The following is a 115343-nucleotide window of genomic DNA, read 5'->3' as shown; positions in this document are numbered from 1 at the left end:
TATGTACCGTGTTGACTGTACCGCTATTAATATATGTGATGAGCGGTATGTTTGACTTAAACGTAGTTAATTTTAGTCAGTATGGTATCTCTTCAAAGATCTTACAATGGGCTGAGTTAGTGCTCGCGACCCCTGTAGTGCTTTGGGGCGCCGCCCCGTTTTTCGTCCGTGGCTGGCAGTCTATAAAAAGCCGCAATCTAAATATGTTTACCTTGATTGCGATAGGCGTAGGCGCTGCTTATATTTTTAGTATTGTCGCGACCTTTTTCCCCGATATTTTCCCAGACAGTTTCAGAGATGCCTCTGGTCAAGTCGGAGTCTACTATGAAGCGGCAGCGGTCATTGTGACCTTGGTGCTACTGGGTCAAGTATTAGAGCTCAAAGCTAGAAGTCAAACTTCAGGTGCGATTAGAGCTTTGCTTGAGCTCGCACCACCAACCGCAAGACGTGTCGATGAAAACGGTGAAGAAGTCGAAGTCTCGCTTGATGAGGTCGTCACTGGCGATAAGCTACGGGTTAAACCAGGTGAGAAACTACCCGTAGATGGTACAGTGATCGATGGTAATAGTAATGTTGATGAATCAATGGTGACGGGTGAGCCAATCCCTGTATCAAAAGTAGCAGGAGATACAGTGACTGGTGGTACGGTAAATGGCACCGGAACGCTATTAGTCGAAGCGGTCAATGTTGGAGCAGATTCAGTATTATCTAAAATTGTACAAATGGTTGCTGAAGCCCAGCGTAGCCGCGCGCCTATCCAGCGCTTGGTAGATCAAGTGGCGGGTTGGTTCGTACCTATTGTTATTGTCAGCTCTATCATAACCTTTATTGTCTGGGCGATATTCGGCCCTGAGCCCGCTATGACCTATGCTTTGGTTAACGCGATTGCGGTACTGATTATTGCTTGTCCTTGTGCCCTTGGTCTAGCGACGCCGATGTCCATTATGGTTGGTACCGGCAAAGGCGCGCAAAACGGCGTCCTCATCAAAAATGCTGAAGCGTTAGAGAGTATGGAAAAAGTCGATACCATTGTCGTCGACAAGACCGGAACACTGACCGCTGGTAAGCCTGAGCTTACCGCAATTGATGCGCAGGTAGGTCAAGATGAAGACGAGTTCCTCGCATTGGTAGCCTCAGTAGAAAGCGCTAGCGAGCATCCTTTAGCAGAAGCTATCGTTAGAGCAGCTCAAGAAAGATCACTCATTATTCCTAAAGCTACTGACTTTAATTCGACTACTGGCGAAGGCGTACAAGCCGTGGTCGATGGTAAGAAAGTCGCTATTGGTAACTCTAAGCTTATGGAAAGCCTAAATAGTTTTGATAATGAGCTGTCCACTAAAGCTGATGTCCGTAGAAAAGACGGTGAAACGGCAATGTTTGTGGCTATAGACGGTAAAGCTGCTGGTATTATTTCAGTTGCTGACCCTATTAAACCAAGCACTAAAGAGGCTATTTCACTGCTTCATGACGCAGGTTTAAAAGTTGTGATGCTAACCGGTGACAACGAAAAAACCGCGCAGGCAGTCGCCAATAAACTAGGTATTGATGAAGTTCATGCGGATGTCTCACCAGAGGATAAAAACCGTATCGTCAAAGAAATGCAAGACAGCGGTAAATTGGTCGCTATGGCGGGTGATGGTATCAACGACGCACCAGCGCTAGCGCAAGCTAATGTTGGTATCGCTATGGGAACCGGTACCGATGTGGCGATGGAGAGTGCGGGCATTACCCTGCTAAAAGGTGATTTAATGGGCATTGCCAAAGCTTATAAGCTTAGCCACGCCACCATGCGCAATATCAGACAGAATCTGTTTTTTGCCTTTATCTACAATGCACTTGGTGTTCCTATTGCCGCAGGTGTGCTCTATCCCATATTTGGGCTTCTGCTCAGTCCGATGATAGCAGCGGCAGCGATGAGCTTGTCGTCATTCTCGGTGATTGCTAACGCGCTGCGATTGCGCCGTTTGAAACTATAATTCTGGTACGGTAAAAAGTGTTCTAAAGCACACTGACACATACTGGTCTAAACAAGATCACAAAATATAAGGATACCGTTATGGGCAGCTTTTCTATTACACATTGGCTGATTTTATTGGTCGTAGTGGTGGTCGTATTTGGTACTGCCAAGCTTAAAAATGCAGGTAAAGATTTAGGCGGTGCGGTGAAGGGTTTTAAAGAAGCGGTCAAAGATGAAGAACCCGAGAATGCTCGCAAAAATCATGTGCTTAGCCATGAAAATAGTACGCCAGCTGCAAGTAATGATTTAAATACGCGTGTAGGTAATCAGGCTGATGATATGGAAATCAGCCCTATTTCCACTGATGACCAGCCTAAAGTATGAAGCGCGCCGCTTATAAATAGCGGCACTAAGTAGTCTATTAATATATGTGACTGTTATGTTTGATATTGGGTTTTCCGAATTACTCTTGTTTGGCGTCATTGCTTTAATCGTATTGGGCCCAGAAAAACTGCCGCAAGCCGCACGTACCGCTGGGCAATGGTATGCCAAACTGCGCCGTACAGTATCCACTCTACAATCTGAAATAGAAGCTGAGCTTGATCTAGCTGAAACACGTCAACAAATGCAAAATGAACTTGCGAAAATCCGTCAGACCGAGTCGGATATGAAGCGCGAATTAGCAGAAATGCGTGGCAGTATGCAAAAGTTTGAGCAGTCACAGAACCAAAGCCTAGACGCTTCACATCAGTCAATCACCCCTTATGCTAAAGACCATCAACAGAATACTACCTCCTCGTTCATTAAACAGGAGGCGGATCAGTGAGCCTATTTAAACGGCAAAAAAGTCGACAAGAAAAAATAACAGATATAGAGTTTGAGGCGCCAACAGATACAACACAGAATAGTGAGTCTGGAGATACGTTAGGTACGCTTGGCGATATGCCTATTACCGGACATTTAATCGAGCTGCGTACGCACTTAATAAGAATATGCGTGGTCGTCTTAATTATATTCTTAGTATTGGTGGGATTTTCACGCGAGCTTTATAATCTTTTATCAGACCCATTAGTGGCGCAGTTACCCATCAATTCGACCATGATTGCCACTGATATAACGTCAAACTTTATGGCACCCATTCGCTTAACGATATTCGTCGCCGCATTTTTAGCAATGCCTTATATCCTGTATCAAATTTGGTCATTTGTAGCTTCCGGCTTATATAAAAAAGAGAAGAAAATTGCCATTCCTGTACTGCTATCTTCGATATTTCTATTTTATGCTGGTGTTGCTTTTTCCTACTTTGTCGTACTCAAAGGGGTATTGAAATTTTTTATTATGTTCGCTCCGCAGAACGTTATACCAATGACCGATATTGACAGTTATCTGAGCTTTGCACTCAAATTGTTTATGGTGTTTGGACTGACTTTTGAGATTCCAGTGGTCACCTTACTACTGATAATGGCCGGAATCGTTTCTACTCAGAGTCTAGAAGATAAGCGTCGTTATATTATAGTCGGCTGTTTTGGGATTGCCGCGGTAGTGACACCGCCTGATGGCGTATCAATGCTGTTACTAGCGATTCCTATGTGGCTACTGTTTGAGCTGGGTTTACTCTTAGCAAAAATATTAATTAAAAGTGAACGAAATAACGATTTAGTCTCAGGGAATGAAACATTAGAAAGTACCTAGCAATAGAAAGTACCTAGCAATAGAAAGTAGCCAGCAATACCTTAAACACGCCAAGTACCTCTCTTTGATAGCTGACTCACTGGCTAAGATAAGCAAATCAAATGGACGACACCAAACTTACTATTCTTTAGATGCTTACTCTAGACTTTCAGTAGATTATGCAAGTTTACTAAAAACACTTGTTTAATGGACACTCGCTGGTAGTGGGGCTTAGATTTTATTATCTAGTTCTCTGATTCAAATAGATTGGTCTCTGATATCTCCCGAGAACTTCAATATTAATAAGTCGAGACGGGTTCTTCTGTTTCACCACTATTTAACACTTCAGAATCATTACTACGGTTAATACCTACATCGTCATTTGACATATCTTCGCTGACTATCGCACCATCCTCGGAAACTGCCCCAGTATTCTCAGGCATATCATTACTTGGCAGAATAGCACTTTCCTCTCGGTTACTATGCATGGGCTCACTGGAAATAGCTATCTCAGCTGCTGCTTCTTGCTCTGATGTTTGTGAGTCAACCTCTAGAGCTGAACCTTCCATCGTTGATTCGTCTTTTTTATCACAAGCACTTAATGTTAATGCCGATGTTGCTAGTATGACAAATAGCCATTTTCTACGGGTGGTGTTTGATTTCTTATTGTCAGGGGATAGTTGGATTATGGTAGCAGTTTTTAGAGTTTTATTTATCATATTCATAATGCTCTCAGCTCTCTAGCCTAATTAGTTGGTAATAACCTTTAAAGTTATGCCGTTAGATAAAATGCTAATCAGTAAGGTTTAATTAATATCATAGGACTATACTAACAATTAAGGGTAGCTACCTTATCAGTTACAGCACAATTATGTTAAAAATTCGTAACTACCTGTCAATGAGTCATGTCTTATGGTTGGCTGAATATAAGTAAGCGCTGATTACCTAAAATAAATAAAGTAATAGAGCAAATGATAATTTATTGAGTAGGCTTCCGCACTTAACGCACTCTGAGGTCTTAATCTACTGCTTCATAAGAAAATGCTTACATGCAAAAATTCCGCATAAATGCTGGCTTGAAGCCATTATTAGTCTCGATAAATCGGCATAAATTTGGCTAAGACTTGAGACGTAAATATCAAAAAAAAATCATTAATGTTAGAATGGTTTTAAGCTCTACTTCAGTCAGTTTACTTTAAATTTCTAGGTCACTCTTAATGATGACTTAAGCCGATCAAATAAGGTCAGATATATGCTAATCACAGAGCTGGGATATTTTGCTTTGCTGGTAGCCTTTGTGCTCGCCATATTGCAAGTGATATTACCTACATGGGGTGTATTAAATAACAATGTTGCTATGCAACGTTTAGCGCCTAGTCTAGCTTGGGCACAATTCTCTATGATGATGCTGTCATTCGTAGGATTGATGGCAGGGTTTTATTACAATGACTTTAGTCTGGAATATGTGACCCAACACTCTAATAGCTTACTACCTTGGTATTACCGAGTATCAGCGACTTGGGGTGGCCACGAAGGCTCGTTATTGTTATGGATGACTATTCTGGCGACTTGGGCAGCATTAGTCTCTTTATTTAGCCGCGGTTTACCATTATCTATGCGTGCGCGGGTGTTGGTTATTATGGCTGGCGTGCAGACGATGATGTTATCGATGCTTATTTTCACCTCATCGCCGTTTAATCGCACCTTGCCTTATCTAATGGTCGATGGTGTAGACCTAAATCCAGTACTACAAGATCCTGGATTAATCATTCACCCGCCAATGCTATATATGGGTTATGTTGGCATGGTCGTGCCTTTTGCTTTTTGTATGGCAGCATTGTGGGCAGGGAGGCTGGATGCAGTATGGGCACGCTGGTCGCGGCCTTGGACTCAGGCGGCTTGGGGTTTTTTAACGCTAGGCATCGCTCTGGGTTCTTGGTGGGCTTATTATGAGCTTGGCTGGGGTGGCTGGTGGTTTTGGGATCCAGTGGAGAATGCTTCTTTGATGCCATGGCTGGCGGGTACGGCATTATTGCATTCATTGGCTGTCACTGAAAAGCGTGGTGTCTTTAAGGCATGGACCATTATGCTGGCCATCTTTACCTTTGCGCTAAGTTTGCTAGGTACCTTCCTTGTGCGTTCTGGCGTCATTACCTCTGTGCATTCATTTGCAGCTGATCCAACCCGAGGCCTCGTTATTTTAGTTATTTTAGCGATAGTCATCGGCGGTGGATTAATTATGTTTGCGCTGCGTGGCTGGCAGTTGACTGTTGAAAGTCAATATCGCGCGATATCGCGTGAGTCTTTTTTAGTCATCAATAACGCCATTATCTTAATAGCGACTTTAGTCGTCCTACTTGGTACCTTATATCCTATCATTGCTGATGCCTTTAATTTAGGCCAAGTCTCCGTTGGTGCGCCTTATTTTAATGCTTTATTTGTACCGCTAACGTGGTTATTAATGCTTGCGATGGGCATGGGCTCGAATATTCGTTGGAAGAAGGACAGTCGACCTTTACTTGGACCGGCACTGATTATCGGTATTAGCAGTGCTGTTTTGGGTGCAATTATCAGCTATTTCGTGTATCCAGTAGCAATGTTTAATATCGCGGTGACTGTCGCGTTGAGTCTATGGGTATTGGCATGGATGTTCATCGATATTAAAGATAAGACTAAAAACGCTAAAACTCGACTGGCTGGTATTAAACGTCTGAAAAGTAGTTATTGGGGCATGCAGACCGCCCACGTAGGCGTATTAATCGCCGCGATAGGTGTGGCATTTACCTCTAGTATGAGTATTGAAACCGATGTGGCGATGGGTATCGGCGACAGCGTTCATGTTCAAGGTTATGATTTTGAGATTAAAAGTTTTACAGAGGTCAAAGGCAGTAACTATGATGCGACCGAAGCCGAAGTCTTAGTCAGTAAAGAGGGTCAATCGGTTACGACATTGCGGCCACAAAAACGTACTTACGTGGTGAGTATGATGCCGATGACCGAAGCTGCAATTGATGACCGACTAAGCCGAGATCTATATGTCGCGTTAGGTGAACCTATCGCTGAAGACAGTAATCAGTGGGCCATCCGCATCTATGTCAAACCACTTATCCGTTGGATTTGGCTGGGTTCTATTATCATGGTACTCGGTGTAGTGATATCGATGTTAGATCCTCGTTATCGCATCAAACCTAGGAAGTATTCCAAAATTTTAGAAGATGATCTTGACTATGGTATCTATGAAGACAGGCCTATAGATATAAAGACTGGGGTAAAATTAGTTAATAGTTCAGTTACTCAGTCAGTAGAGGAGCGCTAAGGTTATGGAAAGTAAACAACTTAAACTGTGGTTTTTGATTCCGCTTATCGTGTTTATTGGTTTCATTATTATGCTTTTTTTTAGACTGGGTAAACCGACGGAAATCGTGACCAATACAGCACTCGAACGTCCAGTACCAACTTTTGAGTTGCCACTATTGTCTGATACCAGTCTCATGGTGACAGACTCACAAATGCCAACATCTCCTTATTTAATCAATATTTGGGGTTCATGGTGTCCGACTTGTGTGTATGAACATCCTTTCTTTTTAGAATTAAAGAAGCGTGGTGTCCATACGGTCGGTGTGAACTATAAAGACGAGATTGGTGATGCGCTTAATTACCTTAATGAGCTTGGCGATCCGTATTTGATGTCTGTGCAAGACTATTCTGGTCAGTTCGCCTTGGATTTAGGTTTGACTGGTGCCCCTGAGACTTTCGTTGTCGATAGCAAGGGCATTATTCGTCAGCATATCGTTGGTGAAGTAAACGAAGAAAATTGGCAAAGTCGGATTAACCCTTGTTTAAAACTTCTACAACAAGAGGCTACTGGTGAAAAAATAGCATCTACCCAAGTTGAAGAGGTTTGCCAATGAACGCTAACACCTCATTATTTTACAGACTAGTGTTAATCCCAGTTTTTGTGCTTTTTACCTTATTAATAGGAGCGACAAACCTGAGTCATGCGGCTATCGAAGTTTACGACTTTGATTCAAAACGGCAAGAAGCGCAGTACCGCGGCCTAATTGATGAGTTTCGTTGCCCGAAATGCCAAAATCAAAATCTGGCAGGTTCTGATGCACCTATCGCCCAGGATTTAAAGCAAAAAACTTATGATATGGTAAAAGATGGTCGCTCGGACGCTGAGATTCGTCAGTATATGCAAGAGCGGTATGGCGATTTTATTAGTTATAGTCCACCAGTACGTCCATCTACATGGATACTTTGGTTCTTTCCACCCCTGTTATTAATCTTAATACTGGGCGGCTGGTTTTGGCGCAATCATACTCGTGGTAAAGCTCCTAATAAAGCTCCTAGTAAACGCCCTATTATGCCGAATACAGATATAAGTAGTTCACTAACAGTTAAAGAGCAAGCAGCGTTAGATAGGCTGTTAGCAAGTCGGGAAGAATCAGGTAAGACAACGACAGAGGCAACGATAGACGAAGCTAACCTAACTGAGACTAAGCCCTCTAATCTTAAAACGACGAAACCCAAACCTAATGGGCAAACACGCGATAAAGGAGATTCCTTATGACTGTGTTTTCTACTCTTGTCATATTTATTATTTTTAGCCTATTAGTTGCTCTATTAGCCGCATTGATAGTCATCGTACCGTGGTTGCGCTCAAGTAGAGAGGCGCCTGATCCTGTAGACAATCGGCTCATTGATCTAAATATCGATGTGTATAAGTCCAGATTGCGTGAGCTCGCTGCTGATAAGGCAATAGGTACTATAGATGATGTTCAATATATAGACCAAAAAACAGAACTTGAGCGCCAGTTATTAGATGCTGAACAAATCGCAACACCTATGCAATTGCCTAGTCTCAAAGGTCAGTTGGCACTGATAGTCTGTGTGCCAGTATTGGCGATATGTGCTTATGTGCTTTTCAGCGATCGTAGTGATGTGTTTGACTTATGGCGTGCGCAGGATAGGGTGGGTGAAGTATCAGAGGAGCTGCTTTCCGGCAAGATTGAAGTACTACCAGAGTGGGCTTTTGAAGATGGTGCAGGGCTGTTCACGACCATTCAGACCAATGTCCATCGTAATGCTGATGATTCTTACCGCTGGATGGTATTGTCGGAAATATTTTTATCTTTTGAAGAGCCTGAATCCGCTTTAGAAGCCCTGTCGAGAGCTTATAGGCTGTCCCCTGATGATAAAAATATTGCGGCAGAGTATGCGCAGTTAAGCTTTTTAGCAAATGGCGGTAGTCTTGATGTCGAGACCCGCCGAGTCTTGGAGGACATCTTGAAAGGCGATCCTGAGAACGAGGCAGCACAGATGTTGATGGCAAGGGGCGAGGCGAAAGCAGGTAACTATGAGCAGGCACAAGGCTGGATAGCTAAAATGCGTCAGCGTATGGAACAAAATCCAGGCGATGACATGCATGCGCTTACTGGCTTGGACGAGTTAACAGCCAATATTGTCAGGCAACAAGCGCAAGCTGCTGAAGGTGTCGATGTATCTGTCACTGTAAATGCTAAGTTACTACCTTTGATAACCGCTGATGATGTGTTGTTTGTCGCTATTCGCGCCGCTGCAGGTGGGCCGCCCTATGCGGCAAAACGAATACCGATTAGCAATTTAAAGCAAGGCAATATCAGTTTAAGCCTAAGTAATCTAGACGCGATGATGGCTGATAGAACTTTACAACCTGCTCGCGCATCAGGTGAGCAGCTGGTTGTGACTGCGCGCATTAGCCATTCTGGTAATGCTATTTCCGCATCTGGTGATTTATCCTCTAATCCAGTTTTGCTAAAAAGTGACCAGCAACAAGTAAATATTGAAATCAATCAGCAAGTACCTTAAGTTCTAAAGCTAACTGCTATTGTTAATTAGAAATTTTTTAATCTTTGAAAGCCCCGACAATCTCGGGGCTTTTCTGTATGTAAGATAGTATGAAAATTCAGGAAATAATAAAGCTTGGTATGCCTTATAACACCTGATTTGCTCTTATATTAAAAGGCTTATTGAAATTAAGAATTTGTTCTACAGTTTTAGGCTGAACTAAGCTTATTCCTTACTAAAAATAGGATTTTTATGTTATCATTATCTTTAGTGAGGATATAAACAACTTTCAGTTTTAGTTTATCTATATCAAGCAATAGCTAGGTTAAAAATTAATACACAGTACACCTATAAAAACAACTTATCACCCATTTTAAAATAAAAATAATGGCTGGTTTAGTCTTATAATTCTTATGAAAACTGCTTTGAATATTACTGTTTTACTACTTGTTAGCCAGCGTGAATATATTTAGAGGTGACCTATGCAACCTGAACAACCATTACAAACCCAACAGCAACCAGTTAGACGCGAGTGGCTCAGTGCTCTAATCATGGCTTTTGTTGCCTTGCCATTTATAGCCCTTTTATTCCTTTGCGCTTACGGTTTCATCATTTGGTTCGGTCAAATGCTGTTCTGGGGACCCCCTTCTTAAGTCTATTAACTAGCGTCCCGTCAGTAACTAATATTGTCCAATCGCTAATCTCTATTATTTTCACGCAAAAAGTGGACAAATAACCGCCCAAATTATATGAAATCTAAATGGCTATGAAATACAGTAAGGAATCATCATGAAAGCAATCATGAATGCAATCAAAAGCCTATTTAACTGGCTGCGTCGTCTTCTTTTTAAACCTTCTGCAAAAATCGGATTGGGTCTTCTCGTCATCATAGGCTTTGCGGGCGGAGTTTGGTTCTGGGCAGGGTTTAATGCTGGCATGCAAGCAACCAACACCGAAGAGTTCTGTACTTCTTGTCATACTATGGGTGATAACATGTTACCCGAGCTCAAGAAAACTGTGCATTTTAAAAACCGTACTGGCGTTAGGGCAGAGTGTTCAGATTGTCACGTACCCCATGACTTTACGGCTAAAGTTGCGCGTAAAATGCAAGCCTCACGTGAAGTACTGTCACAACTAATGGGTGACATTGGTACGCGAGAAAAATTTCTTGATCATCGTGTGGTATTAGCACAACGTGAGTGGGGCCGCTTCAAAGCTAACGATTCTAAAGAGTGTCGCACTTGCCATGATTACGACAGCATGGATTTTGATAAAATGCGTGTCACCTCACAAATGATTATGCGTAGTGCGGCTGAACGTGATGCCAGCTGTCTTGATTGTCACAAAGGGATTGCGCACGAGTTACCAAATACTGAAGGTATGCACAATCCAGCATTTGATTCGCTATTGTCTGAAGCAAGAAGTACCAAAATTAAAGATGGTCAAAACTATTACAACATTGTACCGCAAGATTTATATACCTCAGATGATAGAAAGACTAAAGCAGGTAGTATAGAAATTGCTGCACCCGTTAAAGTATTGGCGCACAAAGATGGTGGAGTACAAATTGAGCTGGATATGTGGCGCAAAAACAAAGGCTTTGGTCGCGTATGGTATACCAACTTTGGTCTAAATATTCCTGATGCCATTATCGAAAAAGACTTAGCTAGTGATGAGAGTTTAATTACAAAAGGCGAGCTGAAAGAAGATCCACTCACTGGTCTTGAATGGCAAAAAGTGAAGGCTCAGTTCTGGGTTGCCGAAGGAGGCCTCATGGAGAGTATCGAGCCAGCTTGGGACATTGCTAGCCAGACGTATAGTGATAGCTGTAGTACTTGCCACCGTCAACCAGATCCAAGTGGACACGATGCCAACCAATGGCCAGGCCTATTTAGTGGAATGGTAGGGTTTACTAACTTAGACAATGATAGTGCAGCTATGGTCTTAAAATATCTACAACTGCACTCATCAGACTTTAGAAAGAACCCTCAAGGTAGTGGTTCGCCTGAAAATACGTTCCAAGGTGCTAGACCGTAACTAGAGAAAACAATTAGAGAGACATATTATGAAAAACATCAATCGCAGACGCTTTCTCAAGTCACTAGCTGCTTTAACGGGTACCGCCTTGTTACCGACGTCACTACTTGCCGATAACAGTATCGTTACTGGTAAGACTGGGAAAAAGCCTGATTTGAGTGGCTGGAAAATGTCCGGTGCTCATTGGGGTGCTTTCCGTGCCAATGTTCAGGGTGACAAACTCGTTGAAGTGCAGCCCTTTGAGTTTGATCAGTTCCCGACCGATATTTTGCAGGGGGTACCTGGGATTATTTATAGCCCATCACGGGTACGTTATCCTATGGTTCGGGTTGACTGGTATAAAAACCGTCATAAAAGTGATACTACACAGCGCGGTGATAACCGTTTCGTACGCGTCGGTTGGGATGCTGCTTTAGACATGGTCTATGAAGAGCTTGAGCGTATTCAAAAGGACTATGGTCCTTGGGCGTTGCATACGGCTAACGTCGGCTGGCGGTCAGTAGGACAGATCCACAGTTGTGGTAACCATATGCTACGCGCTGTGGCGATGCACGGCCGTAGCGTAGGTACAGCAGGGGATTATTCAACGGGTGCCGGTCAAGTTATTATGCCTTACGTGTTAGGTTCGACTGAGGTGTATTCACAAGGTACATCATGGCCGCTGATTTTAGAAAATTCAAAAGTCATCGTTATGTGGGCGAATGACCCAGTCAAAAACTTACAAGTTGGCTGGAATACAGAAACTCATGAATCTTATGAGTACTTAGAAAAGTTACGTACTAAAGTTAGAAATAAAGAGATTGAGGTTATCTGTATTGACCCGGTCAAAAGTAAAACTCAGAACTATCTAGAGTGTGATCATCAATATGTTAACCCGCATACTGATGTGGCGTTTATGCTGGCTATTGCGCATACGCTATATACCGAAAAGCTTTATGATAAAAAATTCATTGATGTCTATACTCTCGGCTTCGAAGAGTTTATTCCTTATGTGATGGGGAAAACTGAAGATAAAATTGAGAGAACCCCAGAGTGGGCAGAAAAGATTTGTGGTATCAAAGCGGACCGTATCCGTGAGCTTACCCGCAAAATGGCAAAGAACCGTACCCAGCTTATTTTCGGATGGGCGATTCAGCGTCAACAACATGGTGAGCAACCTTATTGGATGGGAGCGATTATCGCTGCTATGCTTGGTCAGTTTGGTCAGCCGGGTGGGGGCATTAGTTATTCGCATCACTATAGCTCATCGGGTGTACCAGCTTCAGGTGCTTCTATGCCTGGTGCGTTCCCACTAAACCTTGATACGGGCCGTAAGCCTAAGCACGATAACGAAGACTTTAATGGGTATAGCTCTGTCATACCAGTCGCGCGTGCTATCGATTGCTTACTTGAGCCGGGTAAAGTGATTGATTTTAATGGTCACAAAGTTACCCTTCCGCCTTATAAAATGGGTATTTTTTCAGGCTGTAACCAATGGCATCGCCATCAGCAGCGCAATCGAATGAAGGAGGCGTACCGCAAAGTTGAGACAGTCGTTGCGGTCGACTATAACTGGACGGCTACCTGTCGTTTTGCTGACATTGTACTGCCCGCATGTACGCCTTATGAGCGTAATGATATTGATGCTTACGGCACCTATAGTAATCGTGGCGTTATTGCCATGCACAAGCTGATTGACCCGCTTTATCATTCTAAATCAGACTTTGATATTTGGTATGAATTAACTAAGCGCATGAATCGTGAAATCGAATACAGCCGTAATATGAATGAGATGCAGTGGATTGAGCAAATCTACGAAGAGTGCCGTGCTGATAACTTGAAAAAAGAGTTTTTTATGCCGGAATTTGCTGAATTTTGGAAAAAAGGCTACGTGCTATTCCCAGAGGGTGAAAACTGGACAAGACATGCTGATTTCCTTGAAGATCCTGAAGTCAATGCACTTGGTACACCATCAGGTTTTATTGAGATAAGTAGCCGAAAAATTGCCAGTTATGGTTATGATGACTGCAAAGGCCATCCTACTTGGATGGAGAAAATCGAGCGCTCACACGGTGGTCCTGGTTCAGATAAGCATCCACTATGGCTACAATCAGTGCACCCAGATACCCGTCTACATTCACAAACCTGTGAGTCTGAAGAGCGTCGTGCAACCTATACGGTGCAAGGTCGTGAACCTTGCTATATGGGACCTGAAGATGCAAAAGCTCGTGGTATCAAAGATGGTGACATTGTGCGCGTTTTTAATGATCGCGGTCAGTTGTTGGCAGGTGCGGTAATTTCTGATAACTTCCCACCTGGTATCATTCGTATACAAGAGGGTGCATGGTATGGACCTACTGGCCCTGAAATCGGTGCGCTAGATACCTATGGTGACCCTAATACGTTAACCATTGATATCGGTACCTCAAGTCTTGCACAAGCGCCTAGTGCCAATACTTGTATCGTCGAGATGGAGAAATTTGTTGGTAAAGCACCAGCAGTGACTGCTTTCGGTGGTCCAAAGTATGTCAATCCAGATGGTAGTATTGCTGCATTATCCCAAATGGGTTAGTTTAGTTTGGAATAGTAAGTGATAAAAAGTGCCTTTGTAAGCCGTATGCGATGTAAATAGCATGTGTGATTTACAAAGGCATTTATTTATATAGACGATCTGTTCTAATGTGGTACTCAATGCCACTATCTTATAAAAATAAAACTGCTATTTAATAAATGTGTTAATTAATAAAAGCAGCCGCTAATAACACCTAAAAATATTTTAAGTTGGATATAAAATGAACATAACTGAAGATAAAATGAATATCATTGAAGAATGGCAAGCTGCTAATCCGGCACGTTCTGCACTTTATCGTTGGTTTGCAGATATTTTCGCGCGTGAGCTTACCTCAGCGACCTTAGATGAGTGGCAACAGAATAAAGCTTACGATAGTATTCACAAGGTATTTGTTAGTCTCGGACTTGAGCAATATAGCAATCGCGTCAAAGCCGCCATTGATAACTTGCAGCAATTCCCTAAAGAGCATCGTGCCATTGAGCTTGCCGCAGATTTTGCGCAGATATTCTTACTCAGTGGTGATGATAGTGCACCGCCTTACGCTTCTTATTATCTGAGCAGCGATAAACATCTTTATGGCAAACCTGCTGCTCATATGATGCGTTTTCTTGATAGCCAGCAATTAAGCCTACATCCTGAGTTTCGTGAGCCAAATGACCATTTAAGTGTCTATTTTATCGTTATGAGCTTATGGATTAATAAAACTATTGAGCAGCAGCTTGATATGCTCAACACGGCACAAGAACAAATCGATTTTCTTGATAGTGCTTTACTCAATTGGCTACCGCAGTTCACTGCATATTGTCAAAAGATTAACGTGAAAACAGATATTTATCCTGCACTTGCTGCTTTGGTAGAGCAGTTTGTTATAGAAGACAGAGCGGCATTAGAGAGCATAGTGAGTTAGTGATTGGCTAGTTTGCCCATAATGGGTGTCTTAAATAAATACGTGACAGTCTTAACCTGCGTAACATTAATTTTGGGTGGTGTATCAAAAAGTATGCTGATTAGTTTTTGAACAATTTTTGAAGCCTTGAAAGCCCTATAGAATCAGAAAACCTAGCATAGATTTCTCATTGACTTTTATCGCCAGCATACTTTTTAGAACACCACCCCTAATTTTGTATAGCATTAAGTATAAGTGAGTATAAAGCCAATGATTACCCTTGAACAACTTCAGCAGTCTATAACCCAGCGTATTCAAAGCTATAATCAAGATGACTTTCCTATAGTAAAAAGAGCAACGCAAACGTGTGCCCTGCTAGACAGTCAAAATCACATACTTGCGCAAGAGATAGTATCGCCTTTTACGATTCCCAGAAATAACCTATCAGCGATGGATGGCTACAGTGTTGCTGCTGGTAGTGACCTTAGCAAAAATGGAACTATCGATATTATAGGTGAGTCGCAAGCAGGTAAACCGTTCACTGGCAATCTACAAGTTGGACAAGGTATACGTATCTTTACCGGTGCGGTAGTTCCTGACAGCTGTGATACGGTCATCATGCAAGAAAACACCAATTTTTTAGATATTAGAGAGTCACTTGATAAATCAAAGACCTATGCAATCACCTTATCTCAAACCGTTGTAGTCGATGAGCATATTCGCAAACAAGGTGAAGAGATTGAATCAGGTGAGGTGGTATTAACTGCAGGTAAACGTTTGAACCCTGCTGATATTAGCTTGCTTGCCAATTTGGGCGTTGATAAAGTCGACATCTATAAACCCTTAGTCGTTGGGCTATTGGCTACTGGTGATGAGTTGGTTGCTTTAGGTGAGCCAATCAATAACTTGGCACAGATTTATAATTCTAATACGCCAACACTTAAAAGTATGTTGTCTGGCTTGCCAGTGATTATTCATGACTATGGCATTATCCCTGATGATTTGGATAGGACGACTGCTGCCGTTACTGAAGCCATGCATGACTGCGATGTGCTGATTTCTACCGCTGGGGTTTCAGTAGGCGACTATGATTTTTTAACCACCGTCATTGAAAAATTAGGGCAAATAAACCACTATAAAGTAGCCATGAAACCAGGCAAGCCTTTTGTGTTTGGTGAGTTAAGTAAAGACCTTGATAAGCCCGTATTATATTTTGGCTTACCGGGTAATCCTTTATCTACTGTGGTTGGCACTTTACAGTTAGTTATTCCGGCGCTATGGCGTCTATCAGGCGTACGCACTAATGATTTACCGATGACCTTAAAGGTGCGAGCAACTCTACAAGGTAATATTAAGAAGTCAGTAGGTCGCAAAGATTTTCAACGCGGTGTCTTGTCGCAGGATGATAATGGTAACTTACAAGTGATCAGTTTTGCCAACCAGCAGTCTCATCGTATTAAACAGCTCAGTAATGCTAATAGTTTGATTGTGCTAGCCCAAGAATCCGGCAATGTCGTAGCAGGGGAAAAGGTAGAGGTGCAGTTATTTCCTTGGTCATAACTTTCCTTCTCTTCCTTGTCTATAGTATAGCTTGTCAAATATGAAACTAGTAACGCAGTCAACTAGAGAAAGCAGTTAAATCAACTTTCCGCTGCTTATCCCTATAAGTCTTAATATCAACTGTTTTAGTGTTAGATATAAGACTTGTAGGGTTACTAGCTATCTAACGTTAGTTTGTTACAATGACTATTCATCATAACAAGTTTTAAATAATAAAAAATATTGATTCATAACCTGAGGCAACGCTTAAAAGTCCACAACATATTCAAAACTAACGGTAATACATTATGTCCTATCACGCCCCCACAATAGGGAATGCACAACTGTATTCACCTGTGGCAATATCTGTTATCCATGACGGTAAAAAACTTTCTATCATCGATGCCACTGTTGATAATCTGCCCCTTGATTCGTCCCTTCCTATTAATACTAGCCATCAACCACTGACAGATGGTTTTGCACGACGTCTGACTTACTTGCGTCTATCCATTACCGACTTCTGTAATTTCCGCTGCGAGTACTGCCTGCCAGATGGCTATCAAGGCAAGCCTCCGCAAAATGAGCTGAGTGTCACTGAAATTGCTACGTTAATCCGCGGATTTGCCGAAGTTGGCACCAAAAAAGTCAGGATTACAGGCGGTGAACCCTCAATACGCCGTGATGTGGTAGAAATTATTAAAACCGTCAAAAACACCAAAGGCATTGAAACCGTTGCCATGACCAGTAATGGTTATAAACTTGGTAAGCATTTAGCAGCTTGGCATACGGCTGGACTGAATCAACTCAATATCAGTATGGACAGCTTTAATGCGGCGACTTTCCATAAGATGACCGGTTTTGATATGTTGCCGCAGCTCTTAGCGGATATGGATACTTTACTTGCGACCACAGACATTAAGCTAAAGATAAACAGTATATTAATGGCAGAGACCGCCTTTGAAAATCTGATGAATGCTATTGAATATATCAAAGACAGAGCCGTTACCTATAGATTTATTGAATTTATGCAGACCAGTGACAACAGCGACTTATTTTTTGCGCAGCATGCACAGTCAGACATTATTACCAATTATTTATTAAAAAATGGCTGGCAAACCCATGTACGTGGCAGCAACGATGGTCCAGCGATAGAATATAGCCATCCAGATTATAAAGGTCGTATCGGTATGATTGCCCCTTACGCTGCTCATTTTTGTGATAGCTGCAATCGTTTGCGGGTCAGCAGTCAAGGTAAGGTACATCTGTGTTTATTTGACCAAGGTAACTACGATATTCGTCAGCACCTAGAGCAAGACGATGTTGCAGGGCTTGTGAACACCCTACATAGCTTTATGCCAATCAAACCTGAGCATCATCACCTTCATGAGTCTAACAGCGGCATGATGAATAATTTGTCGATGATTGGCGGATAGAATCAACCATATATTAATAATCAAATTTTTCATTTTTTATAACAAGCATAGTTATTAAGGATTATTCATGAGTAAACTGCAAGCACCCTTTACCCCGCTTAATATTGCCATCTTAACGGTTTCTGACAGTCGTACTCTTGCAGAAGATACCTCAGGGCAGTATTTGGTCGACCAACTGACCGCAGCAGGGCACCAACTGGCGGATCGTCAGTTGATCATTGATGACATTTATAAAATCAGAGCCGTCATCAGTGGCTGGATTGCTGACCCTGATGTGCACGCAGTTATCACCACGGGCGGTACGGGTTTTTATATCCGTGACAGCATGCCAGAAGCAGTTGGCGTATTATTTGATAAGTCAGTTGATGGTTTTGGTGAGATGTTCCGCTTAATTTCAAAAGACGATATCGGCATGTCGACGATTCAATCTCGCGCCGTCGCTGGTATGGCAAATGGTACAGGCATTTTTTGCTTACCCGGCTCATCAGGTGCTTGCCGCACTGCTTGGGAAGGTATCTTACAAGAGCAGCTCGATAGCCGTACACGTCCGTGTAATTTTGTGCCACATTTTATGCGTACCAACCCGGGTCATGAGTAATTCATGGTTGAAGTTGGGAATAGCTTAATCGAAGTAAACAGATTCAATCGCTTAGCAGGCATTGTGATTTTGGCAGGCGGCGCATCCAAACGTATGGGAACGCCAAAAGCTGAGCTTATCTTACCGACAGGTGATTGAATTATTAAGTATTCTCTAAACTGACTCCTCTATTTACGCCGGAACATTATTTAAATGGTGCTAGTTTGTTTGGATGCTGCACAGTTGAGCTTAAGCCATCATTTTCGGCATAGTCCATTCACTCTTCAGTACATAGCACTAAACACTTTGCCGTCCAAACTCTCTTAAAAATGTATCAACGGTTGCTGCCATAGGGCTGTCATTAGACATAGGTATGTGTTTATGGGCAATTTGTCGTGATTGAGGTAATACAAATGTCGCGCCGTTGCTATATTCTTGACATACTTTTGGATATGTTTGCTGCCAAGAGGGATAGGTAACGGTTTCTACTTTATCTCTCATGTCTGAAAAGCCAACCCTTCGAGCGGTTGACCCCTGCCGTCAAATCCGTACAGTTAAACTTGGGAGATTTTAGTTACGCAGCCTGACGGTAAAAGTCAAACCACACCTGCCTTGGCGATCGATAGCCTAAACCCTTTTGAATCCTAGTTTGGTTGTAATACAGCTCGATATATTGTGTGATCTCATTGGTCGCTGTAAACCTTGTTTTATAGTCCTGATGGTATACAAGCTCATTCTTCAATATGCCCAAGAAACTCTCTATTGGCGCATTGTCAAAGCAATTACCTTTACCACTCATTGAGCCTTTAAAATGATGCTGCTTGATGATTTTGTGATAGGCATGACTGCAATACTGGCTGCCTCTGTCAGAATGCACAATCAGTCCTTGGCTGGGTCGTTTATTCTTAATTGCCATATTCAATGCATGACAGACTAAATCGGCGGTCATGCGCTTATTGATAGCGTAGCCAACCAGCTCTTTGGTGTAGAGATCTTTAACACCTGCTAGGTATAGCCAACCCTCAGCAGTCCAGATATAAGTGATGTCACTGACCCAAGACTCATTGGGGCACTTAGCATCGAACTGCTGCTCCAGCATGTTTGGATAAACAAGCTTGTTATGATTGGAGTTGGTAGTGACTTTAAAACGTTTGTGACGACGGCATTTGATGCCATGCTCTTCTTTAACGCTTCTAATCATATATTGGCTGATAGCATACCCTTGCGCACTTAGGTAGGCATGTAGTCGATCAACACCATAACGTTCTTTAGTTTCACTGTGAGCCGCTTTAACTAATAGCTCACAGTAGTTACGGTGTATCTGCTGTTCACTAATCTCACGATTTATCCAGTCGTAGTAGCTTGATGGTTTTACGTTTAATACACGACACATGCAGGTAATACTAAAAAGGTGCTGGTTGTCTTTGATAAAGACGTACTTCATCAACTGTGCTTCGCGAAGTACGCCGTGGCCTTTTTTAGTATCTCTCGTTCCTCTTCAGCCACTTTAAGCTGCCGCTTGAGTTGCTTTATCTCCTGAATAGCTGCCATAAGCTCAGGGACATACTGCTCAGTTCCTAAAAGCTTGCCTTGATTGGCTTTGTTCTGCCAGTTAGATAACGTTTGCATCGCTATGCCAAGCTGCTTTGCGGTAGCTGAAATGTTGCCATTATTGTCTGCTATCTTCTTAACGGCTTCTGCTTTAAATTCTGTGCTATAAGTTCTGGTTTTCTTGGTCATGGTAAACTCCTCATCAAGTCGTTAGCTTACCAAGTTTATTTCTACGGTTTCTTCAGCATAGCTCAATGCCTGACAGGGTTAAATTATCGTAATACCGCTTTTCAAACTCAAAGGGTGACACATAACCAATCGTGCTATGCAGTCGTATTTTATTAAACCAGTCCACCCATTCAAGGGTTGCCAGTTCAACATCATTGATACCAGTCCAGTTCTCCTTTAAATAGTCAATTACCTCAGATTTATAGAGTCCATTGACCGTTTCAGCCAGTGCATTATCGTATGAATCACCAGTCGTGCCGACAGAAGCGATGATACCAGAGTCACACATTTTGTCAGTATAGCGAATGGATAAGTACTGAACCCCTCGATCACTGTGATGAATGACATCCTTAGGGTTGTTCCTGTCTGCTATCGCCTGATTTAGCGCAGCCATAACTATATCCGTGTTCATGCGATTAGATACTTTCCAACCGACAATGCTACGGGCAAACACGTCAATAATAAAAGCGGTATATACCCAGCCGCTAGTTGTTTTTATATAGGTGAAGTCAGCTACCCATAGCTGATTAGGACGATGGGCATTAAAATTACGATTAATCAGGTCATCAGCGCATTTTTGGTCATCACGGCTATTGGTGGTGATCTTGCCCTTACCGCGCCAGATGCCTTGCATACCATACTGCTTCATTAAACGCTCTACCGTACAACGAGCCACATGAATACCATCTGCCTTCATCTGCTGCCAGACTTTACGAACACCGTAACGGCATTTACTGTCCTGCCAGATGCGTTTAATCTCGCTGTTCGTCAGGACAAGCAGATCATCAACAAAGCTATCTATCTGGCCTTAGGCGTTGCTCTTGATGGTAAAAAAGAGCTGCTTGGCATGTGGCTATCAGAGAACGAGGGCGCTAAATTCTGGCTTGGTGTTCTCACTGAGCTACAAAACCGCGGGGTTCAAGATATTCTTATTGCCTGTGTAGACGGCCTAAAAGGCTTCCCTGATGCCATTAATACGGTCTACCCTAACGCTCAGGTTCAGCTGTGTATCGTGCATATGGTGCGCTATTCGATGAAGTTCGTACCTTGGACGGACAAGAAGGCCGTAGCAGCTGATTTAAAGGCCATCTACGGTGCTGATACGCTTGAGATGGCAGAGGCCAACCTTGAGCACTTTGATGAAGTATGGGGTAAAGAGTACCCGCATGTCATCAAGTCTTGGCGCAATAACTGGGAGGGCTTAACGGTGTTCTTTGGTTATCCTAAAGACATCAGAAAAGCGATTTATACCACCAATGCTATCGAGTCGCTAAACAGTGTGATTCGTACGGCGGTGAATAAGCGTAAGGTGTTTCCCTCTGATCAGGCAGCATTCAAGGTAGTATATCTGGCAACCCAGCAGGCCTCTAAAAAGTGGTCGATACCAATCCGTAACTGGACGTCTGCTTTAAATCGCTTTATGATTATGTTTGATGATCGTATCAGTAAGCATTTAATCTAAAGGGCAGTTACACAGAATTCGGGATGGTCTCCATATAGGTCTCTCTATGAAACATCGTCTTTTAGTATGGAGATACCAACTGATGAGTTGTTAAATGACCTCAAAGTAAGTTTGGCTAACTTAGATTTAGGTGAACACAAACGTTTTTAAGCACAATAGACCTCTTGCAAGTGCGACAAGGGGCAAAGCCCCCTGTACCCCCCAAACCTATCAAAAATAAGGACTATTTGATGCACCCTATTTACGAATATACAGACGGCGATGTCTTAGATTTTACAGAATACCATCGTAGTCTAATGACAAATGGATTGATGTTAGCTGCACAGAACTACCATGCTAATAGTGAGAATAGCAACAAAGAAAAAGGTGCTTATAACGTTTCATTTCTTGCTTTGAGAGCAAAAGTAGAATCACCTGACACACATTTCTTTAATGACTTTTCTGATGAAGAGTTCGATGCTTTGATAGAGGCTATTATTCTTACTGAGCAAGCTACTGAGCAAAGAGAAATCAAAGAGAACAACCCTGATAAACAAGAGCATTATAAAAACTGTAAATCACAAACTACCGAACTGGTTAAAAGAATGGAAGTGGTTCGAGATTTTCAAAAAAGTTACGTTTAGTAGATGGCGATCTATCACTTATCCGTCAAAACATTTTCACGCAGCAAAGGGCAATCTGCTACTGCTGCTGTGGCTTATCGTGCCGGTGCAAAAATTCATTGCGACCACGAAAGGCGTGACCATGACTATTCAAAAAAACGTGATGTGATACATAGTGAGATATTTTTACCACCCAATGCCCCCAGTTGGGCAACTGACCGTCAGCAGCTTTGGAATGAGGTAGAGAGAGCCGAAAAACGCAAAAACAGTACGGTAGCAAGAGAGTTTGAGGTGGCGTTACCGAATGAACTCAATGAGCAGCAGCGTATTGCACTGGTGCAAGACTTTGAACCGCCCCTACTATATCGGAGGCAATTTTTTCGAATCAGAATGTATAATTAAAACCTATAAGATTAGGGGCTGTATAGAATTGAGGAACCATTGAAAAAAATAAGCAACGCCTTACTCTACTGTTTACCACAACAAAGAAATAAGGCATCACTTATGACTCGCACCAAGCTCAGCGATGAACTTTGGCACAAGCTATTTATTATATTGCGACAAATTAACATATATAACAAGCCCAATCTAAGACGTACCGTTGAAGGCATGCTGTACCGCATAAGAGTAGGCTGTCCATGGCGAGACTTACCTTCTTATTTCGGTCATTGGTCTAGCATATATCATCAATACCGTTACTGGCGTAAAACCGGTAAATGGCAAAAGCTCATGAAAATAATCACAGCAAACTATGATAGTGAATGGTTATTTATAGACGGTAGCGTGGTCAAAGCTCATCAGCATAGTACAGGCGCAGCCAGTCATCTTGATGAGGCCATTGGTAAAAGCGTTGCAGGTAATAGCAGCAAACTGCACTTAGTGGTCGATGCTTGTGGCAACCCTATACATGTTGAGCTGTCAGGTGGGCAAGTACATGACTCTAAGATGGCAAAGGCGTTGATATTTAGCACGATTAATAACCAGACTAAAGCGGTGATTGCAGACAGGGGCTACGATAGTAGCGATATTAGAGAGTGTATCTTCACGCACTGTGCTCAGTCAGTCATACCTGTTAAGTCGAACTCTAAAAGCTGTAACGACACACTAGATTGGTATTTGTATCGTTGCCGTCATTTGGTAGAAAACGCTTTTGCTAGATTGAAACATTTTAGGGGCATTGCCACGCGATATGATAAGCTCAAAGATAGCTATGCAGCGGCGGTAATGCTCGCTTGTGTCTTTATCTGGTTGCCCCTGATTTGAATTCTATACACACCCTAATCATTATATATCTGCTCGCATTATGTCTATAAAAAGCAAATAAACAATTAAAATACCTCAGCTATCATCCTTGCTTTAATACTCGATAAACCGTAGCCACCCCAACACCAACTGCCTTAGCGATCTCCTCTTTTGTCATGTTTTTTTGACTGTCTAATTCTCTGATACGATTGTGTTTCGTTGTATTAGGCTTCTTACCAGTGGGCTTATAGCCACTGTTAGCCAATCCCTGCTTGATACGCTCTCTACGCTTGTCGTTATCAAGCTTTGCCATCGTCGCTAATAAATCGATCAGCATATCGTTAATTACTCTTAGAATGTCGCCTGTCATACCTTCGCTAACCGTATGCGTGGTTGGCAAATCAGCCACCACTAATCGTAACCCCTTGTCTTTGATACGCTGCTTTAGAATCGCAAAATCATCTTGAGATAATCTGCTTAATCTATCCACGCTTTCAACCAACAGAATATCGCCTTCTTCAGCGTCATTGAGTAACAGAGTGAGTGCTGGTCTATCAAGCTTAGTACCACTGAAATGCTCTACGTACTCAACATGGTTATCATCATAGCTTTGGCTAAAGCTAAGCAAGTCAGACAAGGCTCTCTTAGCGTCTTGATCCTTAGTGCTGGCTCTCACATAAATACGAACGGTCATAACGCGACCTCTATTACTTAGACTTAATAATTAATGTTCATTGATAATAGCAAGATATTACTATCATTTAATTTTAGAAACAAGTCTAATGATAGCTAAGTTATCGTTTAGAAGTTTTATGTTTTAGGTATAGGCTAATGATAGGAAAAAAGCACAGCAGCCAGTCTTATAATTCAAAAGTCTGTTATAGAGGGTTCCATGCTAACAGTCTGCTTTAAGTAGTCTGTTAATAGGTTTGAAAGGTAAAATAACTGGTTTCCTTGGGGTATACCTTTAAAATAAAAAACGCCTAAACCTATCACGCTTTATTTGTATTGAATCTGCGCCGATATTCGCTAGGGGTCAAACCAACAATGCGCTTAAATATCTTACGAAACGCACTGACATCACTATAACCCACCTTCCACGCAATTTGCTCAACAGGCGTTAAAGAGAACTGTAGAAAATCTTTTGCCTCTCCGATGCGTAATCGCTGACAGTATTCCGTTGATGTCATGCCCGTCGCCTTATGGAAACGGCGCAGAAAAGTACGCTCCTCTAACTGTGCACAATTAGCTAGGGTAGATAAATCAATATCCTGTGCCTCTGTTTTTTGTAGCCAATGCTGCACCTTTAGTATGGCCGCGTCACCATGGGTGAGGTTGGGTGAGAACGCACTGTAATAGCATTGTTCACGCCTTGAGGGGTCAATTAACAATGCACGAGCGGTCTCATTCATCACTTGTGAGCCAAGAAAGCGATCTACCATTCTAAGTCCTAAATCTGTCCAAGCCATCGCGCCACCAGCGGTCACAATATCGCCGTCTTCGATAATAATGCGATCCACATCAAGATCCACATCAGAAAAGCGCTGCTTAAAATCCTCTGCATAACCCCAATGCGTAGTCGCCTTGCGCTTAGATAGTAGTCCTGTTTCGCCCAACAAAAAAGCACCGGCGCAAACAGATGACATTATCACACCTCCTGAATGATGCTCTTTTAGCCATTCAAGCCAAGGTGCTGCTGCTTGCTTTGCAGTAGGCGCCTCTAACGTGGGTGGAATGATGACGGCTTTTAATTTTCCTACACTATCGGGATTGCTCGAAAAAGTGCAGGTAGGCTGCTGCTCAGAACCCGTAATCTCCCAGTGACTGACCTGTAAAGGCAGATCGGTTGTATCTTGACGTTCGGCAGCGATTTTACTGGCCACCATCAGTAAATCAGTCAGCCCAAGGATGGCCGCCATTTGTGCTTTCTCATAGACAATTAAGCCGATTTCAATAGCATATTTTTGATTCATATGTCGTTATTAACCTCTTATGTGTCGATGTAGCCACTCGTTAGTGTAGCATAGAGCTTGTAAAATATACGCCTATACAGTCACTTTGATAAAAAAAGGAATCATCATGAGCACAAAAGCACTTATCGTTGTAGATATTCAAAATGAGTATTTTCCGCAAGGTAAATTATCACTCGTAGGTATCAATGAAGCCGCTGATAATGCAGCTTTGGTTATTGCGTCTGCTAGAGAAAAAGGCCATACCGTCATTCATATCCGCCATGAAATGCCCTCTATTGATGCGCCGATATTTACGCCTAATACCGATGGTGTAGAGATCCATGAGAAGGTAAAACCGATAGAGGGTGAAGTCGTCGTTGTGAAGCATTATGCCAATTCATTCCGTGAGACGACTCTGAAAGAGCTGTTAGATAAAGAAGGCATTAAAGAGGTGACCGTAATTGGCGCCATGAGCCACATGTGTATTGATGCAACCGTTCGCGCGGCAGTGGACTTTGGTTATACCACGACCACGATTCATGATGCTTGTGCCACGCTTGATCTTGAATTTAATGGAACGACCGTACCCGCAGCGCAGGTTCATGCCACTATTATGGCAGCCATTGAGTTTATGTATGGCGAAGTGATTGATACCCAAACCTGGATTGCACGTTAATACTGAGTGTTTAACCAAACCCTCATTAAGTCGTAAAACAGACTCATCAACAAGAATCTCATTAACAAGGTATCAAATTATGAATATAGCGAAATCGCTCACCAGTACCACGCTGTTAAGTGGCGTGATGTTGTTAACCGCATGTACCACCTTTGCCACTCCAGCGGCTAATCCTAACGCTGACAAACAGACGGCGACTAATACGGTGGAATTTCAGCAAATCCGTAATGCCACGATCAAGCTCGATTATGCTGGCACCACGTTTTTAGTCGATCCGATGCTCGCGGCTAAAAACGCTTATCCAGGGTTTGCAGATACGTTAAATAGCCAAATACGCTATCCAATGGTAGATTTGCCGGTATCTGTTGCAGAGGTACTAAAGGCTGACGCCATTATTTTAACCCATCTACATGCGGATCATTGGGACGATGCTGCACGCAACCTGGTCCCTCGTAATATGCCAATTTTTACCCAAAATGAAGCTGATGCGGCAACCGTGCGTAAAGATGGCTTTACCGATGTCAGAGTGTTGACAGAGCAAGGCGTTGTGTTTAAAGGCACTAGAATAAATAAAACCATAGGACAGCATGGCACTGATGAGATGTACAAAGTTCCAGCGCTTGCTCAGGCACTTGGTAAAACGATGGGTATTGTGTTCCAAAAGCCAAACTACAAGACCGTCTATGTGGTAGGGGATACCATTTGGAATAAAGAAGTAGAGAATGCGCTGACTCGCTACAAGCCTGATGCGGTCATCCTTAATACAGGCTATGCAAAGCTGTCTACCTTTGTCGATGACTCTATTATTATGGGTAAAGACGATGTATACCGTGCGTATCAATTCTCACCTAATGCTCAGATAATTAATGTGCACATGGATACGGTCAATCATGGCGCACTGTCGAAGGCAGAGCTGCGCCGTTTTATCGAGCAAAAACATCTGGATAAACAACGTACGCTTGTCCCTGATGATGGTCAGTACTACAAGTTCTAGTTTTTTATGGATTTGTTTTTAGAATCACTTTTGTCTAGTCGTACTTTTTGAGTATTGCTAGACATGATAAATATGGCACAACTGAGACAGCTTATGAATATTCCAAATTATTCAGGTAGCGCACCTTTCGTCCTTTCGGTGCTTGACAATGCCTTCACTGGTGTTGGTCACACGGCAGAGGACACCATTCAAGAGATGAGCTATGCTGAAGAAACCGTAGAGGTAAACTTGGTAAACTAAGCGTATTAATCGGAGCTTACCAGAAACAAGAAAACTACCTCCCAGAGCCAAATTTAAGAATGAAGCTGTCAAGAAGGTTGCGGGAGGGTATAACTAGGACTAGCTGTCAATCAGTGCCCAAGCTTATAAAACAATCTCATAATTTGTACTACGCCCTGAAGCAGCGGACTTCTCTAACATTCCTTTTTCTATCAAATCATTGATATCTCGAAGTGCGGTATCAATCGAGCACTTATTAATAGTCGCCCATTTTTTAGTGGTCAACTTGCCGTAAAAGTCACTCATCAAACTATTAAGCATCTTAATCTGTCTATCATTTAACGCATGATGTCGATGCATCTGCCAAAAGTTGGCTTTATCCATAATTTTATCGGTGGTCGCTTGAGCTGCAAGTAAAGCGTCTTTCAGCGTTTCTAAAAACCAAACCAGCCACAAAGTAATATCGCGATCGCCTTTTTGTGTACGTTCCAACACCTTATAATAATCATTGCGCCGATTTAGAATTTGCGCGGACATACTATAAAAGCGCTGAGCGCTACCATCACTTTTTGCTAGCATTCGCTCCGTGATTGCTCTTGTCAGCCGTCCATTACCATCATCGAAAGGATGCAACGTCACAAACCATAAATGCGCGATACCCGCTTTAATGACCAAATCTAAATTATCTTGCTGGCTAGACGGCATATTAAGCCACTGTAAAAAAAGATCCAACTCATCAAAAATCCTGTCTGCATGAGGAGCAACAAAATGCACTCGCTCTCGGCCATAGCCTCCTGAAACTACTTGCATAGCGCCTTGACTATCATCCCGAAGCTTGCCAACTTTAATACGATAAAGCCCGCTATAGCCTTCTGGGAACAGCGCTCGATGCCAACCGAGCAAATCTTCTAACAATAAGGGCTTTTGATAGTGGAATGTTGCATCTAGCATCATCTCAACCACTGCATCAATTTCTCGTGAGGCTGCAGGCATATTATGGTCATCAACCCCTAAATGCCGAGCAACAGAGGATATTACTTGATCTGTTTTTAAAATTTCACCTTCGATCTCAGATGTTTTAACGATTTCAAGAGTAACGGCGTCTAACTGAGCTTCAACATTTAAATCAAATCCTAGTGTCAGCAATTTTCCGAGAAGCTGACCTTGAAGCAATCGCACTTGGCTTACCAGCGGCAACAGTTTTTTATCTGACCATTGCCAATCTGTCCAATTGGGGTGTTCATGAATATAAGTAACGTGTTTCATAATAAGACCAAAACCTGCAGAAGTTAGAGGGCTATTCTCCTTATATTATGCAGAGATTAAACTTAATAAACAAGGAAAGTCATCGCCGAAATGATGAGTTAAACCTAGCCTTTTTAGTAAAAAGGACAGAAAAATTGGAGAAAATATAGGTAATTAGCTCAAAAAACCGAGGAGGGAGTGGAGGTAAAAACACTATAATTTTATAGTGCCTATTTACGAAATAAATCTAATATGATTTTAAATAACTTTGCGTTTTCGTGAAGTTAAAAATCGCTGTAGGTATTATAAATAAAGGGATGTAATATAAGATACATTTATGGGTTTTGGTTGACCTACCTTGACATGGTAGAGGTCGCTAGTTCGAATCTAGTTACGCCTACCAGATTCGAAAGCCCCAATCTTTATGATTGGGGCTTTTTTTTGCCTGTTATTTATGAGTTGCTTCTTATATTAAAGAAGTGCTTCGGTTTTTTACTAACAATTTTGTATCTAAGCTTATCTGTTGTTTGAATTATGGTGATTTTTTCAACCAAACTGTTCGTTTGAGCTATATGTCATTTATAAGCAAACAAAGCTTCATGGCAGCACAATATAGAAGTGTTACTATAGGGATTAAAGCATTAAACGCTAATATTTATAGAGATTCAATAACGATTATATAAAATTAAAAACTAAAGTTTAAGGGTAAGGGTATGGGTTTATTAGTCGATGGTAAGTGGCAAGACCAATGGTATGACACGAAATCTAGCGGTGGTCGCTTTCAGCGTGAGGACGCAGGGTTTAGAAACTGGGTGACAGCAGATGGTAGTGCAGGTCCGTCGGGGCTAGGCGGTTTTAAAGCTGAGCCCAATCGTTATCATTTATATGTGTCTTTGGCCTGTCCTTGGGCGCATCGCACCACGATTTATCGCAAGCTCAAAGGCTTAGAGGATATGATTTCGCTGTCTGTCGTGCATCCGTTTATGGGTGATAAAGGTTGGACCTTTGCAGCAGGTGAAGGCGTCATTGCTGATCCAATCCATAACGCCTCTCATGCCTATGAGATATACGTTGCAGCAAAACCAGATTATACCGGACGCGTTACGGTGCCTATTCTATGGGATAAAAAAACCAACACCATCGTCAGTAATGAGTCGTCAGAGATAATCCGTATGCTTAATTCAGCTTTTAACGAAGTTGGCGCAACAGCAGAGAACTTTTTGCCATCAGAGTTATTGGCAGAAATCGATGAAATTAATGAATTTGTCTATTCAGCGGTCAATAATGGCGTTTATAAGACAGGGTTTTCGACCACACAAGAAGCATATGAGGAAGCCGTGACTGAGCTGTTCGATGCGTTAGATAGGCTAGAGGCGCGTTTGGCAGACCAACGCTATTTGGTTGGCAATACGATAACTGAAGCGGACTGGCGCTTGTTTACGACCTTGGTGCGTTTTGATGCCGTTTACGTAGGGCACTTTAAATGTAATCTACGCCGTATCATCGATTACCCAAGTTTATGGGGCTATCTACGTGATTTATATCAGGTGCCAGGCATTGCTGAGACGGTCAATATGACTCATATCAAGCAGCATTATTATACCAGCCATGCCAATATCAACCCGACAGGTATTGTCCCTATGGGTCCTATCGTTGACTTTGATGCACCACATAATCGAGACGAGTTATAAATCTCTCTTGTTCCAATTCTCCTGACTAAAAGGACTGTTAGCAACAGAATACCATTATAAGAAACGCCCCAACTGACTTAACTCAGTTGGGGCGTTTTGTATGATAGGTCGTTAAATAAACGCACACTTAAGCATTATTTAACTGACGCGCTGCCTCGAGTGCAAAATATGTCAATATGCCATCAGCACCGGCTCGGCGAAAGCCAATCAAGGACTCTAAAATCACTGCATCAGTGAGCCAGCCATTCTGGATAGCCGCCATATGCATGGCATACTCGCCAGAGACTTGATAGGCGAAAGTTGGTATGCCAAAGGTGTCTTTAACTTCACGGATTAAATCAAGATAAGGCTGACCAGGTTTAATCATCACCATATCGGCACCTTCGTTGATGTCCATCGCCACTTCATGCAAGGCTTCAGCACGGTTACCAAAATCCATCTGGTATTGTTTCTTGTGGCCGCCTTTTAGATTACCAGCACTACCAACTGCATCACGGAAGGGTCCATAATAGGCAGAGGCATATTTGGCTGAATAAGCCATAATAGCAGTATTGACAAAGCCTTCTGCTTCAAATGCATCACGCATGGCTTTGATGCGACCATCCATCATATCGCTAGGAGAGATGATATCAGCGCCAGCACGGGCGTGGACAAGCGCTTGCTTGACCAATACCTCGATGGTCGCATCATTGATGACATAACCGCTGTCATCGAGTAGTCCATCTTGACCGTGTGAGGTATAGGGGTCTAATGCCACGTCAGTCATTATTACCATCTCTGGTACCGCATCTTTTACGGCTTTTACCGCGCGTGCCGTGAGACCGTTTTCATTATACGCTGATTTACCGTCAGGGGTTTTGAGTGAATTGTCGATGACAGGGAAGATGTCGATGGTCGTGACACCTTCTGCTAACAGCTCTTTGGCATAACCGATGAGCAAGTCAATTGATAGGCGTTCAACGCCTGGCATACTAGCGATTGCTTCGCGCTTATTTTCGCCTTCTAATACAAATACAGGCGCGATAAAGTGCTTAGGGTGTAACTCCACTTCACGAATCATCGAACGTACATTATCATTGAAGCGTAAGCGGCGCAGGCGAGTTGCGGGATATTGGCGGTTAAAGGTATAGCTCATAATCATTCCTTATTGTTGTTTTCATCATTGTCGTTTTACATCAAAAAATAGATTTTGCTACAGTTATTTATCGGTCAATGGCTATTTTTCAATACCATCTTTATTATTTATTGAGCGTATTAATGGGTTATCTTGATGCCACTACTATAACCAATAGCGAGTAGCGAAAGCAAAAAGCCCTACCGACTTGCTATAACGAGTCGGTAGGGCTGATTGTACGTATCGACTGTCAACGTGATGAATACTTGTATCACGAGGGTGTGGCTCTATATTAATAAACGCTCAAAACCGTTTAAGGCTCAACAATCTGTGTGACCGGTACTTGCTCAACACTGGTTTCATTAAACCTGGTCTGCTCGGTGACCACGCCGACAGCGGCATCGGTTCTGCCATCATTATTGACATCTACGACAGCAGTTGGCTCAAAAGTTGCTGTTTCTGTCGTTTGCGACTGCTTAATTGCGAGCGCCTCTTGAGGAGAGGCGACACGCGCTGAGCTAGCAGCATCGATAGCGTTGACAGCTTTTGCCTTATTGCTCTGAGCGGGTAGATTGACGACCTGTGCTAAGTTGGTATGTTGCGGCACAGGAATAACCGTAGGAACGTCAAGGTTAGCCCCGCCACCGAGCGCTTGGTATAGCTCAATTTGGCTAACAATCTTTTGTAGCTCTAAATCCAGGATGCCTTGTTGGGTCGAGAATAAAGAGCGCTGCGCATCGAGCACATCCAGATAGTTTGAGATACCGGCTTTAAAGCGCGCATCTGCTATTTGGTAGGTTTGCTCAAAGTTATCTTGCAGACGATACTGTGCCTCTAGCTGATCGCCAAGGGTCGCGCGCGTGGCCAATACATCTGAGACTTCACGGAACGCTGTTTGGATAGAACGCTCATAACCTGCAAGCGTTTGCTCACGTTCAATTTTTGCGACGTCATAATTGGCATCTAAACGACCTGCATCAAAGATAGGGACACTGATGCTTGGGCCAAATGACCAGCCAACCGAGCCGCTCTTAAATAGGTCGTCTAAACTACCACTACTAACACCCACGCTACTGGCTAGGCTGATAGATGGGAAATAAGAGGCGCGCGCCACTTCGATATTGGCACCAGCGGCTTTTAGGTTGTATTCCGCTTGTAGTACGTCTGGACGATAGCGTAGCAGCTCACTCGGTAAGCCTGCACTGAATATCTTCTGATTGGTGATATTGCTCACCGCAGGTGCTGGGATAAGCTCACTTGGGATAGGCCCACCGACCAAAAACTGTAAGGCATTACGTGATTTTAAAATACTGCTTTGGGCACGCAACACCGCCAGTTTGGCATTTTCGAGTGCCGCAGAAGACTGTAGTGACGGCAGCTTAGGATCAATACCTGCTTCAAAACGTTTATCAGCGATAAATAGCGAACGTTCACGACTCTCGACCGTTGCTTCAGCCAGTTTTAACTGTGCCAAGCTATAGCTTAGATTAGCATAGCTTTGGGCAATATTGCTGATTAGGCTGATTTGAGTAGAGTCTTTCGCCGCTGTCGTGGCCAAGAAATTCTGCAATGCTTGGTCTTTTAGGCTGGCAATTTTACCCCAAAAATCCAGCTCATAATTTGCCAATCCTAGATTGACGTTATAGCTACTATTAGGGTTTTTGTCTGTTCTATTCTGTGCTGAACGCGTGTAACCACCACTACCATCAATCGTTGGTAAGTCACGAATATCGGTAATCTGATACTGTGCACGTGCTTTTTCGATGGCTAAACGGGCGCTTTCAAAGTCTTTGTTGTTTTCCAAACCTAACGCAATCAGACCTTTCAAACGCTCGTCGCTGTAGAAGTTTTGCCAGCGTTGGCCAGCAATACTTGGCTGCTCAGCCGTACTGATCGTTTCCTTATCGAACGCGCCGTAGGTTTGTTCGATAGGAATATTTGGCTCTGCTAACACAGGGCGCATATCTGCTTTTGGAATAGTGTTACAAGCAGCCATGCTCATCGCCAAAGCAGTTAAGCCGATTAAACGACCGCCATTTTTGCGTATACGTGATAGAGCTGGTTGCGTAGTGGTAGCCATGTTCGCTACCGCTACTGAGCTTAAAGTAAGGTTTTTTTGAGCACTCATTGTGTATTGTCTCCAAAGCTTGCAGGCTGATAACTCTCAGAAGGCGTTGGGTTTTGCGGACCAGGTGTACCGTTACCACCATCTCTATCATTTGGTTTGTTGTTCTCGTATTTATGCGGGAACAGGCTACGCACCCAAATATAGAACATAGGGATAAAGAAGATTCCTAAGAATGTCGCGGTGACAACACCACCAACCACACTGGTACCAATAGCGTTTTGACTGCCTGAACCAGGACCTGTGGCGATGAATAATGGCACAACACCAAGTCCAAAGGCAAGTGAGGTCATGATAATCGGACGCAGACGTTGACGTGCCGCTGTCATGACGGCCTCTTTTAGGCTGTAACCTTCTTCTTGGTGCTCTTTGGCGAATTCAATAATCAAAATAGCGTTTTTAGCGGATAGGCCAACGACTGTGAGTAGACCTACTTGCAAGTAAATATCATTATTGAAACCGCGTAGCCATGTAAATATCACCGCCCCCAATACCCCAAGTGGGATAACCAATAGTACCGAGAAGGGGATAGACCAGCTTTCATACAAGGCGGCTAGACATAAGAATACCACTAAAATTGAAAGCGCATATAACATCGGCGCTTGTGCACCTGACTTCTGCTCTTCAAGTGACATACCGGTCCATTCGTAACCGACACCTTCAGGTAGCTTTTCCATCATCGCTTCCATCGAGCTCATTGCTTCACCAGTACTGAGACCGGGTGCGGCGCTACCTTGGATGTTCATTGACGGCAAGCTGTTGTAGCGGGTCAGACGCGGAGAGCCTGATTCCCACTCGCTGCTAGAGAACGCATCGAATGAAATCATGTCACCCGTATCATTGCGCACATACCATTTGCCGATATCATCCGGGTTGGTACGGCTGCTTGGTTCACCTTGGACAAAGACGCGCTTAATACGACCACGATCGACGAAGTCATTGATATAGCTTGAGCCCCAAGCGGTAGAAATAACACTATTAATATTGCCCATTGACAAGCCATAAGCAGCAGCTTGTTCTTGGTTGATATTAACTTTCAACTGTGGCGCATCTTCTTGTCCATTAGGACGGACACCAGCGACTTGGTCGTTCTGTGCAGACATACCGAGTAGCATATTTCGCGCTTCAAGCAGTCCCTCATGCCCGAGGTTGCCTGTATCCTGAATCATCAAGTCAAAGCCACTGGCGTTACCAAGCTCGGTAATCGCGGGTGGTACAATCGCAAACACTTGCGCCTCATTTAACTGAGTAAAGAAATATCCCATCGCACGGTCAGCGACGGCTTGCGCCGTATTTTCCTCTCCAGGACGATCATCCCAATCAGACAAGCGGACGAACGCCAGTCCCATGTTTTGACCTTGACCAGCAAAACTAAAGCCTGCAATGGTAAAGACTGAGGCAATATTATCGCCTTCTTGCGTGTCGTAATAGTTGCTGACTTTATCGAGCACATCTTGCGTTTCATCAAGCGTCGAACCAGCAGGCAACTGAACTAAGGTAAACATAATACCTTGGTCTTCTTCTGGCAAGAATGAGCCTGGAATACGTAAGAATACCACCGCCATAATACCGATGATGGCAGCGTAACCAATGAGGTATAACCATTTAAAACGGAAGCTCTTACCCACTGAGGTTTCGTATCTGCGGCTCAGCTTAAAGAAGCCACGGTTGAACCAACCAAAGAAGCCTTTTTGCTCTTCAGTATTGCCTTTCTCATGGCTCTTGCTACGTTTTAGTAACGTCACACACAGCGCAGGGGTAAAGATAAGGGCAACCAATGCTGACAACACCATGGCAGTAATCAAGGTGATTGAGAACTGACGATAAATCACACCTGTTGAACCACCGAAGAAGGCCATCGGTACGAATACTGCTGATAGAATCAGGGCAATACCAATAACGATTTTACTAATCTCACGCATGGACTGGAATGTAGCGTCCTTGATAGAGATATGAGGGTCTTCTTCTAAGATACGCTCGACGTTTTCTACCACAACAATCGCATCATCGACCAATAGACCGATGGATAGCACCATCGCAAACATGGTCAAGACGTTGATACTAAAGCCTGCAACATATAGCACAGCAAAAGTACCTAGTAGTACCACAGGGACGGCAAGGGTCGGGATAATGGTCGCGCGCCAGTTCTGTAAGAATATGAACATGACGATAAATACCAAGACAATCGCTTCGATTAGCGTCATGACGACCTGCTCGATAGACAAGCGAACGAATGGTGTGGTGTCATATGGTACGACAGAGGTTAGACCAGCTGGAAAGTTGGCTTCTAGCTCAGCCATACGTGCGCCAACCGCTTCACGGGTCTCTAGCGCGTTAGCACCACCGGCCAATGAGATACCCAAACCGGCCGCTTCTTGACCGTTATATAGTGAGATAACACTGTAGTTTTCACTACCAATTTCGACATCGGCAACATCACCTAGGCGTACTTGAGCACCAGAGCTATCTGTTTTTAATAAGATGTTTTTGAATTCTTCAGGGGTTTGTAGGTAGCTCTGTACTGTTACAGTCGCGTTGATGACCTGTTGGTCGCTATCAGCAGGCGCTTGTCCTAACTGACCGGCAGAGACTTGTGCGTTTTGCGCACGTACTGCGTTGACCACATCCGATGGCACCATGTTGTAGCTACGCAGACGAGATGGGTCTAACCAAATGCGCATGGCATAAGCAGAACCGAACACCTGCACTTCACCAACACCCTCAACACGGCTTAGCTGGTCAACGACGTTTGAGTTGATATAGTCGGCGATATCCGCACGATCCATACCACCATCTTCAGAAATAAAGCCTTGCACCATTAAAAAGCTGCTAGAGGATTTATTGACGTTGACGCCTTGACGCTGTACCGATTCGGGCAGCGAGCTCATGGCGGCTTGTAGTTTATTCTGTACCTGTACCTGAGCGGTATCAGGGTCAGTACCGTTTTCAAACGTCAGCGTGACAGAAGCACCGCCATTCGAGGAGCTCGATGACGACATATACATCAGACCATCAAGGCCCTTCATACGCTGTTCGATAATCTGTACAACTGAGTTTTCGACGGTTTGTGCGTTAGCACCAGGATAGCTTGCACTCACTGAAATTGTCGGTGGTGCAATACGTGGATACTGTTCAATCGGCAGATTAATGACCGATATCACCCCGATGAGCATGACCAAAATAGCCAGCACCCATGCAAAAATAGGGCGAGTAATAAAAAAACGTGACATAGTATATCCCTAAGTCTTCCTATCTTTGAATGGAATTAGTTAGCAGCGGCTTCTGTTGATTTTTCGCTAGAAGTATCGTTACCAGCTGGCTTCTTATCCATCGTTTTGGCAGCTTGCTGCGGCGTTTTGGCGTCAGGAGCGTTTTGTGCAGAGGGTGCCGGATTGGCATTCTCTAGTGGTTTTACCACCACTTCTTGCTCAGGCTTAACCTTCGCACCACCAATCACAACCAATTTATCGCCTGCTTGCAAGCCATCAGTAACAACCCACTGTCCATCATATGTACCGTTAATGGTCACTGGACGTACTTGGATTTTGTTATTTTCGTCAGCGATGTAGACTTGCGTGTCACCCTTAGGCGTACGCATGACCGCGCTTTGCGGTACTAATGCAGCATTGGTGATGACGCTTTGCGTTAGACGAGCCGTGACATACATTCCTGGTAACAAGATATTGTTACTGTTCGGGAAGATAGCACGCAAGGTGACAGCACCTGTTGACTCATCAACTTTAGCTTCAGATAGCGCAAGCTTGCCGCGCACTGGATATACCGAGCCATCCTCTAGCACCAATTCAACAGAGTTCATACCTGGCTGCGCTTTGCCTTCAGCTATTTGTTGGCGTAGCTTTAGCAGCTCAGACGATGATTGACTGATATCGACATAGATAGGATCTAAGCGTGAGATGGTCACCAGCGGCGCAGGCTGACCCGCGCTGACCAGCGTACCAGCAGTGACGCTAGAACGGTCAGTACGACCAGTTAATGGTGCACGTACAATCGTACGGTTAAGGTCTAGGGTGCTGGCTTCTAGGCCTGCCTGAGCGGTTTGAATACCTGCTTTGGCGCTTTCGATACCTGCTTGCGATTGACCAACAGCAGCTGCAGCACTTTGTACGGCTGCTTGAGCAGTACGTACTTGTGTTTGTGCTTGTTCATACTGCTGCTTAGAGATAGCGTCAATACTGACCAGTCCTTGCAGACGCTGTAAATCATTTTGTGCCTGTGCCAATGAGGCTTGACGGCTGGCCAATTCAGCTTTGGCATTGGCATTATTCGCCTGCGCTGTCTGATAGTTGGCCTGTGCTTGCTGTACAGCTGCTTGGCCACTGGTCACTGACGAAGCGTAATTGTCTGTATTGATACGATAGAGTGGTTGGCCTTTTTTGACGTTACCGCCTTCACGGAATAGTACTTCGTCGATGACGCCATTCACCTGTGGGCGAACGTCAGCCGTTTGATAAGCGGCGGTACGTCCAGAAAAAGTTTGTACTTGAGGTACGGTGTCGAGCGTGACAGTCTGGACGTTGACAACCGCGGGCGGCATCTGCTGCTGTGCGGCTTCAGCGCCAGCGGCGTCCTCGTTTTTGTCACAGCCAACCAGTACAGCTCCAGATAGTACAGATGCTATTACAAGCGCAAGAGTAGAGTGCTTCATCAATGTCCTCGGCAATATGTATAAATAAATAATGACAGTATAAAAAGTTTATCAATAAATCTGAGCGTATTGAATATAAAAGTTAATATTGACTCTAAGCACCCATACTATCTTTGCTAAATGAGCTTAAAATGAAACTGACTTAGCAAAACCTCGCTACTAGGACATCTGATAGCGTTATATATGTGACGTACCGGTGTAAGACTCTTTGTAATCCAATTATCATCAAATCTGTAGCTAAACCACAAAGTTGATTAGTAAATTTAACGAGTAATTATAAACTATAGGGGTAACCCCATAGTCAAGTAACAAACAATAAGGTTTGTCATAAAAATCAGTAATGCCAGACTTCACAAATGAGCCAAGTATCCTCAAAGCAAGCGCCACATCAACTAACAGTTAGTAGAGTGACATACAACTGGCAATAAGAATTATTTGTAAATTTTTGTTAAAATAGCAAAACCATACGCATGTTATGGTCTTTATACCCCGATAAATCAGGGTTGCCAGTAAAAATATAACTTTAGCAACCCCAAAGTATGACCATTAGAGCAATTACTCAAAAATAACCTTTAATGGTAACAAGCGCTCTAGCAAGATTTGTAAGTCTATCTATCTAAGCAGATGTTGTTACTGGTATTTTGGTCATGCTTAACAGTAAATATTATTTTTACAACAAGCGAGCGCTGGCAAGCTCAGTCAGTTGATACAGTCCTTGACGATAACGATTATCAGGCAGGGTGCTAAGAGCATCTTGCGCCAACTTGGTTTCTTCTAAAGCTCGTTGCTTACAGTAATCTAATGACCCTGAGCGGCGTACTAGCTCGATAAGCTGCCCAGCATTTGGTGTTTTACCTGTTTGTACGGCAACGCGTAATTGCTCATAGCCTGCCGGGTCGCTCTCTTTTAATAGTTCAAGGGCTTTAATAGTTGGCAGAGTTGGCTTGCCTTCTGCCAAATCATCACCCAGATTTTTACCCATTAGCTCGCTATCACCACTATAGTCGAGTACATCATCGATAATCTGGAACGCATTACCAAAGTGCTGACCAAAGTCACCCAGCGCCTGCATATACTCTGTCTTTTCTTGCAATATGGCAGCGCCTTGGGTTGCCATCATAAACAGGCGTGAGGTTTTACCATCGATAATGCGCAGGTAGTCGGCTTCGGTGGCAGCAGGGTTGTGCTGATGCTGTAGCTGCAATACTTCACCTTCAGCGATATCACACGTGCCGTCAGAGAAGACTTGTAGTAAAGGCAAGCTTTGAAATCCGACCAATAAGTTAAAGGCGCGAGCAATCAGATAATCACCGACCAGTACCGCCGTGGCATTGTCCCAAGTGGCATTAGCCGTTGGCTTACCACGGCGCTGACCAGACTCATCGATGACGTCGTCATGAACCAAGGTAGCGGTGTGTAACATTTCAGTAATGGCTGCTAAGTGCATGGCTTTTTCTGATGGATTGTCATCGAACATACGGGCGCATAGCAAGGTAATCAAAGGGCGCATACGCTTGCCACCAGCATTAATCACATGCTGAGAGACGCTCATGACAAGTTGAACTTTGGAATTAAGACTGCCAAATACTTGCTTATCCATAATCTCAAAATCATCAGCCACGATACTTTGGATATCGCTATAGCTAGGCGTAGACTGAGTCGAAGGGGTATCATTTAAAGAGGTACTGGTCATAATAATAGTCATATTAATAAGAGTAGAAAAGTTTTTTATAGCCTTGCCTATATATAGTCAAGACATCGTTTTGGCTATAATAGCATAGCTGCCTTTTTGAATTGTTGGTTAAAGTATGTCATTGGCAGCGCCGTCAGCGGTTATCTAAGCCTTACTGTATATAAAAGTCGATGTAAAATATGTAAAAAATGGCCAACGTTACCATCAAATAAGTCATTGATTATTGAATGAATGCATAATCACACATAAGACAAATATAGGGCTGTAAGTAACTGATTATATAAGTTATAATAGCCGCTGTTAGGCTTAAGTCATCTGTTGGTTTTTGCTATTATTTGCGTGCTGATAGTAAGTATCATCAATGATGTACTGAACATCACTCGCCCGATAGTGAAATAGACAATGACTGTTAGGGTAACCACCTTACAAAAACAAGAGGAGCGGCTTGCTTTTATGAGCAAAAAGCCGTAAAATCTTGCCTTTAATTTTTCCCTGTCGTGTTCGTCGTAAAAGCGTTGGTATGATATCAGCCACGGCACACGGGTTAAACGGAGTCATACAATGTACGCAGTAATCAAAACTGGTGGTAAACAGCACCGTGTAGTCGTCGATGAGCTTTTAAAAGTTGAATTACTAAAAGCAGAAAAAGGCGAGACAATCAAATTTGAAGACGTGTTGATGGTTGTTGACGGCGATAACGTCAAAATCGGTCAGCCTGTTGTAGACGGCGCTAGCGTAGAAGTTGAAGTTGTTGAGCATGGTCGCGGCGAAAAAATCCGTATCATCAAGCACAACCGTCGTAAGCATTATCACAAAGAGCAAGGTCACCGCCAATGGTACACCTTGTTAAAAATCAAAGCCATTAATGCCTAATTACCCATTTAGCGATTATTGCTAAAATAGTGCACTAAATGCTTAAGAGTTATCGCATCAGCGGTAAGTCACATTAACAAGGAGATTTTCTCATGGCACATAAAAAAGCTGCCGGTTCGACTCGTAACGGTCGTGATTCAAACCCAAAAATGCTAGGCGTTAAAATCTTTGGTGGCCAAGCTATCACAGCTGGTAACATCATCGTTCGTCAACGTGGTACAGAATTCCACGCAGGCGAAGGCGTTGGCATGGGTCGTGACCATACTTTATTTGCACTGAATGACGGTGTTGTAAAGTTTGCGACCAAAGGTAAATTTAACCGTCGTTATGTTACGGTTGAAAGCGCATAATTGCCTATCTGAGTTTTTTCAGTCTTTTGTATTGAAATAACCAGATAACCAAAGAGCTCCTATTACCCTATGGTAGTAGGAGCTCTTTTTATGCCTGTCATTTATGATAGAGCAGTAGAGCAACTAAAAACTGAAACAATCATAAAAATGCTCATTCTATCATTTAATGTTGTGTAACTCAGCTGGTTACAAGCGTGTATGGCAGGCGTTGTAATGATTGCAAATCATGACTAGGCGCGTAATAAAAAAACTGGCACACTGTCTGCATTGTTTAATCACCTCATTTTATTGCCTCAGTTTATTGAGTGTGAACTGAATATCTTGAATTAAACATTTATTGAAAAAAACAATTTTAATTAGAATATTTTATTTGATGCTATTTTGCATTTTGAGAGAGGATTTATCATGACTTTATTTACTAAGAAAACCACCAAACACACCGGTCTAAAACAAAAAGTAATGAGCGGCGCTTTAGCGGGCGTATTGATGACGTCACTTGGTGTTGCAGCACCGATGATGGTATTGACGCAATCAGCAACAGCTGCCCCTGCTGATAACTTAACCGCTGCCAAACGCCTAAACAAACTATTAGCAAACACCAAAAGTATGACGGCAAACTTTAGCCAAACCACTAAAGGTGCGAACAGTGGTGCTTTTTCAGGCACGATGAGTGTACAGCGCCCAAATAATTTCCGCTGGGAAACAAAATCACCCTCACAGCAGCTAATTGTTGCCAATGGTAATTCGATGTGGGTTTATGATAAGGACTTAGAGCAAGCGACTAAGCAAAATGTCGACAGCCAAGTCGGCAATACCCCAGCACTACTGCTATCAGGTGATCCAAGTAAAATTGATCAGAATTTCAAAATTACTCAACCGTATAACAATAAAAACTATTATGTACTCTATCCAAAGTCGGATAGTGCCAGCTTTAAGAGCTTATCGATGAGCTTTAGCGGTGGCAAGCCTGTGATGATGGTATTGAATGACAGTCTTGGACAGACTACTTCTATCAAGTTCAGCAACATTAAGCTGAACCTGAGTATCGGTAGCAGCCAGTTCAAATTTACGCCACCAAAGGGTGTTGATGTCATCAATCAATAAAAATTGGTGATTGAAACAAAGTTTTATTGCTTTAAAAAAAGGACAAACCTTGATAGGTTTGTCCTTTTTTATGTGTGTCATTAAATTTGCAACTGTTTATTTCGTCAGCTATATATTTTCAACTATGAAATTCTAAGACATCGCTTTGATAGCATCCATATCCGGCATTGGTGGTAGCTCATCTAAATGCGTCAGTCCAAATGCATCTAAGAACTGTGGCGTGGTATGTAACAACGCGGGGCGACCCAACGTCTCTTTATAGCCATCTTCCTTTATCCAACCTTTATCAAATAACTGCCGCAGTATATTGCTAGACAGGGTCACACCGCGCACATATTCGATGTCACTGCGAGTCACGGGTTGTTTGTAGGCAATGACACTTAGCGTCTCAAGTAACGCTTGGCTCAGGCGTTCTTGACGCTGCGGAAAAACGCGCTGTATCAATGCACTATAGCTATCTGTGATTTGTAGTCGATAGCCACTGGCTGTCTCATGTAAGGTGAGCACGCCAGTATTTAGACGGTGTTCTAAGAGCTCTAATGCTTGCGCAAACTCTTTGGTATTTAGCGATAAGTGTTTCTTTAAAGTGTTGGCGGTGAGTGGTGCCTCAGAAGCATGCAACAGTACTTCTATATGTTTGCTTATCTGTTCTAAATGCTGACGCTTTTTATCGCTTAATGACAGGATAGCATCTGATAACCCCATAGATTCCTTAATACCTTTGATAGAACTATGTTCTATGGGGCTATGTTTCATAAGGTTATGCTCGGAATCTATCATTAGAAAAGGGCTCTTTTTTGATTATGCTGTGTCAATAAATAAGTGAAAAATGATTAAGCCAACCACTCTAAGGTTAGTTTTCCAATGTGACTGTTTTCTACAGATTCATTATCATCGGTAGGTATGTTTGCTAAATCAGTGTTCACAACACCCACTAACTGCCGTTTTATCAGCTCTAACACGGCAACAAAGCTAACCACCACGCCAATCTTTCCTTGTGTCTTGTCTAGTAACTCAAAAAAGGAGCGTGCGCCATCAGTGCTTAACTGCCTGCTAATACTGGCAATGCGGTCAGAAAGAGGAACGGCGTCAACTTTGATAGTATGCATCTGATAGTCAGGCTGTAGCTGCATTTTAAACAAGCTATCGATTAACAAGGTAGGTGAGTAGTTCGGTAGTTCAGCATTCATAATGTCTTGGCTAGGCATACTCACCATCGCTAAAAACACATCACGCTCCAGACGAACAAGATTGTCCAAGCGCTGGCTTGCTGCTTTAATTTGCGCATACTCTTCCAAACGTTCAATAAGTTCTGCTTTTGGATCGCGCTCATCGCTAGGCGTTTCTGGAGAAGGTAATAGCAACTCAGTTTTAATCGCAATCAACGTTGACGCCATTAGCAGGTAGTCACCCGCCAACTCAAAATGATCGGTATCCAGCTCACTGATATAAGCCAAATACTGCTCCGTGATAGGCAGTATCGGCATTTGAGTGAGATCGACGTTGTTTTTTTTGACCAGATATAATAAAAAATCTAATGGCCCAGCAAACTGCTCTAACCAAATAGCGAACGCTTGCGGCGGCACATAGAGGTCTTCCGGCAGCTGCTGCACCGGTGTCTGATAAATGCGAAGAGACATGTCGTGGACAACTGAGCCATCGTGCTCGTTATCATCGTGCTCACTATTATCAAATAGTGACTTAGAGGCTCGATTCACGCCAAATAACTACTATTTAAGCTTAGCAAGCGGACGGATACCAATCGCACGGCGTGTCTTGTCTAACTGTTTACGACTATGGCGACGAGCTTTTTCTGCGCCCATTTGCAGGATTTCTTCCAGCTCTTTTGGATTGGCCATCAGTTCTTCATAACGAGCACGGAATGGCGCAATCTCATTATTAATTTTATCAAACAACGCTTGCTTGGCATCACCCCAGCCGATACCTGCGGCATACTGCACACGTATATCAGCAATCTCTTCAGGGGTGGCAAAGGCTTTATAAATCTCAAAGAGAGCAGAATCGTCAGGATCTTTTGGCTCTTCAGGCAGCTGCGAGTTGGTCACAATTTTCATGATGGCTTTATGCATCTGTTTTTCAGGACTGACTTGCGGATTAGGGTCACCGAATAGCGGGATAGTATTGCTATAGCTCTTACTCATTTTGCGACCATCAAGCCCTGTTAATAGCGGGATGTCTTCATCAACTACCGCTGACGGTAGCGTAAAGAGGGTCTTGTAACGATGGTTAAAAGTACCGGCGATATCACGCGCCATCTCGATATGTTGCACTTGGTCACGGCCTACTGGCACGTGGGTGGCATTGAACATCAATATGTCTGCAGCCATGAGCACTGGATAGCCAAATAAACCCATGTTGATACCTTGATCTGGATCTACATCTGCCTTTTCCATATTGATATCGACGGCAGCTTTATAGGCATGCGCGCGGTTCATCAGACCTTTGGCACAAGAGCAGTTCAAAATCCAAGCAAGCTCTGGGATTTCAGGTACATCTGATTGACGATAGAAAGTCACACGCTCTGGATCAAGACCGCAGGCAATCCAAGTCGCTGCAATGATTTTGGTTGACTCATGAATGATAGCCGGGTCATAACAACCGATAATCCCATGATAATCCGCTAAAAAGAAGAACGCCTCATCATCACTGTTTTGGATAGACTCAATCGCTGGACGAATGGCACCAACGTAATTACCCAAATGCGGAATGCCCGTCGGTTTGATGCCCGTTAGGATACGTTTGCTTTCTTTTTTAGGTGCATCTATAGGTGCGTCAGTTTGATTACTCATGAAAAATCCGTAGTTGGTTTAATTTTTAGTTTATTCGATTGTCGTTAATATGATCTCAATCACTTGAGTAAGCGACTCGATTCAATGGCGCAAATTATAGCAAATTTCTCTAGCGCTTTGTTTGTGTATAAACGCCTACTTATAGATATCAGTGCGACCATCAGGACCGTTTTTAAAGCGGCGATGAAACCACATCCATTGGGTGGGATCAATACGAATTAGTCCTTCTAAGACTTCATTGACTCGAGTGGCATCAGCGACCTCGTCATTACTAGGGTAATTATTCAACTCTGGTGTAATGGTTAGATGATAATGGGGGCGCTTGCCGCTTGGCAGGTTATCCGGCGTTTGCCGATAAGTATGCAGTGCCATTAGTGCTGGTGGATGCTGCTTATCGCCTAATTTAGCCATACGTCGCGAGGCCGTGATTGTCGCTGCTGGCACCCCAAAGAATGGCGCCATCACACCTTGCTTAAGACCATAGTCCTGATCAGGAGAGTACCAAATAACATGTCCAGCTTTGATAGAGCTGACCAAACTGCGCATGTCACGACTAGAGATTTGCTTACCAAAGATATTGGTACGGCCGTTATAAATAAACCAATCGAGTAGGGGATTGTTCTGAGTGCGATACATGCAGTCTAAGGGGAAAAATTGGGCGCAAAACAAGCCACCTAAATCGAGCATCGTATAATGAGCGCCTAATAAAATAACAGGGCGATTCTCGTTTTGTGCGTTAACTAAATGCTGTAACCCTGAGATTGAAACGGTACGCGTGAAAATGTTGGGACGAAACCACGCGCACAACGTCTCAAACACACCAATACCTTGATTGACGAAGACTTGCTTTGCCATCAGTTCACGCTCAGCTTCAGGCTTCTCTGGAAAGGCTAGCCCGAGGTTGATGAGCGTATCCCGTCGTCGTGAGCCAGCGATGTTATAAATCAAGATACCTAATTTACGACCCAACCAAAACTGCCAACGTAGCGGCAAATAAATCAGCGGTAGAAAAACAACCAATAACAGCCAAATACCCCAGTATTTGGGCAATAAAAACTGCCACTGAAAGGGCTTTTTTTCTGCTTGCGCCGTACGTTTATGAGTTTGGCTAATCGTTGGCATGCCGACAGGTATTGCTGGCGACTTAGCAGACTGCTGCATGCTCTGCGGTGGCGTGCTGCTCTTTGAGGATGATTTGCTTGGATCGTATTGTTCGGGCGCTTTCATAATGAGGACAAGGTAATAAAAGTTAGTATTATGATGGGGCAGCAGTCGCCTGTTTGCAAGCCGGTTTTCATCAAAGCGCTGCTAAAAAAAGCAGAATTACTTAGCAGTTTATTAAGTATGCTCGTTATTAATAACACTAAACAAACAGCCATAAAAAAACCTTACAAGCTGTGACCAGCTTATAAGGTTTTGCAAATCTATTTTTTTAGTTGACGCTGTTAAAATGACTCTGAGAAAAAGACGATAACAGCAAACATAAAAAAAGTAGCTTTGATTAACGTTTTGAGAATTGAGGACGTTTACGTGCTTTACGTAGACCCAATTTCTTACGTTCAACTTGACGTGAATCACGAGTAACAAAACCAGCTGCTTTTAGAGCAGGCTTCAAGGTTTCGTCAGCTTCGATCAATGCACGTGTAATACCGTGGCGGATTGCGCCCGCTTGACCACTGATACCACCACCTGCAACAGTTACATATAAATCATATGCATTAGCAGAGTCTAGTAGTTCTAATGGCTGACGAACAACCATGCGTGATGTTTCACGGCTGAAGTATTCATCAAGTGGCTTGCCGTTAACAACGATAGCACCAGTACCTTTAGCTAAAAAGACACGAGCAGTAGACGTCTTGCGGCGACCAGTTCCGTAATTGCGTTCCATAAGTATATCCTTAGATGTCTAGTTCTTTAGGTTGCTGTGCAGTATGTGGATGTTCAGTACCCGCATATAGCTTCAGCTTCTTGATCATCGCGTAGCCAAGAGGGCCTTTTGGAAGCATACCCTTAACTGCTTTGTGTAGAACATCTTCAGGCTTATGTGCAATCAGCTTTGTGAAGTTGGTTTCTTTAATACCGCCTGGGTAACCACTGTGACGATAGTACTTTTTATCTTGTGCTTTTTTACCCGTTACCGCGATTTTTTCTGCGTTGATGACAACAATAAAGTCACCAGTATCTACGTGCGGAGTATAAGAAGTCTTATGCTTGCCACGTAAGCGAGTAGCAATTTGAGTGGCTAAGCGACCAAGGGTTTTGCCGTCAGCATCTACGACATACCAGTCATGGGTCACTTCAGCTGGTTTTGCACTAAGTGTTTTCATGATAAAACCTTAAAATTAGAATTCGTTGAGAGTTTAGCTGGGAACGGGGCTCTCAAAAAACAGACTGCACATTATAAGCAGTAGCGCCTACGCTTGCAAGCTGCATTGGGGTTTATTTTCGCCTTATATACATTAAACTGCAGCGTTGGCCAGTTTTTTAGCGGTTTTAAACATTTGTAAAGTTTGTTAATCGTTTTTATTAACCTGACAATTATGACGATGATAGACGATAAAGTCCAGCGACAACTTGTCCAACTTTGGTATGTTTGAGACAGTCAAAACTGATATCACGGTGGTTATTGCTCTCTAAATTGCTAGTATGTTGATTGATATCGTCCGCCAATTGTTGTAACTGACTCTCTAATTCTTTATCCGCCTCTAAGTAAATAAGCGTTTCGCCATCGATCAACGACTGCGTAATCAACGCCGTTAAAATGGGCTGCCATAACTCCTGAGCATAAGGTGGATCGATGAACACAATATCAAAATGACGCTGAGCGGTCTGATTTTGAGTCAATGCCTGCTCAGCAGTCCCCTGGATGATTTGATAGTCATTGCTATTGAGGCGTAACTGTTCAGCGTTTTGATGGAGCATTTTACTTTGTGCAGGATTTATTTCAATAAAAGTAGCATGCGCGGCGCCCCGTGATAATGCTTCAAACCCTAACACTCCGCTACCGGCGCAGCTATCAAGTATATAGGCGCCGTGAATGTCTGCTAGTAGCCAATTAAAAAGCGTTTCTCGCAGGCGGTCTGGTGTTGGACGCAGACCCTCTGCATCGATGAAGCTGACAACACGGCGCTTGAATTGACCCCCAATGATACGTACATCACCTGCTGATGCGTTTTTTGCTTTATGAGTTTTCTTTGGTTCACGGCCACTTGAGGATTTTCTCATAGTATCTGTTACTTCCAGTTTTTCGTTGAGCGTATTTTATTTATTGTATTTCTATTTCTATTTAGAGCCAGTTTTCTACTCAGAGCTCGTTGTATTTTCGGCTGCTTGCGCTGCTTTTTCTTCAAGCGCTTGCTCTTCTTTATCACGCAGCGCATCACGCATGGCTTTTTCAAAGGCTTTTTGACGTTTAATGACTTTTAACTCATCTGCGCTCGGGGGCAGGATTGGATCGCTTTTACGTTGTAATACCCAGTAATCAAACAATGCACGTCCAATAGGCGCCGCCACCGCACTACCACCGCCACCGTTTTCAACCAGTACGGCAAGAGCGATTTGTGGGTCTTCTACAGGGGCAAAACCATTGAACCACGCATGATCCCAGTGACGCTTATCTATCGCAGATTTATCGTAGCGTTTGCCTTGAGCGATAGACTTGACCTGTGCGGTACCTGTCTTACCTGCGATGCGGTAGCGCGGCGTATAGATACCGCGTCCAGTACCATTTTTTACCACGCTTTCCATAGCATCATGCATGCGTAGCCAGTCAGAAGGCTTGCCATTGTATTCAATCTTGCCATCAGGCTTGGTGATGACATTTACCTCTGCGGCACCATCGCTGCTTTTGAGTAAATGTGGGGTAATGTGCTGACCTTTACTCGCTGTCATGGCAGTTGCGTTGGCAATCTGTAGCGGCGTGGCTAAGAAATACCCTTGACCGATACTGACTGAAATGGTTTCACCTGGTAGCCAGTCCTTATCATAGGTTTCTTTTTTCCACTTAGGTGACGGCATGATACCTGAGCGCTCGCTTGGCAAGTCGATACCCGTTTGCTCGCCAAAGCCAAAGCGTACCATCCAATCATGCAATCTTTGAATGCCCATCTCGTAAGCCAGCTTGTAGTAATAAGTGTCCACCGACATCACTACAGATTTTTTGAGGTCGACTGACCCATGACCCCCACGTTTCCAGTCACGGAAACGATGACTGTCACCTGGCAGACTAAAATAACCAGGATCATAAATTGAGGTTTCCCACTCACGTAGGCCGTAATGCAGTGCCCCTAAACCTTCAAAAGGTTTGATAGTAGAAGCCGGCGGATACATGCCTTGCAGTGCACGGTTATAAAGCGGCTGATCTAGATCGTCACGTAGATTGCCATAGTCCTTAAATGAGATACCAGAAATAAAAGGATTAGGGTCATAGCTTGGGTTGCTCACAAACGCTAGTACATCTCCAGTATTGGGGTCAATAGCGACTATGGCACCGCGGCGACCATCTAGCTGCTGCTGTGCCACAGTCTGCAAGCCATAATCTAGGCTCAAGGTAAGGTCGTTACCAGCTATCGGTGCCTTGGTATCCAATTGACGTAAAATATTGCCATGAGCGTCTGTTTCCACTGACTGATACCCTGGTTGTCCCAGCAATATGTCTTCATAGTAGTCTTCGATACCAATTTTACCGATAAGGTCAGTACCCGCGTAGCGATCTTTATCGATGCGTTTGCTTTCTTTGTCGTTGATACGACCAACATAACCGATGACATGAGCAAATAGCTCGTCATAAGGATAGGAGCGGGTCAGTTTGCTTTGAACGCTCACACCGCGAAAGAACGGTTTACGCTCACTGAACTGCGCCAACTGCGCTTCAGTCAAATCAATCTTAATCGTAACAGGATCGTTTTTACTTTTACTAAGGCGCGCTAAAATATCAGTGATATCGGTCTCTGTTAGGTCAAAAATAGGTGCCAGTAGGTTTAAGGTGCGTTCAGGGTTTTCGACTTCGTCAGGGCTGAGCATCGCTGTAAAAACCGGCTGATTGTCTGCCAATATCACCCCATTACGGTCATAAATATAACCGCGACTGGGCGGTGCGGATATCAGCTTAATTCGGTTGTTATCAGCCTGTGTCGTATATTTATCGTGAGCATACACTTGTAGATAACCATAGCGCACTATCAAGCCGCCCAAACCGATAAGTATGATGATGCCAAAAATAATAATACGATTGGCAAAAATACTATTGACCTGTTCGGTACTGGCAGTTAGCGGTTTTTTCATAAAAAATTAGAGCCCAAGCGGTCAGTGAATCAATAAAGTGAGTCGGTAAAATATAGATAAGTAGGCAAGCACGTTAGCCAAAGCGCGGTGAGCATAAAGGATTTCAATCACATAGGCTGTCATAGCTAGATGTGCTAGGTATCAGTCTATACATCGAAGCCAGCTATGGTTTGATGACAAATTATAACAGAACAAATGAGCGCACGCAGTATACGGCCAGTTATTTTATCATTATATATATTGTCAGTATGACTCTCTGTATTATGCACAGAGGATGGTAATATTTGTCGCCGTAAAGCGAGACCAAGAACCGTGTCATCGCTAGTCACAACTTGGCTAGGCTCTACGTGTGCTAATGAATAGTAAGTATGCTAAAATCAGGCGATTTATTTCATCGTAGTTATTAGGGCAGAGCGTCTTTTTGAGAGCGTTCTAATTTTGCTAAGGGCATTTCATTAGCAACGACAATCAACCTGTCAGGGACAAGATAAGTCATGGACGCAACTTCATTGTGGCAGACGATAGCGGAACATCCAGAGTTTTTTGCCATGCTGACCATTCCACCAGTGACAGCATTCGTCACTTGGGTACACGTGTGGATGGCGCTTAAGATGCTGTTTTATCCCATTAAGTTTTGGGGTATTCGTATTCCTAACTTCCCATTTTTTGGGTTGCCAGGCTTAGGCTGGCAAGGTATTGTACCGCGCAAAGCCGGTAAGATATCTGGGGTTATCGTTGATCAAACCTTATCAAAACTCGGTTCGCTAGATGAGTTTTTCAAGGCGATGGAACCTGAGCAGATGGCAGTTTTTATCACTGAAACGGTCGATAAGAATCTTGAAACGTTGATTGATGAGATTATGCTGGATCACTCACCAGCGCTATGGGGTAATTTGCCTTATGCGCTTAAGCGCCGCGTTTATGCCCAAGCGCACAAAGAGCTGCCCAGTATTATGCAATCGCTCGTGACTGACCTGACTTATCATGTCGAAGACCTCGTCGATATGCGCAAAATGATTGTCAATAAGATGGAAAGTGATCGTCGTTTGATGGTCAACATGTTCTTAAAAGTCGGTCAAAAAGAAATTGATTTTATTTGGCATATCAGTGCGTTGATTGGTTTGGTATTCGGTATTATCCAAATGTTTATCTTTTTGGTGGTGCCGCAGCATTGGACAGTGCCGTTTTTTGCCGCTATTTGGGGCTTTTTGACCAACTGGATTGCCATTTGGATGGTGTTTAACCCTGTCGAGCCGCGTTTTATTCCTTATTTGAAGTTTTTTACGGTTCAAAGTGGCTTTCCGTTTATCAAATTGCAGATGCCACATATTGCCCAGTATCGTTTGCAGGGCGGCTTTATGAAACGTCAAGAAGAGGTTTCTGAGGTTTTTGCGGAGATTGTGGTAAAGGATTTAGTCACGCTTGAGAACATCATGAATGAGATGATGTATGGTGACCGCGCCCCACAAACGCGTGACTTAATGAAATCGCATTTGTATCAAGTGTTAGAGTCGCCTGTGATTAGTACCACATTGCGTGTAGGATTGGGTCGCCGTGAGTATGGACAGCTAAAGAACACGATTATCGATAAATCAATTGTCGCGACAATGGTGCCGCTGCGTGACCCTGAGCTGAACGAGAGCCGTGCCAGTAAAATATTTGGACTGTTTCGTGATCGGATTCGCGCGTTGACGCCAGACGAATTTCAGAACTTATTACGTCCGGCATTCCGTGAAGATGAGATGACCTTGATTGTACTGGGTGGTCTGACAGGGTTTTTAGCCGGTTGGCTGCACTTGGTGTTGGTGTTTTTTCCCTCAATACAGTAGATAGTATCTCTTTAAGCAAAGAAGCGTGTTTGACAGATCTTTATCATAGAAAAATTTTATTTATAAAATATTTCAGACACGCAAATCATTACTGATAAGCAGCACTTTATATCAATTATTCATTTTGATATACCACAACAATAGTAGCGGGTTTTACGTGCTTCTATAGCGATTAAAACCTCCGTTTTTGACCGTAAACTATGACCGCATAAAGGAATGTTTAGCGTTTGCCAGTGGCTAAGCAAAGTCAGTGGTGAGTCCTCAATTGTATCCAAGGTAAACAAGGTTAGACCGTATGTTAATCACAGAATTGGGTTATTTTGCCTTGCTAGCCGCCTTAATATTGGCGATTTTGCAGGTGGTATTACCAACCATTGGCGTCATGCGCAATCATGTTGCTTGGCAGCGTCTCGCGCCAAGCCTAGCATGGGCGCAGTTTGCTGCCATGATTGTTTCATTTGCCGCACTGATGGCAGGTTTTTATTATAATGACTTTAGCCTCGTCTATGTCACTCAACACTCTAATACCTTATTGCCTTGGTACTATAGACTCTCGGCAACGTGGGGCGGGCATGAAGGCTCATTGCTATTGTGGTTGACCATCATGGCCACTTGGTGTGCACTGGTGTCCTATTTTAGCCGTGGTCTGCCGTTGTCTATGCGCGCGCGGGTTTTGGTGATTTTGGCTGGTGTGCAGATGATGATGCTGACGATGCTCATCTTTACCTCATCGCCATTTGATCGTACGTTGCCTAATTTGCCAGTTGATGGTGCGGATCTGAATCCTGTGCTGCAGGATTTTGGTTTGATTATTCATCCGCCTATGCTTTATATGGGTTATGTGGGTTTGGTCGTGCCATTTGCTTTTTGTATGGCAGCATTGTGGGAAGGTCGTTTAGACGCAGTATGGACACGTTGGTCGCGTCCGTGGGCGCTTGCCGCTTGGGGTTTTTTGACAATAGGGATTGCACTTGGTTCTTGGTGGGCTTATTACGAGCTTGGCTGGGGCGGTTGGTGGTTTTGGGATCCAGTAGAAAACGCTTCATTGATGCCATGGCTTGCTGGTACTGCATTGCTACATTCGCTCGCGGTAACCGAAAAGCGTGGTGTCTTTAAAGCATGGACAATCATGCTGGCCATCTTTGCCTTTGCGCTCAGTTTGCTTGGCACGTTCCTCGTGCGTTCAGGTGTCATTACGTCAGTGCATTCGTTTGCCGCCGACCCAACGCGTGGTCTTGTAATCTTGGTCATCCTTGGCATCATCGTTGGTGGTGGATTATTAATGTTTGCGGTACGTGGTTGGCGTTTGACGGTTGAGAGTCAATATCAGCTGATTTCGCGTGAGTCGTTTTTGGTGATTAACAACGTCATCATTTTGATTTCAACCTTAGTAGTGCTGCTCGGTACCCTTTATCCTATCATCGCCGATTCCTTTAACTTGGGTCAGGTATCTGTCGGCCCTCCGTACTTCAACGCGCTGTTTGTGCCACTGACATGGTTGTTATTAATCGCCATGGGTATGGGATCTAATATCCGTTGGAAGAAAGACAGTCGTCCGTTGCTGGGCGCAGGTACGGTCATTGCAGCAAGCAGCCTAGTATTGGCAGCAATTATTGCCTATTTTGTCAGTCCGTCTGCCATGCTCAATATTGGTGTGACGTTGGCAGTCAGTTTTTGGGTGCTGTTTTGGATGGTCGTCGATTTTAAAGACAAAACCAAAAACGCGTCGAGTCGTTTTCAGGGCTTACGTCAGTTACGCCTGAGCTATTGGGGACAACAGACTGCTCATATCGGTGTCATCATTGCAGTCATTGGTGTGGCATTCACCAGTACCCTAAGTATTGAGCGTGATGTGGCACTAGGTCCGAATGACAGTGTCCATGTCCAGGGTTATGACTTTACTGTCAAAGGTTTCCGTGAAGTCAAAGGCAGTAACTTTGATGCGACCCAAGCAGAAGTGTTGGTCACCAAGGACGGCAACGATGTTGCTACCTTGTACCCTGAAAAGCGTAATTATATTATTAGCATGATGCCAATGACAGAAGCAGCCATTGACGCTAGCCTCATACGCGATGTCTATGTGGCGCTTGGCGAACCCATTGCAGCGGACAGTAATGAATGGGCGGTACGTATTTATGTGAAGCCACTGATTCGTTGGATATGGCTTGGTTCTCTCATCATGGCGTTTGGTGCACTGTTGAGTATGCTTGATAATCGTTATCGCATCAAAAAGACTAAGACCGCCGCACAAATCGCTGCCAAAAAATCAGGATTTGCCACGGTCGATGACTTAGAAACATCAGCAACAAAAATAGGGGAGAAGTAATATGAGCACATCAAATAACTCCCCTGAACAGCATTCTAATAGAGACAAGGGGCGTGGCACCAAAACCATGAACAAAAAGCAGCTAAAGATATGGTTTTTGATTCCGCTGCTGGTATTTATTGGGGTGCTTTATCTGCTAGGTAAGCAGCTAGGTAAACCGACTGAAGTAGTGATGAACACCGCGCTTGAGCGCCCAGTACCTGCTTTTGAGCTGCCATTATTGTCAGATACCAGTCGTATTATGACCAACGATAATTTACCTGACGAGCCTTTTTTGATGAACATTTGGGGCTCTTGGTGTCCAACTTGTATCATCGAGCATCCGTTCTTAATGCAGCTTGAGGAGCGTGGTGTCAATTTGGTGGGTATCAATTATAAAGATGATATCGGTGATGCATTTGGCTACCTGAACCGAGGTGGCGATCCGTTCTCGATGTCTATTCAAGATTTGTCTGGTCAGTTTGCGTTAGATTTGGGTTTGACGGGTGCGCCTGAGACTTTCATTGTCGATGGTGAGGGTATCATTCGTCAGCATATCATCGGAGAGGTGAATGAGAGCAATTGGCAAAGTCGTATCGCCCCTTGCTTGATGGTACTCAATGACGCCAATAACAATAACGTCAGTCCAGATCCGAGTCAGGTTGCGGAGGCATGTAAATGATAGCCAATTATATAAAAACCTATCAAATAAAAGCCGTTATATTCAAGTTAGCCAGTGTACTGTTGGCGTGTTTGTTGACCATGACAAGCCAGGCGGCAATTGATGTTTATGATTTTGATTCTGTGCAGCAAGAAGCCCAATATCGTGGTCTCATCGAAGAGCTGCGTTGCCCAAAATGTCAAAACCAAAACCTTGCAGGGTCTGATGCACCAATCGCCCAAGACTTGAAGCAAAAAACCTATGACTTGGTAAAAGATGGTCGTAGTGATGGCGAGATTCGTGCTTACATGCAAGAACGTTACGGTGACTTTATTAGTTACAAGCCGCCCGTACGTCCATCAACGTGGATTTTATGGTTTTTCCCGCCACTATTACTCATTGTGCTATTAATAGGTTGGTTTTGGCAAAGTAAACGGCGTCAGCTGGTTGCCAGTGGTCAAAGTGGCGTGGCGGTAGACAGTACTGCTGCCGAGCTCACTGCTGCCGAAAAAGCCGAACTTGATCGCTTGTTATCGCGTGCAGAAAACAACGATAAAAGCGACCACGACATCACAAGCCTCGAGGACAAAAAATGACCATATTTTCTACTGCTGGCTTATTTATTGCTCTAAGCTTATTTATCGCCTTAATACTTGCTTTGATTACCATCATGCCGTGGTTACGAGCGTCACGCACGCAAGAAAAACCTGTCGATAATCAGTTGTTAGATATCAACGTTGCGGTATTCCGTGAGCGTTTGGCGGAGCTTAAAACTGATAAAGACAGTGGCACTATCGATGACAGCCATTATCAAAACCAAAAGCTTGAGCTTGAGCGTCAGCTATTGGATGCTCAGCGTGAAGTCACACCGATGGTTGCACCTGGTATCAAAAGCCGTTTAATTATCATGGCTTGGGTACCGATATTGGCAGCCATGGCATATCTGATGGTCGGTGATCGCACACCTGTGTTCAAGCTTTGGGCGGCGGAAGACAAAGTTGGTCAAGTGGCCGATGATTTATTAACCGGTAAAATTGACCAGCCACCTGCATGGGCGATTGAAGACGGTACCCAACTTATCAGTGCCATGCAGACCAACGTCTATCGTCATGCTGATGACCCCAATCGTTGGATGCGCTTGTCTGAGCTATTCTTATCATTAGAAGCAACGGATTCGGCACTAGAAGCCTTGTCACGTGCTTATCGTTTATCTCCAGATAATGAAGAGATTGCGACCACTTATGCGCAGATAAGTTTCTTTGCTAATAAAGGACAGCTGGATGAAAGCAGTCGCCGAGTACTACAAGACGTATTGGCCAAAAATCCAGGCCATGAAGGCGCACAAATGCTCATGGCAATGGGTGAGGCACGTAGCAGTAACTTTGATCAAGCACAGGGCTGGATTAAGCGTCTACGTGACAGTATCTCATCTAAGCCTGGCGACCATAGCCAAGCCTTAGCAAGCTTAGATGAGCTCAGTGCTAATGTCATGGCTCAGCAGCAACAAGCCTCTGAAGGCGTCGAAGTAACCGTCAGGGTAAGTTCTGGCTTATTACCACTTGTCAAAGCCGATGATGTGTTGTTTGTGGCGATACGTGATATCAAAGGTGGACCACCGTTTGCCGCCAAGCGTTTGCCAATCAGCATTATCAAGCAAGGCGAGGCCACTATTAGCCTAAGCGATCTCGATGCGATGATGCCTGAGCGTACTTTGAAGTCTGCTCGAGAGGATAAGGTTCAATTGGCAGTCATTGCTCGTATAAGCCATAGCGGTAATGCAAGTGCAGAGTCAGGTGACTTATCTGGCAACCCAGTGGTGATTAGTGCTGAGCAAAATCAGGCCAATGTTGAAATCAATCAGCAGATTCCATAATATATTTATTGGTTATTGTCAGTACCGATGATATAAGCGCTGTTGCCCGATGCAGCAGCGCGCAACAGCATTGTATGAACAGATAAGTCATGACAACTTATCACTGCAAATAATGAAAATACTTGAGCTTTGCAAAGCCACAAGGTAAGGTAGCTTTGCAAACAACCAATCCCTAGGTTTTATTAGTCCCAAATTCCTATCTATTAAGGAGAGTCGTGTAATGATGCGTATTATTTTGCTAGGACCACCAGGCGCCGGTAAAGGTACCCAAGCTCAGTTCATTTCTAAAGAGTATGATATCCCGCAGATCTCAACGGGCGATATGCTGCGTGCAGCAATCAAAGAAGGCAGCGAACTTGGCAAGCAAGCCAAAGACGTTATGAATGCTGGTGGTTTGGTTTCTGACGACCTCATTATTAACCTAGTGAAAGAACGTATCGCTAAGCCTGATTGTGCCAATGGTTGTATTTTAGATGGTTTTCCACGTACGATTCCACAAGCTCAAGCGCTTGCAGATGCTGATGTTGCGATAGATCATGTGATTGAAATCAGCGTACCTGATGACGAAATCGTTAAGCGTCTGTCTGGCCGTCGCCAACATCCAGGCTCAGGTCGCGTGTATCATGTTGACCACAATCCACCAAAGGTCGAGGGTATCGATGATGTGACCGGCGAAGCGCTTATCCAGCGTGAAGATGACAAAGAGTCTACCATTCGTGATCGCTTGGCCACTTATCATGAGCAGACGTCTACCTTGGTTGGTTTTTATCAAGATAAAGCCAAAGAAGGCGATGATGCGCCTAACTATGATAAGTTTGATGGCACGCAAGGGATTGATGACGTGAAGCAGCAAATTCTGTCAGCATTAAAAGGCTAATCATCGATTTTAAATGATTGATGAAGCATGTGAAGACCCTGTTTATCGGCAGGGTTTTTTTATACCTGATGGTTTTCAATTCAAATGATATTAGGTTTGATAATTTTAAGCCTAGCGACTGTATTCATTATCAGGACTGACAAGCCATCCTTTCGCGTAACACTATAATTTGCATACAGTAATAAATAGCACCAAAAAAACCGCTTACTCAAATAAGTAAACGGCTTTTAGGTATTAATGGACTACTACTTTATAAGGTTAAAACTTACGCATTACCTTGGGCATCAACTTGTGCTTGTTGCTGACTTTGCGCATAAGCTTGGTCAAAGTTCACTGGTGCTAGCAATAACTGCGGGAAGCTACCACGTGTTACGATGTCGCTGATGACTTCACGCGCATATGGGAACAGCACATTAGGGCAATAAGCGCCAAGGATTTGACCGATTTGATCTTCTGGGATATCTTTTAATAAGAAAATACCCGCTTGATGAACTTCAGCGATAAAAGCTGGTTCTTCAGCATTCTTTGCCGTAACGCTGACCGTCAATACGATTTGATAATGGTCGTCATCAAGTTTCTCAGCATTGCTAGAAAGATTGATATCAAGCTCTGGGTTCCACTCTTTGGTAAATACGCCAGCGCCTGGAACCTCAAGTGACATGTCTTTTACATAAATGCGCTCTAGTGCCAATTGTGGTTGTGCTTGTTCTTCAGCCATGGTCATTCCTCTAAAATTGAATCAAATAATGGGGCAAATTGTTATTGAAAAATATCATTGTAATATAAATCGAGACTGAGTTTGGATATTTCATCTCGATATTTTCACCAATGAATGTTATCCGTAATGCTGCCTATCTCTACAAATATAAAGACAGACAGTTGACTAAGGTAGCAAATTAACCAGCCAATAGCTCGTCAAGTTTGCCTTGTTGGTTCATTTGATTGAGCTCATCAAAGCCACCAACAAAGGTATCGCCAACAAAGATTTGTGGCACAGTGCGATAGTTATTGGTTTTTTTCATCAATGCTTGGCGCTCTTCGCTGCTGATGTCATGCATACCGATTTCTTCGTAGTCAACGCCTTTGGTTTTAAGCAATTGCTTAGCATTTGAGCAGTACGGGCAGATAGGGGTAGTATAAACTTTAACAGGTACAGTCATGGTAAATCCTTATTTATAAGTGTATGGCCGCTTAACTATACTAGTGTGACGGCGTTAACTTCGTTTGAAATATTATTATAATCTGTCACTCATCAATGAATTGCAAATATATTTGGTGACGCTCAATATTAAAGTGGGGATGGCGATGACAAATTCAAGCAGCATAGGCACAAAAGCGTTAACCGTATCATAACTGCCACATAAAAAAAGACACCCAGAAGAAGGTGTCTTTTAAATCAGTGTAATCAGTACTGCATACACTACATCTTAATTCATTGTCTTACTTATGCAGACTTGGCTTAGCTTTGCCTTTATTTTTAGGCTTAGCATCTTTTATACCAACCAATGGCATGCCTGCTGCTTGCCAACCGCCAACACCGCCCTCTAGGCGATAGACACTGTCTTTACCAATCATCTGAATGGCTGCGCCTGCTTGTACGCCCATATCACAGATGATAATCACTGGCTGCTCAATGGCACGGATCTCTTCTATGCGGTCTTTGAGTTCAGTGAAAGGTATGTTACGGCTGCCTTGGATGTAACCAGTGGCAAACTTCTTTTTGGCGCGAATATCGATCAGCTGCGCATTTTGCGAGTTAACCATCATACCCAAGGTATTGGGCGATATTTTTCTGCCACTACGTTTGTTTTCAATGGTAAAAAACAGCACGGCAAGTACGGCTAATATACCAAATAAAAACGGGTGGTTGCCCACAAATTCCAGCGCACGATCCAAACCATACCTCCAAAAAATAAGTGTTCTAATAAACTGCGAATACAGCTTAGGATTACCGAACAAGGCGCTATTATACCGATTAGACCATCCATAGTAAACGTGTGATGATTAACCCAGCGACTAACTGGCTGTACGCCAACGATTAATAAAGCAAGTATTAATCACACAAGCACTAATGAGGTAGGCACTAATAAGGCTTGGTATCTGCCTCTTCTCTTAAGGTGACAAGGTTTTCAACACGGCGCTGCAATACTTTACCGTCAGCAACAGCTTCCCACAATGCGCAGCCTTTGCTGTTATGAGTATGGCGACAATCGCGGAATTGGCAATCCCCTGCCAGTGGGGCAAGCTCAACGAATCCTGAAATGATATCATCAGGGGTTAAATGCCAAATCCCGTACTCACGAATACCGGGCGTATCGACGATACCGCCTTGAGTCAAGTCGTCTGGGTTAAATGGTAATAAGCGACTGGTTGTGGTGGTATGCTGGCCGAGTTTTGAGTTTTCAGAAATAATATTTACGCTCTGTGCCGATTCTGGTAGCAGAGCATTAATTAGACTGCTTTTACCCACACCAGACTGACCAGCAAAAATAACCAGTTTTTTATCGATGTAGCGCTTTAACTCATCTAGCCCTTCTTGCTCGTCACTATCAGCGATATTTTCAGGACAAGCGACTGAGGTCAGTACGCTCTCATAACCAAGGGCGGCATACTGCGCGAGCAGTTCATTGGTATCGACACCGTTTTCTTGCGCCAGCAGATCGGCTTTATTAAGCACTAATAATGGCTTCACACCAGCGTGATGACAGACGACTAGATAGCGATCAATCAATGTTGGTGCTGCGGCAGGTAGCGGGGCAAATACAATGGCCAAAATATCGACATTGGCTGCAACAGGTTTAAGCTTATGATAGCGATCAGGGCGTGAGACAAGAGAGGTGCGAGGTTTGACCGATTCGATACGTCCAAAGCCAGTATTGGGATCAGCACTCCAGCGCACGTGGTCACCAGCCGCTAGCATCGGTAAGTTGGTACGCACATGGCAACGCCAAATATCACCTAACGCCAGCTCTTGCCAAAACGGCTCAGGATCATCGGGTGCAATCTCTGGCTGAACGGGAGTGACTGCTGGCAAGCTGGTCACCTGTACTTCTAGCTGCTTGCCATAGTGTGCCATGACAACGCCATCCATCAAACTGTCATCGATACTGTCTTGACTGTCTAGCTGCTGTTTGTCGATGCGACGAATCTGTTGTTTAGTCAGTTTGCGTTGCCGAATTAATGCCATGGGTTTGTGACCTATTAAAAAATATTGCTAAGTGTAGCGTGAAAATTTGCTAACATACAGCCTAAAGCGCATCTAGCCGATAGTGGTTTTGTAATGTTTTGGTTTTTTTAAACATTATCACTGACTAAGCGCAAAATATATGATTTGAGCATGACCATTTATATGTCATTTATTTAGTTAACATTGCTCCAAAGTTATTTCAAAATTTATTGACCATAGGACAAAATATGAGTACCGACGACCATCCCAATAAGATTAGAATCAGAAACCAAGGTAAAAAAGGGCTGGTATGGATTGACCTAGAAATGACTGGGCTTGATACTTTAAACGATGAGATTATCGAGATTGCCACTGTCGTCACTGACGAAGATTTAAACGTCCTTGCCGAAGGACCGGTGTTTGCCATTAAAGTATCAGATCAAGTGTTAAATAAAATGGACGATTGGAATACCAAGCAACATGGCCAGTCAGGATTGGTTGATCGTGTACGCCGTAGTACGGTGACATTGGCAGAGGCCGAAGCGGAAACCATTAAGTTTTTGAATAAATGGGTCGATAGTGGCAAGTCACCAATGTGTGGCAACTCAATCTGCCAAGATCGCCGCTTTATGGCGCGACAGATGCCCGAACTGGAGAAGTTCTTCCACTATCGTAACCTTGATGTGTCATCAATTAAAGAGCTATGCTTCCGCTGGCGCCCTGATATCTTAAAGAATTTTGAAAAAGGTGGCAGTCACTTAGCATTAGACGATATTCGCGACTCTATTCGTGAGCTAAAACATTATCGTCAGCACTTCTTTAAATTAATGCCTTAAAGATAAAGGGTCTTAGATAGTCAAAAAAAGGGTCTGTTATTTTAACAGACCCTTTTTTATCGTAAATAAGAGACGTTCACATATATAGTCAAAATATCCTAAAAACGCTACGGTATTGCTGATATCAATTTTTTTGTAGCCTCTGTCTGCGCAGACACAGCAAGCAAGAAAAATTGATATCAGCAGCGCGTGATGTATCGATATTACTTTTCACTGACTATAGATATCATGACATTAGAAATTTAAATTCAACCAATTCAAATTCAGCATTATTATTATCTGAGTTTTCATCTGTGGTTACTATGCCAATCACTGCACTGACTTTTGGCTGGCGTGTTTCGCTATCTAATAGTCGCCAATCACCCAGCACGTAGCGTTTTTTATTACTCGTGGCTTGATGAATATCTGGGCGATGAGTATGACCATGTAGTAACGCATCGCTATCAGCCACTGCTTGTATCACTGCATCTTCATTGACATCCATGATGTAAGCGGCTTTATTGGCGTTATTCTGTTGGCTTTTTTGGCGCATTTTATCTGCGATAGCCAAGCGTTTTTCTAGTGATTTATTCAGCAAGTACCACTGAGTTAAACGATTGCGCATGATTTTGCGAAAAAACTGATATTTCTTATCATCAATGCATAACGCATCGCCGTGTTCTAAGCGATAATTCTGCTGTCCAACGGTTAAAGTGTATGGCTCATAAATAAGCTCACCACCGAATAAATTGCAAAATGGCTGACCTAACAAAAAGTCACGATTGCCATGCATAATCAAAATCTCACAGCCAGCTACTCGTAGTTTTTTTAACTTAACAATCAGCGGAGTGAGCCAATGGGTTTGGCGCTCATCTTCTGATAACGATAAGTAAACGTCGTCACCGAGCCATACTTCGAACCAATCGCCTAAGATAAACAAGCGCTTTAGCGCAGGCAAGGCAAGGCAATCATCAAGCAGCGCCAAAAAAGCCTGCACTAAGGCAGGCTCTTCAGGCGATAAATGCAAATCGCTAATCAATACTTGCCGCACCTCATGAGGGCGGGTGGTAATTAGATGGTTGAAACTTTGCATTTATCCTTATCCTCGTGAATTACTAAGAAGTATCTTTTGATAAGTGCTTACTGAGTGATTTTCCTCAAATAACAGTTATCTACTAAACACTACTGAGTAACAATTACTTAGTAATGATGGTCGCTGAGTTGATAACCACTGGCTCTTTTGGCACATCAGCATGCATGCCGAAACGACCAGTAGGTACGCCGCGCATTTTTTCGATGACGTCCATACCGCTTGTTACTTTACCAAATACGGTGTAGCCCCAACCCTGCATATTTTTGCCAGAATGGTTTAGGAAATCGTTGTCTTTCACGTTAACGAAAAACTGGCTGGTTGCTGAATGCGGGTCTTGCGTACGTGCCATCGCAATCGTACCTTTGTCATTCTTTAGACCATTATCTGCTTCGTTTTCAACAGGTGCATTGGTCGCTTTTTCATTCATCTCAGCGTCCATTCCGCCGCCTTGAATCATAAAGCCGTCAATGATGCGATGGAAAATCGTGCCATCATAATGACCAGATTTTACATAGTTTAAAAAGTTTTCTACCGTTTTTGGCGCTTTTTCTTCATTGAGTTCGATAACGATCGCACCCATACTGGTGTCAAGTTCTACTACTGGTGGCATGTCTACCATGTGATATTCCTTTTTGATTGCAGCACCTTAATTAGCACTGTCGTGAGTGATTGTTAAAAAGTCATGGCTAGTCTAACGGCTTTTTTATCTCGTGTCATGTATCAGGCTGTTAATGCGTTTGTGAAACCTGATAGAATAACGCAACTTCCACTTTTTATTATAATTTTTAATAACCTACTTTTAATGGTTTGGTTTGAATTTTCCATGCTACGTGATGGCACGTAGCATGAACTGACAATTTGCGTTAGGAGCAATGCCCGATGAGTGAGCACTCAAGCAACAATGCACAAAAAGACGAACAAAAAAACGATTTTATTCGTAATATCATTCGTGACGATGTCAATGCGCAGAAATACCCACAAATCGTGACGCGTTTCCCGCCTGAGCCAAATGGTTATTTGCATTTAGGGCACGTTAAATCTATTTGCTTAAACTTTGGTGTGGCTAAAGAGTTTGGCGGTGTTTGTAACCTACGTTTTGATGACACCAATCCAACCGCAGAAAAGCAAGATTACATCGATAATATTAAGAACGATGTTAAATGGTTAGGATTTGAGTGGGCAGGAGAGGCGCACCATGCGTCGGGTTACTTTGACCAGTTGTATGCATGGGCCGTGCAGTTGATTGAGCAGGGCGATGCCTATGTAGACTTGCAGTCACCTGAGCAGATTAAAGAAAACCGTGGCTCCTTTAATGAAGCTGGCACGCCATCACCACATCGTGATGCCAGTGTTGAAGAAAACTTGAACCTCTTTAATGATATGAAAGAAGGTAAGTTTGCGGAAGGGAAAGCCGTTTTGCGCGCCAAGATTGATATGGCCAGCCCAAACATGAATATGCGCGACCCTGTCATCTACCGCGTTATGCATCAAGAGCATCATCAAACGGGTGATAAATGGTGCATTTATCCGATGTACGATTTTGCCCATCCGCTCTCGGATGCACTCGAAGGCATTACCCATTCGTTATGTACGCTGGAGTTTGAAGACCATCGTCCATTCTATGATTGGGCGGTTGAAAAAATCGGCTTTGATGTACCGCCGCATCAGTACGAGTTTAGCCGCCTAAATGTCGACTATACCATGACCAGTAAGCGTAAGCTGAAGCAGTTGGTCGATGAAAATATCGTTAGCGGTTGGGATGATCCGCGTATGCCAACGATCGCTGGCATGCGCCGCCGTGGTTATACGCCAGAGGGTCTACGTGACTTCTGTGAGCGTGTTGGCGTGACCAAAGTAGACAGCGTTGTTGATTTTCGCTTATTAGAATTTAGTATTCGTCAATCATTAGAGACGACTACGGCTCGTGGTATGGCAGTGCTTAAGCCATTAAAAGTGACCATTACGAACTTTGCGGAAGCGGTTAGCAGTTGGGAGTCCCAAAAGGCTGATAGCGTTAATGCGCGCTTTGATGAGGCCTCACAAACTTTATGGCTCACGCAGCCAAATCACCCTAACGTCGATATGGGTGAGCGTGAGATTCCATTCACTGAGACTTTATATATCGACCAAGGCGATTACGAGATTGAGCCGCCAGCAGGTTATAAGCGCTTGTCACCAGAAAAGCCAGAGATTCGACTGCGTAATACTTATGTATTGGCAGTGACTGAGCATACTCTTGATGAAAGTGGCAACGTTGTTGAGCTAAAAGCCACGATTGATCCGGCAACGCTAGGTAATAATCCTGAAGGTCGTAAGGTTAAAGGCGTCATTCACTGGGTATCGGCTAGCCAAGGCGTGCTAGCGACCGTACGCATGTATGAGCAGTTATTTAGTGTCGAAGACCCAAGTAGCGTCGCTGACGTTCATCAAGCCTTGAATGCTGACTCGTTGACTGAGCTTAATGCCGTGGTTGAGCCATCATTGGCTAATAGCGATGCTGGTACGCGCTTCCAGTTTGAGCGTGAAGGTTACTTTATCGCGGATAGCGAAGAACATACTAGCGACAAGCCAGTATTTAACCAAATCGTTAGCTTACGTGATAGTTATAAACCAGCGTAACTGTTAACTGTGTTTTCACTCTTAGAGTTTGAGAAGGCACTGCACAATAGTGGTTTTAAAAATTGCCCATTTCTAGTACGCTAGAGATGGGTTTTTTATGAATTTTGCTTGTGGGATGCAAGCATGGTAGTTTAATGCTCTATGCGACCTATATACCGGTTTGCTTATTGGTAAATGGAATAAACGCATTACAATCCGTCACAAGACATTCATAACCAGTTTGGTAATATAAAGTGAGTTTTTTGCTGATGTGCTTAGTGTTATTTTGATAACTGAGCATATCATTAATAATAATAGAGTGAGCCGATATCTTTTAACCTTAATGTATTGATATTAACGCTCATCACAAACATAAATAAGGAATTTAAGTATGGCAAATTTACGTCTGGGTGATACTGCACCAAATTTTGACGCGACAACCACTGATGGTGATATCAATTTCCACGAATGGGCAGGGGACAGTTGGGTTGTTTTCTTCTCACATCCTGCAGATTATACGCCAGTATGTACCACTGAGCTTGGTCGTACCGCAGCACTAGGCGGTGAGTTCCAGAAGCGCAATGTTAAACCAATTGCGCTATCGGTTGATGGTTTAGAAGATCATAAAGGTTGGGTAAGTGACATTGAAGAAACCCAAGGTACTGCTGTCAATTTCCCTATCATTGCAGACCCTGAGCGCAAGGTTGCAGATCTTTATGACATGATTCATCCAAATGCTGACAATACAGCGACGGTCAGAAGTGTGTTTATTATTGATCCTAAGAAAAAAGTACGCTTAACACTGACTTATCCAGCCAGCTGTGGCCGTAACTTTGATGAGATTATTCGTGTGATTGATGCGATGCAATTGTCTGATGAATATAACGTAGCAACGCCTGTTGATTGGAAAGATGGCGACGACGTTATCATTCCTCCAAGCGTGAAAAACGAAGATATCGCTGCTAATTATCCTAAAGGTCATACCGAAATTAAGCCTTATTTACGTACCACACCTGCGCCTAACAAATAAGTTAAATGCATGTGGTATTGATAAGTGATTAAGAATTGCTCAAAAATTAAAAGCCCTATAACGGAATGTTATGGGGCTTTTTGTTATTCAAACTCTCATCAGAACAGCGAGCTCAATAAGGTTTTGCTATGATGAGCAGAGTAGGCTATAACTGTTATATAGCGTGTTGATATTCTGAACCATACGCTATAGTGCAATAACCATAATAAAGCCTATCAGCGCTAAGTCGCTTTGAGTCCAACTTACAAGGAGTTTGCCATGAAAAAACTATACGTCACCCGTACTGCCCCCAATCCACGTAAAGCACTTATTCTATTAGCATCGAAAGGTATCGATGTCGATGATATAGATGATGTCGACTTAGTAGACATTGACTTTGCGTCTGATGAGCAGATGTCAGATGAGTTTACTAAGATGAATCCAATGCAGACAGTGCCAGTGCTAACGCTAGATGATGGTACGGTGCTCAATGACTCACAAGCAGTGTGTGAGTATCTTGACCGCGTGTATGGCGAGCGCTCGGTGATGGGCAATGATGTGGTGCAGCGTGCGCAAGTGTGCTCTATGCGCCGTATTGCTGAATTTGAAGTCTTGTACAACTTGATGCTGGCGTTTCAACACAGCCACCCCTCAAAAGCTCAGCGAGTCGAACAAGTGCCAGAGTTTGTCGCGCCCTCTATTGCCCGTGCTACTAAAGCCATGGCATACTTTGAGACGGCGTTAGTCGGCCGTGATTACTTGGTCGGTGAACAACTAAGCTTTGCTGATATCGTGTTATATCTGGGGTTAGACTTTGGTAAAATACTCAAGGTCAATCCTAATGAGCAAGGTGAAAACTTAGCACGGTTTTATCAAATGATGAATGAGCAGTTTAGTATCAAAAAAATGGCAAAAGCCAAACCCACAAAAGGCCCTGAGTAAGGTGTTCGTTTATCTTAATGCTCATTTATAGTGATAGACAGACATCGCAGCGCTTAATTTTATCTCATAAACGTTGAATTGAAACAAATATGATAACTAACATTTAAAGACAGTTAACTCTCTGGGCTGACTGTCTTTTTTGTAACTTTTAGAGTGTTAGGATAAGTACCTTATAAAAATATAACGGTATCGAAAGGTTGTTAGTAATAAAAGCCACTATCACTAAAATCATCCAGATGAAACAATTTTTAAAAGATGTAATAAAAATATACATTTCATTACATAAGGCCACAGAGTCAGCGCTATAGTGACTAAACTCTCTTGAACCACTAAGCTTCTCTTAATAAGGTATTAATCCGCCATTAAACTTAGCGTTTATTAAGTGTTTATTCGTAAAGTTAAGATTTAGCGATTTGCTTAGCGTTAATTGAGTTGAGGCCAACTGTTAAGATATGGATTGTTTTGAGATGAGAAAGGATAAATAAGCTTACTGAGAAGTATGTTGTGAGGTATGTTGTATGGTAGGTAGAAGTAAGAAAGCAGTGTTCAAATTCGTTTTATTGCCAAGTGTGCTAGCAGCAAGCTTGGTATTGGGTGCCTGTCAAAAAGACGCTAATTCTGTCGATAATAATGCATCAGACAATAGCGATGCAGGAGTAGCAACTGACGCAACACTAAACACAAATGAGGCATCGGCTACTGATATGGCGGCAGATACATCTGATGGTAATCATATTGAACCCACTGTAGAGCAAAATATGATTGACAATTTATCACGCTATCGTTGGACGTTATTGGATATCGATGACAAAAGTGGCGGTCCAGTCATAACGACACTTAGAGATATCAAAGACCAAGTAGGATTGTCATTCAGTCCAAATAGAAACACGATAAACTATAGTGTTGGCTGCAATACGATGAGTGCGGCTTATCAGCTGCAAGATGATAGGTTGACTACTGAAGAGAGCATGAGCACCAAGATGCTGTGCGAAGATTTAAATAATGCTGAAAATCGTCTAAACACCTTAATGCAGGGTACTAGTGAGCTGAGCGTGACAGATGGTGAAAACCCCATACTCACGCAAGTGACCAGCGATGCGGTTACGTTAACTTGGAAAGGTAGATTGACCTCGCAAGCCAAGTACAACAGTAAAGGCGCGACGGTGTTTTGGGCAGTGAATGCTAAAATGGTACCTTGTGAAGGTAATGAATCACAGCAATGTTTACAAGTTAAGCCAATCACTTATGACGATCAAGGTATAAAAATTAATGAAGGACAGTGGACAACGTTCACTGGGCAAATTGATGGCTATCAGCATGATGGTAAGCACGACGAAGTATTACGTCTACAACGTTACCAGTTAGACGGTGAAGAAAATGTAGCCGGCGAAGAATATGCTTATGTGTTAGATGCGGTGATTGAGAGTGCCTTGGTAGAGTAGGCGTTTGTCGCTCATCCAACTGACCATCGATAAAAAACACGCATCCTTTAGACGCGTGTTTTTTTATGGGTGTTTACTTGATTGCTTTAACGCAAGTTGCCCAAGTCTTCTTCGGTTAAACGCCAGCGTCCCTTTTTCTTAGATCCGCCACGACCACGCATCGAGCTATTCAGCAGTATCTTATTCATAGAATGACTTGAATGTGCATGACAAATGGCACAAGCCAGTCCATCAGCGGCATCTTGTTGCGGTACCACTTCTAATGCCAGTATACGGCAGACCATCTCTTGCACTTGTTCTTTCGCCGCTGCACCATAGCCGCAAACTGCTTGTTTAATTTGGCGTGCGGTATATTCCGATACTTCCAAGTCCAGTGCCACCATTGCTGCAATCGCGGCACCACGTGCCTGACCGAGTTTTAGCGCCGAATCAGGATTTTCGGCCATAAATACCTGCTCAATAGCAGTATATATAGGCTCGTCGGCATACTTCAGATGATGCTGCGTGATACGGGTCAAGCCATTAAAAATACGCTTGAGGCGTTCAGGCATCTCTTTAGTATCCGTGCGAATGGTACCTGCATCAATATAAGTCAGCTTGTCACCGGTTTGTTGAACGATACCATAACCTGTCATACGTGAACCGGGATCAATCCCAATAATAATTGCCATAGTTATCCGTCTTACTTACATTTTATTTTATGGCTTAAAAATCAGCCTTAAGTTTGATAGTATAGCAATCAATCCCCATATACATCATATGTTAGCCATCTTAATTTGCATGGTGCTCAATTTATTGGTTTTTATTTTATAGGACGACGCTTTATGGGTCAGATAGTTGGTATTGCCATCGTTTGGTTTATTATCGAGATGCTACTGTGGTATTTGCTTGCTCAGTTTATGAGTGGCTGGTGGGTGTTTATGTGGTTTATCATCGCCGCAGTCATCGGTATTGCTCTGTTACGTAAGGGCATGGCTGCTCTAAACCCAATGGCGCAGCAAATGAAAGCGGGTGGCATGATGAATCCAGCGATGCGTCCGCAAGAGTCGACCATGATGAAAAGTGTCGCTATGGCAGCAGCGGGTATTTTGTTGCTCATTCCTGGTGTGCTGAGTGATTTAATCGCCCTGTTGGTTGTATTGCCGCCTGTACAAAAGAAACTGAAAGATGCAGCCAATAACTACGTCATGAACAATCAGCAAAAAATGATGGAGATGATGGCGAAACAGATGGGTGGTCAAATGGGCGGACAAAACCCATTCGGTGGCATGGGTGGTCAGAATCCGTTTGGCGGTGCAGGTGGCATGAATGGCCAGAACCCATTTGGTCAACAACAAAATCCGTTTGGCCAGCAACAGCAAAATCCCTTTGGTGATGTGTTCAAACAACACACGACGGTTGATGGGACTGCAAAAAATATCCCTAAAGATGTGAAGAAGATTACCAAGTCTGCCAATGACGAGTAATCGATTGATGGTTAAGCAAGCTTAAATAGAAAAGCATAAAAAAAGCCCCTTTCATTATTAACGAAAGGGGCTTTTTGGTGGTCTTTATTTATCATAAGCATATTTGCAAAAAAATAAAATAATGACCGAATAGAACAACCGAAGTGCCGCCGCAAGATGGTGACCCATGAACCGTGAAGTTCAGGGCGGATGCGTCACTGCCTCTGCAGGTTTCCTGATACACCGCAAGCGGTGCAGGCATACACAATGAAGCAATAGGTACCACATCCTAGTAAAGCATTATCGGCTCAGGGAATAAACATCTACTAGCCAACACTTCAGAATAGTTTTATCTTAACCAATGGTTTGAGTGATTGCAAGTATGATTTACAGATTGATACTTAGCGCAGTTATTTAGTAAGACGGACAATATCGGGTATGACCTGTCTGGATTGGTAAGCAGTGGCAGAGAGTCTGATATCAGTCAATGAATAGTGAAAAATTGTCAGTTTTTCAGCTATTTTGAGATATGTGTTAATATAGAGGGCTTTCAACACCCTAATACAGCATTATAGGCGTTCATTCACTTGAGGAGCGGTAATATATGACCAGTAATCAGCAGCCATTAGAATCTAATAATGACAATAAAACGCAGCTTAACAGTAAGCAGGATAGCGCACAAAATAAGAAAACACCGCATGTTTTGATGATATTGGACGGCTTTGGTCATCGTGAAGAAGATAAAGACAATGCCATTGCTGCGGCCAATATGCCCAATTTAGACAAGATTTATCAACAATATCCGCATGGGCTAATTTCCGCATCGGGAGAAGATGTTGGCTTGCCAGATGGTCAGTTTGGCAACTCAGAAGTCGGTCATATGAATTTAGGGGCAGGTCGCGTTCTGTACCAAGATTCAACTCGTATTTCAAGTGAGCTTGCCAATCGTGAATTTTATAAAAATGAAGCGTTGGTTGATGCGGTGAAAGCTGCGAATGAGCTTGGTGGTAACGTACATATCATGGGTTTGCTGTCGGATGGTGGTGTGCATTCGCATCAAGACCATATTGAAGCGATGTGTCACTCGGCGTTGGTTCATGGTGCCAAAAACGTCTTTGTTCATTGTTTCTTAGATGGCCGTGATACGCCGCCTAAATCTGCTGACAAATATATCAATCGTTTACGTGAGCATATTAATAAACTGAATGCGCATTATGAAGGTGGTCGGGTGCAGATTGCTAGTATCATCGGCCGTTATTATGCGATGGATCGCGACAATCGTTGGGACCGTGTTCAAAAAGCCTATGAGCTGATTACTGAAGGCAAGGCTGACCGTCTAGCAACGCGTGCAGATGGTGCGGTGCAGGCCGCTTATAAAGCTCGTGAGACGGATGAGTTTATTAGCCCAACAACAGTCATCGGACGTGACGAAGTACCATACACAGTAGAAGATAACGATGCGCTTATCTTTATGAACTTCCGTGCTGACCGTGCCCGTGAGCTTGCCCAAGCATTTGTACTGCCAGATCATGAGTTTTCTGGCTTTGCCCGTCAAAAGCAGCCAAGACTTGCTGCCTTTGTGATGCTAACGAAGTACTCGGATGTATTGGCTGATAACCCAAAGACCAGTATTGCCTATTATCCAACCTCATTAACCAATACCCTTGGCGAATACTTACAAAGCAAAAATAAAACACAGTTACGTATCGCTGAGACTGAGAAGTACGCGCATGTGACATTTTTCTTTAGTGGCGGCCGCGAAGAAGAGTATAAAGGCGAGACACGCATTTTAGTACCATCGCCAGATGTTGCAACTTATGACCTTAAGCCTGAAATGAGCGCGCCTGAGGTGACAGATGAGTTGGTCGCAGCGATTGAGTCCGGTAAATATGATGTGTTGGTCGTGAACTATGCCAATGGGGACATGGTTGGGCATACAGGTATCTTTGATGCCGCTGTCAAAGCGGTAGAGGCGCTCGATGTCTGTGTTGGCCGTGTGGAATCAGCGGTACGTGCTGCAGGTGGCGATATGCTTATCACTGCCGATCACGGCAACTGTGAGCAGATGCAAGACTATGAAAGTGGTCAAGTGCATACTCAGCACACGACGGAACTTGTACCATTAATTTATGTGGGTGCGCAAAAAGTAACGGTCCGTAGTGGTGGTAAACTGAGTGATGTTGCCCCGACTATTTTGGCGTTGATGGATATTGAAGCGCCAACTGAGATGACTGGTGAAAGTTTATTAGTGTCAGCATCATAGTCAGTCGTTTTAATATTGTATAGTAGGCAGTCATGCCATGCGATAAGAAGTAGACGGTTTAGTTGAAAAGGGGAGGGATATTCATTATCTCTCCCTTTTTTATGTACTTTCCTTGTCTGTATTAACTGCAAAAACGTGCGTCATATAGCCTAAGCGATGTTAATACAGCTCATTCGTTTTTTGCGTAACGAATACTACTTGCAATACTATCCTAGTTTTAGACATACTCTTGGTGCTATCTTATGAGATGGTCTTATCCCTAATAAATCATAAACTCCTGATTAAAAAGAGTGTTCTTATGCGTCCTATTTATGTCATGCGCTCATCGCTGTCTAAACAATTAGATAAGCAGATGACGAGCGTGTTTATAATACCTAAGTTTTTTAAGCCTATCTATGTGATAGGTCTCTTGGGCTTGGGTTGCATGAGTATACAAGCGCAAGCGGTTGGCGAGGCATCTATCGAAAACCCTACCGTGAGCCTAGAGTTAATCAGTTTAGATACTGATGGAATAGCGGCTGAAGACAACGCTGATGATTTATCAGATGTTGCGGATATGTTAGATGCTGCAGACGAGTCAGATGACGCAATAGATGGCGTGGCAGATGAGAGTGCTTTGACGGACGATATCGAAGATATAGAGACGGACATTCCATCAGAAGTAGCGCAAGTCTCGCTAAATGCCATTTCTCCTGAAACGCTCAAGACATTCGTCGCAGTCGTGGATTTGGTACGCCGTGAGTATGTGGATGCCGTCAATGACGAAGAGCTGTTTAATAATGCGATGAGTGGCATGCTCACCAAGCTTGACAGTCATGCTGAGTTTTTAGACGCTGAAGCTTATGAAAATCTGCGCGCTTTTACTGAAGGCGATGTTGGCGATGTTGGCATCAAAGTTACTTATCAGCCAAAAGTGGGTTACTGGGTCATCACTGAGGTAATTGATGATTCACCGGCTGACAAAAAAGGGATCGCCGTTGGGGACTACTTACATCAAGTGGGCGAGTTCAAGCTGGATGATGGGCGTCAGAGCAATGACGTCGAGCAGTTGTTAACCGGTATCGCTGGCACGCAAATCGATGTGGTTACGTCTAAGGCTGGTCGCCGTAAGCACACCACAACTTTACAGCGTAATAATAGTCATCCTCAAACGATTGAAACAAAGCTCATTGATGATATTGCTGTCATTAGACTACCCGCGTTTCAAAACAACAGCCGTGAGAAATTACTAGAAGGTTTGATTAATCTAGAGGCACCCATCTCAGGTATCTTGCTAGACATGCGAGACAATCCAGGTGGGGTGCTCACATCCGCGGTGAGCGTTGCCAGCTTGTTTATGACTGATACCGATGTGGTACAGGTACAGGCGCGCCAAAACGAACCACGTATATTGCCGACTAGGGGTGAGGCGATACTTGAGCCGTTACCGTTAGTGGTATTACAAAATCGCTATTCGGCATCTGCAGCAGAAGTATTGGCCAGCAGTTTGCAAGCACAAAAACGCGCTACTATCCTCGGTGAAGTGAGCTATGGCAAAGGGTCGGTTCAGTCAGTCATTCCGCTAAATGATGAGCAGGCAGTCAAATTAACAGTCGCCAACTACATGACTGCCGCGGGTAACAAGATAGATGGCATCGGTGTGGAACCTGATGTGACGTTATCTGGTAATGAAAGTACATGGGAGCAGCAGGCGCTCGATGTGTTAAAAGAGCGCGCCCTTGAGTCAGGCATTCGCTTTATCAGAAAATCAACTAGGACGGATAAGGCAGTAGAGAGCAGTACGGCTAATTAGCGGCTGTCTAAAGACATTTTGCCCCGTCAGTACATAGCGTCATGCTTTGAAAGACCAATATTCGAATTATTCTTCGTCAATCTCTAGCTTTTTCATGCGATAACGTAAAGAGCGAAAGGTCGTGCCTAATAGCTCAGCAGCCTGTGTTTTATTCCAGCCAGTTTGTTTAAGGGCGGTGATAATCAGCTGTTTTTCTTGTGCTTGTAAATAGCTCTCTAATCCTTGCGGCGGCAGTTGACCATCGGCCGGTTCTCTTATATCGCTGTTCTCGTTCTCGTTCTCATTTGCTTGCAGGTCATCGTGATGATTGTTTGAGGTTTTGTCATTCTCGATTATCGTATTGCTTGAAGCCTTTGCTTGTCTCATTGCAGACTGCTGTACCATCGAGGGATAGTGTTGAGTATTGGTACGATAAGGGTGCAAGTTAGTGGTACTTTTTCCTTGCTCTGCTATCTGGTCGGCGACCGATGGATTTGCAGTGGGCTTATCTGACATATGTGCAGATGATTGAGAGTCTGCTTGTTGAGAGGTGATAGTATTAGGGCTGCTATCCATTTCGATGTCAGGCAAGCCTAAATGACCAGTATCAATATCTGAGGTTTCTGCGAGTGTCACCGCACGCTCAAGCAGGTTTCTTAGCTCACGAACATTACCAGCGAAATCATGATGTTGTAAGCGTGCACAAGCGGCGTCAGTTAAAGATGGCGGCGACTCCAATTGCCAATCCTCAGCAATCATCGCCAAAAAATGCTGGGCGAGCACAGGTATATCATCACGTCGTGCATTTAGCGTCGGCAGCTTCAATTCAATGACATTGATACGATAGTATAAGTCTTGGCGAAAGGTGCCATCTTGCACCAATTGATTCAAATCTTTATGAGTGGCAGACAAGATACGAATATCTACTGGCACCTCTTTGGTATCACCAATGGCTCTGACGGTCTTTTCTTGGATGGCACGCAGTAGTTTCACCTGCATGGCCAACGGCAAGTCTGCTACTTCGTCTAAGAATAATGTACCACCATTGGCTTGCTGAAACAGTCCTTGTTTATCAGCAACCGCACCAGTAAAGCTGCCTTTTTTATGGCCAAAAAACTCTGATTCCATCAACTCTGATGGTATGGCACCGCAGTTCACCGGTACAAAACTGCCATCACGGCGCGGGCTCAAATCATGAATCAGTCTAGCAACGACTTCTTTACCGGTACCTGAGGCACCGGATAAAAAAACGGGTGCTTGTGAGCGTGCCAGCTTTAAAATGGTTTTTTTGAGAGGATGCATGACAGCTGAGTCGCCAATCAAGCGACTATTTAGCAATTGTTGTTCGGGCGAGTGCTCAGGAGTGGCTTTTGTTGCATCATTTTGATGAATAACCTTTAGGGCATTTTCTACTAATTGACGTAAGCGTGGTAGCTCAAGTGGCTTGTTGACAAAGTCAAAGGCGCCAAGCTTTAATGCTTCGATAGCCAAGTCCATGCTGCCATGCGCAGTGATGACAGCAATTGGGGTATGAGAGCTACTACTGACTTCCTTGACTAAGTTCAGTCCTGAGCCATCAGGTAGTTTGAGGTCAGTCAAGCAAAAATCGTAATCATTGTCTTGCCAGTACTCTCTTGCTTGCGACAAGGTATATGCCACGTCACTTTTGATGCCCATTTTGGTTAAAGTGATTTGCATCAGTCTGCATAAATCCACTTCATCATCAACGACCAGTGCAGTTTTTGTCATACATCATCTCATCGTATTCAATCGCAAAACATTATTAAAAGCATACCTTAATAGGGTGTTATATATCACACCGTATTATTGTTTAAGGAAGGCTGTCATCAGTGTCAGATTTAAAACCAGTACCAGCATGGTTAGTAGCATTATTGATAGCAGGGGCTATTAAACGAAAGCAGGTCTTTTTATGCTCAGGTACATAAAGCAGGCGTGCTTGATTGGCCTCACAAAAAGCTTGCGATAAATACAAGCCCAAACCTGTTCCTGCCTTATCGGTGGTAAAAAACGGGTTAAACAAGTGCTGCAAATCATCAGCGCTAACGCCAGTCCCATCATCCAAAATATCAATTATAACATCGTTATCTGCACAATAAATCTCAATCTCCACAAAGGCATGAGGGTGTGCATAGCTACTATGACGCAGTCCATTATTGATTAAATTGATTAAGACTTGTTCTAGCTGATGAGTATCAAAAGAGATGGTGGGATGTGTTTTTACGCGTAAAAATACATCGTGACCTTTAAAGTAATTTTCCAAAAAACTGAGCATCCATTCAGACAGTACAATAGATTGTTGATGGGCGGTTTGTTGGCGTGATAATTTGAGAATATCTTCAATGATTCGGTTGACGCGCTTTGTTTGCGAAAATATCATTTTATAGAGCTCATGGTTGGCCATCATCTCACTATGGGAGATACTGATTAACCTATTCTCATGGCTGCTATCTTCACTGTTTTCGGTCACGTCTTCCATCAATAGTTGGCTCGCTTGCGATATTGCCGCCAACGGGTTTCTGATTTCATGGGCAATACTGGCGGTTAGCTGACCTAAAGACGCCAGCTTTAGCTGCTGGGCGCTGGCTTGCTCACGACGTAAATCCTCCAACATGATCAATTTACTGCCGTCTTTTAGCGGAATGATTTGTACGCGCAGCTTACCAAACACTGAGGCATTTGCCACTGCCGGTAAGTCATAAGTAAAGCTGCGTGTTTGACCCGCTGCCACTGATAAACACGCTTGAAACAACTGTGAATGCTGTTCACTAAGTTGCTGCTGAAAATCTGCCAGCTGTGCACTATGGGCTTTATTTTTTCTATTTTTGTTCTTATTGATTGGCACATTCTTTTTATCAATAATGACACTATCAATGGTTGATTGCGGATTGTGCGACAAGCTGAGCAGCTGATGGGCGGCAAGGTTTGCTAAGACGATGTGCTGTCTGTCGATGACGATGACACCATTCACCATTTGCGTAATGACTTCTTGATTGATGACATTGAGTCTTTCGACTTCCTTGGCATGACGAGCAGCCACCTTTTCTAACTGTACCAGTCGCTGTGAGATAGACCAGCTCAACCCACCAACTGCCAAGAAGCTGGCCGACATGAGTAAAGCATCGCCTAAGTTGGTCAAACTCATACTGTTGGCAATGGCATAAAAAAACTGCTGGTAAATGACAAAGATAATAGCGAGTAGAGTAATGATGAGTGCTTGTGAGCCATGTAACAACATAAAGCTCGCCGCGACTACGACCATATAAAGCATAGTCAACTGCAAATCAGGCGCACCAGCGGTATAGAGCAATAAGCTCAATATAATAACGTCTAGTGCCAGTCCAAACGCCAACTGTCGCCGCATTTGTCTATCAACGACATAAAACAGACCGAGCAAAATGAGGCTAAGCAGCACATAAAAGCTCAGCGCTGTTTGCTGCAAGAAACTAGGGAGAGAAGCGCTCCCATCAGTGCGAGCGGTGATATACACCATCAGCATAGAGAATAAACTGACCACAAAGCGATAACTACTATAAATCATACCCAGTCTGCGCAATTGCGGTAAGGGTAAGGAGTCATCGCGATGTACGTAGCGAGTAATGGCAGAGACCACGCTATTGGCAGGCTTCATAAGTTGACCGTTATAAGGGAGGTGCAGAGTGGTTTATGGTTGAATCAAACCATGGCGAATCGCTAAATGCGTCAATTTGACATCACTATCGACACCAACTTTTTCATAAATACGATAACGATAGGTATTGATGGTCTTAACACTGACAAATAACTGGTCAGCGATTTGCTGCGGACTTTGACAATTAACGACCATCATAGCTACCTGCTTTTCGCGATCACTTAATAAGTCGAAGGGTGAGTTGGCATTATCTGATAATAAAACATCAGCGAGCTGTTCAGCGACATCTTGGCTAAAGTAACGACCGCCTTGATAGATTTTTTTGACGGCTCGTATCATCTCATCTAGTGGCGTACCCTTAGTAATATAGCCATTTACGCCAGCTTTGATGAGCATAGAGGGATAAGGCTGTGCCGACATGCTGCTGACGGCCAGAATCTTAATGCCCATATCCAGCTGAATTAAGCGTTTGGTGGCTTCAAGTCCGCCAATGTTGGGCATATTTACATCCAGCAAAACCACGTCAGGTCGCAGTTGTTTGGCCAGTTTAATGGCCATGTCACCGCTGTCTGCTTCACCGACGACTTCGATATCGGCACTATCTGACAACATGCGGCTAATACCCATCCGCACCAAATCATGATCGTCTACTACTAATACTTTAATCATAACCATACTCTTTTTATCATTTGTCAGAAGAAGGGACTTACTAAAATTAAATGACAAACAAAAAACTGCCCATATCATTTTTTTAGTTTTTGAATGTCTAAAATACTGCTACTATATTAGAGAGAAGTCATTGTTTAATATATCAAAATGCGAATTATTAGCCGATTTAAAGTTAAGATATATTGCTGAATTGTGAGCCAATGTTTCTGAAATATAAAGTGGTTGTAGCAAAATTTGAATTGGGACAAAATAAACCATTAAATCAGCTTGATACATCAAAATTAAATGTAAACCATGATACACTAAAAATACAAAAACTCTATACGAGTACTTACAAACACATCATAAACGCTATGTACGTTCTTGGCGTCAGACAATATGTACTGGCGTAATAGCGACAGCAGGAGGCATAATGAAGCAACTACCATTAACCAAACAGCAATTAATCGCTGCTATGATTTCGTTGAGTTTGGGCAGTGTTGCACAAGCCGCACTTACTATTAATGGTAGCGCTGATACAGGCTCTAGTGCACGAATGAGCTGGGGCGGTGCTGATAGTTTGTCTGAAGCGCGCAACATCATGTACAAGTCAACTGGCTCTGCTATCAAGAAAGTCGATAACGGCTATGGCACGACCAATATCACTAATGCCAATAGCTTTGGCAGTAGCAACAACAGCTTTAATAGCAGCAATCGCTACAATACGACTTACCGCGGTGCGTTCGGTAGTAGTGACATGATTCCTATCAGTACTGACTCGCGTAGTGTGGCAGTCATTGATGCTGAAACTGGTGAGTCTATCTACGAAAAAGACGCTGATATCGCACGTCCAATGGCCAGTATTACCAAGGTCATGACAGCGATGGTGGTGCTAGATGCCGGTCTGGATATGCGTGAAGAGATTACCCTAGACCCAGAAGATTTCGTTGGTCCTAAGCGCGCAAGCTCACGCTTAAAAGCGGGCGATCGTATGAACCGCGCTGAGCTGTTATTAATGTCATTGATGAAATCTGAAAACCCAGCAGCAAAAAGTCTGGCGCGTAATTATCCAGGTGGCTACAGTGCCTTTATGCGTGCGATGAACCGTAAAGCTCAAGACTTGGGCATGACGACGGCTTTCTTTGGTGACCCAACAGGTCTCGATAAACGCAACGTCGCCTCATCAAATGACCTCGTTAAAATGGTACGTGCTGCTGGTAACTATGATGTGATTCGTCGTTTCTCTACCACCAAAAGCTATGATTTCTTTGTATCAAACTACTCAAGTGGCAACCGTACTTATAAGGCCAGCAATACCAGTAGTTTAGTTCGTGATGGTAGCTACCCAATTGGCATCTCTAAAACTGGTTTCATTAACGAAGCGGGTCGTTGCGTGGTGATGGAAACTCGCGTGAATAATCGCCCAGCCATTATTGTAATCTTAGGGGCAAATAGCTCAGCGACACGTTGGGGTGATGCGAAAAACATTCTAAACAGTTTAGCGACACGTCGTACGGTGTAAGCTCACTCGTATTATTGTAAGTCAGTTCCTTCAAAAAGGCTGTTATGTGATATAACAGCCTTTTTATTGTGTTGAATTTAACGATAAGGATGTTTTGTATGGCCCAGTCAACAGTGCTCAAGGCTGCTAACGCTTCTAATATGATTCCGAAGCTATATTTGTTGACCAATGACGATGAGTTCGTGCTCCTTTATCAAAAACTAGAGGCAGCACTAAAGACGGGGTTGATTGGACTGTTGCAAATTCGTCGCAAACAAATACTATCATTGCCTGATGGTGAGTCTCGTCTGTACCAAGAAGCAAAACAGATAGTTGAGCTGGCACAAGCGTATAATGTACCTGTCGTCATCAATGACAATATAGAGCTGGCTGCTAAGCTTGGTGTTGGTGTCCATCTCGGTCAACAAGATGGCAAAATTGCCGATGCCAAGCAGCAATTACTACCAAACCAAATTATCGGTCGCACCTGTCATGGCAATGTAGCGTTTGTTAAAGAGGCGAAAAATGAGGGTGCAAGCTATGCTGCATTAGGTGCTGTCTTCGCTTCTACAACCAAACCAAACGCTGATATTATTACATGTCAACAGCTGATAGAGGGTTGTCAACAAGACATAGCCATCTGCGTAATCGGAGGACTGACGGCAGAAAACGTCTCTGAATTGGCAGGATTGCCAATTAAGTACGTAGCAGTAGTAGGTGATATTATGGATTTACCAGTGACGCAAATCGCTGTGCGCTGTCAACAATGGCAGCAGGCGTTTTTAGAATGGAACATGCCTGCTTAACCATTGATGTCTATATTTTAAATGGATGCGTCTGTTGTAATTAGTATGAAGTATTACTCAGCATGTTCCATACAGAGAGTAGCGTAGGGTAGTGCTTCTAAGCGTTTTCCCTCGATTTGCTTGCCACATACTTCGCACTCGCCATAAGTACCATTTTCGATACGGCTTAGGGCATTTTCGACATATATCAAACTTTGACGTGCTTCGCCCATCAGATTTTTACGCATGTCATTCTGACGATAAGAGATGGCTTGGTCTTCCCAGTGCTCATTAAGGTCATCTTGCGGGTTTTGAATATGCTCTTCGATTTTATCGATTCGAGTTTCGTATTCATCTTTAAGTTTTAATAGTTCTTGTTTGGCTGCTTTAAAATCGATACTCATTGGATTCTCCTAATGGATTATTTTTATTGTTCACCGTATTTATTACATCTGGATTTATTATAACTGGCTGTTGACCGTTTTATGATACGGCGTCATTTTTGCCATCAACACTTAAGCCATCATAAACAGCCTATTTGCTGAGTACCACCACGAAATGTTACTGATTTTTAGCCCATTTTTAAAATGAGGATACGCCTTAGTAAGATTTAATGTCAGGTTCTTCATGAGTGCTGGCTAGAAAACTGCTAAAATACACCGCCTCAAATTTCTACTGGGACAATTTGAGAACGTCTTTTAGTAAGAGTCAGTGATTTGATTGTTTGATAAGTAGTATTTATTAGTAGATAGCAAAATAGTAGATAGATAGCCAAATTGTAGATTAACCATTGATGATGCATAGGAGCAGGTAATGAATTTTTTGCGTATGAGTGAGCTGAGCTTAACAGATAAAGTGGTATTGATTCGTGAAGATCTTAATGTGCCTATCAAAGACGGTAAGGTCGCCAGTGATGCCCGCCTACAAGCCAGTTTGCCTACGATTAAGATGGCGCTAGAGAAAGGCGCTGCCGTTATTATTTGTTCACACTTAGGGCGTCCGACTGAAGGCAGTCCTGAAGCGGTATATTCATTGGCGCCTGTCGCTGATTATTTAAGCGACAAATTAGCCTCACAATTATCAAAGCCAGTTAGCCTAAACAATGACTATCTTGCTCAAGGTGTGTCTATTGAGGCAGGCGAAGTCGTATTACTAGAAAACGTGCGCTTCAATCAAGGCGAGAAGAAAAACGATGCCGATTTGGCACAGAAATACGCTGATTTGTGCGACGTATTCGTCATGGATGCGTTTGGCACCGCCCACCGTGCGCAAGCGTCGACAGAAGGCGTTACCCAAGCCATGCATCAAGCTGGCAAAGTAGCTTGCGCCGGACCTTTATTGGCAGCTGAGCTTGATGCATTGAGCTTAGCGCTTGAAACCCCAGCACAGCCGATGCTCGCAATCGTTGGTGGCTCGAAAGTATCAACAAAGCTGGAAGTACTGCACAGCTTGGCTGAAGTATGCTCACAGATTATCGTTGGTGGCGGTATTGCGAATACTTTCCTTGCAGCGCAAGGTCACAGCGTTGGCGCATCCTTATATGAGGCGGATTTGGTGGACACTGCTCGTGACATCATGAGTAAAACTGAAATTTTATTACCTGAGTATGTGGTCGTTGCTGATAAAAACGACATCAACTTTGATGATTTTACCGGCTCGTTACAACAAGCTGCTGCAACTATCAAATCTGTCGATGCCATTGGCGACAACGACATGATATTAGATATCGCACCAGAAAGTGCCAAGCAATTGGCTATTGCTATCATCAACGCAAAAACCATCTTATGGAATGGTCCAGTTGGTGTGTTTGAGGTTGATGCTTTTGGTCAGGGCACTCAAATCGTGGCAAATGCTGTCAAAGACAGCCAAGGTTTTTCAATAGCTGGCGGCGGTGATACTTTAGCAGCGATTGATAAATATCAAGTGGCTGATGGTGTCAGCTATATGTCAACAGGCGGCGGCGCGTTCTTAGAATTTGTAGAAGGTAAGGTGTTACCGGCAGTTGCTGCCTTACAAATTACAGAATAACCCCTTAACGAGAATTCTGCAGTTAAGTAACAGTAGACGTACAACTTATTGTGAGCATCTAGGTTAGGCTATAAAAATAATAAGGTGACTGCCATCTTTAGCTTGTCAGTATGCAAGCCATAAAGAGGAGCGTTCACTAATTATTATTAAGTAGTAATTATTTGTTTCTATACTGAAAATTATTATTGCATGTCCAATTTGCACTCTATAAAATAGCGCAAATCATGTATTTGACATGCTTTATTTACGAGAGGTTTATTATGTTAAAACGCCATTTATTACTTGCTAGCGTACTTGCTGGTACTTTTGCAATCACTGCATGTAGCCAACAAACTGAAGAAAACGCAGAAGCGACTGTTGAGTCTGCTGGTGATGACGCTGCTGCTAACACTGAAGCTGCCGCTGCTGAAACAGAAGCCGCTGCTGCTGAAGCTGAAGTTGCTGCACAAAATGCTGGTGCTGAAGTTGCCGAAGGCGCTGAAACTGCTGGTGCAGCCGCGACTGATGCACTAGAAAACACTGGTGAAGCAATCACTGAAGGCACCAACAAAGCAGTAGCAAATACTGCTGAAGCTGTTGCTGATGGTGCAAACGCTGTTGCTGATGGCGCAAATGATATCGCTGTTGATGCAGAACAACAGTACTAATATTTAGTACTAGTAACAAGCATCAATACTAATTGAGACAAGACTAGTTAAGAATAGGCAACCAAACGACTGATTTATCCGTCGATGAGCATATTCTCAGATTAGCGGTTGTAAGTATTCATTGCTGTATAAGCCCTCAAAATATGTATAAAGCTTTGGTGATTGCCAAGGCTTTTTTTATGTGAAATTTTTTATTTGAAATATAAGTAACCAAGTTGGAGTGTTTCCTCAACCCAAAATAGATTGCACTTTACTTATCAGCGGTTTAGTCAACCAACCAAGCAACCAAGCAACTAATTAAGCGAGCAGGACCGAGCAGATAAGAAATAGTCAGCTAACGGCTACGAAGCAGCGGCAATTTTTGCTATAATCACGACGCAATAATGAGAGGCAAAAAAACATCGGTTTTTTGTTCGTCTGGCTGTTATCAAGCTAGAAACTTAGGGCAATTATTGCACCATCGTATTTTTCAGAATGAATTCTTAATATCATATTCAAAATTTAATCAGAGAGCGTCTTATGGCTTTAATATCGTTACGTCAACTTCTAGATCACGCCGCCGAGCACAATTACGGTGTCCCTGCTTTTAATGTCAATAACTTAGAGCAGATGCGTGCAATCATGATGGCGGCCGACGCCTGTGACTCACCTGTCATCGTGCAAGCCAGTGCTGGTGCTCGCAGTTATGCAGGCTCTGCATTTTTACGTCACCTGATTATTGCAGCGATTGAAGAGTGGCCACATATCCCAGTGGTAATGCATCAAGATCATGGTATGTCACCTGCTATTTGCCAGCGCTCAATTCAGATGGGCTTTTCATCAGTGATGATGGATGGCTCACTCGGTGAAGACGGCAAAACACCAATGGACTATGATTATAACGCTAGCGTGACTCGTGAAGTGGTCAAGATGGCGCACGCATGCGGTGTCTCTGTCGAAGGCGAAATCGGTTGCTTGGGCAGTCTTGAGACGGGTATGGCAGGCGAAGAAGACGGCTCTGGCGCAGAAGGCATCTTAGATCATGAGCAACTATTGACCAGTGCTGATGAAGCTGAGCAGTTTGTTAAAGACACCAATGTGGATGCGTTAGCCATTGCTATCGGTACCAGTCATGGTGCGTATAAATTCACCCGTCCACCGACAGGTGATATTTTATCTATTGAGCGCGTAAAAGAGATTCATGCTCGTATTCCACATACCCATTTGGTCATGCATGGCTCGTCGTCAGTGCCACAGGAATGGCTAAAAGTTATCAACGAAAATGGTGGTAACATTGGTGAGACTTATGGTGTACCAGTTGAGCAAATCGTTGAAGCGATTAAGCATGGTGTGCGTAAGGTAAATATTGATACTGATTTGCGTTTGGCATCAACGGGCGCAATCCGTAAATTCCTTGCAGAAAACCCAAGTGAGTTTGATCCACGTAAATACTTCAAAGCTTCTATGGTTGCGATGTCAGATATCTGTACCAATCGTTTTGAGGCTTTTGGTTCTGCTGGTCAAGCACATAAGATTCGCCCAATCAGCCTTGAAGGTATGGTCGATTTTTATAAATAAGCATTGCCAACAATGCATGCTCATTTAGTCATAGCAGCGCAGCTTATTTTTATCGCAGCTTCTATATTTTAGCTTTGTACTTATGTACTGTACGTCGATTTTATAAAAGGTGGTGAATGATGATTGGACTGATTACGGGGCAGGTGCAGTATTTAATGGCACCGACTGCCTGCGTCATGACTACTTCCGGGGTGGGTTATGATATCGAGCTGCCACTGCCGTCTTTTTGCCAATTGCGCCTTAACGAGCAGGCGAGTATTTGGACGCATTTTCATGTGCGTGAAGATGCACAGCTGCTTTATGGCTTTATCGATCGCAAAGAGCGTGATGTCTTTCGTCAATTGATTAAAATCAATGGCGTTGGCGCAAAAATGGCATTGGCTATGCTTTCCGCGATGTCAGCTGCTGAGCTAAAGATGCATGTTGAGCAAGAGTCCGAGAGCGCATTGACTCGAATCCCCGGCATCGGCAAAAAGACCGCGCAGCGTTTATTGATAGAGCTAAAAGACAAGCTCAAAAATATCGAAGTTGATAGTAGTAATTTAGAATTTGCGATTCAGCCTGCACCCATTTCTGCTGAAGGTAGTATCATCGCTGAAGTAGAAGGGGCGTTGATTAGCTTGGGCTATAAAGAAAAAGAAGCCCAGCAAGCGATTAAAGCCGCTAAGAGTAATGGTGCTACCTTTGCAGATACGCAGAGCTTACTAAAAGCCACTTTGCAACAGCTGTCAGGCTTTTAGATATATTTAGAGCCGCTTATTATTTCCAACAATATAAAGACGTATTCAACAAATAAGCGACATTCATTGTCGCTTATTTTCGTTTGGGGCTGTGTTTTATTTTAGGCCTGCTTTATGATGATTGATGCATAGCATTTGGTTATGCTATATATGGTATTCCGAAACAGGTTATCCTAAAATACGTTATCTCCAAGAATGTGCTGGGCTTTGTTAAGCGCATTCAGCCGACTGTATATATTACTTGATACAGTACTGGCGCTCGCTTTCCTAGCCATTAGAGGCTACTCAGATTTTTGAAAATGGTATGATTACTTTATTCTTTTAATACAATGATAGAACCTATGATGCAAGATCGTTTGATTAATCCGCTCGAAGGCGATGGTGATGCTCCTGACTCTAACATCCGACCAGCACTCTTGGCTGAATATATTGGTCAGCCCGTCGTACGTGAGCAGATGGAAGTGTTTATCGGTGCTGCACGTGGTCGGGGTGAGGCATTAGACCATACCTTGATTTTTGGTCCGCCAGGTTTGGGTAAGACCACGCTTGCCAATATTATTGCTCGTGAGATGGGTGGTAATCTGCGTTCTACGTCAGGGCCTGTACTTGAGCGCCCAGGTGATTTGGCGGCCATGTTGACCAATTTAGAAGAGGGTGATGTCCTCTTTATCGATGAGATTCATCGGTTAAGCTCAGTCATTGAAGAAATCCTTTATCCAGCCATGGAGGACTTTCAGCTGGATATTATGATTGGTGAAGGGCCTGCTGCGCGTTCTATAAAGCTTGATTTGCCGCCTTTTACCTTAGTAGCAGCCACCACACGAGCGGGTTTGCTGACGTCGCCATTGCGGGATCGTTTTGGTATCGTGCAGCGCTTAGAGTTTTATAATATCGCTGATTTGACGACGATTGTTAGCCGTGCCGCGCGTTTAATGCGGGTGCCAATGAGTGAAGATGGTGCGGTAGAGATTGCTCGCCGTGCGCGTGGTACGCCAAGGATTGCCAATCGTTTACTGCGCCGTGTGCGTGACTATGCGGAAGTCAGAGGCGACGGTACTATTAATGGCGCGATAGCCGGTAGTGCGCTCGATATGCTCGCCGTAGATAGACGTGGTCTTGATCATTTAGACAGACGTTATATTGAGATATTGCAAGAGCGTTTTGATGGTGGTCCAGCAGGGGTTGAAGCAGTAGCAGCAGCCATGGCTGAGGATCGCGGTACGTTAGAGGATGTGATTGAGCCGTACTTGATTCAGCAAGGCTATGTACTGCGAACTGCTCGTGGTCGTGTATTGACGCAAATGGCGATTGATCAGATGTTATAGAATAGTCAATTCAAAACGCACGAGGTATGTCTTTAATAGCATTGTGCAGGTATAAATTTTTCTCGCTTGCTGTGTGCTTTGCACTCCAGAGGCTTTGAAAAATCCATACCTGCAGCCTCGCATTTGCTCAAAATAAATGAACCATATGAAACCAAAAATGCGTCTGCGTCTAATTTTTTAATGAAACGCAGACGCATCTTTTTACTTTGATTTTAATAAGCTTATTAAATAGTCGGTAACGCCTCAGGCCATATTTTCCCTGGATTTAAAATGTTTTTGGGGTCAAGCGCTGACTTAATGGCTTGCATCAGCACTAAGGCATTGCCGTGCTCTTGTTGCATATATTTCTGTTTGCCTTGTCCAATACCATGTTCACCGGTACAGGTGCCATCCATCTCAATCGCACGGCTGGCAAGGCGGCTGATGATACCGTCAGCGGTAGCGACTTCTTCAGGGTTATTGGTATCGACCAATAAGAGAACATGAAAATTACCATCGCCGACGTGACCGACGATAGGTCCAATCATGCCAGATGCTTCGATGTCTTTTGCTGTCTCACTGACGCATTCTGCTAAGCGTGAAATGGGCACGCAGGCATCAGTGGATAAAGCACTGGCTTCAGGTCTGAGAGCGGAGCTGGCATGATAGGCGTTATGCCGCGCTTGCCACAGACGTTTACGCTCAGCTTCATTGGTATCCCAAGCAAAATCCGTACCGCCGAATTCTTCGATGATATCGGTAAAGATTTGCGCTTGTTCAGCGACGCTGGCTTCTGTACCATGAAACTCTACAAATAGCGTGGGTGTCTCAGTTAAATCAAGATTAGCGTATTGATTACAGGCTTTGATTTGCATCGCATCGAGCAGCTCAATACGGGCAATCGGCAAGCACATTTGAATGGTCAACATCACCGCTTGACAAGCATCCTCAATCGTTGGGAAGTGGCAGATGCCGCTACCAATACATTCGCTAATACCAAATAACTTGAGCGTGACTTCGGTGACGATACCAAGCGTACCTTCTGAGCCTATCATCAATCGTGTCAAATCGTAACCAGCGGCCGACTTTTTAGCGCGCGTACCGGTGCGGACAATATCACCATTCGCGGTCACCACTTCAAGGGCGAGTACCACATCTTTCATGGTGCCATAGCGGACAGCATTGGTACCTGAGGCACGAGTCGCAACCATGCCACCGATACTGGCATTGGCACCGGGATCTATGGGAAAGAACAGCCCGGTATCGCGTAAATAATGATTGAGCTGCTCACGTGTGACACCAGGTTGTACAGTAACGGTCAGGTCTTCATTATTAACCTGCAATATCGCATCCATGGCATGCATATCAATACATAGCCCGCCGTAAGGTGCATTTAATTGACCTTCTAAGGATGAGCCAATACCAAAGGCAATGACTGGCATCTGATAGTGATTGCAAATCTCAACCGCCGCGGCGACTTCGTGCTTATTCTGTACTGTTAATACCGCATCGGGTGGCTGATTGGCAAGCCACGTCATGGTATGACCATGCTGTTCACGTACGGTTTGATTAAGGCTAAGCTGCTTACCAAAGCGTGTTTGCAAAGCGGCAATAGCGTCACTATGATTTGCTTTGACTGAATCATGAGGCTGGGAGGGCGATACAGATGATATGGTCGACATAGATAAACTCTCCATATAAGACGTATTTTTAACTGAGTAAAAGAAATACTAAATAAGATAAAAAGTTAAGCTCTGATTCATGTTAATTGTGCTTTAACGACAATTAACATGAATCAGAGCTTATTAAATTAAGATTTTCACAACGATTAACAGATATTCATTGCCATTAAAAGTCAGCGCTCTAAGCCAGGATACGCCAAATAACGACAATGATGGCCAACAGATAAAGGATAGGGGCGAACCAACCGACTTGTGTGGCAATAGCAATGAATACGGCAAAACCCGATAGCGCTAGCCAATCACGGCGGCGATCATTAAGCATGTCAGCGCGTATTTGCTGTATTTCTCGTAGCTGGCTGTCTTGTCGCGATCCCTGTGAGGCAAGGCTTTGTAGTCCTTGATCTAGCAACTTGGGAATGTCAGTCGTTGATAATAGAATCTCGGGCAACTGCTGACGCAGATGTTGCAGGTTACGCATCGGATCGAGTTGTTCTTTAATCCAACCGCTTAAAATAGGCTTAGCCAGTGACCAAATATCAAGATCAGGATATAAGTCGCGCCCCAATCCTTCGACATGTACCAAGGTTTTGAGTAGCAGCATTAACTGTGGCGGAATACTCATATGATGGCGGCGCGCGATATCTAAAATCTGCATCAAGACACCAGCAAAGTCGATATCATTAATGGATTTTTGTAGCATTGGACCGACAGTGCGTTTCATATCACGCATGAGCGCATGCTTGTCTGCACTTGGTGGTATCCAGCCCGCTCGGCTAACAATATCCACCATCGCCGTAAAGTTATTATTCATCACCGCCAAGAGCATCCGCGCGACGATGAGCTGATCGTCTTTCGATAATGTACCCATGATGGCACAATCAAGCCCAATATAGCGTGGCTCATGACCCAAATCAATCGCTGCCATATCTGCAGAGAGGGTTTTAACCGGTGGTGTCTCTACAAAGACATTGCCCGGATGCATATCAGCATGAAAAAAGTTATCGCGGAATACTTGGGTAAAAAATATCGTTAAGCCTTTTTCTGCCAGTGCTGCACGGTCATAACCAAGCTTATCAAATATCTCAACCTGCGAGATAGGAACACCTTGAATACGCTCCATCACCATGACATTTTTAGCCGCATCATAAACTTCAGGCACATACATCAATGCTGAACCCAAAAAGTTATTGCGCATCTGCGTGGTGTTGTCTGCCTCTAAGGTCAAATCTAATTCATTAAGCATGACTTGGCGATAATCTTCGACAATGTCGATGATATGGATGGCACGCGCCGCTTCAATACGTGCCGATGCCCAACTGGCAAGTTCACGCAGTAGCTCAAAGTCAGAGATAATGGTAGTACGAATATCAGGGCGAACCACTTTTACTACTACCTCACGACCATCATGCAATGCGGCCGTATGCACTTGGGCGATGGAAGCTGCTGCTAGTGGCTTAACATCAAAACGGGCGAATAGCGTTGTGATAGATTGACCGAGACCATGTTTCGGGTCTTGGATTTGGGCAATGGCAACGTCCGAGTCGAAAGGCTTGACCTTATCTTGTAGTTGTACCAATTGCTCGATAATCTCAGGTGGCACCAAGTCGCGGCGCGTCGAGAGCAATTGTCCCAGTTTCAAAAATAACGTACCCATATCTTCAAGCGCATACTTAATGGCATTGGGCTGATGTTTTTTACCCCAAGCTGCCCGATGCGTACGAATCAGACGTGCCAAAGGTTGCAGCTGCGGTACCTCTTCGAGAGGAAGGTGTGTATCAATACGATACATTGCGGCAATGCGCCAAAGTTCACGTAGTCGGGCATGGTGGGATAGTAGCATGGGATATGGGTACTCTAAAAATTCAGAAATAGGGTGGGCGCTGTGCCTATGGTTTGTTTGATTTCTCCTACGAAAGCGATAGTCAAACAAACCCTAAGCGTAATGAGTTATCAATCGTTTATTTGTCATTCAAAACATAAGTTATTAAGGAAACCAGTGATTCATGAACCAATTAGCCACTAAGCAAGCTACTGATGAAACGAATTATTGATAAAACGCGTCTGCTCTTCTTTGATAGCAGCAAGCTTGGCTTCTTCACGCTCAACGTCAGCGCGCAGTTTTAATAGCTGCTGTTTGAGGTCATTGACTTCAGCCAGCTCAACAGGGTCAGGCACACTATTACCCGCCACATCATTGGCCCAATCACTGACGTCATCAAAAGCGCGTTTGGCACTATGACGCCAGCTGCCTTTTAGCTGTGAGATGAGAAGATGTAATTGGCTAGCCATAGGCTTACCGATGAAGGGCTCTAGCTGTCCTGCGACATCAGGGTCAAACCCTGCCACCAACTGCTTTAGCTGCATCAGCACTTTATAGTCCCCAGCGATAGGCAGGTTACCCTCAGTGCCGCGCATGAGATTGAGCAGTTGCGCTGGATTGTCTACGGTGATAATACAGTCTGGTCGGCTATGACCCAAACGCGCGCGCTCCATACTGGCTTTTTGGCGTTCGCTTGGACTACCGCTTGGCTCAAAGATACTGTCTGTCGTTACCGGCTCAAAACGCAAGCGTTCATGGGTAAATAGCACGTCCAAATTGACTTCAGGCATTGCCATATTCAATCGCAATACTTTGCCTGCAAGCGGTGCTAAGCCTGCTTTGGTAATCTCATCGCTTGCAATGGCAAGGTTAATCAGCTTCTCGGCACCAGCCAAAAGTAGGACAGTCAGCATAAGGCTCTCGCATATTTAGTTGAGCGCCTTTAAAAGCGCTAAGGTTATTTAAGTCAGTGGTTAAGTCGCTTAATGGTTGAAATGACTCAGTAGATCAGTGAATTAAATACCACGACTCATTAATGTTCATAGTGCTATCGTATGATCACAGTATTAACGCTACGCTTTAAAGCCACGATGCACAGCGACGATACCAGCGGTAAGATTATGATAATCGCAGTTTTCAAAACCTGCTTCTTGCATCATTTGCTTAAGCGTCTGTTGGTCAGGATGCATGCGAATGGACTCAGCTAAGTACTGATAGCTCTCGGCGTCATTAGCAATTAGCTTACCCATCACAGGCAGTGCGGTAAATGAATACAAGTCGTATGCTTTAGATAGTGGCTCAAATACGGGTTTTGAGAACTCCAAAATCAATAAACGACCGCCTGGCTTTAGCACGCGATACATAGATTTTAGGGCAGCATCTTTGTCTGTCACATTACGTAGACCAAAGCTAATGGTGACTAAGTCAAAACTTTCATCATCGAATGGTGCAAGTGTCTCAGCGTTTGCCAACACAAAATCCACATTATTACAGCCAGCATTAATCAAGCGCTCACGACCGACTTCTAGCATCGCCGCATTGATGTCTGATAACACCACATGACCATTGCGACCGACTTCACGGCTGAATACCTTGGCCAAATCGCCCGTACCGCCAGCGATATCAAGTACATGCTGACCTGCGCGTACGCCTGATAAGCTAATCGCATAACGCTTCCACAAGCGATGAATACCAAAAGACATCAAGTCATTCATGATGTCATATTTTTTGGCAACTGAAGTAAAGACGTCAGCGACGCGTGCTTGCTTCTCTGCTTTGTTGACTGTCTTATAACCAAAGTGCGTTTGCTCATTGCCATCAGTATCAGGCGTATGAGGGTTATTGATGTCATCACGCTGGTTAAAAAGCGTTTGTTTGGCAGTTTGTGCTTGCGTAGCCGTGTTGTTTTCGCTGTTGTGTATCGTGTTTGGCATAGTTGTCTGTTGGCCTTGTGGGGTTCCAGTTGGTAAGTCTTGCACTTGGGTAAAGTCATTACTCTTGCTGCTATCGACTGCGGCATTTTGATTCAGTGTCGTATTAGAAACATGGCTTTGACGCGCTTGTGCTTGGGCGGTGATGTTTCGGTTATTAGTGATACTGTCTTTGATCAGCTTATCTTGCAGATGAGCATGAGGAGTCGCATCAGTCGCAGCGTTGCTGTTAGTACTATCAACTGGGTTATTAGTAGGGTTTTGATTGGCTTGGCTAGGGCTGTTATTTGAATGTTCAGTCATCGCATTATCCTATTGTTCGTTTTTATGATGGCGTATTTAAGCACTGTTGCATCATTGTCCAAGCATGGCTCAATAGCGTTAAGCAGCGCAGTTCGCATATGCATTATTTAGCCTATCATACACCAAACGCTGCTGGCATACCGCCATTATCCGTGTCATGAACCTGATCGATAATCATCAGCTCACGCTCACAAAACGGCTCGATAAAACCGCTAACACTCTTTAGTGGCTTCATGGCTTTAAACCCTGTATCAATAAAGTCGTAAAGCGGTTGAAAGTTATAGCGATACGCAGTGCCTTTAGCCAAGGCAAAGGCTTTTTTAAGCATGAATGAGTTTAAGTGCTTGTCAGTGCGATAGCAGACTTCTTTAAGATTGCCAATCTGTACTCGGCGCTCATCTGCCTCATCGACGGCTCTATAAGCGGCTAACATATTGTCTTCGGTAACTGGTAAATCTTGGGCGAGTAGCCACTGAGCCAAATGTAAATCTAGCTCAATCGCCAAAATAGCCGCTTGGATGCCCATGCTGCCTGCTTCTAAAGCAGATTCTTTAGCCAAACGTTCAAGCTTTTGTGCTTTAGGAAGAATGCGCTCTAACTGTTTTGCCAGTAGTTTAAATTCTTCACCGCCATATAACTGTGTCAAGAAATAATCCGCCATCAACTGGTTTTTTGGTTGTTCAAATAGTGCGCTATGAGTACGCTTAATACGCGCTTGCTGCCATGATTGAACTTCTTTGAGCTTGGTGTTTAATGCTTCATCTTCATGATGAGGTAGCGCCCAAAAACGGGTTAGATGCTGCTGCAGGTCGGCTAAAGCGGCCATGTTAAAAGTCCTATAAAAAGTAAATAATGTTATCAAATTAGCGATAAAGTGGTTTTTTATAAAAAAAGTAGCTGTCTATAAAGGTAACTCTCTATAAATATAACTACGAATCACAATAGGCATTATAAATCACAGTAACTATCAAAGTATTAAGGCTATTTTAATACAGCCTCAGAGATGGTGCTCACCTTAAAAGAAAATAAAACAGAATACAAATGTCAAACTGTTACATAGCAACGTTATTTACTCAATTAATCGAATGCTAAGATTAGGGTACTTCAACACGAATACTTGAACAGTGAGTGACAATTTTCTAAAAACAGAATAATACAAATATAGTTTGTTTATACAAATAATATAGCTAAATGACCATACTTGATGAGAATATAACGAGTCTAATTATGTCGAAAAAAAATGATACTACCGAATCAGAGGTACTACAAGCCGTGAGTGAGCAGTTAGCGAACAAGTCGTTGAGCAGCGTTTAAAACCTAATCCATTAAGTCAGTTTTCGATGGATAAAGATACACTTAGGTTGGCGCTGGTTACCGCACAGTACGCCCTGCGAGCCACTCGGCAACAGACGCCGGCAACTGTTAATAAACCAACTGGACTGTTGGTGCTGGTCAACGGTATGGAGCAGGCTGGTAAGGGCACAGCAGTTAAGCAGTTACGGCAGTGGGTGGATCCGCGATTATTAAAGGTTGAAGCAACCATTGGTGACTGTCCATTAGCGTATCAGCCGCTTTGGCAAGCGCATACCAAGGCGATGCCACGCCATGGTGATGTGATGGTTTATTTTGGCAACTGGTATGCCGATTTGCTTTATAACGTCATGCGTATGGCGTCTCCAGAGAGCTCAGAGAATGACACTGAGAATAAAAAATCTAAAAACAAACACTCAAAAAATAAAAAGCGCAAAAACAATGTCGATGAGCCGTCATTGCCAATTGTAGAGTGGCAGGCATATTTACAGCAGCAGCTTGTGAAGTTAAAAGCGTTTGAACAAGATTTGGTGGCCAATCAAACCAGAGTGTTGAAGTGCTGGTTTCATGTCGATATTGAGACATTACAAGAGCGCCTAAACGATGACGAGGCTGATCCGCAGTTCTTATATCAAATTGATTGGAACAGTAAAAAAGTGATTGAGACCTTTAATAATGTGGCAACCGCTCTGCTACGACAGCAAGATGACTGGATAATCATTGATGGTGAGGACAAGTCAGATGCCGCTGACCATTTCTGTCATGAAGTATTACAAGCGATGCAAAATGCGTTAGCGAGTAGTAAGGCAGATATTGACGGCGAGGTACAGACACAGTCGCTGTCTGATAAAAACACTCAGCAAGAAGCTGATGTAAAAATCTTTGAACCTGTCGAGATTCCTAACCAGCTAATAGATATCGACAATGCTGATATCAAAAAATCTGACTATAAAGAAGCATTGGCAAAAAAGCAGGCACGTTTGGCTGAGTTGTTACGTGCCCGTAAAGGTCGTCATGTTGTTTTTGCCTTTGAAGGAATGGATGCTGCTGGCAAGGGCGGTGCCATTAAAAGATTGGTCGCACCGCTAGACCCACGTGAGTATCAGGTGTACAACATTGGTGCGCCAATGCTATATGAGTTACAACATCCTTATCTGTGGCGTTTTTGGACGAGATTACCCAATGAGCAGACTGATCGTATCAGTCGCATCGCCATTTTTGACCGGACATGGTATGGACGCGTATTGGTTGAGCGCATTGAAGGTTTTGCTGCAGATAATGACTGGCAGCGTGCCTACGATGAAATCAATCGATTTGAGGCAGATTTAGCCACCGCTGGAACCATAGTCATCAAGTACTGGTTGGCTATCGACAAAAAAGAACAGTTGGCGCGTTTTGAAGCTCGCAAGGAGACACCGCACAAGCAGTTTAAGCTTACAGAGGATGACTGGCGTAACCGTAAAAAATGGGAGGATTACGTGCAGTCGGCTGCTGATATGCTGGCACGAACAAATACAGACCATGCACCATGGTGCGTGATAGCGACCAATGAAAAACGTCAAGCGCGTCTAGATGTATTAGATCATGCGATAGAGCAACTATCGGCAGCGTTGTTAGATCGCTGATAGATTGAGTGCTTATTAAATCTTGAATTAACCAGTATAGGTGCTGATTAAAAGTACTGATTAAAGAAGTAGCGTCAGTATGTGTATGTCGATTATTAATATTTTAGCTGAGGGTCATTGGATGAGTGCTCGGTGGTGCGACGATATTTCTACGGTAAGTAAAGTCTTATAAATATAATCAGAAACTTGTTTATGCTGCAAAATATAACAACAAAATTTCACTAAATGAACCTGTTACTTAAGCCATAAGCTCACAGTTACAAATCTCGCAATATCATCATGCATTATGCGTCTATATTTAATATAATAGGCGCGTAAAGTTTCCTGCCGCGTACTAAAAATGGTGAGCAGATGGGGCGCTTTAATTATTTATACTATTATCAGCTTATAAGAACAGCAGTACCAAGATAGCTACTATAAAACCTCTAAGCCGCAAGATGCTGTAATCAGAAGATTTGGCAATATCACTTGCGGCTTTGTGGCATGTTTAGAGGTGTGTTTTTAGCTTAATCAATGTCTTATCAATACCTTTAGACAATCTCAAACTTAAAAAAGTAGAAGTGGTAGTAAGAATGTAGTTATTTAAAAAGTTAGTCATTTAAAAATTACGTTGCATGATGGCATAAGTCATTAGGTTGACAGATGGTTGAACCAGCATCGTCACTAATCGCGCAACGTATTCAATCGCATATAATTTCAATCAGCTTACGCAGGACGTATCAACGTATGGGTATTAGCAGCAGTTCTACAGGGTCAACTAAAGCAGTCGGCTCTATGAGAATCAATCTATTTTTTGCCATTTTACTGATTGCGATGACCGCCTACTTTTTGTGGTGGGGTCTAGATTACACAATGCGTCAGCAGACGACGCTATTTATTGTGGCAACCGCTTTTGGTGTCTTTATGGCATTCAATATTGGTGGTAACGATGTTGCCAACTCCTTCGGTACTTCCGTTGGGGCAGGGACATTAACCATCCCGCAAGCGTTAGGCATCGCCGCGATATTTGAAGTATCGGGCGCGGTGTTGGCAGGCGGTGAGGTGACGGATACTATCCGAAGCGGCATTGTTGACCTAGACGGTCTGTCAGTGACACCCAACCAGTTTATTTACGTGATGCTCTCAGCACTTATCGCTGCTGCCTTTTGGTTGTTGTTTGCCACTCGTAAAGGTTTGCCGGTATCGACCACGCACTCTATCATCGGCGGGGTGGTCGGAAGTTCTATCGTATTGGGCTTTGATTTGGGTGGTAGTGCTACCGCTTTATCAACCGTCAATTGGGGTACGATTGGTACCATCGCCATTTCTTGGGTGTTATCACCGCTCCTAGGCGGCGTACTGTCCTATCTGTTATACGGTCAAATCAAGAAAAATATCATTGAGTATAATGATAGAACAGAGGCGCACATCGCGTCACTTAAAGGTGAAAAAAAGACGCTAAAACAAAATCACAAATATTTTTTGAGCGGTCTAACAGAATCAGAGCAATTGGCTTACACCTCGGCGATGTTGCGTGATCAAGAGATTTATAAAGACGATGACTGTGATGTTGAGGATTTAGAGACCGATTATTATAAAAAGCTTCATACCATTGAACATGAGCGTACCAACCTTGATACCCTAAAAGCACTAAAACAATGGGTGCCAATCATTGCTGCTGCTGGTGGCGCGGTGATGACCTCATTGGTTGTCTTCAAAGGCCTGAAAAACGTCAACGATGGCTTGACGACGCTACAGGGTTTTTTAATCATGGGCATGATAGCGGCGCTTGTGTGGCTCGCGACCTTTATCTATACCAAGAGTATTCGTGGTAAGCATAAAGAAGATTTGACCAAAGCGACGTTCATTATGTTTAGTTGGATGCAGGTATTTACGGCATCAGCTTTCGCTTTTAGTCATGGTTCAAACGACATCGCCAACGCCGTCGGTCCTTTTGCCGCTATTATGGATGTTATCCGTACCAATAGCATTGCCACAGAGGCTGCAGTACCGCCTGCTGTGATGTTGACCTTTGGTGTTGCGCTTATCGTCGGTCTTTGGTTTATCGGTAAGGAAGTCATTCAAACCGTCGGTACCAACTTGGCAAAAATGCACCCTGCTTCTGGCTTCTCAGCTGAGTTGGCGGCAGCGGCGGTTGTGATGGGTGCATCGACAATGGGTTTGCCAGTATCAAGTACGCACACGCTGGTTGGTGCTGTACTGGGTATTGGTATCGTCAATAGAGACACAAACTGGGCACTGATGAAGCCTATCGGTTTGGCATGGGTTATCACGCTCCCTGCGGCGGCGACAATGTCTGCCATCAGTTATGTGGTGTTAAGAAATATCTTCTAAACTGCTAGTTTTCAACGAAATAGCTAGGCTACAGTTATATAGTCAAAATATCCTAAAAACGCTACGGTATTGCTGATATAAATTTTTTGTAGCCTCTGTCTGCGCAGGCACAGCAAGCAAGAAAAATTGATATCAGCAGCGTGTGATGTATCGATATTACTTTTCACTGACTAAATCATTGCCTATAGTCGGAGCACTTTTAAACCGCTACGGTGTTACCCGCCCTAGATGTACTTAGTGTACTATCTGCGGTCGGTCGCCTTGTAGCGATTTTAAAATTCCTTGACTATAGCAACCAATGCTTATTGCTTCATTTAGCTCAATAAAAAACGCTTACCAGCACCATGCTGATAAGCGTTTTTTTATGTCTTTTCACTCTTTACTCAGTACCAAATTGTTGGCGTTTTTTGGCAAAGAAGCGATCTAAGCGATCCATGGCATCTTCTAAATCATGTAAGTTTGGTAGAAATACTAAGCGGAAATGATCTGGTTTATCCCAGTTAAATCCTGTGCCTTGCACCATCAAAACGTTCTCTTCAACCAACAAGTCCATCATAAACGCCATATCATCTTCGATAGGGTAAACGTCAGGATCCATCTTTGGAAAGCAATAAAACGCACCTTGTGGCATGGTGCAAGAAATCCCTTTAATCGCATTAAGACGGGAGACGGCCATTTCACGCTGTTTATAGAGGCGTCCACGCTCTGAGGTGAGCTCCTTCATGCTTTGATAACCGCCCATCGCTGTCTGAATCGCATATTGACCTTGAACGTTGGAACATAGGCGCATAGATGCCAGCATATCCAAGCCTTCGATGAAGTCAGCGGCATGGTGTTTTTTGCCAGATACCATCATCCAACCTGCACGGAATCCGGCAATACGATGCGACTTTGATAGACCGTTATAGGAGAGTACAAGCACATCATCAGTCAAGGTGCTCATTGGAGTGTGTACGGTATCATCATAAAGAATACGGTCATAAATCTCATCAGCCATGATGATTAAATCATGCTCTTTTGCCACTTCGATGATTTGTAATAGCAGCTCATCGCTATAGAGTGCACCAGTTGGATTATTGGGGTTGATAACCACAATGCCTTTGGTTTTAGCCGTGATTTTAGATTTGATGTCTTCGATATCAGGGTGCCAGTTGTCTTCCTCATTACAGCGATAATGCACAGCTGTACCACCGGAAAGATTAGCAGCTGCCGTCCAAAGCGGGTAATCTGGCATTGGGATGAGTATTTCATCACCGTCATTCATGAGCGCTTGCATGGTCATCACAATCAGCTCAGACACACCATTGCCCAGATAAACATCACGAACATCAACTGCCGATAGCAGTCCTTTTGATTGGTAATACTGCAATACCGCCTTACGGGCAGAAAAAATTCCCTGAGAGTCAGAATAGCCCGTCGCTTCTGGCAAGTTCATCGCCACATCACGTAAAATCTCATGCGGTGCTTCTAGACCAAAAGGTGCTGGGTTACCAACGTTCAGCTTTAAAATACGTTTGCCTTCCGCTTCCATTCTATTAGCCGTCTGCAGTAATGGACCACGAATGTCGTAGCATACGTTTTGTAGTTTATCGGATTTTTTTATTGTGTTCATAGAGTGACCACTCATAGGGTTGTGTTGTGAGTTTTTGGCTGCTTGACTTGTCATTGGTTGAGCGTTGCTTGCTTGCTTGCTAGGTGCTGGGTTTTTATTAGTAGCAGTTATGCTTTGGGTTGAATCTGCGTCGCTATCGATGTTGATATCAATATTGGCTTCACTTTGCAGCTCACCACGGAGTAGGTAACCTTCGCTGCAGCCTAGGATACGAGCTAGTGTTGGCAGTTTAGAGGAAACAATACCATTGGTGCCGCATTCCCAGTTAGAGATAGCGCCACGACTGACCTTTGCACCTGCTGCTGTCATTGCTTGCGCCAATTGCTCGGCCGTCATACCTTTATCGCGGCGCAATTGAACCAGTCGTTCGGCTTGTGTGCCTTTGCTAGCCTGCAACTCTGTGCTATCAGTCATCATTATTCACACCTTTTATTAACCAAGCAATGTATTTGTAATAGAGAAACACCCAATAAAGTAATTCGCCACAATCCAGTACTAATGCAAGATATTATTGCAAATCAGACTCTAATGCAAGTATGTAAATATCTATCATTCAAATTAATTTTAAAATTATAAAAAATGCAAGAATAACTTGCATTTATAGGTTGTACGGCTTTCCCTGTGGTTTCCAGAGACTGAGTGCTCAGTGCTCGTTCAAGCGAGCATTTTTATAATAACTACCTTAAATAAGCACCTTGAATAGTCAGCCAATAAGCAGCAGATAAAGGCTATCGTTATCATAAAAACGAACGATAACGTTTTGCAAAAAAATGACAAATAACCATTGAGATAACTATTCATTTCATCCAAACATTCCATAAGGATAAACGATGCAAGACAATCAATTAAGCAAAGAAGAAATCAGCCAGCTGACTGAGGCTGATTGGAAAGAGCGCTTGAGTGCCGAAGAGTATCATGTGATGCGGGAGAAGGGCACAGAGCGTCCTTTTACTGGCGTTTATAACGACATCAATGATAAAGGCATCTACCGCTGTAAAGGCTGCGGTGCAAGCTTGTTTGAGTCGGACAATAAGTTCGACGCTGGTTGTGGTTGGCCAAGCTTTGATCAAGGCATCGATAATAGCGCCATCGATGAGCACGTTGATAACTCTCTAGGCATGCGCCGTACCGAAGTCACATGCAGCAATTGCGGCGCGCATTTGGGTCATGTATTCCCTGATGGACCGCGTGAGACCACAGGCATGCGCTACTGCATCAACTCACTATCTATTGATTTGGATAAAACCGAAGAATAAGTATCAGTGGTTTGGCTAAAACCAGTGGTTCAGTTAAAATAAGTATGATAAGAAGGAAGTACGTGGTGCTTCCTTTTTTGTTATAAGTTTTATGTATACTGTTTATAGAGTAATAAGGTTTAAACCATCAATAATAAAACAATCAATTTAAGGATGAATGATGAGTACTATTTATGAGTTTGCCGCTGAACGTATCGACGGCACTTCGCAAGCCTTTGCGGATTATCAAGGCAAGGTGTTATTAATCGTCAATACCGCCAGCAAATGTGGCTTTACGCCGCAGTTTGAAGGGCTAGAGGCGCTGTATCAACAATATAAAGACAAAGGGTTGGTCGTGATTGGTTTCCCTTGCAATCAATTCGGTAGCCAAGATCCGGGCAGTAATGATGAGATCGGTGCATTCTGTCAAAAGAATTACGGCGTCAGCTTTCCGATGATGACTAAGGTCGATGTCAATGGCGATACTGCCCATCCGATTTTCGAATGGCTAAAAAATCAAAAAGGCGGACTGCTGACAGATGGTATTAAATGGAACTTCACTAAGTTTTTAATTGGCTCTGATGGACAGGTCATTGACCGTTATGCGCCAACCACCAAGCCTGAAGCGCTTAAATCCGATATTGAGCGTGCACTAGCCAATACGTAAAGGGCTTAAGCAGATATATTGGTAATGGGTAAAATATAAAGTTATTAAAAACAAAGGCTTGTTAGAATTTCCGATAAATTTATATAAAATACGCTAAAAAAGGCTAAATATCATTTGACAGCCATGTGTAAATCTATATAATACACACCCACAGAGCGAGGCTTTAGTTAGTTATCTTCTGTTGAAAGTTATTTGAAGGGTGACAACTTTAAATATGAAAACTTTCAGAAAATCCTCTTAAAAGATTTCTATCCTGAACCTACGAACGGTTCTCAGGGTGATTAGCTCAGTTGGTAGAGCGTCTGCCTTACACGCAGAATGTCGGCGGTTCGAATCCGTCATCACCCACCACTTATTAGCAAGTGAACCTGTACAAGGGTTAAATGCTAAAACGACCTAAGCAGCGGTAGTTCAGTTGGTTAGAATACCGGCCTGTCACGCCGGGGGTCGCGGGTTCGAGTCCCGTCCGCTGCGCCATATTTAAAACAAATTTAGACTTTCGAGTTTAAGCAAGTTTCGCCTCAAGTATTAGTTTACTTGAGGTTTTTTTGTGTCTGAATTTCCGCTTAAAGCTCATTAATAAAGAGCTTTCAACCCTTCTCATTATCGAATTAAAACTAAGTGTTACTGTAATACTCAAAATGACTTTCTATAAGAAGGCCATAGTCAAAATATCCTAAAAACGCTACAGTATTGCTGATATTAATTTTTTGTAGCCTCTGTCTGCGCAGGCACAGCAAGCAAGAAAAAGTGATATCAGCAGCGCGTGATGTATCGATATTACTTTTCACTGAATACATGTCTTTAAAACTAGTTACTTAATTGCTCAGGGGGTAAGTGGTAACTGAGCGGTTGTGGTTTCTAGATTTAATAAGGGTCACGGGTTTGGGTTTTTTTTAATAACTGCACATTAACTTGAAATTCGTAGTCATCTTTGATGGTAATACTGACCTTGCCGTTATGGGCATGTGCGATCGCTTGTACGATGGATAAGCCCAATCCTGTACCCGAGTGCTGACTATTGGTTTTGTCATGACGATAAAAACGCTCAAACAGCTTATTGGCTTCTGCTTGCGTAAGAGGTTCGTTTAAACGATTGGTAATGGTGATTATTGATGACGGTTGCTGCATGGTTTCTTTTAGCACGTGCGTATTGTTTGTAATGACGCTATCAGTGCTAGAGACTGCCGCAATAGTAATGACGCTGTCACTGGCGGCATAGTAAATCGCATTGGATATCAGGTTAGCAAACAGCCTTTGTAATAAGCTCTCATCACCCAATACCGCATCAAAGTGGCCTTTTTTCTCAAAAGATATACCTCGCTCTTCGGCTATCAGCTCAAAATAATCGATAAGCTTGGTCATTAATGACTCGGTATCGACAAGATTGAGCTGTGAGTCATAGAGACCTTTTTGGGTTTTTGCGAGCAAGAGCATATTGTTAATCAAAGCCGATAGTTGCTCGAGCGTATCGTGTTGATGATGCAACTGTTCAACATATTCCTGACTGTCTCTGGGCTTGCTGAGCATTACCTGCGTTTGGGTGCTCAAGGTCGCCAGTGGCGTGCGCAGCTCATGAGCGATATCATCTGAAAACCGCGATAGCGAGTCAAAGTTGTGCTCAAGTTTATCCATCATGGCATTGTAAGCGTTAGCTAATGGGCGCAGCTCGCTAGGCATTTCAGCGACGATGATCCTATCGTCTAGCTGCTCGGCATTGATGCGAGTCATCTTATGACTGATGGTAGATAAGGGCGCAAATCCCAGATACACACTAAGCGCTGCCACTGACACCAATATAAAGGTAATCGCACTGAGTATCAGAATGAGATGGCTGTTGAATTGCACAAGATACTGATGGTGCACATCGATCGGTAGCGCGATTAACGCTAAGCGTGTGGAATGCTCAATGACGATGGCGCGGAAATGACGGTTATCAAGCTGTAAATCAAAGGGTTGGTCGTGGTGCTGCTGCCATAATTCTTGTACCAATCGGCTATCATTGAACGTATTAACGAAGTCTGTCGGCTGACTGCTAATCACTTGTCCGTTAAGGTCGGTGATGACAGTCTTGACCTCATAGCCCAGCCCAGAAGTTTCTAACGCTGATGGCTGCCTATTGATTGGGTGATGCTGGTCATCAGGCGGGATGTCCATGATGTGTTGGCGCAAATTAAACGCTGCATGAGTCAAAATCTCTGCGTCCATCTGTTCAAAATGATCATTAACCGAGCGCTGTATCCAAGTGTATAAAAAGACTTGGGAAATCAGTACGCATACCGTCAGCAGTAGGATAGTGCGCCACAATAATGATAAGCGTCGATTATGCGAGTGATATCCCATGCTACTTCACTTCAGGGTAATTGGTTTTAGAGGCTAGGTTGGTATCTATAAATTTAGTAGCGTTAGTAGTATTTATATTGCTTGGAGTATTTTTATTATTGTTGGCTCCATTAGTCGCTTTAGCGTCGACATCGATAGCTTCTAATTTATAACCCATGCCGCGTACGGTATGAATGAGCTTAGTTTCAAAGTCATCATCGATTTTGATTCTTAAGCGCCTTATGGCCACGTCAATCACATTGGTATCGCTATCAAAATTCATATCCCATACTTGCGAGGCGATCACAGAGCGCGGCAATACCTCGCCTTGGCGCTCAAGCATAAACTGCAATAGAGCAAATTCTTTTGCGGTTAATTTGATGGGCAGCTCAGCTCTCTGTACGCTACGCTTAGCGATATCCATCTTTAAATCATCACTATGCAGCACTGTGCTGGCGTAGTCTGCTTGATTGGCACGGCGCAGTAGGCTCTTGATTCTAACCAGCAGCTCAGCGAAGGCAAAAGGCTTGGTCAGATAGTCATCACCGCCAATCTCAATACCTTTTATGCGGTCGCTGAGGTCATCTTTTGCGGTCAAAAATAACACAGGAGTAGTATTACCAGCTGCTCGATAATTACTCACTAGTTCAAATCCACTCACATCAGGCAGCATCACATCCATCACCACGACAGTGAAGTCTTCCGTCATAAGGGCATGATAACCATCTAAGCCGGTTGTTTTATGCTCAACGAGAAATCCCGCCTCGCTTAGACCTTTCTTAATATAGTCGCCAAGCGATAACTCATCTTCGACTAACAATACTTTCATAGCATACTCGCGCCGATTGTTTGGGGTGATATCAATATATGTGCCAACTGTTATAGTGAATCCTAAATAAAAAGAGTACAGCTTTTACAGCGTGCTACTGGTATAAGTTTTCTTTGCTTGCTGTGCGACTGCGTCACTCCAGAGGCTGCAAAAAACTCATCCCAGTAGCACCGTATCTATTTCATAGTGGATCGACTATATTTATGATAAAGCAATACTCAGCGCGGTAAGATGACAAAATTGTCATCTTGGCGTCATCTGCTTGTCAGAGTCATTCTGCTAATTTGACTTTATATTAAATAACTCATGAGAAGTGACCATGATGCCTTTCGCTACTAAATCTACTTTGAAATCTGATAGTCATATGCCCAAGCTTATTCGAGGGTCAGCCATATTATTAACCGCTGCCATATTATCAGCTTGCGGGCAGTCTGACATCAATGCTGCTAGTGGCAATACTTCTAATGCTAGCACTGCTGAGACAAACGCTCCACAAGTAACGCAAACCATGACAAATACTCAGGTTATCAATCCAGACTTACTAAAGAACGTATCAGCCACTGTTTATAAAGATGCCAATTGTGGCTGCTGTAAAGAGTGGATAGGTCACGCAGAAGACAATGGTTTAAACGCAACGGCGAATGATGTTGCATACTTGGCATTGTTTAAAGACCGCTACGGTGTACCGACTGATATGCGCTCTTGTCATACCGCGGTTACCACCGATGGGTATGTATTTGAAGGCCATGTCCCTGCCAAGTATGTGGCTGAGTTTTTGGCCAATCCGCCAAGCGATGCCATCGGGCTGGCGGTACCTGGTATGCCAGTCGGTAGCCCTGGTATGGAATATCAAAACCAGTTTATGCCGTATCAAGTCATGCAAATGAACAAAGATGGTACAAGTCAGGTATATGTTAACGTAGAGTCCGCAGAACAACAGTTATAAGCTATAAGAAAGCCTGTAAGTTTTGGCTGTTTTTCAGCATTGATGGAGATTGACTTATGAATCATACACAGCAAAAAAAGATGAACCCTTATGTGAAGTTCACCCTCATGATTCTAACGTCTACGGTCGTGATGTATATCATGATGTACTTCAATACCTATGAGTGGGATCACGTTTATTTCAGTGAGACCAGAGCTTATATGGCGCTATATATGGGCGCAGGTATGGCGGTGATTATGCTCGCCTTTATGAGCAATATGTATAAGAAAACTAAGGTCAATTTAATGATGTATGGTCTGAGTGTATTGCTATTTGCCGTGGGTATTTGGGGCGTTAGATCACAACAAACCGTTGATCAAGTCGATTGGATGCAAGCCATGATACCGCATCATTCGATTGCTATCTTGACCAGCTCGAGAGCGGATATAAAAGACCCCAGAGTAAGGCAGCTTGCCGATGACATCATCGAAGCACAAGAGCGTGAAATCAAGGAGATGCAGGCGCTGATTGAAGAGCTAGAGTAAGTGTCTTATTAATTATCTTAAAGCCTTTTTTTCAAGGGTTTTAGCTTTCAAAAACTTTTAATACATAACAAATCAAGTGACTTTTTCCTAAGCTGGCAAATCTTAACGGATTTGTCGGTTTTTCTTTGAGCCATGACGGTTAAACATAATAACTGAACCCTAATAACTGAATTTAGTAACTGACTCTATTAATTAAAATTTAAGGATTTACCATGAAAACCCTAAAGAGCTCACGTTTTGCCGTTCTTACTGTCAGCATCAGTGCGGCACTCATGCTTAGCGCTTGTCAGCCTGCCAACGATGCAGTTGAGACCACCGATGCAAGTACAACAATAGCCACTACAACCGAAAATGTGGCAGCAGCGGATAATGCTGCTACAGATGCGCATGCTGGTCATGATATGACAAGTGGGTCGATGACAGCCATGCATAAAGAGTACAATGACTCCATGACGGTCATGCATGATGAGATGATGGTTGGCATGGGATACAATGATCCTGATGCTGCCTTTGCTCAAGGCATGCTCGGTCATCACATCGGTGCCGTCGACATGGCAGAGATTCAGCTAAAGTATGGCACTGATGCCGAGATGCGTCAGTTAGCACAAGAAATCATAAATGCGCAAAAAGCAGAGATTGAGCAGATGCAAACTTGGCTTGCAAGCAACCCTGACGCAGCTGAGCCAACTCCTGATACTGAAGCCATGCAACAAGCCTATGCTGACGGTATGGATGCAATGCATGATGATATGATGGCTGGTATCGCTGATCCTAACCCTGATATGGTATTTGCTCGAGGTATGTTGCCACATCACGTTGGTGCAATCGATATGGCAGAAGTACAGCTCAAATACGGTAAAGATGCAGAAATGCGTAAATTGGCAGAAGAAGTTATCGCTGCACAGAAAGCTGAGATTGAGCAAATGCAAAACTGGATTGCCACTCATGGTGGTTAATTACTGAAGGCTTATTTTTGATCTTTCTCTTGCTCTTTATGCTTAGAAGGTTTGGCATTGTTAGAAAATGAAAGGCAGTGCTCTAGAATCTAGAGCGCTGCCTTTTTTATGATTAAGGTATCGTTACTTGTCTTATTGGATACAAAATAATCAGCCATAAAAAAACCCTCATCAAAGTGATAAGGGTTTTGGCAAATGCCATAATTGAATCACAGATGACTCAAGTAATTTACAACTAAAATGTGGCTCTCCAACCTGGGCTCGAACCAGGGACACACGGATTAACAGTCCGTTGCTCTACCAACTGAGCTATTGGAGAATAGGCTGTAAGTGTTTAATGACTTACAACGAGCCTTAGTAAGTCTCTAACGAGTTCTTGCTAAGTGGGGCGTATTCTAGCAAAGATAAAAAATACGTCAAGCCTTTTTTTGCATAAATGACAAAGTTTATGGTTTTAGTAGGGTGATTGGTGGTTTTTTACGCTTTTAGCAAATTAAACCGCTAAAACACCCGTAAAAAAAGACGCCCACATAAAGAGAGTGAGGCGTCTTTTTTGACAGCTTGTTAATCGTAAGGTTACTTAGATTAAGTGTCTTTTTATGCTTATTTGAAACTGCTTATCGAAGTACTTATTTAGCAACGTCTAACTCAGCCACTGCTTTTTCGATACGTGACAATGCATCTTTTAGCGTCGCTTCGTCAGTCGCGTAAGAGATGCGCATATAGCCACCAAGACCAAATGCGTCACCAGGGACGACTGCTACGCCAACCTTGTCTAATAACCATGCTGAGAACTCAGTACATGATGATAGGCCAGCCGCTTTGATAAGTGGCTTGATTTCAGGATAGACATAAAAAGCGCCATCAGGACGCAGGCAAGTAATACCTTTAATGGCATTAAGACCATCGACGACCAAATCACAACGCTTCTCAAAAGCTTCTACCATAGGTGTTAGTACGCTTTGGTCACCACTAATAGCGGCTTCGGCAGCGACTTGGCTGATAGAAGTTGGGCATGACGTTGACTGTGATTGTACTTTTTTCATCGCACCAATCAGCTTAGCAGGGCCACCAGCATAGCCGATACGCCAGCCTGTCATGGCATACGCTTTTGAGACGCCGTTTAGGATAATGGCACGCTCTTTTAGCTCAGGCGCGGCGTTTAGAATGTTGTAGAACTTGTCACCCGTCCAGCGAATGTGCTCGTACATGTCATCTGAAGCGACATAGACTTGTGGGTGCTTCTTCAATACTTCAGCGATGGCTTTTAGCTCGTCTAAAGTATAAATCATACCTGTTGGGTTAGATGGGCTGTTCAACACCAACAACTTGGTTTTGTCAGTAATGGCTGCTTCCAACTGTTCGGCAGTGATTTTGAAGTCTTGTGACGCTGGGCACTCTACGATGACTGGCACACCTTCAGCAATGATGACCATGTCAGGATAGCTCACCCAATACGGTGCTGGAATGATGACTTCATCGCCTGGGTTGATAAAGGCTTGAGCAAGGTTAAAGAATGACTGTTTACCACCAACAGATACTAGGATTTCGTTTGGCTCATAGCTGATGTCATTATCACGCTTAAACTTCTCAATGATGGCTTTTTTGAGCTCTGGCGTACCATCAACAGCGGTGTACTTGGTAAAGCCGTCGTTAATTGCATCAATTGCCGCTTTTTTGATGTGCTCTGGCGTATCAAAATCAGGTTCGCCAGCACCTAGACCAATGATGTCTTTACCAGCTGCTTTTAGCTCTTTGGCTTTGTTGGTAATCGCTAGCGTTGGTGATGGTTTGATGTTATTGACGCGGTCAGACAGTTGCAACTCGCTCATGAGAGATCCTTTTGTGTATTGAGGTGGGATTGTGAAAGCTACGGCTAATTATATAACGTTTTTCTCATTATCAGGACATGATGTCAGGCAGTTTGAAAAAAAATATCGTTTTAAACGTTTGTGAGGATAATAAGTTAATGAACGCTAAGCCTACATGCGCTTGGTTTAGTATTGTAACACGCTGATATTATGCTGTCGCATGGGGCTCGTAACAAAAAATAAAGCAGTCATAAATGGCTTTATCAATGTTATGTTGGTCAAATAACTGAGTATCTTCATCATTCAAAATGAGGACATGCTCTAAGACGGTATTTACATAATTTAGACCATTGGTCGACAGATGACTGTTTGCGCTATCACATACGCTGCTGTATAAATGATACCCAGAATCAATCATATCAAACTCAAAAGTAAGACTGAATGCAGAACTTAAAGTAAAGTTAGTAGTGACAAAGTTGCTTAATCACTTAGCCTTTAGTGCAAGCGTTAAGCCAAGCTTACTTACTACTTTTACTTTTTACTCACTATGGTTATGTTGGGGAAAGGTATCAGTCTTAGACAATCGTAAGGAACATTATGCCGCAATTCAATACCAGCTCAACAGCCAAAAAAGCCCCTTTAAACCATGAGCTATATATGTCGGTGCTCATGACGCCTGATATGGCAAATTTCATCGGCAATGTGCATGGTGGTGATTTACTCAAAATGCTTGATCAGGTCGCTTATGCTTGTGCCAGTCGCTATAGCGGCAACTATGTGGTGACGCTGTCTGTCGACCAAGTGATGTTCCGTGAGCCTATCTATGTCGGTGAGCTTGTCACCTTTGCTGCTAGTGTTAACTACGTGGGCAATACCTCAATGGAGGTTGGTATTCGTGTGGAAGCAGAAGACGTGCGGGCGCGTACCGTTCGTCATACCAACAGTTGCTACTTTACGATGGTGGCTATCGATGACAATGGTAAGCCAACACCTGCGCCGCCTCTCAATATCAAAAGTGAGATGCAACAGTGCCGTGCAGATGCAGCGTTAGAGCGTAAAAACTCACGTATGGAGAGCTCGCATCGTCCGAGTTGTGACTTTGGGCAAATGGCTGATGAACCTAATGGCACGCCAATGGATCAGAAGTAATATGAAAAACATTATTAACCATGCTAAATCGAGCGTCATTGAGCCTAGTTTTCGCAAGCGCTTACTTAAAAATAGCGTGCTAAGATTTTCGTCAAGTACATTGTTAAGCGCATCGTTAAGCGCATCGTTAAGTACGTCACTATTGATGGCAGCAACAGTGATTGGCATGTCACAAGCGCAGGCTGAGCTAGTGATTCATAGTGAGTTTAATAATCCTGTTCAGCAGCAAACAACATCCTTTAATAAGGGTGTTTCTAGCGCTAATATGCCGACCGATACCTCTATTATTAAGCTGATGCAAGTGATGCATATTGACGAGCAAATCCAATCTATCGTCAACGGTCAACAGGCGGCTATCGATGCCATCAACACCCAGACCCAACAACAGGCTCAAAACCGCAGTCAGCAAGCCTATGACAAACCATTAAACAAGCGTCAACGCCAGCTACAAGAGCAAATCCAAAGTGTTTTAGGTCAATATGCGAAGATTATGAGCAATGGAATAGGCGAGGCGACAGACGAGCAAACTTTGACACAAGCTTATATTAGTGCAGCTAAAACGCACTATACACAACCGGAAGTCGATGCCCAAATTAAATTCTACGATACGGAAATGGGTCAAAGTATCATTGCCAAACAGCCACAAATTACGGCTGCCTTTTTACAGCAATCCTTGCCAACAGATACCAGTGAAACTGAAGCGCAATTGGGCGAGCTGTTACCGCAAATGAAGCAAATAATTAAAGGGGTTTTTTAGAGTGTTCTGAATAATTAGCTTTGAATATTTGTTTTTGAATGTTTCTTTTGAAAATTTAGCTGTAAAGCCTAATGAATAATTGAGTTGTTAGCGTATAGAACGTATAGAAAAGGTCACTCATAAGGTGACCTTTTCGCTTTCATACCACTCTTTGGTAATAAGTTTAGTTCGTTATCAATCCTTACAGATTAACGCGCTCACTCACATGGTCATAAAAGACACTTATAAAAATATATCAAAAATAGAAGATTTATAAACGGATGTAGTGGGCTGAAAGTAGTACTGCTAAGTCTTGGATAAAACCTGCAATTATCCTTTAAAAAGAGTGGTTTGACCCCCATATTGTTTTAAACCTTACCTCTTATAATCTTTTATAACTATTATAACCTTTTATAAAAATCAGGAAGAAAACCATTATGCGAATGCCTGAACCGCGCTCGTCGCGTCAGTTAAACCAATTGGCCACTCAGCTGCAAGGCGAAGCTGAAATTAGTGGTGTCAATGCGTCAGGGACGCAAATATCAAGTCGTGCCTTTGAGATGGTCACGGACTTTGAACCAGCAGGGGATCAGCCGCAGGCGATTGAAAAGTTAGTGAAGGGTATCAATTCTGGCATGGATGAGCAGCTATTACTCGGTGTGACGGGTTCTGGTAAGACTTTTACTATGGCCAAGGTAATCTCTGAAACTCAGCGCCCAACTATTATCATGGCGCATAACAAGACGCTTGCCGCGCAGTTGTATGGTGAGTTTAAGTCGTTTTTTCCGAATAATGCGGTTGAGTACTTTGTCAGCTATTATGACTATTATCAGCCCGAAGCTTATGTCGCAGCCAGCGATACTTTTATCGAAAAAGACAGCGCTATTAACGATCATATTGACCAAATGCGCTTGTCAGCAACGCGGGCATTATTAGAGCGCCGTGATGCGATTATTGTCGCCTCGGTATCGTGTATCTACGGTTTAGGCGACCCAGAAAGTTATTTGAAAATGCTATTGCATATTGTCGTCGGCGACAAAATAGATCGTACTGCGACGATTAAGCGTTTGGTTGAGATGCAATATACGCGTAACGAGCTGGACTTTGGGCGTGGTACTTATCGCTTGCGTGGGGAGTTATTAGACATTTATCCAGCTGAGTCCGAGCAGCTGGCTGTGCGTGTGCATCTGTTTGATAATGAAGTCGAGAAAATCACGTGGTTTGATCCATTGACTGGCAAGACGGTACGTAAGGTGCCACGTATTACTATTTATCCAAAATCGCATTATGTGACTCCGCGTAATAAATTAGAAGCGGCCAGCCATACTATTCGCGCGGAGCTTGAGCCACGTTTAGAGTATTTCCGCGATAATAATAAGTTGATTGAAGCGCAACGTCTTAAAGAGCGTACCCAGTATGACCTTGAAATGATTCAGCAGCTTGGCTACTGTAACGGTATCGAAAACTACTCACAGCATCTCTCTGGTCGTCCATCAGGGGAAGCGCCACCGACCTTGTTTGATTATATTCCAGAGGATGCGTTGTTATTTCTTGATGAGTCGCATGTGACCGTATCACAAATCGGTGCGATGTATAAAGGCGATAGATCGCGTAAAGAGAACTTGGTCAATTACGGTTTCCGCCTACCAAGTGCGATGAATAATCGCCCGATGAAATTTGAAGAGTGGGAGCGCATTAAGCCTAAGACTATCTATGTGAGCGCCACGCCAGCACTGTATGAGTTAGAACACAGTGAGCAAGTGGTTGAGCAAGTGGTGCGTCCAACGGGTCTGATTGATCCAGAGATTGAGATTCGTCCCGTGCTTACGCAGGTCGATGATGTGCTGTCGGAGATTACCAAACGTCGTGAAAAAGACGAGCGTGTGCTTATCACCACACTGACCAAGCGCATGTCAGAGGATTTGACCAGCTATCTCAAAGAATACGATGTCAAAGTCGCGTATTTGCATTCGGACATCGATACCGTCGAACGTATGCAAATCATTCATGAACTACGTACGGGCGTGCATGATGTGCTGGTCGGCATTAACTTGTTGCGTGAAGGTTTGGATATGCCCGAGGTGTCATTGGTGGCGATATTTGATGCGGATAAAGAGGGCTTTTTGCGTTCTGAGCGTGCTTTGATTCAGACTATTGGTCGTGCCGCGCGTCATATCAACGGTAAGGCTATTCTCTATGCTGACCGTATTACACCAAGTATGCAAAAGGCGATAGACGAGACCGATCGTCGTCGTGAAAAGCAAGTGGCTTTTAACCTTGAACATAACATCACACCAAAAGGTGCGCGCCGAAGTATCACGGATAAAATCGATACTGGTGATGACTTGGATGCCAATGATAATCAAGCCATTCCAGTTAAGAGTAATCTGCCTGATGTCGATATTAATATCTTGCGCAGTCCTGACTTGCTGGCGAAAGAAATCAAACGCCTTGAGAAGCAAATGCAGCAGATGTCACGCGACCTCAAGTTTGAGGATGCGGCAAAAACGCGTGACAAAGTGCTTGAGCTAAAAGCACATCTGATTTAATAGATTCATTCCACAGTATTTAATAATAGAGAAGGTGAGTTGCATATTTTGTAGCTCACCTTTTTTTTGTGCTTGGTGTCTGACGCTTATTACTGGAAGCTAAAGCGTTTTTTTGTCCGCTTATATTGATAACTAATATTTGGCTATTAGGTAACTTGTAATTATACCAAATGCCACTTAATATGATATCAAGCAACGGCATGTGTTTTATTACTCACGGACGAATTAGGCGGATTATCTATCATGCATACTAATAATACTCATGAATTACTTAAATTAGACTTCAATGAAAATTCCTTAGGTATGTCAAACGCTGCCAAAGAAGCCGTCATCAAGGCGTTGGTTAGCGGAGCACGTTATCCAGATAAGCAACGCGCTAAATTAATGACTAAAGTGGCCGTTATGAATGGCGTGCCTGAACAACAGGTTTTGTTAGGTAATGGCTCAATTGAGAGTATCAGAGCTGTGATGCAAATGCTGTATGACAAAGCATTAAACACAAACGTAGCGTTTCAATTGGTCATTCCAGCCCCAACCTTTGGGTGTGCAGAGCGGCATGCACGCTCCCTAGGCGTCCCAGTAGTCAAAGTACCATTAACTGCCGATAGCTATGATTTGGATTTCAAAAACCTGCAAAAAGCTGCCGATGAATTTAATGGTATCACCTTGTTTTATCTGTGCAATCCTAACAATCCAACGGCAATCATGACTAACACAAAGGTACTTAAAGCTTGGATAAAAGATGCGCCGAAAAATCATTACTTCCTATTAGATGAAGCCTACTTTGAGTATGTTACAGATCCGAGTTTTGAGAGTGGGGTTGAGTGGGTAAAAAATGAACTATCAGATAACCTGATTGTTGTTCGTACCTTTTCAAAACTGTTTGGACTGGCCGGATTGCGTGTGGGTTATGCGATTGCAAATCCGCAGACCATCTCAGAAATTGAGTCTTTAATGTCTACGGATAACATCAATATATCAGGTGCTGTTGCTGCCATAGCAACGCTAGAAGATGAGGATTTTTTGGCGCACAGTCTGAAAACCACTACTCAAGCAAGACAAATGATGGAGACGGCACTCGATGAGCTAGGACTGCGTTACTTACCCTCGCAAACCAATTTTATTTTTTATGAGATAAAAGGCGATGTTCAAACCTACATTGATAGAATGAGGGAGCATGGAATTGCGGTCGGTCGAAAGTTTTCTTCTATCCCAAACTACAATCGCCTCACACTGGGTACGCCCGAAGAGATGATGATTGTTATTAAAGCGTTGCAGTTATTTCGTGAGAATGGTTGGGTGTGACTGATAATATAGGAGGGTGGCTGTAATACAGGTGAATAAATACCCAAAAGGTAGGTGGCACAGGCTGTCTGTTATCTTTTTTTTGAGAAGTGCTGCAAGCCCAAAATTTGCCTATTGGGCGATAGATGTTACTATTGAAAAAGCGTTTAAATTTTGTTTCGAGGACCGCTTGTAATCAAGTTTGATGACAATTAATATGGCACCCATTACTCACTTATCAATTAGGCCAGTTATCTATTGTGCATACTCACAACTTACTAGAACCCCACTCTCAACTTCGAAAGTGATTGAAAAAAGAAGAGCACCTCACTAATCTATTGTTTTCGACCAAGAATACAATGGAGTTGTGAGATGCCCATAGACGAATTTATCATCAATATCTATTTAAT

96 protein-coding genes, 3 tRNA genes, 1 other RNA gene and 3 pseudogenes (1 of these 103 running past the window's edge) are annotated in these 115343 nt (G+C 43.5%); 61 read left to right on the top strand and 42 right to left on the bottom strand.

Annotated features, from left to right (window positions below):
- The 4 genes from QL919_RS00515 to tatC all read left to right on the top strand — a co-directional run.
- A protein-coding gene (locus QL919_RS00515) for a copper-translocating P-type ATPase (RefSeq protein WP_011959991.1) crosses the window boundary here: on the top strand, positions 1-1976 show its 3' portion. Its footprint begins 643 nt before the window's first position; only the last 1976 of its 2619 coding nucleotides appear in the window; its start codon lies off the left edge, out of view; its stop codon occupies positions 1974-1976.
- 80 nt (positions 1977-2056) lie between these two features.
- Complete coding sequence (gene tatA / locus QL919_RS00510; RefSeq protein ID WP_011959992.1) at positions 2057-2341, top strand: Sec-independent protein translocase subunit TatA; 285 nt, start codon at positions 2057-2059, stop codon at positions 2339-2341.
- Positions 2342-2396: 55 nt separating this feature from the next.
- Positions 2397-2783 (top strand): Sec-independent protein translocase protein TatB, encoded by a 387-nt coding sequence (gene tatB / locus QL919_RS00505; protein ID WP_011959993.1) that lies wholly within the window; start codon positions 2397-2399, stop codon positions 2781-2783.
- Positions 2780-3649 carry a twin-arginine translocase subunit TatC gene (gene tatC / locus QL919_RS00500; protein ID WP_290187684.1) on the top strand — a complete coding sequence of 290 codons (870 nt, stop codon included), beginning with the start codon at positions 2780-2782 and terminating at the stop codon, positions 3647-3649. The genes tatB and tatC overlap by 4 nt, the downstream gene beginning before the upstream one ends.
- A gap of 278 nt (positions 3650-3927) precedes the next feature.
- Here tatC and QL919_RS00495 read toward each other — a convergent pair whose 3' ends face one another.
- Complete coding sequence (locus QL919_RS00495; protein WP_290187683.1) at positions 3928-4347, bottom strand: hypothetical protein; 420 nt, start codon at positions 4345-4347, stop codon at positions 3928-3930.
- A 533-nt stretch (positions 4348-4880) separates the two neighbouring features.
- On the opposite strand from QL919_RS00495, the gene QL919_RS00490 reads away from it, so the two are divergent.
- The 12 genes from QL919_RS00490 to QL919_RS00435 all read left to right on the top strand — a co-directional run bounded on the left by QL919_RS00490 (position 4881) and on the right by QL919_RS00435 (position 18639).
- The gene (locus QL919_RS00490; protein ID WP_201547022.1) at positions 4881-6944 is read left to right on the top strand and encodes a heme lyase CcmF/NrfE family subunit; all 2064 of its coding nucleotides are present in this window, start codon (positions 4881-4883) and stop codon (positions 6942-6944) included.
- Positions 6945-6948: 4 nt separating this feature from the next.
- Positions 6949-7539, top strand: a complete 591-nt coding sequence (locus tag QL919_RS00485; protein ID WP_089553938.1) for a DsbE family thiol:disulfide interchange protein — start codon at positions 6949-6951, stop codon at positions 7537-7539.
- Positions 7536-8201: a cytochrome c-type biogenesis protein gene (locus QL919_RS00480; protein ID WP_201547021.1), complete on the top strand. Its 666-nt coding sequence runs from the start codon at positions 7536-7538 to the stop codon at positions 8199-8201. The genes QL919_RS00485 and QL919_RS00480 overlap by 4 nt, the downstream gene beginning before the upstream one ends.
- Positions 8198-9478, top strand: a complete 1281-nt coding sequence (gene ccmI, locus QL919_RS00475; RefSeq protein ID WP_201541823.1) for a c-type cytochrome biogenesis protein CcmI — start codon at positions 8198-8200, stop codon at positions 9476-9478. The genes QL919_RS00480 and ccmI (QL919_RS00475) overlap by 4 nt, the downstream gene beginning before the upstream one ends.
- A 461-nt stretch (positions 9479-9939) precedes the next feature.
- On the top strand, positions 9940-10110 hold the full coding sequence (locus QL919_RS00470) for a hypothetical protein (protein ID WP_201541825.1): 171 nt from the start codon (positions 9940-9942) through the stop codon (positions 10108-10110).
- A 136-nt stretch (positions 10111-10246) separates the two neighbouring features.
- Entirely contained in the window at positions 10247-11494 is a 1248-nt protein-coding gene (gene torC / locus QL919_RS00465) for a pentaheme c-type cytochrome TorC (protein ID WP_238048934.1), read from the top strand.
- A gap of 28 nt (positions 11495-11522) precedes the next feature.
- Positions 11523-14045: a trimethylamine-N-oxide reductase TorA gene (gene torA, locus QL919_RS00460; RefSeq protein WP_290187682.1), complete on the top strand. Its 2523-nt coding sequence runs from the start codon at positions 11523-11525 to the stop codon at positions 14043-14045.
- A gap of 220 nt (positions 14046-14265) precedes the next feature.
- Positions 14266-14952, top strand: a complete 687-nt coding sequence (torD, locus tag QL919_RS00455; protein WP_227688917.1) for a molecular chaperone TorD — start codon at positions 14266-14268, stop codon at positions 14950-14952.
- A 249-nt stretch (positions 14953-15201) separates the two neighbouring features.
- Positions 15202-16491, top strand: a complete 1290-nt coding sequence (gene glp / locus QL919_RS00450; RefSeq protein WP_201632490.1) for a gephyrin-like molybdotransferase Glp — start codon at positions 15202-15204, stop codon at positions 16489-16491.
- 287 nt (positions 16492-16778) lie between these two features.
- Entirely contained in the window at positions 16779-17903 is a 1125-nt protein-coding gene (gene moaA / locus QL919_RS00445) for a GTP 3',8-cyclase MoaA (RefSeq protein WP_201632426.1), read from the top strand.
- Positions 17904-17970: 67 nt separating this feature from the next.
- The gene (gene moaB / locus QL919_RS00440) at positions 17971-18501 is read left to right on the top strand and encodes a molybdenum cofactor biosynthesis protein B (RefSeq protein WP_201632423.1); all 531 of its coding nucleotides are present in this window, start codon (positions 17971-17973) and stop codon (positions 18499-18501) included.
- 3 nt (positions 18502-18504) lie between these two features.
- The gene (locus tag QL919_RS00435) at positions 18505-18639 is read left to right on the top strand and encodes a hypothetical protein (protein ID WP_265088221.1); all 135 of its coding nucleotides are present in this window, start codon (positions 18505-18507) and stop codon (positions 18637-18639) included.
- Between the two features lie 415 nt (positions 18640-19054).
- On the opposite strand, the gene QL919_RS00430 is transcribed toward QL919_RS00435, so the two are convergent.
- Together QL919_RS00430 and QL919_RS00425 are read right to left on the bottom strand one after the other, a co-directional pair.
- Positions 19055-20220, bottom strand: a protein-coding gene (locus QL919_RS00430; protein WP_290187681.1) for an IS3 family transposase whose coding sequence is annotated in 2 segments (ribosomal slippage) — positions 19055-19962 and positions 19962-20220 — 1167 coding nt in all. Because the reading frame shifts where the segments join, the coding sequence is not laid out codon by codon here.
- A gap of 52 nt (positions 20221-20272) precedes the next feature.
- A pseudogene (locus QL919_RS00425) lies at positions 20273-21025 on the bottom strand (IS3 family transposase); the annotation flags it as partial.
- On the opposite strand from QL919_RS00425, the pseudogene QL919_RS00420 reads away from it, so the two are divergent.
- The 4 genes and pseudogenes from QL919_RS00420 to QL919_RS00405 form a co-directional block, all read left to right on the top strand.
- Positions 21023-21721: pseudogene (locus QL919_RS00420) on the top strand (IS256 family transposase); the annotation flags it as partial. The pseudogenes QL919_RS00425 and QL919_RS00420 overlap by 3 nt on opposite strands.
- 230 nt (positions 21722-21951) lie before the next feature.
- Positions 21952-22344 carry a hypothetical protein gene (locus QL919_RS00415; RefSeq protein WP_290187680.1) on the top strand — a complete coding sequence of 131 codons (393 nt, stop codon included), beginning with the start codon at positions 21952-21954 and terminating at the stop codon, positions 22342-22344.
- A gap of 3 nt (positions 22345-22347) precedes the next feature.
- Entirely contained in the window at positions 22348-22725 is a 378-nt protein-coding gene (locus QL919_RS00410; RefSeq protein WP_290187679.1) for a MobA/MobL family protein, read from the top strand.
- A gap of 102 nt (positions 22726-22827) precedes the next feature.
- Positions 22828-23586, top strand: a complete 759-nt coding sequence (locus QL919_RS00405; protein WP_290187678.1) for an IS5 family transposase — start codon at positions 22828-22830, stop codon at positions 23584-23586.
- Positions 23587-23668: 82 nt separating this feature from the next.
- Here the strand turns inward: QL919_RS00405 and QL919_RS00400 are convergent, their stop codons facing one another.
- Together QL919_RS00400 and QL919_RS00395 are read right to left on the bottom strand one after the other, a co-directional pair.
- The gene (locus QL919_RS00400) at positions 23669-24259 is read right to left on the bottom strand and encodes a recombinase family protein (protein ID WP_290187677.1); all 591 of its coding nucleotides are present in this window, start codon (positions 24257-24259) and stop codon (positions 23669-23671) included.
- 298 nt (positions 24260-24557) lie between these two features.
- Positions 24558-25538: a GlxA family transcriptional regulator gene (locus QL919_RS00395; RefSeq protein WP_011959998.1), complete on the bottom strand. Its 981-nt coding sequence runs from the start codon at positions 25536-25538 to the stop codon at positions 24558-24560.
- 106 nt (positions 25539-25644) lie between these two features.
- On the opposite strand from QL919_RS00395, the gene QL919_RS00390 reads away from it, so the two are divergent.
- The 3 genes from QL919_RS00390 to QL919_RS00380 all read left to right on the top strand — a co-directional run bounded on the left by QL919_RS00390 (position 25645) and on the right by QL919_RS00380 (position 27427).
- Positions 25645-26193: a cysteine hydrolase family protein gene (locus tag QL919_RS00390; protein ID WP_138019556.1), complete on the top strand. Its 549-nt coding sequence runs from the start codon at positions 25645-25647 to the stop codon at positions 26191-26193.
- Between the two features lie 79 nt (positions 26194-26272).
- Positions 26273-27187, top strand: a complete 915-nt coding sequence (locus QL919_RS00385; RefSeq protein ID WP_011960000.1) for an MBL fold metallo-hydrolase — start codon at positions 26273-26275, stop codon at positions 27185-27187.
- Positions 27188-27280: 93 nt separating this feature from the next.
- Positions 27281-27427 (top strand): hypothetical protein, encoded by a 147-nt coding sequence (locus QL919_RS00380; protein WP_190272762.1) that lies wholly within the window; start codon positions 27281-27283, stop codon positions 27425-27427.
- Between the two features lie 123 nt (positions 27428-27550).
- Here QL919_RS00380 and QL919_RS00375 read toward each other — a convergent pair whose 3' ends face one another.
- Entirely contained in the window at positions 27551-28672 is a 1122-nt protein-coding gene (locus QL919_RS00375) for a Fic family protein (RefSeq protein WP_290187676.1), read from the bottom strand.
- Positions 28673-29364: 692 nt separating this feature from the next.
- Here QL919_RS00375 and QL919_RS00370 point away from each other — a divergent pair.
- Positions 29365-30342, top strand: a complete 978-nt coding sequence (locus QL919_RS00370; protein ID WP_290187675.1) for a glutathione S-transferase family protein — start codon at positions 29365-29367, stop codon at positions 30340-30342.
- 127 nt (positions 30343-30469) lie between these two features.
- Here the strand turns inward: QL919_RS00370 and hemB are convergent, their stop codons facing one another.
- The 5 genes from hemB to QL919_RS00345 form a co-directional block, all read right to left on the bottom strand.
- Positions 30470-31477: a porphobilinogen synthase gene (gene hemB, locus QL919_RS00365; RefSeq protein ID WP_290187674.1), complete on the bottom strand. Its 1008-nt coding sequence runs from the start codon at positions 31475-31477 to the stop codon at positions 30470-30472.
- Between the two features lie 292 nt (positions 31478-31769).
- Positions 31770-33536, bottom strand: coding sequence for an efflux transporter outer membrane subunit (locus QL919_RS00360; protein ID WP_290187673.1), 1767 nt, complete (start codon positions 33534-33536; stop codon positions 31770-31772).
- Positions 33537-33580: 44 nt separating this feature from the next.
- Positions 33581-36811, bottom strand: a complete 3231-nt coding sequence (locus tag QL919_RS00355; protein WP_290187672.1) for an efflux RND transporter permease subunit — start codon at positions 36809-36811, stop codon at positions 33581-33583.
- A 35-nt stretch (positions 36812-36846) separates the two neighbouring features.
- A complete protein-coding gene (locus QL919_RS00350) occupies positions 36847-38247 on the bottom strand; it encodes an efflux RND transporter periplasmic adaptor subunit (protein ID WP_290187671.1) in 1401 nt (466 codons plus the stop codon).
- A 670-nt stretch (positions 38248-38917) separates the two neighbouring features.
- The gene (locus tag QL919_RS00345) at positions 38918-39940 is read right to left on the bottom strand and encodes a polyprenyl synthetase family protein (protein ID WP_290187670.1); all 1023 of its coding nucleotides are present in this window, start codon (positions 39938-39940) and stop codon (positions 38918-38920) included.
- A gap of 561 nt (positions 39941-40501) precedes the next feature.
- On the opposite strand from QL919_RS00345, the gene rplU reads away from it, so the two are divergent.
- From rplU to lolA, 3 genes are all read left to right on the top strand, one after another.
- A complete protein-coding gene (rplU, locus tag QL919_RS00340) occupies positions 40502-40813 on the top strand; it encodes a 50S ribosomal protein L21 (protein ID WP_057761012.1) in 312 nt (103 codons plus the stop codon).
- A 92-nt stretch (positions 40814-40905) separates the two neighbouring features.
- Positions 40906-41163 carry a 50S ribosomal protein L27 gene (rpmA, locus tag QL919_RS00335; RefSeq protein ID WP_290187669.1) on the top strand — a complete coding sequence of 86 codons (258 nt, stop codon included), beginning with the start codon at positions 40906-40908 and terminating at the stop codon, positions 41161-41163.
- 405 nt (positions 41164-41568) lie between these two features.
- A complete protein-coding gene (gene lolA, locus QL919_RS00330; RefSeq protein ID WP_290187668.1) occupies positions 41569-42267 on the top strand; it encodes an outer membrane lipoprotein chaperone LolA in 699 nt (232 codons plus the stop codon).
- A 132-nt stretch (positions 42268-42399) separates the two neighbouring features.
- On the opposite strand, the gene scpB is transcribed toward lolA, so the two are convergent.
- The 8 genes from scpB to mrdA all read right to left on the bottom strand — a co-directional run bounded on the left by scpB (position 42400) and on the right by mrdA (position 50360).
- Positions 42400-42972 (bottom strand): SMC-Scp complex subunit ScpB, encoded by a 573-nt coding sequence (gene scpB, locus QL919_RS00325; RefSeq protein ID WP_290187965.1) that lies wholly within the window; start codon positions 42970-42972, stop codon positions 42400-42402.
- 128 nt (positions 42973-43100) lie between these two features.
- Positions 43101-43907 carry a segregation/condensation protein A gene (locus QL919_RS00320; RefSeq protein ID WP_290187964.1) on the bottom strand — a complete coding sequence of 269 codons (807 nt, stop codon included), beginning with the start codon at positions 43905-43907 and terminating at the stop codon, positions 43101-43103.
- A 90-nt stretch (positions 43908-43997) separates the two neighbouring features.
- A complete protein-coding gene (locus tag QL919_RS00315; protein WP_290187667.1) occupies positions 43998-45077 on the bottom strand; it encodes a tryptophan--tRNA ligase in 1080 nt (359 codons plus the stop codon).
- 135 nt (positions 45078-45212) lie between these two features.
- The gene (locus QL919_RS00310) at positions 45213-46304 is read right to left on the bottom strand and encodes a lipid A biosynthesis acyltransferase (RefSeq protein WP_290187666.1); all 1092 of its coding nucleotides are present in this window, start codon (positions 46302-46304) and stop codon (positions 45213-45215) included.
- A 274-nt stretch (positions 46305-46578) separates the two neighbouring features.
- Entirely contained in the window at positions 46579-46965 is a 387-nt protein-coding gene (gene rpsI, locus QL919_RS00305; protein WP_290187665.1) for a 30S ribosomal protein S9, read from the bottom strand.
- A gap of 10 nt (positions 46966-46975) precedes the next feature.
- Positions 46976-47404: a 50S ribosomal protein L13 gene (rplM, locus tag QL919_RS00300; RefSeq protein WP_068034815.1), complete on the bottom strand. Its 429-nt coding sequence runs from the start codon at positions 47402-47404 to the stop codon at positions 46976-46978.
- 211 nt (positions 47405-47615) lie between these two features.
- Positions 47616-48302, bottom strand: a complete 687-nt coding sequence (gene rsmD, locus QL919_RS00295) for a 16S rRNA (guanine(966)-N(2))-methyltransferase RsmD (RefSeq protein WP_290187664.1) — start codon at positions 48300-48302, stop codon at positions 47616-47618.
- A 75-nt stretch (positions 48303-48377) separates the two neighbouring features.
- The gene (mrdA, locus tag QL919_RS00290) at positions 48378-50360 is read right to left on the bottom strand and encodes a penicillin-binding protein 2 (protein WP_290187663.1); all 1983 of its coding nucleotides are present in this window, start codon (positions 50358-50360) and stop codon (positions 48378-48380) included.
- Positions 50361-50854: 494 nt separating this feature from the next.
- Here mrdA and QL919_RS00285 point away from each other — a divergent pair, with 494 nt between their 5' ends.
- From QL919_RS00285 to adk, 6 genes are all read left to right on the top strand, one after another.
- Positions 50855-52189 carry a hypothetical protein gene (locus QL919_RS00285; protein WP_290187662.1) on the top strand — a complete coding sequence of 445 codons (1335 nt, stop codon included), beginning with the start codon at positions 50855-50857 and terminating at the stop codon, positions 52187-52189.
- Between the two features lie 295 nt (positions 52190-52484).
- Positions 52485-54515 (top strand): heme lyase CcmF/NrfE family subunit, encoded by a 2031-nt coding sequence (locus QL919_RS00280; protein ID WP_290187661.1) that lies wholly within the window; start codon positions 52485-52487, stop codon positions 54513-54515.
- A gap of 1 nt (position 54516) precedes the next feature.
- Positions 54517-55176, top strand: a complete 660-nt coding sequence (locus tag QL919_RS00275; RefSeq protein WP_290187660.1) for a DsbE family thiol:disulfide interchange protein — start codon at positions 54517-54519, stop codon at positions 55174-55176.
- Positions 55173-55751 carry a cytochrome c-type biogenesis protein gene (locus QL919_RS00270; RefSeq protein WP_290187659.1) on the top strand — a complete coding sequence of 193 codons (579 nt, stop codon included), beginning with the start codon at positions 55173-55175 and terminating at the stop codon, positions 55749-55751. The genes QL919_RS00275 and QL919_RS00270 overlap by 4 nt, the downstream gene beginning before the upstream one ends.
- Positions 55748-57028, top strand: coding sequence for a c-type cytochrome biogenesis protein CcmI (ccmI, locus tag QL919_RS00265; protein ID WP_290187658.1), 1281 nt, complete (start codon positions 55748-55750; stop codon positions 57026-57028). Before QL919_RS00270 ends, ccmI (QL919_RS00265) begins: the two co-directional genes overlap by 4 nt.
- 220 nt (positions 57029-57248) lie before the next feature.
- Positions 57249-57905 carry an adenylate kinase gene (adk, locus tag QL919_RS00260; protein WP_290187657.1) on the top strand — a complete coding sequence of 219 codons (657 nt, stop codon included), beginning with the start codon at positions 57249-57251 and terminating at the stop codon, positions 57903-57905.
- A 265-nt stretch (positions 57906-58170) separates the two neighbouring features.
- Here the strand turns inward: adk and secB are convergent, their stop codons facing one another.
- The 4 genes from secB to rsgA form a co-directional block, all read right to left on the bottom strand.
- Entirely contained in the window at positions 58171-58623 is a 453-nt protein-coding gene (gene secB / locus QL919_RS00255; RefSeq protein WP_192529053.1) for a protein-export chaperone SecB, read from the bottom strand.
- Between the two features lie 178 nt (positions 58624-58801).
- Complete coding sequence (gene grxC / locus QL919_RS00250; RefSeq protein WP_290187656.1) at positions 58802-59065, bottom strand: glutaredoxin 3; 264 nt, start codon at positions 59063-59065, stop codon at positions 58802-58804.
- Between the two features lie 280 nt (positions 59066-59345).
- Complete coding sequence (locus tag QL919_RS00245; RefSeq protein ID WP_290187655.1) at positions 59346-59801, bottom strand: rhodanese-like domain-containing protein; 456 nt, start codon at positions 59799-59801, stop codon at positions 59346-59348.
- A 187-nt stretch (positions 59802-59988) separates the two neighbouring features.
- Positions 59989-61092 (bottom strand): ribosome small subunit-dependent GTPase A, encoded by a 1104-nt coding sequence (gene rsgA, locus QL919_RS00240; RefSeq protein ID WP_290187654.1) that lies wholly within the window; start codon positions 61090-61092, stop codon positions 59989-59991.
- A 227-nt stretch (positions 61093-61319) separates the two neighbouring features.
- Between rsgA and orn the strand changes: the two genes are divergently transcribed.
- Entirely contained in the window at positions 61320-61907 is a 588-nt protein-coding gene (gene orn / locus QL919_RS00235) for an oligoribonuclease (protein WP_290187653.1), read from the top strand.
- A gap of 226 nt (positions 61908-62133) precedes the next feature.
- Here the strand turns inward: orn and QL919_RS00230 are convergent, their stop codons facing one another.
- Together QL919_RS00230 and QL919_RS00225 are read right to left on the bottom strand one after the other, a co-directional pair.
- On the bottom strand, positions 62134-62979 hold the full coding sequence (locus QL919_RS00230) for a UDP-2,3-diacylglucosamine diphosphatase (RefSeq protein ID WP_290187652.1): 846 nt from the start codon (positions 62977-62979) through the stop codon (positions 62134-62136).
- Positions 62980-63082: 103 nt separating this feature from the next.
- Positions 63083-63598 (bottom strand): peptidylprolyl isomerase, encoded by a 516-nt coding sequence (locus tag QL919_RS00225; RefSeq protein ID WP_068034829.1) that lies wholly within the window; start codon positions 63596-63598, stop codon positions 63083-63085.
- A gap of 260 nt (positions 63599-63858) precedes the next feature.
- Here QL919_RS00225 and QL919_RS00220 point away from each other — a divergent pair, with 260 nt between their 5' ends.
- From QL919_RS00220 to QL919_RS00205, 4 genes are all read left to right on the top strand, one after another.
- A complete protein-coding gene (locus tag QL919_RS00220; RefSeq protein ID WP_290187651.1) occupies positions 63859-65598 on the top strand; it encodes a glutamine--tRNA ligase/YqeY domain fusion protein in 1740 nt (579 codons plus the stop codon).
- Between the two features lie 370 nt (positions 65599-65968).
- Positions 65969-66607 carry a peroxiredoxin gene (locus tag QL919_RS00215; protein ID WP_290187650.1) on the top strand — a complete coding sequence of 213 codons (639 nt, stop codon included), beginning with the start codon at positions 65969-65971 and terminating at the stop codon, positions 66605-66607.
- Positions 66608-66865: 258 nt separating this feature from the next.
- On the top strand, positions 66866-67528 hold the full coding sequence (locus QL919_RS00210) for a glutathione S-transferase family protein (RefSeq protein WP_290187649.1): 663 nt from the start codon (positions 66866-66868) through the stop codon (positions 67526-67528).
- Positions 67529-68046: 518 nt separating this feature from the next.
- Positions 68047-68970, top strand: a complete 924-nt coding sequence (locus QL919_RS00205) for a DUF4377 domain-containing protein (protein ID WP_290187648.1) — start codon at positions 68047-68049, stop codon at positions 68968-68970.
- An 86-nt stretch (positions 68971-69056) separates the two neighbouring features.
- Here the strand turns inward: QL919_RS00205 and ruvC are convergent, their stop codons facing one another.
- Positions 69057-69641: a crossover junction endodeoxyribonuclease RuvC gene (gene ruvC / locus QL919_RS00200; protein WP_290187647.1), complete on the bottom strand. Its 585-nt coding sequence runs from the start codon at positions 69639-69641 to the stop codon at positions 69057-69059.
- A gap of 153 nt (positions 69642-69794) precedes the next feature.
- Here ruvC and QL919_RS00195 point away from each other — a divergent pair, with 153 nt between their 5' ends.
- Complete coding sequence (locus QL919_RS00195; RefSeq protein WP_290187646.1) at positions 69795-70436, top strand: FxsA family protein; 642 nt, start codon at positions 69795-69797, stop codon at positions 70434-70436.
- 131 nt (positions 70437-70567) lie between these two features.
- Here the strand turns inward: QL919_RS00195 and ssrS are convergent.
- Positions 70568-70763: non-coding RNA, 6S RNA (gene ssrS, locus QL919_RS00190), on the bottom strand.
- 256 nt (positions 70764-71019) lie between these two features.
- On the opposite strand from ssrS, the gene gpmI reads away from it, so the two are divergent.
- Both gpmI and QL919_RS00180 read left to right on the top strand, forming a co-directional pair.
- The gene (gene gpmI / locus QL919_RS00185) at positions 71020-72678 is read left to right on the top strand and encodes a 2,3-bisphosphoglycerate-independent phosphoglycerate mutase (RefSeq protein WP_290187645.1); all 1659 of its coding nucleotides are present in this window, start codon (positions 71020-71022) and stop codon (positions 72676-72678) included.
- Positions 72679-72976: 298 nt separating this feature from the next.
- Positions 72977-74470, top strand: coding sequence for a S41 family peptidase (locus QL919_RS00180; RefSeq protein WP_290187644.1), 1494 nt, complete (start codon positions 72977-72979; stop codon positions 74468-74470).
- Between the two features lie 66 nt (positions 74471-74536).
- Here the strand turns inward: QL919_RS00180 and QL919_RS00175 are convergent, their stop codons facing one another.
- From QL919_RS00175 to QL919_RS00165, 3 genes are all read right to left on the bottom strand, one after another.
- Positions 74537-76198, bottom strand: coding sequence for a sigma-54 dependent transcriptional regulator (locus tag QL919_RS00175; protein ID WP_290187643.1), 1662 nt, complete (start codon positions 76196-76198; stop codon positions 74537-74539).
- An 82-nt stretch (positions 76199-76280) separates the two neighbouring features.
- Positions 76281-78098, bottom strand: coding sequence for an ATP-binding protein (locus QL919_RS00170; RefSeq protein WP_290187642.1), 1818 nt, complete (start codon positions 78096-78098; stop codon positions 76281-76283).
- Between the two features lie 33 nt (positions 78099-78131).
- A complete protein-coding gene (locus tag QL919_RS00165; RefSeq protein WP_290187641.1) occupies positions 78132-78767 on the bottom strand; it encodes a response regulator in 636 nt (211 codons plus the stop codon).
- Positions 78768-79179: 412 nt separating this feature from the next.
- Between QL919_RS00165 and QL919_RS00160 the strand changes: the two genes are divergently transcribed.
- Both QL919_RS00160 and QL919_RS00155 read left to right on the top strand, forming a co-directional pair.
- Positions 79180-80268: a serine hydrolase gene (locus QL919_RS00160; RefSeq protein ID WP_290187640.1), complete on the top strand. Its 1089-nt coding sequence runs from the start codon at positions 79180-79182 to the stop codon at positions 80266-80268.
- A 98-nt stretch (positions 80269-80366) separates the two neighbouring features.
- Entirely contained in the window at positions 80367-81053 is a 687-nt protein-coding gene (locus QL919_RS00155; protein ID WP_290187639.1) for a thiamine phosphate synthase, read from the top strand.
- Between the two features lie 53 nt (positions 81054-81106).
- Here the strand turns inward: QL919_RS00155 and QL919_RS00150 are convergent, their stop codons facing one another.
- The gene (locus QL919_RS00150) at positions 81107-81436 is read right to left on the bottom strand and encodes a TraR/DksA C4-type zinc finger protein (RefSeq protein ID WP_290187638.1); all 330 of its coding nucleotides are present in this window, start codon (positions 81434-81436) and stop codon (positions 81107-81109) included.
- 409 nt (positions 81437-81845) lie between these two features.
- Between QL919_RS00150 and QL919_RS00145 the strand changes: the two genes are divergently transcribed.
- The 5 genes from QL919_RS00145 (at position 81846) to ruvB (ending at position 87329) form a co-directional block, all read left to right on the top strand.
- Positions 81846-83060 carry a phosphoglycerate kinase gene (locus tag QL919_RS00145; RefSeq protein WP_290187637.1) on the top strand — a complete coding sequence of 405 codons (1215 nt, stop codon included), beginning with the start codon at positions 81846-81848 and terminating at the stop codon, positions 83058-83060.
- Between the two features lie 260 nt (positions 83061-83320).
- On the top strand, positions 83321-83707 hold the full coding sequence (locus QL919_RS00140) for a hypothetical protein (RefSeq protein WP_290187636.1): 387 nt from the start codon (positions 83321-83323) through the stop codon (positions 83705-83707).
- A 519-nt stretch (positions 83708-84226) separates the two neighbouring features.
- Positions 84227-85264 carry a class II fructose-bisphosphate aldolase gene (fba, locus tag QL919_RS00135; RefSeq protein ID WP_290187635.1) on the top strand — a complete coding sequence of 346 codons (1038 nt, stop codon included), beginning with the start codon at positions 84227-84229 and terminating at the stop codon, positions 85262-85264.
- Positions 85265-85383: 119 nt separating this feature from the next.
- Positions 85384-86004, top strand: a complete 621-nt coding sequence (gene ruvA / locus QL919_RS00130; RefSeq protein WP_290187963.1) for a Holliday junction branch migration protein RuvA — start codon at positions 85384-85386, stop codon at positions 86002-86004.
- Between the two features lie 344 nt (positions 86005-86348).
- The gene (gene ruvB, locus QL919_RS00125; RefSeq protein WP_290187962.1) at positions 86349-87329 is read left to right on the top strand and encodes a Holliday junction branch migration DNA helicase RuvB; all 981 of its coding nucleotides are present in this window, start codon (positions 86349-86351) and stop codon (positions 87327-87329) included.
- Positions 87330-87553: 224 nt separating this feature from the next.
- Here ruvB and QL919_RS00120 read toward each other — a convergent pair whose 3' ends face one another.
- The 5 genes from QL919_RS00120 to QL919_RS00100 form a co-directional block, all read right to left on the bottom strand.
- Positions 87554-88990 carry an FAD-linked oxidase C-terminal domain-containing protein gene (locus QL919_RS00120; protein ID WP_290187634.1) on the bottom strand — a complete coding sequence of 479 codons (1437 nt, stop codon included), beginning with the start codon at positions 88988-88990 and terminating at the stop codon, positions 87554-87556.
- Between the two features lie 181 nt (positions 88991-89171).
- Positions 89172-90830: an AarF/UbiB family protein gene (locus QL919_RS00115; protein WP_290187633.1), complete on the bottom strand. Its 1659-nt coding sequence runs from the start codon at positions 90828-90830 to the stop codon at positions 89172-89174.
- A gap of 188 nt (positions 90831-91018) precedes the next feature.
- Positions 91019-91723 (bottom strand): hypothetical protein, encoded by a 705-nt coding sequence (locus QL919_RS00110; protein WP_290187632.1) that lies wholly within the window; start codon positions 91721-91723, stop codon positions 91019-91021.
- 159 nt (positions 91724-91882) lie between these two features.
- On the bottom strand, positions 91883-92743 hold the full coding sequence (gene ubiE, locus QL919_RS00105; RefSeq protein ID WP_356649772.1) for a bifunctional demethylmenaquinone methyltransferase/2-methoxy-6-polyprenyl-1,4-benzoquinol methylase UbiE: 861 nt from the start codon (positions 92741-92743) through the stop codon (positions 91883-91885).
- Positions 92744-93158: 415 nt separating this feature from the next.
- Positions 93159-93869, bottom strand: a complete 711-nt coding sequence (locus tag QL919_RS00100) for a hypothetical protein (protein WP_290187630.1) — start codon at positions 93867-93869, stop codon at positions 93159-93161.
- Between the two features lie 514 nt (positions 93870-94383).
- Here QL919_RS00100 and QL919_RS00095 point away from each other — a divergent pair.
- Positions 94384-95979, top strand: coding sequence for an ATPase (locus QL919_RS00095; RefSeq protein ID WP_290187629.1), 1596 nt, complete (start codon positions 94384-94386; stop codon positions 95977-95979).
- A gap of 726 nt (positions 95980-96705) precedes the next feature.
- Positions 96706-98313: an inorganic phosphate transporter gene (locus QL919_RS00090; protein ID WP_290187961.1), complete on the top strand. Its 1608-nt coding sequence runs from the start codon at positions 96706-96708 to the stop codon at positions 98311-98313.
- Positions 98314-98692: 379 nt separating this feature from the next.
- Here QL919_RS00090 and QL919_RS00085 read toward each other — a convergent pair whose 3' ends face one another.
- Complete coding sequence (locus QL919_RS00085) at positions 98693-100339, bottom strand: aminotransferase class I/II-fold pyridoxal phosphate-dependent enzyme (RefSeq protein ID WP_290187960.1); 1647 nt, start codon at positions 100337-100339, stop codon at positions 98693-98695.
- Positions 100340-100755: 416 nt separating this feature from the next.
- Between QL919_RS00085 and msrB the strand changes: the two genes are divergently transcribed.
- The 4 genes from msrB (at position 100756) to QL919_RS00065 (ending at position 102304) form a co-directional block, all read left to right on the top strand.
- The gene (msrB, locus tag QL919_RS00080; protein ID WP_290187628.1) at positions 100756-101181 is read left to right on the top strand and encodes a peptide-methionine (R)-S-oxide reductase MsrB; all 426 of its coding nucleotides are present in this window, start codon (positions 100756-100758) and stop codon (positions 101179-101181) included.
- 160 nt (positions 101182-101341) lie between these two features.
- Positions 101342-101827 carry a glutathione peroxidase gene (locus QL919_RS00075; RefSeq protein WP_290187627.1) on the top strand — a complete coding sequence of 162 codons (486 nt, stop codon included), beginning with the start codon at positions 101342-101344 and terminating at the stop codon, positions 101825-101827.
- A gap of 275 nt (positions 101828-102102) precedes the next feature.
- Positions 102103-102178 (top strand) — tRNA-Val (locus tag QL919_RS00070).
- A 49-nt stretch (positions 102179-102227) separates the two neighbouring features.
- A tRNA-Asp gene (locus QL919_RS00065) sits at positions 102228-102304 on the top strand.
- Positions 102305-102694: 390 nt separating this feature from the next.
- Here QL919_RS00065 and QL919_RS00060 read toward each other — a convergent pair.
- Together QL919_RS00060 and QL919_RS00055 are read right to left on the bottom strand one after the other, a co-directional pair.
- Entirely contained in the window at positions 102695-104170 is a 1476-nt protein-coding gene (locus QL919_RS00060) for an ATP-binding protein (protein WP_290187626.1), read from the bottom strand.
- Between the two features lie 139 nt (positions 104171-104309).
- A pseudogene (locus QL919_RS00055) lies at positions 104310-104978 on the bottom strand (heavy metal response regulator transcription factor); the annotation flags it as partial.
- Between the two features lie 319 nt (positions 104979-105297).
- On the opposite strand from QL919_RS00055, the gene QL919_RS00050 reads away from it, so the two are divergent.
- The 3 genes from QL919_RS00050 (at position 105298) to QL919_RS00040 (ending at position 107404) form a co-directional block, all read left to right on the top strand.
- Entirely contained in the window at positions 105298-105924 is a 627-nt protein-coding gene (locus QL919_RS00050; RefSeq protein ID WP_290187625.1) for a DUF411 domain-containing protein, read from the top strand.
- Positions 105925-105980: 56 nt separating this feature from the next.
- Positions 105981-106448 carry a DUF305 domain-containing protein gene (locus tag QL919_RS00045; protein WP_290187624.1) on the top strand — a complete coding sequence of 156 codons (468 nt, stop codon included), beginning with the start codon at positions 105981-105983 and terminating at the stop codon, positions 106446-106448.
- A 212-nt stretch (positions 106449-106660) separates the two neighbouring features.
- The gene (locus tag QL919_RS00040; RefSeq protein WP_290187623.1) at positions 106661-107404 is read left to right on the top strand and encodes a DUF305 domain-containing protein; all 744 of its coding nucleotides are present in this window, start codon (positions 106661-106663) and stop codon (positions 107402-107404) included.
- 243 nt (positions 107405-107647) lie between these two features.
- Here the strand turns inward: QL919_RS00040 and QL919_RS00035 are convergent.
- The 3 genes from QL919_RS00035 to QL919_RS00025 all read right to left on the bottom strand — a co-directional run bounded on the left by QL919_RS00035 (position 107648) and on the right by QL919_RS00025 (position 109633).
- Positions 107648-107723, bottom strand: a tRNA-Asn gene (locus QL919_RS00035).
- A gap of 310 nt (positions 107724-108033) precedes the next feature.
- On the bottom strand, positions 108034-109236 hold the full coding sequence (locus tag QL919_RS00030; protein ID WP_290187622.1) for a pyridoxal phosphate-dependent aminotransferase: 1203 nt from the start codon (positions 109234-109236) through the stop codon (positions 108034-108036).
- A gap of 187 nt (positions 109237-109423) precedes the next feature.
- Positions 109424-109633, bottom strand: a complete 210-nt coding sequence (locus tag QL919_RS00025; RefSeq protein ID WP_290187621.1) for a hypothetical protein — start codon at positions 109631-109633, stop codon at positions 109424-109426.
- A 179-nt stretch (positions 109634-109812) separates the two neighbouring features.
- On the opposite strand from QL919_RS00025, the gene QL919_RS00020 reads away from it, so the two are divergent.
- The 4 genes from QL919_RS00020 (at position 109813) to QL919_RS00005 (ending at position 114954) form a co-directional block, all read left to right on the top strand.
- Positions 109813-110364, top strand: coding sequence for an acyl-CoA thioesterase (locus QL919_RS00020; protein ID WP_290187620.1), 552 nt, complete (start codon positions 109813-109815; stop codon positions 110362-110364).
- 1 nt (position 110365) lies between these two features.
- Positions 110366-111121: a DUF2059 domain-containing protein gene (locus tag QL919_RS00015; RefSeq protein ID WP_290187619.1), complete on the top strand. Its 756-nt coding sequence runs from the start codon at positions 110366-110368 to the stop codon at positions 111119-111121.
- A 416-nt stretch (positions 111122-111537) separates the two neighbouring features.
- Positions 111538-113649, top strand: a complete 2112-nt coding sequence (uvrB, locus tag QL919_RS00010; RefSeq protein WP_290187618.1) for an excinuclease ABC subunit UvrB — start codon at positions 111538-111540, stop codon at positions 113647-113649.
- A 243-nt stretch (positions 113650-113892) separates the two neighbouring features.
- Positions 113893-114954, top strand: a complete 1062-nt coding sequence (locus QL919_RS00005) for a histidinol-phosphate transaminase (RefSeq protein WP_290187617.1) — start codon at positions 113893-113895, stop codon at positions 114952-114954.
- Positions 114955-115343 lie beyond the last annotated feature (389 nt).

Origin of the sequence: Psychrobacter sp. APC 3426, assembly GCF_030408035.1 — a bacterium.
In the GTDB taxonomy this organism is placed as follows: Bacteria; Pseudomonadota; Gammaproteobacteria; order Pseudomonadales; family Moraxellaceae; genus Psychrobacter.
The sequence above is the reverse complement of the archived record's forward strand: the minus strand, read 5'-3'. Positions and strand labels throughout refer to the sequence as shown.

What these genes read in the sequence shown, in the direction of transcription:
- tatA (WP_011959992.1), top strand. Translation starts at nt 2,057, where the DNA reads ATGGGCAGCTTTTCTATTACACATTGGCTGATTTTATTGGTCGTAGTG.
- tatB (WP_011959993.1), top strand. Translation starts at nt 2,397, where the DNA reads ATGTTTGATATTGGGTTTTCCGAATTACTCTTGTTTGGCGTCATTGCT.
- QL919_RS00495 (WP_290187683.1), bottom strand. Translation starts at nt 4,347, where the DNA reads ATGATAAATAAAACTCTAAAAACTGCTACCATAATCCAACTATCCCCT.
- QL919_RS00490 (WP_201547022.1), top strand. Translation starts at nt 4,881, where the DNA reads ATGCTAATCACAGAGCTGGGATATTTTGCTTTGCTGGTAGCCTTTGTG.
- QL919_RS00485 (WP_089553938.1), top strand. Translation starts at nt 6,949, where the DNA reads ATGGAAAGTAAACAACTTAAACTGTGGTTTTTGATTCCGCTTATCGTG.
- QL919_RS00480 (WP_201547021.1), top strand. Translation starts at nt 7,536, where the DNA reads ATGAACGCTAACACCTCATTATTTTACAGACTAGTGTTAATCCCAGTT.
- ccmI (WP_201541823.1), top strand. Translation starts at nt 8,198, where the DNA reads ATGACTGTGTTTTCTACTCTTGTCATATTTATTATTTTTAGCCTATTA.
- QL919_RS00470 (WP_201541825.1), top strand. Translation starts at nt 9,940, where the DNA reads ATGCAACCTGAACAACCATTACAAACCCAACAGCAACCAGTTAGACGC.
- torC (WP_238048934.1), top strand. Translation starts at nt 10,247, where the DNA reads ATGAAAGCAATCATGAATGCAATCAAAAGCCTATTTAACTGGCTGCGT.
- torA (WP_290187682.1), top strand. Translation starts at nt 11,523, where the DNA reads ATGAAAAACATCAATCGCAGACGCTTTCTCAAGTCACTAGCTGCTTTA.
- torD (WP_227688917.1), top strand. Translation starts at nt 14,266, where the DNA reads ATGAACATAACTGAAGATAAAATGAATATCATTGAAGAATGGCAAGCT.
- glp (WP_201632490.1), top strand. Translation starts at nt 15,202, where the DNA reads ATGATTACCCTTGAACAACTTCAGCAGTCTATAACCCAGCGTATTCAA.
- moaA (WP_201632426.1), top strand. Translation starts at nt 16,779, where the DNA reads ATGTCCTATCACGCCCCCACAATAGGGAATGCACAACTGTATTCACCT.
- moaB (WP_201632423.1), top strand. Translation starts at nt 17,971, where the DNA reads ATGAGTAAACTGCAAGCACCCTTTACCCCGCTTAATATTGCCATCTTA.
- QL919_RS00435 (WP_265088221.1), top strand. Translation starts at nt 18,505, where the DNA reads ATGGTTGAAGTTGGGAATAGCTTAATCGAAGTAAACAGATTCAATCGC.
- QL919_RS00415 (WP_290187680.1), top strand. Translation starts at nt 21,952, where the DNA reads ATGCACCCTATTTACGAATATACAGACGGCGATGTCTTAGATTTTACA.
- QL919_RS00410 (WP_290187679.1), top strand. Translation starts at nt 22,348, where the DNA reads ATGGCGATCTATCACTTATCCGTCAAAACATTTTCACGCAGCAAAGGG.
- QL919_RS00405 (WP_290187678.1), top strand. Translation starts at nt 22,828, where the DNA reads ATGACTCGCACCAAGCTCAGCGATGAACTTTGGCACAAGCTATTTATT.
- QL919_RS00400 (WP_290187677.1), bottom strand. Translation starts at nt 24,259, where the DNA reads ATGACCGTTCGTATTTATGTGAGAGCCAGCACTAAGGATCAAGACGCT.
- QL919_RS00395 (WP_011959998.1), bottom strand. Translation starts at nt 25,538, where the DNA reads ATGAATCAAAAATATGCTATTGAAATCGGCTTAATTGTCTATGAGAAA.
- QL919_RS00390 (WP_138019556.1), top strand. Translation starts at nt 25,645, where the DNA reads ATGAGCACAAAAGCACTTATCGTTGTAGATATTCAAAATGAGTATTTT.
- QL919_RS00385 (WP_011960000.1), top strand. Translation starts at nt 26,273, where the DNA reads ATGAATATAGCGAAATCGCTCACCAGTACCACGCTGTTAAGTGGCGTG.
- QL919_RS00380 (WP_190272762.1), top strand. Translation starts at nt 27,281, where the DNA reads ATGAATATTCCAAATTATTCAGGTAGCGCACCTTTCGTCCTTTCGGTG.
- QL919_RS00375 (WP_290187676.1), bottom strand. Translation starts at nt 28,672, where the DNA reads ATGAAACACGTTACTTATATTCATGAACACCCCAATTGGACAGATTGG.
- QL919_RS00370 (WP_290187675.1), top strand. Translation starts at nt 29,365, where the DNA reads ATGGGTTTATTAGTCGATGGTAAGTGGCAAGACCAATGGTATGACACG.
- hemB (WP_290187674.1), bottom strand. Translation starts at nt 31,477, where the DNA reads ATGAGCTATACCTTTAACCGCCAATATCCCGCAACTCGCCTGCGCCGC.
- QL919_RS00360 (WP_290187673.1), bottom strand. Translation starts at nt 33,536, where the DNA reads ATGGCTACCACTACGCAACCAGCTCTATCACGTATACGCAAAAATGGC.
- QL919_RS00355 (WP_290187672.1), bottom strand. Translation starts at nt 36,811, where the DNA reads ATGTCACGTTTTTTTATTACTCGCCCTATTTTTGCATGGGTGCTGGCT.
- QL919_RS00350 (WP_290187671.1), bottom strand. Translation starts at nt 38,247, where the DNA reads ATGAAGCACTCTACTCTTGCGCTTGTAATAGCATCTGTACTATCTGGA.
- QL919_RS00345 (WP_290187670.1), bottom strand. Translation starts at nt 39,940, where the DNA reads ATGACCAGTACCTCTTTAAATGATACCCCTTCGACTCAGTCTACGCCT.
- rplU (WP_057761012.1), top strand. Translation starts at nt 40,502, where the DNA reads ATGTACGCAGTAATCAAAACTGGTGGTAAACAGCACCGTGTAGTCGTC.
- rpmA (WP_290187669.1), top strand. Translation starts at nt 40,906, where the DNA reads ATGGCACATAAAAAAGCTGCCGGTTCGACTCGTAACGGTCGTGATTCA.
- lolA (WP_290187668.1), top strand. Translation starts at nt 41,569, where the DNA reads ATGACTTTATTTACTAAGAAAACCACCAAACACACCGGTCTAAAACAA.
- scpB (WP_290187965.1), bottom strand. Translation starts at nt 42,972, where the DNA reads ATGGGGTTATCAGATGCTATCCTGTCATTAAGCGATAAAAAGCGTCAG.
- QL919_RS00320 (WP_290187964.1), bottom strand. Translation starts at nt 43,907, where the DNA reads ATGTCTCTTCGCATTTATCAGACACCGGTGCAGCAGCTGCCGGAAGAC.
- QL919_RS00315 (WP_290187667.1), bottom strand. Translation starts at nt 45,077, where the DNA reads ATGAGTAATCAAACTGACGCACCTATAGATGCACCTAAAAAAGAAAGC.
- QL919_RS00310 (WP_290187666.1), bottom strand. Translation starts at nt 46,304, where the DNA reads ATGAAAGCGCCCGAACAATACGATCCAAGCAAATCATCCTCAAAGAGC.
- rpsI (WP_290187665.1), bottom strand. Translation starts at nt 46,965, where the DNA reads ATGGAACGCAATTACGGAACTGGTCGCCGCAAGACGTCTACTGCTCGT.
- rplM (WP_068034815.1), bottom strand. Translation starts at nt 47,404, where the DNA reads ATGAAAACACTTAGTGCAAAACCAGCTGAAGTGACCCATGACTGGTAT.
- rsmD (WP_290187664.1), bottom strand. Translation starts at nt 48,302, where the DNA reads ATGAGAAAATCCTCAAGTGGCCGTGAACCAAAGAAAACTCATAAAGCA.
- mrdA (WP_290187663.1), bottom strand. Translation starts at nt 50,360, where the DNA reads ATGAAAAAACCGCTAACTGCCAGTACCGAACAGGTCAATAGTATTTTT.
- QL919_RS00285 (WP_290187662.1), top strand. Translation starts at nt 50,855, where the DNA reads ATGGACGCAACTTCATTGTGGCAGACGATAGCGGAACATCCAGAGTTT.
- QL919_RS00280 (WP_290187661.1), top strand. Translation starts at nt 52,485, where the DNA reads ATGTTAATCACAGAATTGGGTTATTTTGCCTTGCTAGCCGCCTTAATA.
- QL919_RS00275 (WP_290187660.1), top strand. Translation starts at nt 54,517, where the DNA reads ATGAGCACATCAAATAACTCCCCTGAACAGCATTCTAATAGAGACAAG.
- QL919_RS00270 (WP_290187659.1), top strand. Translation starts at nt 55,173, where the DNA reads ATGATAGCCAATTATATAAAAACCTATCAAATAAAAGCCGTTATATTC.
- ccmI (WP_290187658.1), top strand. Translation starts at nt 55,748, where the DNA reads ATGACCATATTTTCTACTGCTGGCTTATTTATTGCTCTAAGCTTATTT.
- adk (WP_290187657.1), top strand. Translation starts at nt 57,249, where the DNA reads ATGATGCGTATTATTTTGCTAGGACCACCAGGCGCCGGTAAAGGTACC.
- secB (WP_192529053.1), bottom strand. Translation starts at nt 58,623, where the DNA reads ATGGCTGAAGAACAAGCACAACCACAATTGGCACTAGAGCGCATTTAT.
- grxC (WP_290187656.1), bottom strand. Translation starts at nt 59,065, where the DNA reads ATGACTGTACCTGTTAAAGTTTATACTACCCCTATCTGCCCGTACTGC.
- rsgA (WP_290187654.1), bottom strand. Translation starts at nt 61,092, where the DNA reads ATGGCATTAATTCGGCAACGCAAACTGACTAAACAACAGATTCGTCGC.
- orn (WP_290187653.1), top strand. Translation starts at nt 61,320, where the DNA reads ATGAGTACCGACGACCATCCCAATAAGATTAGAATCAGAAACCAAGGT.
- QL919_RS00230 (WP_290187652.1), bottom strand. Translation starts at nt 62,979, where the DNA reads ATGCAAAGTTTCAACCATCTAATTACCACCCGCCCTCATGAGGTGCGG.
- QL919_RS00225 (WP_068034829.1), bottom strand. Translation starts at nt 63,598, where the DNA reads ATGGTAGACATGCCACCAGTAGTAGAACTTGACACCAGTATGGGTGCG.
- QL919_RS00220 (WP_290187651.1), top strand. Translation starts at nt 63,859, where the DNA reads ATGAGTGAGCACTCAAGCAACAATGCACAAAAAGACGAACAAAAAAAC.
- QL919_RS00215 (WP_290187650.1), top strand. Translation starts at nt 65,969, where the DNA reads ATGGCAAATTTACGTCTGGGTGATACTGCACCAAATTTTGACGCGACA.
- QL919_RS00210 (WP_290187649.1), top strand. Translation starts at nt 66,866, where the DNA reads ATGAAAAAACTATACGTCACCCGTACTGCCCCCAATCCACGTAAAGCA.
- QL919_RS00205 (WP_290187648.1), top strand. Translation starts at nt 68,047, where the DNA reads ATGGTAGGTAGAAGTAAGAAAGCAGTGTTCAAATTCGTTTTATTGCCA.
- ruvC (WP_290187647.1), bottom strand. Translation starts at nt 69,641, where the DNA reads ATGGCAATTATTATTGGGATTGATCCCGGTTCACGTATGACAGGTTAT.
- QL919_RS00195 (WP_290187646.1), top strand. Translation starts at nt 69,795, where the DNA reads ATGGGTCAGATAGTTGGTATTGCCATCGTTTGGTTTATTATCGAGATG.
- gpmI (WP_290187645.1), top strand. Translation starts at nt 71,020, where the DNA reads ATGACCAGTAATCAGCAGCCATTAGAATCTAATAATGACAATAAAACG.
- QL919_RS00180 (WP_290187644.1), top strand. Translation starts at nt 72,977, where the DNA reads ATGCGTCCTATTTATGTCATGCGCTCATCGCTGTCTAAACAATTAGAT.
- QL919_RS00175 (WP_290187643.1), bottom strand. Translation starts at nt 76,198, where the DNA reads ATGACAAAAACTGCACTGGTCGTTGATGATGAAGTGGATTTATGCAGA.
- QL919_RS00170 (WP_290187642.1), bottom strand. Translation starts at nt 78,098, where the DNA reads ATGAAGCCTGCCAATAGCGTGGTCTCTGCCATTACTCGCTACGTACAT.
- QL919_RS00165 (WP_290187641.1), bottom strand. Translation starts at nt 78,767, where the DNA reads ATGATTAAAGTATTAGTAGTAGACGATCATGATTTGGTGCGGATGGGT.
- QL919_RS00160 (WP_290187640.1), top strand. Translation starts at nt 79,180, where the DNA reads ATGAAGCAACTACCATTAACCAAACAGCAATTAATCGCTGCTATGATT.
- QL919_RS00155 (WP_290187639.1), top strand. Translation starts at nt 80,367, where the DNA reads ATGGCCCAGTCAACAGTGCTCAAGGCTGCTAACGCTTCTAATATGATT.
- QL919_RS00150 (WP_290187638.1), bottom strand. Translation starts at nt 81,436, where the DNA reads ATGAGTATCGATTTTAAAGCAGCCAAACAAGAACTATTAAAACTTAAA.
- QL919_RS00145 (WP_290187637.1), top strand. Translation starts at nt 81,846, where the DNA reads ATGAATTTTTTGCGTATGAGTGAGCTGAGCTTAACAGATAAAGTGGTA.
- QL919_RS00140 (WP_290187636.1), top strand. Translation starts at nt 83,321, where the DNA reads ATGTTAAAACGCCATTTATTACTTGCTAGCGTACTTGCTGGTACTTTT.
- fba (WP_290187635.1), top strand. Translation starts at nt 84,227, where the DNA reads ATGGCTTTAATATCGTTACGTCAACTTCTAGATCACGCCGCCGAGCAC.
- ruvA (WP_290187963.1), top strand. Translation starts at nt 85,384, where the DNA reads ATGATTGGACTGATTACGGGGCAGGTGCAGTATTTAATGGCACCGACT.
- ruvB (WP_290187962.1), top strand. Translation starts at nt 86,349, where the DNA reads ATGCAAGATCGTTTGATTAATCCGCTCGAAGGCGATGGTGATGCTCCT.
- QL919_RS00120 (WP_290187634.1), bottom strand. Translation starts at nt 88,990, where the DNA reads ATGTCGACCATATCATCTGTATCGCCCTCCCAGCCTCATGATTCAGTC.
- QL919_RS00115 (WP_290187633.1), bottom strand. Translation starts at nt 90,830, where the DNA reads ATGCTACTATCCCACCATGCCCGACTACGTGAACTTTGGCGCATTGCC.
- QL919_RS00110 (WP_290187632.1), bottom strand. Translation starts at nt 91,723, where the DNA reads ATGCTGACTGTCCTACTTTTGGCTGGTGCCGAGAAGCTGATTAACCTT.
- ubiE (WP_356649772.1), bottom strand. Translation starts at nt 92,743, where the DNA reads ATGCCAAACACGATACACAACAGCGAAAACAACACGGCTACGCAAGCA.
- QL919_RS00100 (WP_290187630.1), bottom strand. Translation starts at nt 93,869, where the DNA reads ATGGCCGCTTTAGCCGACCTGCAGCAGCATCTAACCCGTTTTTGGGCG.
- QL919_RS00095 (WP_290187629.1), top strand. Translation starts at nt 94,384, where the DNA reads ATGGATAAAGATACACTTAGGTTGGCGCTGGTTACCGCACAGTACGCC.
- QL919_RS00090 (WP_290187961.1), top strand. Translation starts at nt 96,706, where the DNA reads ATGGGTATTAGCAGCAGTTCTACAGGGTCAACTAAAGCAGTCGGCTCT.
- QL919_RS00085 (WP_290187960.1), bottom strand. Translation starts at nt 100,339, where the DNA reads ATGACTGATAGCACAGAGTTGCAGGCTAGCAAAGGCACACAAGCCGAA.
- msrB (WP_290187628.1), top strand. Translation starts at nt 100,756, where the DNA reads ATGCAAGACAATCAATTAAGCAAAGAAGAAATCAGCCAGCTGACTGAG.
- QL919_RS00075 (WP_290187627.1), top strand. Translation starts at nt 101,342, where the DNA reads ATGAGTACTATTTATGAGTTTGCCGCTGAACGTATCGACGGCACTTCG.
- QL919_RS00060 (WP_290187626.1), bottom strand. Translation starts at nt 104,170, where the DNA reads ATGGGATATCACTCGCATAATCGACGCTTATCATTATTGTGGCGCACT.
- QL919_RS00050 (WP_290187625.1), top strand. Translation starts at nt 105,298, where the DNA reads ATGATGCCTTTCGCTACTAAATCTACTTTGAAATCTGATAGTCATATG.
- QL919_RS00045 (WP_290187624.1), top strand. Translation starts at nt 105,981, where the DNA reads ATGAATCATACACAGCAAAAAAAGATGAACCCTTATGTGAAGTTCACC.
- QL919_RS00040 (WP_290187623.1), top strand. Translation starts at nt 106,661, where the DNA reads ATGAAAACCCTAAAGAGCTCACGTTTTGCCGTTCTTACTGTCAGCATC.
- QL919_RS00030 (WP_290187622.1), bottom strand. Translation starts at nt 109,236, where the DNA reads ATGAGCGAGTTGCAACTGTCTGACCGCGTCAATAACATCAAACCATCA.
- QL919_RS00025 (WP_290187621.1), bottom strand. Translation starts at nt 109,633, where the DNA reads ATGATTGATTCTGGGTATCATTTATACAGCAGCGTATGTGATAGCGCA.
- QL919_RS00020 (WP_290187620.1), top strand. Translation starts at nt 109,813, where the DNA reads ATGCCGCAATTCAATACCAGCTCAACAGCCAAAAAAGCCCCTTTAAAC.
- QL919_RS00015 (WP_290187619.1), top strand. Translation starts at nt 110,366, where the DNA reads ATGAAAAACATTATTAACCATGCTAAATCGAGCGTCATTGAGCCTAGT.
- uvrB (WP_290187618.1), top strand. Translation starts at nt 111,538, where the DNA reads ATGCGAATGCCTGAACCGCGCTCGTCGCGTCAGTTAAACCAATTGGCC.
- QL919_RS00005 (WP_290187617.1), top strand. Translation starts at nt 113,893, where the DNA reads ATGCATACTAATAATACTCATGAATTACTTAAATTAGACTTCAATGAA.